The sequence below is a fragment of the Phytohabitans houttuyneae genome (assembly GCF_011764425.1).
Lineage (GTDB): Bacteria > Actinomycetota > Actinomycetes > Mycobacteriales > Micromonosporaceae > Phytohabitans > Phytohabitans houttuyneae.
Map to the genome: position 1 here is coordinate 171885 of NZ_BLPF01000001.1, position 110798 is coordinate 282682.

Below are 110798 nucleotides of genomic sequence, written 5' to 3' on the forward strand. Positions count from 1 at the left end.
GGCGCTCTTTCCGCGGTACTCCAGGATCTCGGCGAGCAGCACGTCCGCCTCGGTGCCCGGCTCGGCGTCGCGGGCGGCCCGGGCCAGCCGCTCGGCGAGCGCGAGGTCCGACCAGCCGATTGCCTGGCGGGCGCCCACCCGCACCACGTCGGGCCGCACCACCTCGCCGCCGTCGACCTGCCACTGCGCGGCGCGGAGCGCGTCGCCGCGGCGGCGCATGGGCGTGGCGAGCAGCGCGCCGGCGAGGCGGCGGCGGACCATGCGGGCCCGGGTCAGCGGGAGGCCGGCGCGGAGCACCTCGCCGTACAGCGGGTGGGCCAGCCGCGCCTCGACCCGCGCGCCCGAGCGGCACACGAAGACAAGGCCGCTGTCCTCGGCGGCGCGGACGGCGGCGGCGTCGGCGAGGCGTTCCAGCGCGGGCAGCGGCACCGGCTCGCCCTCGGCGACCAGCTCGACGACCAGCCGGGTCGCCGGGTCCAGGCCGACGAGGTGCTGCGCGACGAGCTCGGTGACCCGGGTGCGCGGCTGGAAGCCGGGGTCGAGGCGCCACACACCGTACCTGGTGCGCAGGGCACCGCCGGACAGTCCACCGTGGACGAGCTCGCGCAGCGCGAGCGGGTTGCCCGCGGCCGCCTCCGCCATGCGCCGGCGGGTGAGGCCGTCGACCCGGCCGGGCAGCGCGCGGTCGAGCAGCCGGTCGACGTCCTCGGCGGGCAGCCCGGCGAGGTCGAGCCGCTCGGCCCGCTCCTCCTTCCAGAGCGCGGTGACCGCGTCCGGCACCTGCTCGCCGGTCCGCAGCGTCAGCACCGCGAACGCCAGCCGCCCGGCCACCAGGTGCGCGACGAGAGCCGCCGAGGAGTCGTCGAGCAGGTGCGCGTCGTCGACGCCGAGCGCCACCCGGCGGCGGCCGCCCCAGCCGCCGACGTGGCCGGCCACCGCGCGCAGCACGCCGAGCGGCCCGCCGGCCGGGCGCCACTCCGGCGGTACGAGCTGCGCCACCGCGCCGAACGGGATGCTCGCCGCCGCGCGGGTGCCGGCGGCCCACTCCGCCCGGCACCCGGTGCCGCGCAGGCGTCGCAGCGCCTCGCGGGCCAGCGCGGTCTTGCCCACTCCGGCCGGCCCGGCGACCACCACGGCGTCCACATCGGACCCCGCGAACGCACCCTCGATCGCCGCCAGCTCCCCGTCCCGTCCCACAAACGGCCACGTGTCCATCCCCGTCACCCTCCCAGTCAAGGCACCCATAGTTCGCCGCCGCTCCCGGACGGATTGGTGCCCGTGAGCGTCAGGAACCGGACTTCACCCTGACTACACCCCGTCTATACATGGTGCGTATACACGATGGTGTACAGTCCTCGGCATGTCGATCGGCCAGACCTTCCTGGGGTTGCTGGAGTCCAGCCCCCGCCACGGTTATGACCTGAAGCGGGAGTACGACGAGCGGTTCGGGCGCAGCCGCCCGCTGCACTTCGGGCAGGTGTATGCCACGCTGTCCCGCCTCCTGAAAAACGGCCTCGTCGAGGTCGACGGCGTGGAGCCGGGCGGCGGCCCGGACCGCAAGCGGTACGCGATCACCCACGCCGGCGTGACCGACGTGTCGCGCTGGCTGTCCGAGCCGGAAAAGCCCGAGCCGTACCTGCAGAGCACCCTGTACGCCAAGGTCGTGCTCTCGCTGATGACCGGCCGCAAGGCGGCGGACCTGCTCGACAGCCAGCGCTCGGCGCACCTGCGGCTGATGCGCGAGCTGACCCGGCGCAAGGCCGGCGGCGACCTCTCCGAGCAGCTGATCTGCGACCACGCACTCTTCCACCTCGAGGCCGACCTGCGCTGGCTGGAGCTCACCGCCGCGCGCCTCGACGACCTGGCCCGGGAGGTGTCGGCATGACCGGGAGTGAGGCCGCGGACCTCGGCGGCGGACGCGCGCCGCTGCTTGTCGCGGAGGACCTGCGCAAGTCGTTCGGCGCGACGTCCGCCCTCGACGGCGCCTGGCTGGAGGTCGACGCGGGCGAGGTGGTCGCCGTGATGGGCCCCAGCGGCTCGGGCAAGTCGACGCTGCTGCACTGCATCGCCGGCATCGTGCGCCCCGACTCCGGCCGGGTCTTCTTCGACGGGCGCGAGGTTTCGCTGATGGGCGACGCCGAGCGCAGCGCGCTGCGGCGGGCGCAGTTCGGGTTCGTCTTCCAGTTCGGGCAGCTCGTGCCGGAGCTGACCTGCCTGGAAAACGTGGCGCTGCCGCTGCGGCTGGAGCGCACGCGCCGGCGCGAGGCGGAGCGGCGGGCCGGCGAGTGGCTGGAGCGCCTCGAGGTCGGCGACGTGGCGGGCAAGCGGCCGGGCGAGGTTTCCGGCGGGCAGGGGCAGCGGGTCGCGGTGGCTCGCGCGCTGGTCACCTCGCCCAAGGTGATCTTCGCGGACGAGCCGACGGGGGCGCTCGACTCGTTCAACGGCGAGCGGGTCATGCGCCTGCTCACCACGGCCGCACGCGAGTCGCACGCCGCGGTGGTGTTGGTGACGCACGAGGCGCGGGTCGCGGCGTACTCCGATCGCGAGGTCGTGGTCCGCGACGGCCGCACCCGCGACATGGCCCGGACGGCGTCATGATCAGCGACCTCCTGATGGGGGCGCGGCTGGCGTTCGCCGGCGGCCGCGACGGGTGGACCCGGGCCGTGCTCACCGCGCTCGGCGTCGGGATCGGGGTGGCCATGCTGCTGCTCGCCGCATCGGTGCCGGGCGCGCTGGACGCGCGGCAGGCGCGCGGTGACGCCCGGGATGCCGCCAGCGGGCCGCCGCGGCCGGCGGGCCCGGACACGCTGCTGATCACCGCGGCGGAGACCGAGTTCCGCGGGGTGCCGGTGCACGGGCGGATCGTGCGGGCGGAGGGCCCGCGAGCGCCGGCGCCGCCCGGCCTCGCCGCGCTCCCCCGCGCCGGCGAGGTGGTGGTCTCCCCCGCGCTGCGCGACATCCTCGACTCCGGGGACGGGCCGCTGTTCGCGCCCCGGCTGGGCGGCGCCCGCGTGACCGGCACGATCGGCGACGACGGGCTGGCCGGCCCCCGCGAGCTCGCCTTCTACCTGGGCAGCGACACGCTCGACGAGGAGCGCGCGAGCCGCGTGGCGGGGTTCGGCTCCCACGTGCCGGGCGAGCCCTTCGGTCCCCTGCTCATGCTGCTCGTCGTGATCATCTTTGTGGTGCTGCTGCTGCCCATCGCGGTCTTCCTCGGCGCGGCCGTGCGCTTCGGCGGCGAGCGCCGCGACCGCCGGATGGCCGCGTTCCGGCTGGTCGGCGCCGACCGGCGGATGACCCGGCGGATCGCGGCCGGCGAGGCGGCCGCCGCCGCGCTGCTCGGCGTGGCGGTCGGCGGGCTGCTCTTCGCGCTCGGCCGCCAGCTCGTCCCGCTGGTCACCCTCTGGGACCTCAGCGTGTTCGCCGCTGACGTCCGGCCCGGCCTCACCGCCGCGCTCGTCATCACGCTCGCCGTGCCCACCCTCGCGGTCGTGGTCAGCATGATCGCGCTGCGCCGCGTGGCGATCGAGCCGCTCGGCGTGGCCCGCCGCGCCACCGGTGCCCGCCGCCGGCTGTGGTGGCGGCTGATCCTGCCGCTGCTCGGCCTCGCCCTGCTGTACCCGCTGCTCGGCAACGTCCGCGACTCCGGCAGCGACCACCAGTACCAGGTGGCGGCCGGCGCCACGCTGCTGCTGATCGGCGCGGTCACCCTCCTGCCGTGGCTGATCGACCTGGTGGTACGCGGGATGCGCGGCGGCGCCGTCCCGTGGCAGCTCGCCGTCCGCCGGCTGCAGGTCGACAGCGCGACCTCCGCCCGCCTTGTCAACGGCATCGCGGTCGCGGTCGCCGGCACGATCGGCCTGCAGATGCTGTTCGCCGGCGTGCAGCACGAGTACCGGCAGGACACCGGCGCGGACACCAGCCGCGCGCAGGCGTTCGTGCAGGTGATGACCGGCGACGGCGCCGGCACGATCGCGCGCCTGGCCGCCTCACCCGGCATCGAGGCGGCGAGCGGCACCCTCCAGGCCGTCGCCACCCCGGCCGGCGCGGCCGACCGCATCGTCGAAGTCCACATCGGAGACTGCGCCGACCTCGCGGAGCTGGCCTATGTGGACGGTTGCCGGGACGGCGACGCCTTCGTGAGCGACGCCGACGTGGCACCGGGTGACCGGCTGTCGTTCGGTTCGGACGATCGCGAGTGGACGGTCCCGGCCGGCGCGCGCCGCGTCGAGGTGCGCGAGGACCCGGCCGGCTGGGTCCGCGGCGGCGTGCTCGCCACCCCCTCGGCGCTCGACACCGGCCGGCTCGGCACGCTGACGGCGAACGTGTACGTGCGGCTCGACCGCGACGACCCCGACGCGATCGAGCACGTCCGCAACGCGGCCGCGACCGCCAGCCCGTTCGCGTACGTCGGCACGCTGTCCGAGACCCAGGAGGCGCGCCGCTTCACGAACATCCGGCGCGGCCTCTACATCGGCGCGGTGGTCACTCTCCTGCTCGTCGGCGCGAGCCTGCTCGTCGGCGTGCTGGAGCACCTGCGCGAGCGCCGCCGCCTGCTGGCGATGCTTGTCGCGGTCGGCACCCGCCGCGGCACGCTCGCCTGGTCGGTGGTCTGGCAGACGGTCGTGCCGGTGGTGCTCGGCCTGGCCCTGGCCGTCGTGTTCGGGCTGGCGCTCGGCGCGGTGCTGCTTCGCATGGTGAGCGTGACGATCTCGGTCAGCTGGTCGGTGGTGGGCCTGTCGGTCGCGCTCGCCGTGGCCGTGATGGCCGCGGTGACGCTGCTCAGCCTGCCCCCGCTGTGGCGCCTCATGCGCCCGGACGGCCTGCGCACCGAGTAGCCGCCGGAAAGTCGTCCGCCGCGGACGCAACCGCGCGTACCGGCCCGTGCATCTGTGACGGGTGTAGGGCATCGCGGGGCAGACGGAGGAGGCGCGGTGGCGGTCGACGAGGCCAATGCGGCGGTGGCCGAGGCGTACCGGGCGCACTACCGGCGCCTGGTCGCCGTGGTGTACGCCGCGACCGGCGACTTCGCCGAGGCGCAGGAAGCCGTGCAGGAGGCGTACGCGAGCGCGCTGGACCGGCCGGCGCGGTTTCTCGGGCTGACCGATCCGCAGGCGTGGCTGCGCACGGTCGCGCTGAACGTGGCCCGGCAGCGGTGGCGCCGGCGGCAGATCTTCGACCGGCTGGTCCGGCTCGGCAAGGTCCCCCCGCACCGCCGAGACCGTGCCGGAGCTGAGCGGCGAGCGGGTCGACCTGGCCCGGGCGCTGCAGCGCCTGCCCCGCCCGATGCGCGAGGCGATCGTGCTGTACCACCTGCTCGACCTGCCGGTGGCCGCCGTCGCCGAGGAGCTCGGCGTCCCCGAGGGGACCGTGAAGGCCCGCCTCTCGCGCGGCCGTGCCCTGCTGGGCAGCCACCTGGACGCCGACGCGCAGCGCGCGGTCACCGGCGCCGTCGAACGGTAGAGGAGACCGTCATGCCTTCCGTACAGCTGGAGCAGTTCACCAGCGAGGTCATGGAGCTGGTACCCCAGCCGGAGCTGGACGTCATCGAACGGCGCACCGCCCGGCGGCGGGTGCGGCGCAGGGCGGCCGCGGCCGCGTTGAGCGTGGTCGTGGCGTCGTCGGCGGCCGCGGTGTCACTGTCCACATACGACAAGGGCGGGCCGGAGCTGTCCGCGTCGGCGGTCCCGGCCGCCTGCCGCGTGACCGGCCAGCTGGCCCTTCCGGCCGGGTACGAACAGGTCGGCGTCGCCGCCGCGGACCGCACCGGCCGCTACATGGTCGGTACCGGCTTCTTCCCGAAGGACCGGACCGTCCACCTCGTGTGGTGGCACGACGGCGTGCCCCGGACGGCCGGCGTCGCCGCCTCCTTCCTGATGCCGATCGGCGTGAACACGGAGGGCACCATCGCCGGCCACACCCGCTCGATCGGGTCGACCGACGAGGGCGCCGCCTGGGTGTACCGCGACGGGCGGCTGCGCAACCTGCCGACGCCGGCCGGCCTCCACTCGGCCTCCGCGGCGGGGATCAACGAGCGGGGCGACGTGGCCGGCGTCGCGCGCGACGCCTCCGGCGCCGGCGTCGCGGTCGTGTGGCCGGCGGCGACCCCCGACCGGCCGCGGGTCCTTGCCGCACCGGGGCCGGTGCACGTCGACGGGATCGGTGACGACGGCACGGTCATCGGCCGGCTCACCGACGGGCGGCTGCTGTTGGCGGACGCCGGTCGCGGCTACGTGTGGAGCCCGGACGGGCGCGGCCGCGAGCTGGCCGTGCCGGACGGCTGGACCCGCGCGCAGGCCGTGAGCATCGAAGCCGGCTGGATCCTGGGGTACGTCGACCGCGAGGGCGCGGTGGCGCTGGCCCGCTGGCGCCTCGACGGCGGCACGGTACGGGTGCTGTCCCGCGTGCGGGGCGACTTTGTGGGTACGACCGCGAACGGCTGGAGCGTCGTGTGGGGACGGACGCCACTACTGGCCGATGTGGACGGTCGGGTGAAGCAGGTCACCGGCCACGACAAGGCGACGGGCGACCGGATGATCCTCGGCGGCGGCGCGGTGTGGGTCGTCGGCGGCGACGGCGGCGGCCTGGCGGTGGTCGGCAACGCGCTGTCCGCCGCGGGCGCGATCCGGCCGGTGCGGTGGCGGTGCGGGGCGTGAGCGGGACCGCGCCCGGGGACTACAGGGCGTGGGTCCAGACCGGCAGTGGCGGGTCGTCAAGCGGTGCGGGGTCGTCGACGGTGAGGTCCAGCTCCGCCGGTACGGCCGCCTTGGGGTCGCCGAGCAGGTAGCCGGCCACGATCGAGGCGAGGTCGCCGGTCAGCCGGTACTCGCCGCCGAACGGGAGGTCCGCCGGCCGGCGCGACGTGATGCCGCAGCGGAGCTGGCCGGCACGGTCGTCGTGCCACACGTAGAAGATCGCGGGGCGGTCCACCCGCTCGCGGAGCGCGGCCACCGTGGCGTGGAAGGCGCGCACCACCTCGGAAACCGTCAGGATCGCGCGCTCGACCGAGGGTGCGTCGAGCCAGTGGGTGTTGCGGGCCTCGGCGTGCGGGTCACCGGGCGCCAGCGTCACGTCGCGGCGGGCGATCTCCGCGATGGCCTCCAGCAGCACGGGCGGCTACGTTACCGCCTCCGCCTGTACGTCGGGCTCGTGCCGCACCGGGAAGTTGACGGAGCTCGCTATGAAGCAGTCGCGGTGGGCGTCCTCGTGCAGCCGTACCGCGGCCTCGACCATGTCCGGCGACGCGACCGTGATCCGGGGCCGGAGGACGACCTCGGTGAAGCGCCCGCCGTTGCCCTCCTGCTCCATCGTGCCGAGCGCGGCGTCCGTGTACCCGGTGACGACGACGCCGCTGACCGCGCAGTGGTGCAGGTAGGACAGCAGGTGGCACTCGGAGAGGGCGGCGACCAGGAGCAGCTCCGGGTTCCACCGGGACTTGTCCCCGCGGAACGCCGGGTCGGAACTGCCCTCGATCCCCGGCCGGCCGTCGGTCTCCACGTCGTGGTCGCGCCCGTAGTCGCGGTATCCGCTGGTGCCCGTGCCGCGGTTGCCGGTCCAGCGGACCGCCACCTCGTACGTGTGCGTGCGTCCCAAGGCCATGCGCAGATCCTAGGCACGCGCCTCAGCAGGTCGGCGGCGCGCAGCTCTCGTCGTCCTGGTTGCCGGGGCGGCCGGCGGCGCGCAGGTTTCCCAGCACCGCCTCAGCGATGTCGGCGAGCGCGTCCTGCTGCTCCTTGGTGAGCTGCTCCAGCAGCCAGCGGCGCACGTGCTCGGCCCGCTGCGGCCCCGCGCCGTCGATCGCGTCCCGGCCGGCCGGGGTGAGCACGATCTCGGCGCCGCGCGGGGCGTCGAGGCAGGGCTGCCGGGTCACGAGGCCGCGCTCGACCATGCGGGTCAGGTGGTGGTGCAGGCGGCTCTTTTCGAAGTCGGTGACCACGCTCAGCTCGAACGGCCGCATCCGCCCACCCGGCGCGGCGGCCAGCGCGGTCAGCACCGCGAAGTCGGGCTCGGACAGGCCGGTCTCCCGCGCGAGGTGGTGGCTGAGCCGACGCCAGAGCAGCACCTGCATGTCGTAGAACGCCTGCCAGGTGCGCTGCTCTCCCTCGTCGAGCCACTCGGCGGTGCCGGTCACGTGACCAATCCTACGGGCTGGTTGATACATCAACCGAGGTGTGCGTAGAGTGCCGGGTGACACGTCAACCCGACGCCACCGAGGGGCGGACCCACATGACCAAGATCGGCATCATCATCGGCAGCACCCGACCCGGCCGTAAGGCGGAGACCGTCGCCCGCTGGGTGCACGGCATCGCCAGCCAGCGCACCGACGCCGAGTTCGAGCTGGTCGACCTCAAGGACTTCAACCTCCCCCACCTGGACGAGGAGATCCCCGCCTCGCGCGGCGTGTACGCCAACGCGCACACCCGCGAGTGGGCGCGCGCGGTCGACTCCTACGACGGGTACGTCTTCATCACGCCGGAGTACAACCACTCGACCTCCGGCGCCCTCAAGAACGCGATCGACTTCGTGTACCAGGAGTGGACGAACAAGGCCGCCGGCTTCGTGTCGTACGGCGCGGTCGGCGGCGCCCGGGCCGTCGAGCACCTCCGCCTCGTGGTCGGCGAGCTGCAGATCGCCGACGTGCGGGCGCAGGTGGCGCTGAGCCTCTTCACCGACTTCGAAAACTTCACGGTGCTCACCCCCTCGCCCTTCCAGGAGCAGCAGCTCGACGCCATGCTCGACCAGGTCGTGGCGTGGAGCACCGCCCTGAAGGCGGTCCGCCAGCCCGCCGTCGCGGCCTGAACGCACGCCGAGGCAACGGCCCCACCGGTACGGTGGGCGGCGATGGACGCTGCCCTGGAGCTCGTCCGCCGGTGGGGTGCCGCCGCCCAGCTGTGCGTCATCCAGGACGGGCGGGTCGTCATCGACGAGGCGGTCGGCTGCACATCGGACTCGCTCTTCTGGATCTTCTCCACCAGCAAGCCGTACGTGGCGCTGCTCGTGCACCGGCTCGCCGAGCGGGGCGCGCTGTCGCCGGACGAGCCGGTGGCCGCGTACTGGCCGGAGTTCGCCGAGCGGGGCAAGGGCGGCATCACCGTGCGGCAGGTGCTCCAGCACCGCGCGGGGCTGCCCGTCGCCCGGAGTGTCGCCCGCGACGCGCTCGCGATGACCGACTGGCGGCACTCGGTCCGCGCGCTGGAGCGCGCCCGCCCCCGGTACGCGCCCGGCGAGGTGCCCGCGTACCACCTGCTCAGCTACGGCTTCCTGCTCGGCGAGGTGGCTAGCCGGGTGGGCGGCGCGCCGGTGGAGGTGCTGCTGCGGCGGGAGCTGCTCGACCCGCTCCGGCTCACCGACACCCACCTCGGGCTCCCCGACCGGCTGTGGCCACGTCGGGTACCGGTCCGCGGGATGGGTGCCGCCCGGGTCAGCGCCGCGTACGTCAACCGCCGCGCCACCCGCCGGGCCGTCGTCCCCGCGGCCGGTGTCTCGGCCACCGCCCGCGACGTGGCGCGCTTCTACCGCATGCTGCTCGACGGCGGCACCCTCGACGGGGTGCGGGTGCTCGCGCCGGAGACCATCCAGACCGCCCGCCGCCCATCCAGCGAGGGTGAGGTCGACCGCTTCCTGCGGCTGGCGATGCGCTGGTCGGAGGGCTTCCAGCTGGGCGGCCCCGCGGACGACCCGGCGTCGAGCCGCCCGATGGGCCGGCTGAGCAGCCCGCTGACGTTCGGCCACAACGGCAGCAACTGCTGCCTGGCCTGGGCCGACCCGACCCGGCGCCTCGTGCTCGTCTACCTGACCAACCTGCTCCTGCCCGGCCACGACGGCGCCCGCCACCAGGCCGCGGTGAGCGACGCCGTCCTCAGCGCCGCCCCACCCGTTGATCAGGGACCTCGTGGGTGGACACGCCCGCCGACACGCCCACCAACTCCCTGATCAACCGCGAGGGCGGCGGCGGTGGCGGTGGCGGCGGTGTGGAGGGCGTCGGACACCAGGCGGGCGGCGGGGCTTGGCTCGTAGCGGCCGCGGCGGTGTACCAGTTCCAGGCGGCGGACTCCGGCGCCGGGAGCGGGGAGCACGCTCACCGCGGCCTGGTCGGCGGGGAGGGCCAGGGCCGGTACGACGCCCGCGGCGAGGCCGGCCGCCACGATCGCGAGCACCGCCGGGAACTCCAGGCACTCGTGCGGGCGGTCGAGCACCGCGTCGTGGCGGGTGGCGAGCCGGTCCAGCGCGCGCCGCATCGCGGAACCGGGCGGGCCGTCCACCCACGGCCGGGACAGCAGCGCCTCGATGCCGGCGACCGGGCCCCAGGCGGCGGGCACGACCACGCGGTACGGCTCGTCGAGCAGCCGGACCGCCCGCAGCCCCGCCGGGTCGCGGTGGGTGTCGGCCGGGTCGCCCTCGCCGACGAACAGGTCGAGCTCGCCGGCCCGCAGCGCCTCGCGCCCGGGCTCGAGCTGGCGCACGCGGACCCGTACCCCCGGAGCGGTCGTGGCCACCGCGGCGGCCGCCGGCGCGACGAGGTGCCGGACCGCCGTGGGGATCGCGCCGACCGTGACCGGGCCGCTCACCTGGCCGGTCAGGGCCGCGAGGTCGCGCTCCGCGGCCGCCAGCACCTCGGCGAGGCGGCCGGCGTGCCCGGCCAGCAGCCGCCCGGCGGCGGTGAGCCCGGCGGAGCGGCGGCCGCCCAGCCGCGAACGGTCGAGCAGCGTCACGCCGGTCTCCGCCTCCAGGCGGGCGATGTGCTGCGAGACGGCCGAGGGCGTGAGGTGCAGCGCGGCCGCGGCGGCGAGGACACCGCCGGCGTCCGCCACCGCGCGGAGGACGGCCAGCCGCCGCGGGTCGATCGGCATTCGGCCACGCTACATGCCGCATCCAGAAACCTTCGATACCACTGAACGCCGCCGCGGGCCACGATGCGGTCATGGGCTTGGTCACCGAGGTCGTGGGGTGGGGCGGCGCCGGCTGCCTGCTGCTGGCGTACGCGCTGCTGTCCGCCGGCCGCATCGCCGCGGGCGCGCCGTTTCAGCTGCTCAACCTCGCCGGCTCGGCCGGGCTGCTGGTCAACGGCGCGGTGCACGGCGCGTGGCCCTCTGCCGCGCTCAACCTCGTGTGGCTCGCGGTCGGCGCGCTCGCGCTGGAGCGGGCACGGCGCGAGCCTGCCGGGCTGGAGCGGGCGCGGCGGGAGCCTCCCACGCCGGGCTGAGCCGCGACGGGCCCCGGGCGCGACGCGCGCGCCCGGGGAGAGCCGTCAGCTGCCGGTCGGGCGGAGCGAGATGCCCTTGAGGAACGCCTCGCCGATCTGCGCCGGGTCGGCCGCGATCAGCACGCCGCCACCGGTGGTCTTGGTGATCTGGTCGAGCGCGCCCCGGTTCACCTTGTCGCCGAGGCCCAGGATGATCACCTGGATCGGGCGCTTCGGGTCCTTGAGCTCCTCCAGCCGGTTGAGCAGCGCAGGCAGCGAGAGGCCGCCCTCGGGGTCGTCGTTGCCGATGCCGTCGGTGAGGATCAGCACCGAGTTGACCCGGCCCGCCTGCCAGCCGTCCTGCACCGTCTCGTACGCCGCGGCCAGCGTGTCGTAAAGCCCGGTGTCGCCGTTCTGCTTCGGCTGTATCGTCCCGATCGCCTGGACCAGCTGGCTGCGGGTGCTGGCGAGCGGCCCGATCGGCGCGATCTCCCGCCAGTCCCGGCCGCCGCCGAGGTTGGTGGAGAAGACCCAGACGCCGACCGCCCAGTCGTCGCCGAAGAGGCCCAGGCCCCGGCGGGCCGCTTCCTTGGTGACCTCCATACGGCTGGCACCGCCGGCGGTCGGTACCGGGCCGCGCATGGTGCCGGAGATGTCGAAGACGGCGAGCATCCGGGCCGGCGCGGTCACTGTCGTCCAGGTGGCCAGCGCGCGGTCGACGACCGCGGTGTCGGGCGCGCCACCCTTGCCCGCCGCGGCGGGTGAGCCGGCCTTCGCCGGACCGCCCGCGGGCACGGTGAAGCCGCTGCCGCCGGCGCCGTCCGGGCCGCGCAGGCCCAGCGCGCCGAGCCGGTCGCGGAAGCCGGACCCGTTGAGCGCCTCGTGCAGTGACGCGGCCGCGGCGGTCTTGTCCGGGTCGGTGCCCGGCATCACCGCGAACGGGTAGTCGAGCGGGATCGGCGCCGGGTCGAGGTAGACCGCGGCCAGCGGTACCGGCGGCTTCTTCGCGTTGTACCGGATCACGCCCTCTTCGGACAGCGCGGCGACGCTGAGGCCGGAGGTGAGGGAGGCCTGGTCGGCTGCCTGCGGAAACTTCGCCGTCAGGTCTTCGCGCACCGCCGACTTGCCGGAGGCGAGCGCGCGCAGCGCCGCGGTCTGCGCCTGCTGGGCGTTGCCACCGGTCTGTCCCGCGGCCGCGGCGAGCGAGAGCAGGCCGGACATCCCGGCCGCGTCGCGGGTCGGCTCGACGATGCCGGCGCGCAGGCCCTGGCTGCCGGTGAGGATCTCCTTGAGCAGCCCGGGCAGGTCGGGCTTCTTGTCGGGGTACCCGAGGCTCTTCGCGATCGGCTCGGGCATGGCGAGCACCACCGGGCTGAGCGCCACGGACGCGCCGTCGGTGGGCGTGAAGCCGGGCGCGGCCGCGCGGAGGCGGTGCAGCCAGAGCGAGGAGTCGGCGATCCACACGTCGGGGATCGTGGTGCTGCCGCTGGCGCCGCCGACGCCGGTCAGCGCCACGCCGTGCTTGGCGGCGAGCGCGGCCGCGAGGTCGACCGGGTTGGTCTCCTCCACCTCGACGCCGACGCACACCCCGTTGGCCGAGGCGCCGTCGGCCACCCAGGCGTCGGCCGTGTCGCGCACGTCATCCGCTATCTCGGGTGGCGCGGCGACGGCGAGCTTCACCTGCCCGCTGCACTTGTCGCCGGAAAGCTCCCGGTATCCGAAGTAGGACCCACCCACGACAACTATGAGCGCCACCGCCGCCGCGATGGCGCCCGCCGCGGGAAAACGTTCTCGCATGCGATGACGGCCAGGCACGCGCTCCATCCTGCTGAGCTGAACGGTCTGTTGCCACGTCCATTCGGTGGAACGTTACCGAGAGGAAAGTTTTCACTAAGCTTCGGTGACTGGCGGTAGTCGCCGCACTCCACGGTGTACGTGAAGGTTTGGAAAAGTGGCGGGACGGTCAATGTCTGGCCATGTCCCGCTCCCCCCTTACGGTCCTTACCCGGGCCGGCTTCATCGGGTACGGCCTCGTACACCTCCTGTTCGCCTGGCTGATCCTCCAAGTCGCCTTCGGCAAGCCGACCGAGGAGGGCGACCAGTCCGGCGCACTTCGTACTCTGGCCGAACAACCACTGGGTAAATTCCTCGTCATCGCGGTGGGCGTCGGCCTGGCCGCGATGGCTCTCTGGCAGGCATACGAGGCGGCCGTCGGGCACCGCGCCGACCGCGGCAACGAACGCACGCTCGAACGGGTCGCCTCCGTTGGCCGGGCCGCCGTCTACCTGTACTTCGCCTGGACGGCGCTCAAGGTATACAAATCGGCCAACTCGTCCAGCGCCGACAAGCAGCAGCAGCTGACGACCGACCTCATGAACTCCTCCGGCGGCCGCTGGCTCGTGGCGCTCGCCGGCATCGCACTCGCCGCGCTGGGCGTGGGCCTGATCTGGTACGGCGTGGTCAAGCGCTTCGAGAAGCACCTGCTCATCGGCCAGATGAGCCCGACGGCACGCAAGGCCTCCCGGCGGCTGGGCGTCGTGGGCTACATCGCGAAGGGCGCCGCGTACGGCATCGCCGGCATCCTCTTCACGGTGGCCGCGATCACGTACGACCCGGAGAAGGCCCGCGGCCTCGACTCCACGCTGCATACGCTGCGCGAGCAGGCGTACGGCACGGCGCTGCTGGTCCTGATGGCGCTGGGCGTGGCCGCGTACGCCGCGTTCTGCCTGATCCAGGCGAAGTACCGCAAGGTGGACGCGCCGGACGTCACGTCGGCCGTCCGCTCTAAGGTCTCCGCGTGACCCCACGCATGACGATCACGGGCGTCGTACTCGGTGCCCCGGACGCCCGCGAGCTGGCCGCCTTCTACGAGCGGCTGCTCGGCTGGCCGCGGAAGGCCGACGAGCCCGACTGGGTGCAGCTGGCCAACCCGGACGGCGGCACGGGCCTGTCGTTCCAGACGGAAGAGGGCTACGTGCGGCCGGTGTGGCCGCACGGGCCCGGCGACCAGCAGATGATGGTCCACCTGGACATCCGGGTCGACGACCTGGCCGAGGCCAGCGCGCACGCCACGGCCTGCGGCGCCGAGCCGGCCGCCTTCCAACCCCAGGCCGACGTGCGCGTACACCTCGACCCCGCCGGCCACCCCTTCTGCCTCTGGGTCGAGCCCTAGGCCTAGAGCGGGAGCGTCACGAAGGTCTTGCCGGCGGTGTTCCGCACCTCGATGGCGACCACGTCGTCCATCGCGACCGCGGCGCTGCCGTCGAGGTTCGTGCCGTTCTGCTCGCCCTGCTCGGAGACGATCCAGCCGCCGGCGATCTCCCGCTCGCCGCCGCTGCCGACCACGATCAGGCGGCAGTCCTCGCCGGCGGGGATGCCGGCCACCGTCGCGTTCACCCGGACCCAGCCGGCCGCGGGCACCACGCGGGTGGTCATGCGGACGCCGGTGGACGCCTCGACCTTGCTGCCGACGAAGGTGTTCGGCGGAAGGGGCGAGGCCGTCGGCGCCACCGAGGCGGGCGGCACCTGGGCCACCTGGTCGGGCGCGGTGCCCCGGCCGAGCGCCACGCCCGCGCCGAGCACGCCGGCCACCAGCACCGCGGCGGCGGCCACGGCCGGCACCCAGCGGCGGCGGGTGGCGCCGGCCACCTCCTGGCGGACCTGGCGCAGCGTGCGCTGCAGCACAAGGTCGGCGTCGGGTGGGCCGTGCTGCAGCAGGGCCTCCGGCGGAATGTCCTCGAGCAGGTCCTTCATCGCCTCAAGCTCCACCAGCTCAGCCCGGCAGATCTCGCACTCGGCAAGGTGGGCATCCACATCCCGCCGCTCGTCGGGGTCGAGCGTCTCCAGGACGTACGCGCCGAGCAACTGCGCGTCATGCGCCTCGGCACTCATCATGCCGCCCCTTTCAGGGCGGCCGACCGCCCGACAAGCAGCTCTCGAAGGTTTTTCAACGCGTTGTGGGAACGGGACTTCACCGTCCCGGCCGGGATGCCGAGCTGCTCGGCCGTCTCGGCCACGCTGCGCCCCTGGAAGTAGATCTCCACGAGGACGCGGCGGTGGTCTTCGGACAGGTGCTCCAGCGCTTCCAGAGCCACCATGGAGTCGACCACCCGGTCCGCGTGGTCCCGCTCCACCGGCCCGGTCGAGGCGCTCTCCGCGACCTCGATGGGACGGATGGCCCGGGCGCGGGCCTTGTCGGTCATGACGTTGCGGGCGACGGTGAACATCCAGCCCCGGATCGAGCCGGTCTGCTCGGACAGGGTTTCGGCGTGCCGCCAGGCACGGATGAGGGTCTCCTGCAGCACGTCCTCGGCCAGCGCGCGGTCACCGGTGATGCGGCTGACGTACGCGAGGATCGCCGCACCGTGCTGCTCGTAGAGCGACCGGACCAGCGCCTCGTCGCTGGAGGTCGGTGGCCGTCGCCTTGCCATCCGCCGTCCCGCCCTTCACTTGGAGAGTCACCAGCACTACGGACACCGGGCCGCAAAGGTTCACGCGCACTCCGCGCCGGTGTTGAGGCAGCGCACCACGCGGGACATGAGCCGCTCCGGCATGAGGTTGACGAAGAACGCGTGGTCGGTCTGCGGCGCGTTGCGCTGCGGCGGGAAGGAGTCGATCGCGAACCGGTCGCCGTCCGGCCGCGGGTACTCCACCGCGAGCCGCAGCCGGGGCACCGCGAACGTGGCCGCCGGGCAGACCCCGCTCGCCGCCGGAAAGACCAGGTGGGCGCGGTGGTTGGGGCTGTCGACGCGGCGACCGTCCCAGCAGCTCGGAAAGTCGAAGACCCGCATGAGCCGGTCGCCCCGGCGGCAGAGCGGGTACCTGTCGGTGCGCCGCTCGGGCGCCCCGGAGCAGGTCCAGGCGCGGGTCGCCTGCCCCTGCGGCATGGTGGCCGTGTTGGCGTCGCCGACCGTGCCGCGCAGCAGCGGCGGCATGGCCACGACCGGCGCGACAGGGTTGCCGAATACGGTGACGGTCACCGCCACCGGCCCGGCGATCTCGCCGTGGCGGCTGTCCCCCGCCCGGGCGCCGGTGCGCAGGACCGGCCAGTAGTACGTGGACAGGTCGCCGTTGGGGCAGCTGGTGGTCGCCGCCGCGAGACTGTCCTCGGTGGAGTCGACATCCGTCGAGAGGTTGCCGATGTACTCGTGGACGTGGTGCGGCGGCCCGGGCACGCCCGGAGCGACCACGATGTTCGCCGTGTTGCGGTGGCCTTCCTGGTTGTGGCCGCAGGACCACGCGAACGCCCGGGTGGCCGGCACCACGGGCGCGAACTGCGCCTCGGCGATCGCGACGTAGCCGGCGGCCGGCGGGTCGGAAGTCCACTGTGGAACGAGGACGGTGGTCGCGACGAGCAGCAGCTCCACACCGACAACCAGCAGGTAGAAACGGCCGGAGGAAAAGCGTGTGAACCGCGGGGCTCCACTCGTCGTATAGGAGCCAACCAACTGAATCACCGCCCCTGGCAACAGCCTCACCGAAATGAGCTGTGCCCGGGAAATGCCGCTGCGCTCCTGCCAAGAGCCTCGCAATCCCATCAATCCCAGTCGCTCCTGCTGACTATGCCAGGCGCGGCGATCGACCGCAATGCCGTCGAATCTCGCTGAGGAGACAGTCCAATGAGAACCTCCCGATTCCTCGCCGCGCTCGGCGGTGTCGTCGCCGCCGCAAGCCTCTCCGCCTGCTCCCTGTCCGCTCCGAAGGCCGAGCCGGTCTTCCACGCCCCCGCCTCGCCCACTCCGACCGCCTCCGCGGAGTCGGGTGAGGCGGCGGGCGCCGAGGCGCCGGCGACGACCGGGATCCGGCAGGTGCTGAAGATCGCCCAGCTGGCCGGCCTCGCACCGCTGCTCGTCAACGCCAAGGGCCGCACGATCTACCGCTTCGACGGCGACTCGAACGACCCGCCGGCCACCGCCTGCGTCGAGGACTGCCTGAAGACCTGGCAGCCGGTGCTGGCACCCAACGGCGTCGAGGTGGACGCCGGCATCGAGGAGGACCTGGTCGGCACCGTCGAGCGCCCGGACGGCAACAAGCAGCTCACGCTCAACGGCTGGCCGATGTACTACTTCCACGAGGATCTCAGCCTGGGCCAGACCGCCGGGTACGGAACGGGCGACGCGTGGTTCCCCATGTCACCGACCGGCGGCCGCGCGGAGAAGGTCAACGACGACCCGGCGCCGGCGAAGAAGCCGCAGGTGCTGCGGATCGCCGAGGTCGACGGTCTCTCCCCGAGATCGTGGTGAACGCCAAGGGCCGCACGATCTACCGGTTCGAGAAGGACGACAACAGCCCGTCGCGTACCACCTGCGCCGGCGAGTGCCTCAAGACCTGGCAGCCGGTGCTGGCACCCAACGGCGTCGAGGTCGGCGACGGCGTCGACGAGGACCTGGTCGGCGTGATCAAGCGCCCGGACGGCAGCCGGCAGGTCACGCTCAGGGCTGGCCGCTGTACTACTTCCACAAGGACCTCCGCCTCGGCCAGATCGCCGGGCACGGCGTGAAGGGCCAGTGGTTCGCGATCACCGCCGGGGGCGGCAAGGCGCAGAAGAAGTCGACCTCCTCCGGCGGCACCAACTCCGAAGGGACCGGGACGTACTAGCGATCGGGGGATGTACCGGCCGGCGGCCGCCACCGCCGGCCGGTGCCTCGTGTCTACGGCAGCTCGGTCTCGACGGCCTTGACGAGTTCCGGGTCGTCCGGGGTGGTGCCCGGGCGGAAGCGGCGTACGACCTCGCCCCGCGCCGAGACGAGAAACTTCTCGAAGTTCCACTGGATGTCGCCGGCCTCGCCGTCGCCGTCCGGCACCGCGGTCAGCACGCCGTAGAGCGGGTGCCGGCCAGGCCCGTTCACCTCGGTCTTCTCCAGCAGCGGGAAGGTCACGCCGTACGTGGTCGAGCAGAACTCCGCGATCTCCTCCGCGGTGCCCGGCTCCTGCCCGCCGAACTGGTTGCAGGGCACGCCCAGCACGCTGAACCCGCGCGCGGCGTACGTCTCGTGCAGCCGCTCCAGGGCGGCGTACTGCGGGGTGAGGCCGCACTTCGAGGCGACGTTCACGATGAGCAGCGCGCGGCCGCGGTAGTCCGCCAGCGAGGCCGGCTCCCCGGACAGTGCGTGGACCGGGATGTCGTAGATCGTCATGCGCCCCATCATGACGCGGCGTGGGGCCGCGCGCGGCGGCGGGTCACGACCGGCGGGCGCGGCGCAGGCCGGCGAGGGCAAAGCCGGCGCCGGCGACGCCGAGGGCGGCGAGGCGGGCGGCGGTCCACCGCCGGTGGTGCCAGCCACCGTCCACAGCGGACGGGTCGTCGGCGGGTGCGAAGACGGTGCCCGACGTCGGCGCGGCCGGCTCGCCGCGGAAGGTTGTCCGGTCGGCGTACACGGCCATGACCCGCTCGTGGAGGCCGGGCGCGAGCCGCCACTGCCGGGCCAGCAGCGCGCCCACGCCGCCGGCGTGCGCCTCGCGACGCGGGTGTTCGAGCAGCCGGACGATGCGGCGGGCGACCACCTCGGGCGCGTACACGGGCGGGAGCGGCCCGACCCGCACGCCGGTGTGGTTGGCGGCGTTGCGGTACAGCGGGGTGCCGATGGAGGCCGGCAGCAGCACGCAGACCGAGATCTCGCGGTCGCCGGCCAGCTGCAGCTCCTGCCGCACGGCGCCGGAGAGCGCGCGCACGCCGTGCTTGGCCGTGGTGTAGCCGCTCAGGTAGGGGACGGTGACCTCGCCGAGCACGGAGGAGACGTTCACGATGACGCCGCCGCCGGTGGCCCGCAGGTGGGTGATGGCGGTGCGGGTGCCGTACGCGACGCCGAGCAGGTCGGTTTCGATCACCCGGCGGAACTCGTCGATCGGCTGGTCGGTGAAGGTGCCGTACGCGGCGACGGAGGCGTTGTTGACCCACGCGTCGAGCCGGCCGAACTCCTCGACCGCCCGCTGGGCGAGCGCCTCCACGGCGGCCGGCTCGGTGACGTCGACAGGTACCCCCAAGGCGCGGCCGCCCTCGGCGCGGCAGGCGCTGACCACCTCGGCCGTGGCGCCCGGACGCCGGGCCCCGACGACCACCGCCGCACCCCGGCGGGCCAGACGCAGCGCGGTGGCCGCGCCGATGCCACCCGACCCGCCGGTGATCACGACGACCGAGTCGGCGAGATCACGGGTGAGAGGCACGCGGCCTCCCGGTCGCCGGGCGCGTCGCGCCGGTGCCGCCCAGCGAGCTGGGCGCGTTCGGGTTGGCGTCCTCGTGCACGCCGATGCCGAGCCGGTCGACGAGCTCGCCGCCCAGCCACGCCGAGGCGCCGCCGAGCGCCACCGCGATCACCTGGAGGGTGAAGGCGCCGCCACTGGGCGCGTGGTTGACGTTGTTCAGCCGGACCAGCCAGGAGATCAGGAAGAGCACGAGCACGGCCGCGTTGAGCGCGCCGTGCAGGGCGCCCACCCGCTTGGCGCGGGTGTCGCGCGGGATGCTGGTCCAGTCGGCGAAGCCGGTGAGCGCGGCGAGCACCGCGCCGATGAGGCCGGCCGAGATCATCCAGAACCCGACCTCGGCGAACGTGCCGTTGTCGCTGATCAGGTGGATCAGGTCGAAGATGGTACCGGTGACGAAGAGCCCGAGCGGGAACACCACCAGCATCTGGTGCACCGGGTGCCCGAGGGCTCGCACGCGTGTCTGCACTGGGTTCTCCTGCCTCAGAAGTCAGGTAAAACGGTCTTTTCGGTGACCCGCCGCTCGGCCAGGTCGGCCAGGCGGCGCAGCGACTCCCGGTTGCGGCGGTGCAGGACCAGGTCGTTGATCTTGGTCCGGGCACCGCGCAGCGGCCCCGCCCGGAAGTCCTCCGCGATCCGCACGGTCGTGTGGCCCGGGTCCAGCTCGGTCAGGGTGATCACGACCTCGGCCTCGCCGAGCGGCCACAGCCGGGGACGCAGGCGCAGCTCACGCAGGTCGTCGCTGCTGATCACGCTCGTGCTGTCGTGGATCGAGACCGGCCACGGGCCGGCCTTGTGGTGGATCTCGGTGCCGGGCGCCGGCCAGCCCGGGTCGACGTCCCGCACGTGGGCGGTGCCCACGACCCAGTCGCTGTACGTCCACCCGTCCGCCAGTACGGCCCAGACCCGGTCGGGAGTCGCCGCGACGGTCCGTTCCACCACTGCCATGACATGTGACTTGCCCGGTGGCGGCGGACTTATGCCTCGCCGCCCCAGGTGTCGCCGCCCATCCGGGTGCGCAGGCGTACGACCGTGCCGGAAGGACCGCTGTCGATCTCCATGGAGTCGCTCATCTGCCGGGCAATCCACAGCCCCATGCCACCGTGCACGGACGGGACGGGCCGGTCGAGACGGCGCAGGTACGGCTCGGCAGCGAAACCGGGACCGTGGTCCCGGACTTCGCAGCAAAGGTCGCCGTCCAGCCAGATGCGCAGGTCACCGGTGCCCCCGCCGTGCCGGACCGCGTTTGCCATCAGCTCGTTGACGGCGGTGACCCAGTCGCTGGCGCGATCGGCCGACATTCCGCACTCGCGCGCGATCGCCTCCACCTGCAGCCGCACGGCGGGCAGGCCGCCGGGAGCGATCGGAACAGCGAGCAGCGACCGCATGCCGGGGACCAGACGACCATCCGGCTGGCGCCCAACCACAGCGGCCCTCCCCATTCCCGTTGTCCCTTTCCCATGACATGGATCACTGCACGGAGGAATGTACCCACTCGCGAGAAACCAAACCCGTCCCTCCGGACCGCGGTGTGGTGGGAACGCGTGGGCGCGGCCACGGGGACTACGCTTCTGCCCGTGGTCGAGGCGCTGGGTGGAGGGAGCGACGAGCGGCTGCGCCGGATCGAGGCGCTCACCGACACCTCGCTGTCCCAGCTCGACCCCGACGACATGATCAACGAGCTGCTCGACCGGGTACGCGGCGTGCTCGGCACCGACACCGCCGTGCTCCTGCTGCTCGACACGCACGCCCAGCAGCTCGTGGCGACCGCGTCCAAGGGCCTTGAGCAGCGCCTTTGGGAGGGCGTCCGGGTGTCCGTCGGCCGCGGCTTCGCCGGCCGGATCGCCGTCGAAAAGCGGGCGCTGGCGCTTGACGACGTGGGGCCGGGCGACCTGGCCAGCCCGCTGCTGCTGGAGGCCGGCATCCGGGCGCTGCTCGGGGTGCCGATGTTCGCCGCCGGCGAGCTGATCGGGGTGCTGCACGTGGGCTCCCGCACCCCGCGCAGGTTCACCGACGACGACATGCGGCTGCTCAAGCTCGCCGCCGACCGGGCCAGCGCCGCCGCGCAGGCGCAAGCGCGCGGCATCGACCGCACCGCGGCGCTCGCGCTGCAGCGCAGCCTGCTCCCCACCCGCCTGCCCGAGGTGCCCGGTGTCGAGATCGCCGCCAGGTACGTGCCGGGACACGACGCGGGTGTCGGCGGCGACTGGTACGACGTGTTCACCCTGCCCAGCGGCTGGCTCGGCGTCGTGATCGGCGACGTGTCGGGGCACGGCCTGCGCTCGGCGGTCGTGATGGGCCGGCTGCGCAGCGCGCTCCGGGCGTACAGCCTGGTCTGCGACGACCCGGCCGACGCGCTCACCCTGCTTGACCGCAAGGTGTACCACTTCGAGGCGGGCAACCTCGCGACCGTGATGTACGCGATGGTCTCCCCCGACGCCACCACCGTCCAGGTGTCGCTCGCCGGCCATTTCCACCCGGTGCTCGCGGTGCCCGGCCGGCCGGCGGTCTTCGCGGAGGCGCGGGTCGACCTGCCGCTCGGCCTCGGCGGACGGCACGGAAAGCGGCACCGCACGGAGCTGCCGCTACCGCCCGGCTCGGTGCTCGTCTGCTACACCGACGGCCTGATCGAACGCCGCGACGAGGTGATCGACGTCGGACTCGAGCGCCTCCGCGCGTCGGTCACACCCGGCCCGGCGGAGCAGGTCTGCGCCGCCGTGATGGCCGCCGTGGCCGAGGAACGTCCCGGCGACGACATCGCCATGCTCGCTATCCGCCGCACCTGACGTATCGGCCCCCGCCGGGCCGAAGGTCCCGTCCCGTGGGGACGGTGTGGCCCTACGCGCGTCCGTCCCGCACCGGCAGGCTCGAGACGAGCGACGGTCAGGGAGGTCACGAGGATGAGCACGAGGGAACGCACTGCCCAGGCGGCACTCGCGGAGGCCGCGGCCGCCGCCGGGCAGGCGCCGTCGGTGCACAACACGCAGCCGTGGCGGTGGCGTGTCACCGCCGACGCGCTGGACCTCTACGCGGTGCGCGACCGGCAGCTCGACGCCGGCGACCCGGAAGGCCGGCTGCTCACGCTCAGCTGCGGCGCCGCGCTCGACCACGCGGTGGTCGCGCTGGCCGCGGAGGGCTGGGCCACGCGCGTCTCCCGGCTGCCCGACCCGGCCGACGCCGACCACCTGGCGCGGATCACCGTGACCGGCCGGGTGCCGGTCACCGCCGCGGCCATGCGGCGCTTCCAGGCGGTACGGCTGCGCCACACCGACCGCCGGCCGGCCGGTGACGTGCCGGCGGCACCGGAGGCGGTCGGCGCCATCGCGGCGGCGGCCGCGGCGCACGGCGTCGACCTGCACCTGCTCACCCGCGACCAGGTGCTCGACCTCGCGGCCGGCGCGTCGCGGGCGGACCGGGTCGAGGCCGGCGACGACGCCCAGCGGGCCGAGCTCGTGGCCTGGACCGGCGGCGACCGGCCCGACGGCACCGGCGTGCCCGACGCCGTGATCCCCGAGCGGGCGCCGGAGACCACCGTGCCGGGTCGCGACTTCGCGCACGCCGGCACGCTCCCGATCGGCGACGGGCACGACAAGGCGGCCACCTACGCGGTGCTCTACGGTCCCGGCGACGAGGCCGCCGACTGGCTCCGCGCGGGCGAGGCACTCTCCGCGGGATGGCTCGCCGCGACCGCGCAAGGGATCGCCGTGCTGCCGTACAGCTCGGTCGTCGAGCAGCCCGCCATCCGGGCCGCCCTGCGGCACGCCATCGCGGACGTCGGGTACCCGTACCTGGTGCTGCGCCTCGGCACCGCCGACCCGGACGCCGCCGGGCCGCCGCACACCCCTCGGCTGCCGGCTGGCCGGACCGTGGAGGTCGCGGATGGATAGGATCCGGACGTGTCGAGCGAGGACGAGGAGGCGTGGGCGTCGCCTTCGCTGGGTTTGAGCCCGCTGTCCCGGGTGCGGCTCGACGAGCTGCTGCAAGAGCTACTCGACCGGGTCGGCGAGGTGGTCACCAGCCGGGAAAGGCTCCGTTCCCTGCTGGACGCCGTCGTCACCATCGGCAGCGGCCTGGAGCTACGCGGCGTACTCACCCGGATCGTCGAAGCCGCCTGCTCACTGATCGGCTCCCGCTACGGCGCGCTCGGCGTCATCGGACCCGACCGCACACTCGTCGAGTTCATCACCCACGGCATCTCCCCCGACCTACACGCCAAAATCGGCGACCTGCCACACGGACGCGGCCTGCTCGGCCTACTCATCGAAGACCCACGACCAGTCCGCCTCCCAGACATCACCAAGCACCCCAACTCCTACGGCTTCCCCCCACACCACCCACCAATGCACAGCTTCCTCGGCACCCCCATCCGCATCCGCGACCAAATCTTCGGCAACCTCTACCTCGCCGAAAAACAAGGCGCCGCCGAGTTCACCCAAGACGACGAAGAAATCGCCGTCGCCCTCGCCGCCGCCGCCGGCGTCGCGATCGAAAACGCCCGCCTCTTCGCCACCGCACACCGCCGCGAACGCTGGCTCGCCGCCACCGCCGAAATCACCAACGTGCTACTCGGCCAAGTCAACCGCACCAGCGCCCTACAACTCGTCGCCCGCCGCGCCCGCGAAGTCGCCGAAGCCCAACTCGTCCTCGTCCTACTCGCCGACGAAGAAACCGGCCAACTCACCGTCGAAGTCGTCGACGGGCCGGCGCCCGAGCTGGAGGGCGCTGTCGTCCCGGCTTCCGGTACGGCTTTCGCGCGCGCGATCACCGGTACGGACCACGTGGTCGTCGACGACCTCGGCAAGGCCGCCACCTGGCCGGCGCCCATCACGACCGGGCCGGCGTTGATAACGCCGCTCGCGGCCACCGACACGCTGCACGGCGTGCTCGTCGTCGCCCATCCCTCCGGGGCGGCCAGCCGGCCCGAGGACCTGCCGATGCTGCACACGTTCGCCGGGCAGGCCGCACTCGCTCTCGAACGCGCCCGCGCCCAGGACGAACGCGAACAGCTCCTGCTGCTCGAAGACCGCGAACGGATCGCGCGCGACCTGCACGACGTCGTCATCCAACGGCTGTTCGCCACCGGCCTGCAACTGCAGACCGCCGCGCAACTCGCCACCAGACCGGACGTCGCCCAACGCATCAGCGGCGCCGTCGACGACCTCGACACCACCATCCGCGACATCCGCACAGCCATCTTCGAGCTGCGTACCCCGGCGAACGCCGCCCTGCGCACCGAGATCCGCGACCTCGTCGCGGCGGCCGCGGAGGCGCTGGGGTTCCGGCCGGAGCTGCGGCTCGACGGGCCGATCGACAGCGCGGTACCGGACGAGATCCGCCCGGATCTGCTCGCGGTCGTGCGCGAGGCGCTGTCGAACACCGCACGCCACGCCCGGGCCACCGCCGTGCGGATCACGGTCGAGGCCGTCAACCGCCGCCTCACGGTCACCGTTGTCGACAACGGCGTCGGCGCGTCCGGCGCGCAGCCCCGCGGCGGCCTTGTCAACCTGCGCGAGCGGGCCACCCTCCACGGCGGCGACTTCGCGATCGGTCCGGCCGAAACGACCGGCACCCGCGTCGTCTGGTCCGTCCCGATCTGAGGCAGTGCCTAGAGCTTGTGCTCGCCGAGCAGGCGGGTGGCCAGCACCGCGGCCTGCGTGCGGCGCTCCAGGCCCAGCTTGGCCAGCAGGCTGGAGACGTAATTTTTGACCGTCTTCTCGGCCAGGAACATCCTCGCCGCGATCTCGCGGTTGGTCAGACCCTCCGCGATGTACTCCAAAATCCGCCGCTCCTGCTCCGTCAACGACTTCAGCTCACGCGGCTCCTCCACACCATGCCGGATCCGCTCCAGCACCCGCGCCGTCACCGCCGGATCCAGCAACGACTGCCCCGCCGCCACCCGCCGCACCGCATCCACCAGATCCGTGCCACGAATCTGCTTCAACACATACCCGGCCGCACCCGCCATGATCGCCGCGAACAACGCCTCGTCGTCCTCGTACGACGTCAGAATCAAACCCTTGATCGACGAGTCCACCGCCCGCACATCCCGGCACACATCAATGCCACTACCATCCGGCAACCGACCGTCGAGAATCGCCACATCCGGCCGCAACGCCGGAATACGCCGAGCGGCCTCCTGCGCCGACCCGGACTCCCCCACCACCTCGATATCGCCCTCAGCCTGCAACAGATCAGCCAGACCACGGCGGACGACCTCATGGTCGTCGAGGAGGAAGACCTTAATCACCCCACCTTTGTACCGACCCGGACGCCGGATGTCACAGGGCCAAAGGTCCCGGCGCCCGCGGCGACACGGCCCTTGAGGCGCTGAGCCGGGCCGCGCTCGCCGGGTGCCCAGCCGGCCGGCGCCAACCGGCCTCGGACCCGATCCCGCCCGCCCGCGGGCCCGCGCGGAGGGGACCTCTGGCCCTGCCGCCGGCCGCCCGCGAGGGCGCACTGTGGCCGGTATGACCAGCACCGGCTACACCACCGCCCTCCTGGAGACGGCCGTCGCGGCGGCCATCCGCGCGCCGTCTCTGCACAACAGCCAGCCGTGGCGCTTCCGGCTGCGCGACGGCGGCATCGAGGTCCTGGTCGAGCGGGACCGGCCGCTGCCCGTCGCCGGCCACGGTGACCTGGGCGACTGGGCGGCGCACCTGGCCTGCGGCGCGGCCGTGTTCAACCTGCGGCTCGCGCTCGCCGCCGAAGGCGTGCCGCCGCGGGTACGGCTGTTCCCCAACCCGGACGACCCGGACGTGGTCGCCCGCCTGGAGCCGGACCGGCCGCGCCCGGCCACCCCCGCCGAGCTGGAGCTGCTCGCGGCCGTACCGCGCCGGCGCAGCAGCCGGCTGCCGTTCTTCCCCGAGCCGGTGCCGGGCGAGATCCGCTGGCGGCTCGTGGAGGCGGCCCGCGCCGAGGGCGGCTGGCTGGACCTTGTCGTGGGCACGGCGGCGGTGGACGCTTTCGGCGAGCTCGCCCGCGGCGCCAACCGCGTCCTGGAACGCGATCCCCGGTACCGCGCCGAGATCGCCGCCTGGACCCGCCACGGCCCCGCGCCGGACGGCGTGCCCGCGCGGGCCGGCGGGCCGGTGGCCGAGCCGCACGACCTGCTGCCGCAGCGGCCGTTCGGCGACCGCACCCGGGCACCGGGGCGGGACTTCGAGGCGGAGCCGCTGGTCGCCGTCGTCGGCGCGGCCGGCGACACCGCCGTGGACCGGCTCACCGCGGGGCAGGCCCTTCAGCGGGTACTGCTCACCGCCACCGGCGCCGGCCTCGCCGCGTCGATGCTCTCCCAGCCGATCGAGGTCGCCGCCGCGCGGGAGCGGCTGCGCACCGCCCTCAGCCGTTTCGGCAGCCCGCAGATGGTGCTGCGGGTCGGCTACGGCCAGCCCGCCTGGCCCACGCCCCGCCGGCCCGCGGCCGAGGTCATCGACATGGCCGTACGCAGCGGATAAAGGCTGTTCGGCGTGGCTCTCAGCGTTCGTTCAGGGAGCGGACGTAGCTTCGCTGGCGTTGCCTGCCTCGCACGCTGATCGGAGCCCCCATGTCGCACGTCGCCGGCACCCCAAAACGGCGGAAATATCCGCTGTGGGCGAAGCTGACGGTCATCGTGGGCGCGGTCCTCATGGTGACGAGCGGCACGGTGATCGTCGGCTCGCGGCTGCTGATCTCGCAGGTCACGTCCGACATCACCCAGACGACGCTGATCGACGGCGCGGCCGGCGCGGCGGCGCAGGCCAAGGGCAACAACATCGACGGGCCGGTCAACCTGCTGCTCGTGGGCCTCGACGAGCGGGAGGGCAGCGACGAGGAGGGCGCCCGCTCGGACACGATCATCATCCTGCACATCCCGGCCAGCCACGACCAGGCGTACCTCGTCTCCATCCCCCGGGACACCCGCGTGCGGATCCCCGCGTACCCCAAGAGCGGGTACCAGGGCGGCACGGCGAAGGTGAACGCCGCGTTCGCGGTCGGGTACGAGGGGCCCGGCACCGAGCTGGAGAAGCGGGCGCGCGGCTTCGACCTGCTCGCCAAGACGGTCAACTCGCTCACCGGCATCACGTTCAACGGGGCGGCGATCATCGACTTCCCCGGCTTCGAGTCGGTCGTCACCGAGCTCGGCGGCGTCGACATGTGCGTGGACACCCGCGCCGAGTCGATCCACATCGGCGTGACGAAGGACGGCAAGCTGGTGCGCGGCTGGTACAAGGAGGGCGCCGGCATCCAGGGCCTCCCGCCGGGCGCCAAGCCGCTCGTGCACGAAAAGGGCTGCCGCCGGATGTCGGCGATCGAGGCGCTGGACTACGCCCGCATCCGCAAGAGCCTGCCGGACGGCGACTACGGCCGCCAGCGCCACCAGCAGCAGCTGATCAAGGCGATCGGCAAGGAGGCCACGAGCACCGGCGTGCTCACCGACCCGGGCAAGCTCAACCGCGTGATCAAGGCGGCCGGCAAGGCGTTCGTGCTGGACACGCAGGGTGTGCCGGTCGAGGACTTCCTCTTCACGTTCCGCGGGCTGGCGGCCCACGACCTCATCCTGGTCAAGACCAACGCGGGTGAGTTCGCGTCGGAGACGATCGGCGGCCAGGCGTACGAGGCGCTGACCCCGGAGACCATGCGCATGCTCGCCGCTGTGCGCGACGGCACACTCCCCGACTTCCTCATGGCCCACCCCGCTTTCGTGGCCACCGGCACCTGACCGCACCCCGGCCGCCGCCCGCGGAACGCCGGAACCTGTCGGTGCCCCTGCATACGCTGGCCGGTATGCGATCTTTCGGGGGGCCGGTGTTCCGGCAAGGAGACGACGGGTACGACGCGGAGCGGACTGGGTTCAACCTCACCATCGACCACCGCCCGGAGGTGGTGGTCGGCGCGACCGGGCCGGAGGACGTGATCGCCGCGGTCGAGCTCGCCGCGTCGCGCGGCCTGGCGGTGGGAGTGCTGGCCACCGGGCACGGGCCGTCGGTGGCCGCCGACGGCCAGGTTCTGATCAACATGCGGCGGATGGACGAGGTCCGGGTCGACCCGGCCGCGCGCACGGCGTGGGCCGGCGGCGGCGCGCGGTGGTCCCACGTGATCCCGCAGACCGCGCCGCACGGCCTCGCCCCGCTCAACGGCTCCAGCGTCAACGTCGGCGTCGCCGGCTACACGCTCGGCGGCGGCGTGGGCCCGCTCGGCCGGCAGTTCGGGTACGCCGCCGACCGCGTGCGCCGCATCGACCTGGTCACCGCCGACGGGCGGCTGCGCCACGTCACGGCCGAGAGCGAGCCTGAGCTGTTCTGGGCGGTGCGCGGCGGCAAGGGCAACTTCGGCGTGGTCGTGGGGCTGGAGTTCGACCTGGTGGAGGTGTCCCGGCTCTACGGCGGGGGCCTGTTCTTCCCCGCCGAGGCGGCCGCCGACGTGCTGCACGCGTACCGCCGGTGGGCGCCCACCGCACCCGAGGAGATGTCCACGTCGGTGCTGCTGATCGACTTCCCGCCGATACCGCAGGTCCCCGAGGTGTTCCGCGGCCGGTACCTGGTCAACGTGCGCTTCGCCTACACGGGCACGGTCGAGGAGGGCGAGCGGCTCGTCGCACCGCTGCGCGAGGTCGCCACGCCGGTGCTGGACACGCTGGGTGAGGTGCCGTACGCGGAGGTCGGCGGCATCTACAACGACCCGACCGACCCCATGCCGGCGTACGACTCGAGCCTCTCGCTGCGCACTCTCGACGAGGGCGCGGTCGACGCCATCCTGGCGCAGGCGGGTCCGGACTCCGGCTCACCGCTGATCGTGGAGCTGCGCCAGCTCGGCGGGGCGTACAGCCGGCCGCCCGCGGTGCCGAGCGCGGTGGGCGGCCGCGACACGGCGTACACGCTCTTCGCCACGTGCGTCCTCCCGCCGGGCGGGGAAGACGGCGTGCGCGCGGTGCACGACCGGCTGCACGAGGCGATGCGGCCGTGGGACAGCGGCACGCTGACCTACAACTTCTGCGGCCCGCGCGACGCCGCGCCCGACCGGGTCAAGCTCGCCTTCACGCCGGAGGACTGGGAGCGGCTCGTCAAGGTCAAGGCGGCGTACGACCCGGACAACATGTTCCGCGTCAACCTCAACATCCCGCCGGCGGCCTAGCTCCTGGCCCGGGCGCTCTGGCGCAGGGTGGCGTCGACGGCCTCGCAGGGGTCGGTGACCGGCTCGATGTTGCGGACGTCGCAGGCCACCCGCCGCAGCAGGTGCCGCAGTGCCTGGCGCTCGGCCGGCTCCAGCGTGCCCAGCAGCGTGTCCTCGGCCTCGCGGACGCGGCGCTCCAGGTCCGTGTAGGCGCCCACGCCCTCGGCCGTGGGGACGACCCTGCGCTGGCGGCGGTCGGCGGGGTTGAGCTGGCGCTCGACAAGGCCGGCGCGGACCAGGTCGTCGATCAGGTAGGTCATCACGGTGCGGTCGATGCCCAGGTGGGTGGCGAGCGCCAGCTGGCTCGGCTGGTCGCCGCGGACCACGGCGGCGAGCGTCTGGTAGCCCCGCGGGCCGTGCGGGAAGTCGCCGAGGACCGTGACGACCAGGCTCTGGTATCCGCTGAGCAGCACCCCCAGATGCCACCCGAAGTCGCCGTCGTACGCGGGGCGCTCGGTCGTCATGACGGGAATCATACCGACCAACGTGCGGTTGCCACTATCATCTGCACTACATACGATCTGTGTCACCACTCATTGGCCGTCTGGAGAGTCCCCCGATGAACTACGGTCATCCGCTCGAGTTCGGCACCTTCATCACCCCCGCCGGCGACGACGCGGTCGCGCTCGCCACGCTCAGCGAAGACCTCGGCTACGACCTGGTGACGTTCCAGGACCACCCGTACCAGCCCGCCTTCCACGACACCTGGACGCTGATGTCCTGGGTCGCGGGGCGCACCGAGCGGATCCACATCGCGGCCAACGTGCTCAACGTCCCGCTGCGCCAGCCGGCCGTGCTCGCCCGCGGCGCCGCGAGCCTCGACCTGCTCTCCGGCGGGCGGTTCGACCTGGCGCTCGGCGCGGGCGCGTTCTGGGACGCGATCGGCGCGATGGGCGGGCCCCGGCTCGCGCCCGGCGCCGCGGTCGGCGCGCTCGAAGAGGCGATCGACATCGTCCGCGGCATGCTCGACGCCGGGGAGGACACCCCGTTGCGGTACGCGGGCGACCACTACCGCCTGACCGGCGCCGAGCGCGGCCCGCTGCCCCGCCACCACATCCCGATCTGGCTCGGCGCCCGCAAGCGCCGCATGCTGCGCCTCATCGGCCGCAAGGCGGACGGCTGGGTGGTCACGCTCGGTTACCTGAAGCCGGGCGACTTCCGCGCCGGCAACAAGATCATTGACGAGGCGGCGGCCGAGGCGGGGCGCGACCCGGCGGAGATCCGCCGGCTGGTCAACATCGCCGGTACCTTCGCCGCCGAGCGCCGGGGCTTCCTGCAGGGCCCGCCCGACGCCTGGGTCGACGACCTGCTCCCGCTCGTGGTGGAGGACGGCGTCGGCACGTTCATCCTCATGTCCGACGACCCGGCGACGCTGACACATTTCGGGCGCGAGGTGGCGCCGGCACTGCGCGCGGCGGTCGACCGGGCGCTGCCCGCGCCGCTGCCCGCCGGCCGGTTCCGCGCCGCGGCGGTGCGCGCCAAGCGGCGGCCCGGCATCGACTACGACGGCCTTCCGCGCGCGCTGGCCGAGACCGCGGTCGAGCCCGGCGACATCGACTTCCCGCGGGTACGCGCGAACTACATGCGCGGCGGCTCCCCCGGCATCGTGCTGCGCCCGCGGGACGCGGGCGAGGTGGCCGAGGCGCTCGCGTTCGCCCGCCGCCACCCCGACCTGCCGATGGGCGTGCGCAGCGGCGGCCACGGCATCAGCGGCCGCTCCACAAACGACGGTGGCGTCGTCATCGACCTCGGCGCGCTCGACACGGTCGAGGTGCTCGACGAGGCGACGCGCCGGGTGCGGATCGGGCCGGGCGCGCGGTGGAAGCAGGTCGCCGCGGCCCTTTCGCCGTACGGGTGGGCGCTCAGCTCCGGCGACTACGGCGGTGTCGGCGTGGGCGGGCTGGCCACGGCGGGCGGCATCGGCTTCCTCGGCCGCAAGCACGGCCTGACCATCGACCACCTGCGCGCGGTCGAGATGGTGCTCGCGGACGGCGCGGTCGTGCGCGCCAGCGACACCGAAAACCCGGACCTCTTCTGGGCGGTCCGCGGCGCCGGGGCAAACTTCGGCATCGCCACGTCGTTCGAGTTCGAGGTGGACGAGGTCGGCGAGGTCGGCTGGGCGCAGCTCGGCTTCATCGCGAGCGACACCGCGGGCTTCCTGCGCCGGTACGGCGAGGCGGCCTCGTCCGCGCCACGCGACACGACCACGTTCCTGGTGCTCGGACCGCCCAGGCGCGGCCAGCCGGCGGTCGCCCAGCTGTACGGCGTGGTCGACTCCGACGACCCCGACACGGTGATCGCCCAGCTCCAGCCGTTCGCGCAGGCCGGGCCGATGTTCCAGCAGCAGGTGGTGATCGCGCCGTACGCGGCGGTGATGGGCATGGCCTCCGACGCCGAGCACCAGGGGCGGGGGGAGCCGATCTCCCGCTCGGCGTTCATCCGCGAGATCACGCCGGAGTTCGCCGAGGCGGCGCAGCGGCTGCTGCACAGCGGCGTCGTCTACTTCTTCCAGCTGCGCACGGTCGGCGGCGCGGTGGCCGACGTGGACCCCGACGCCACCGCGTACGCGCACCGTGACGCCGGCTTCTCGGTCATCGCGATGGGCGTCGACCGCGAGCGGCTGGACCGCCTGTGGGACGGGCTCAGCGAGCACTTCGACGGCCTGTACCTGAGCTTCGAGACCGACCAGCGGCCCGAGCGGCTCGCCGACGCGTTCCCGCCCCGGACGCTGCGCCGGCTGCGCGAGCTCAAGGGGCGCTACGACCCCGACAACGTCTTCCGCGACAACTTCAACATCCGCCCGCTGACGGGTGGGGAGGAATCATGAGAGAGCAAAGCGAGCGAATCATTGGGCACAGCGCGCTTGGAGCCTCGTGCCCGCCCGCAGCGAAGCGAGGACGGGCATGAGCGACTATGGGCAGGACCTGCTGTTCGGGACGTTCATCACGCCGGTCAACCAGCCCGCCACGCAGGCCGTCGACCTGGCGGTGGCCAGCGACCGGGCCGGGCTCGACCTGGTGACGTTCCAGGACCATCCGTACCAGCCGCGCTTCCACGACACCTGGACGCTGATGTCGTACGCGGCCTCGCGCACCAGCCGCATCCACCTCAGCGCGAACGTGCTCAACCTGCCGCTGCGGCAGCCGGCCGTGCTCGCCCGCAGCGCCGCCAGCCTCGACCTGCTCAGCGGCGGGCGGGTCGAGCTCGGCATCGGCGCGGGCGGCTTCTGGGACGCGATCGAGGCGATGGGTGGGCGGCGCCTGAGCCCCGGCCAGGCGGTGGAGGCGCTCGAAGAGGCGATCACCGTCATCCGCGAGATCTGGGCCGCCGACCGGCCCGGCCCGGTGAAGGTCGACGGCAGGTACTACCGGGTGCACGGCGCCAAGCGCGGACCCAGGCCGCCGCACGACATCGGCATCTGGGTCGGCGCGTACAAGCCGCGGATGCTGCGGCTGATCGGGCGCGCGGCGGACGGCTGGCTGCCCTCGCTGGGCTACCTGCCGGGCGGTGCGGCGGACCTCGCCGAGCTGAACCGGCACATCGACGGCGCCGCGGCGGCCGCGGGTCGCGATCCCGGCCAGGTGCGGCGCCTGCTGAACGTATCCGGCCGGTTCGCACCGACCGGCCGCGCGTTTCTCGACGGTCCCGCCGAACAGTGGGCCGAGGACCTCGCCGGGCTGACCCTGGAGTACGGGATCACCGGCTTCATCCTCGGCACCGACGACGAGTACACGATCGAGGCGTTCGCGGCGGAGGTGGCGCCGGCGACGCGGGAGCTCGTCGCCGCGGAGCGCCAGGGCCTGCGGGTCACATAGCTGAAGAGGTCAGGGCAAGGGGCCGGCGGATGTTTCCGCCGGCCCCTTGCCGCTGTTGACATGACCATCGTCGATAGATACCCAGATCAAGCACACCGCTTCTCCTCGGTCACCGCCGACTCCAACGCCGACCAGGCGCTGCTGACCACCGGCAAGGCCGCGATGATGGTGCACGGCACGTGGACGTACGGGTCCATGGCCGGGGAGGGCGGCGACTTCGCCTCCGGCGGCCACCTCGGGTACATGACTTCAGGCCGGTCGACGGCGGCAAGGGCGACCCCAGCAACGTGCCCTTCCTGATGGGCTGGCGATCCCGCTCCGTCGTGCTGGCCACGCTGCCGATCGCCGTCCTGTACGCCCTCGGCCGCCGCCAGCTCCTCAGTGGACTCACCGTCGGCTTCAGCCGCTGAGCGCGTCCCGGCGGCCGCCGGGCTACGGTGGCGTCGTGGCGGTGAAGGGCAGGGTGCGCGGCGGGATCGCGCTGGTGGCGGCGGTCGCCGCGGCCGCCGCCCTGCTCGCCCACTCGCCGGTGGGCGCGCGCACGCCCGAGCCTCCGCCGGCGGCCGCCGAGGTGGCGTGGCCGCAGGCCCGGCGCGCGACAGTGCCGGGCACGCTCGACGACGGCGCGGCGTACACACCGGTCCTCTTCCTCGACGGCGGCGCGTCGGTCGGCACCGCGCTCGACGACGCCGGCGGCGTGCGCCTCGTGGTGCGCTCCCCGCGGGCGCGGTGCGCGTGCTGCGCCAGCCACCCGGCGGCGCCGGCCGGTCGTACGGCGGCTTCACCCGCGCCGGCGACCGCGTGGTGTGGGCCGAGTCGGCGGCGGGGCGGGACGGCACACCCGCGTCGGAACTGTGGGAAGCCGGCCTCGGTGGCGGCGCGCCCCGCCGGATCACCGCGGACACCGGCTGGCTGACGCTGGGAAACTCCGAGCACGCGATGGTCGTCGAGGCCGGCCGGCTGTACTGGACCGCGCTCGCGCCCGGCGCCGAGCGGGTCACGGAGGTGCGGTCGGTACCCCTCGACGGCGGGCCGGTGCGGGTGAGCACGCTGCCCGGCACGTGGGCGCTGGCCGGCTGGCCGTGGCTCGTCGGCACCGGCGGCGGGCCGCGCGGGCCGACCCAGCTGCACGATCTGGCCACCGGCGCGACGGCGACGGTCGACCTCGGCGACGGCGACGAGGACGTGGACCGGTGCGGGCCGGCGTGGTGCCGGCTGTTCGTCCTGTCCGGCGACGCGCCGGTCCGCACCGTCCTGGTGCGCCCGGACGGCAGCGACCGCCGCACCGCCACGAGCAGCGGCGCGACCGCCGCGATCGAGGACGTGGCGGTGCTCGACCGCTTCGAGGTGCTCGCCGGCGACTCCAGCGCCCTAGCCACCGCGGTCGGCGGCCGGCGGCTGCTCGTGTACGACCTGCGCACCCGCCGGCTGGTCGCCGTGGCGGACGCGGCGAGCCGGGTGGCGTACCGCGACGGCGTCCTGTGGTGGTCCACCAGCGGCGGCGGCACCACCTGGCACACCCTCGACCTGCGCACCGTCTGACCGCGACGCCTCGCCCTCCGCGAAACCGGACGCCGGGAGGGGCGGAGCGGACGCATCCGGGCGCGTACCCTGTTGTCCAACCTGAGGACAACCCGCAAACACCTCAGGGACGCCGTAAGCCCTCCTCCACCGCTTCCCAGCAGCTGGAGGAGGGCTTACCCGGTCCAGGGCCTGCGCCTCACAAGATCCAAGCCAAAACAGCAGCGGGCTACCGCGATGTCCGCGGTGGTCCGGACCGTCGCTCCCGCGGCCTCACCGTCCGCGGCTGGCCCAGCTCACCCCAAAGGCCCGGCTGTCGCGCTGACCGATAGGCTCTCGACCTGGGCGCACCGGTGCGCCCGCTGGGCAGTCAACGCTCGTGCCGCGGCCCGCACCGCGGGCCGGGGTGGTGGTGCGACCGCGGAGGGTGAGGCCGCGGGAGCAACGGTCTGTAGCCCGACGGGCGCCGCGGTAGCTCGAAATCTCCTGGAATGGATCAGCAGGCTGGCGTGCCGTCGCAGAGGATGGCGGCGGCGACGCGGGCCAGGCCGCGCAGGGCGGCGCGGTCCCAGGCCGGCTTGACGAAGAGCTCGGCCAGCAGGTCGCCCTGCCGGACCAGCACGTGGTGGGTGACCTGGCCGCCGTAGTCGACGGTGACCAGGAGCGCCTCCTCGCCGGCGAAGTCGCGGTCGGCGATCGAGATCGTCTGCGTGCCGACCGGCTCGCAGGCCGCGACCCGCGCGCGCACCTCGGCCAGGTAGCGGCTCGCGTCGCCGGGACCGTAGCGGGAGACGGCCTCGGAGAGCCGGTCGTCGGCCTCCGGCGCGCCCCGGAGGAGCGAGCGATCGGCCCCTCCACCGCCATGACCGGCCGCGGCGCGGAGCGGCAGCCCAGCATCGACGCGCTGAACTCGAACGTCCAGTCCCCGCCGCCGCTCGCCGTCCGGTAGCCGGGCCCCACGTCCTCGGGGCGCAGGAGCAGCTCGCTGACCGGTGCCCGGTCGCCGCCCGAGACGGTCGCCGGCGGCGCGGTGGTGGGCGACGGCGACGCCGGTGCCACCGTAGGCGACTGCGGCGCCGGTGCCACGGTGGGCGAGACGCCGGGGTCGGGCGGCGCGCTGTCCAGCCGGGCCGCGGCGACCGTGCCGGTGGCGCCGGCGATGGTGACCGCCGCGGCGGCCGCGACGAGCGCCACCCGCGTGCGGCGCCGCCGGTGGGCGCGGGCCCGCAGGTCGCCGGCGCTCTGCCACGAGGTACCGGCGGTGTCGTCGAAGAGCTTCTGGAACAGCTGGTCAGGCATGCGTGTACTCCCCCGGGAGGTCCCTGCCCAGCAGGGTGGCCAGCGTCCTGCGGCCGCGGGCCAGCCGCGACTTGACCGTGTTGACCGGCGCGCCCGTCTGCGCCGCCACCTCCGCGACGGGCAGGTCGAGCAGGTGGTGCAGCGCGATGGCAAGGCGCTCCGGCTCCGGCAGCCGGCGCAGCGCGTCGACGAGCGCCACGGTGTCCTCGCTGGGCGGTGGCGCGGGCGGCTGGGGGCCGTGCCGCTGGTACGCCACCATGCGGTTGCGGACCTTGCGCCACCGGTTGACGCACAGGCGGTAGCCGACGGTGCGGACCCACGCCTCCGGGTCGTCGTAGCGGGCGACCGTCGACCACCGCTGCCAGGCGCGCAGGAAAGCCTCCTGTGCCGCGTCCTGCGCCTCGGCCCGGTCGCCGCCCATCGCGTACAGGAACGTCACCACCCGGTGCCGCGTCCCCAGGTAGAAGTCCTCGAAGCCGTCTCCGGCCACCCCGCCCTCCCCTCCGGCGCTGCCTTCGAGGAGAACACACGCGAGCGCGGTGGCCGGTTGCCGCGGAACCCGTCAGGCGCGGGCCGAGATCTGCTGCACCCCCACGAGTTGCCGTCCGGGTCGCTGAAGAACACGAAACCGACGTTGTCCAGCGGGTCGGGGGTCGGGCTCGGGTTTTCGCCGAGCACCTGGATCTCGCTCACCTCGACGCCCCGCTCGACCAGCTCGGCGCGCGCCTTCTGCAGGTCGGCGACGACCAGCTGCAGCCCTTTGAGCGAGCCGGGCGGCATCTCCGGCACCGCGCCCTTGCCGATCACGACCGAGCAGCCGGAGCCGGGCGGGGTCAGCTGCACGATCCGCACGCTGTCGCCGACGGCGGTGTCGTGGTCGACGTTGAAGCCGAGCTGGTCGGCGTAGAACGCCTTCGCGCGGTCCACATCGGACACCGGCACGACGACGACCTCAAGAGTCCAGTTCATCGCTTTTGAATCCTTCCGTGAGTAGCTTGTCCAGGCGGTCGAAGCTCTCTCCGACCCCGCGGGCCATCGGATACCGCAGCACGCGGTCGCGCCCCTCGGGCGTCGCGTAGCGCACGGTGCTGGTGAGGTCGGTGCGGCCGGCGCGGCCGGCGAACTCGTGGGTGATCACGGTCTCGCCCGGATACGACTGCTCGTCGAAGATCTCGGTGAGCACCAGCCGGGTGTGCGGCTCGACCGCGCGGTAGACGCCGCTCTGCGCCATCCGCTCGCCGCCCGGCCCCTCCGAGACGAGCCGGTAGGCGCCGCCCACCCGCAGGTCGAGGTCGCAGGAGACGAGGTGCCAGCCCTGCGCGCCGTACCACCGGGGCAGCAGGTCGGGCCGGGTGAACGCGGCGAAGACGAGCCGCGGTGGCGCGTCGAACGACCGGGTCATGACGATCTCCCGGTCCGTCGGCGTGCTGACCACGACGCCGCGCCCGCTCATTCCTCCGCCTCCCGCAGCTCGGCCAGGAGCGCGTCGAGCCGCTGGTAGCTCTCCTCCCAGTAGTCGCGGTAGGCCTCCAGCCAGTCGACCGCCGCCTTGAGCGGGCGGGCCTCCAGCCGGCAGGGCCGCCGCTGCGCGTCGCGGCCGCGGGAGACGAGCCCCGCGCGCTCCAGCACCTTGAGGTGCTTGGAGATCGCCGGCTGGCTCATCCGGAACGGTGCGGCGAGCTCGGTGACCGTCGCCTCCCCCGCCGCGAGACGGGCGAGGATCGCCCGGCGGGTCGGGTCGGCGAGGGCCGAAAACGTGGCATCAAGCAGATCGGTAGCCATTAATAACCTCTTGGTTTCATAACCTTTTGGTTTTGTACTCGCGAAAAGCCGTCATGTCAAGTGATCCGGCGCCGCCCGGCGCGCGTACTGATCGCGTGAACGGCGCAGCCGTGTATGTCTTCGGGGTGGTGGCGGCCAACCACCCCGGCCAGCCGGCCGACCTTGTCGGCCTCGGCGGACCCGACTCGGCCGTGTGGCGGGTGCACGCCGGCGCGACCGCGGCCGTGGTCGCCGAAGCGCCGGGCTGGCTCCGGGCCCGCCCCCGCGACCTGCTCGCGCACCAGCTCGTGCTCGACTGCCTGTGGCAGGCCGGGCCGGTGCTGCCCGCGCGGTACGGGATCGTCGCGCCGGACGAGGAGACGCTCCGCGCCTGGCTGCGCCGGTCGACTCTGCGCCACCTGGACGCACTGGCCCAGGTGGCCGGCCGGGTGGAGATCGATGTGGGGGCCCACCCGGTGGCGGGGGCCGGTGGTGTGTACGAGGCGCTGCGCCCGCTCGCCGTGCGCGCGTCGGCCGGGCGTTTTCTGGTCGAGGACGGCCAGGCCTTCCTGGTCGAAGAGGACACAGTGGACACATTCCTCTCCCGGGTGGCGGAGCTCGACCGCGCGCAGGCGGGTCGCGGTCGCATCCGCGCCACCGGACCCCTTCCGCCGTACGCCTTCACGGAGCCGATCAACGGACTATCCGGTGTGGCCGGTCCCCTGCTCGACCGGTCCGGTTGACGGGCGGTACCGTCGGAGGCGGTGACCGCGATGGATGTTCATGACGAGGTGCTCGACCTGATCGGTGCGTGGGCTCTGGACGCCTGTGACCCGGATGAGGCGGCGCGGGTGGACGCGCACCTGAGCGGGTGCGCGACCTGCGCCGCGGAGGCTCGCCGCCTGCGTTCGGCGGCGTCCTGGCTGGCCGCCGACCGGGTGATCCCGGCGCCACCGGCCCTGCGCCACCGCGTGCTCGCGACCGCGCGGGCGGCTCGCCCGCCGGCGCTGCTGCGCACGCTCGTCGGGGCGTATGCGGGGCAGGCCGCCCTGCTCGACCGCCTGCTCGGCGCGGTGCGGCAGGACGACTGGGGCCGGCCCGACCCACGCCACGAGACGGTCGGCGGAGTGGTGGCACACCTGGCGGGCAACGACGCGATGCTCGCGGCCGACCTCGGCCTCCCGGTGGTGCCGCTCCCCGCCGGCGCGGGGGTGGACGTGCACGCGGCCTGGCGCGAGCAGAGCCGCGTGATCGTCGACGGCCTCGCCGCCCGCGACGGCGAGCTCGACCGGCGGGTCCGCCTCGCACACACCGGCCCGCCACCGCTGCGGCCGCTGCGCGAGGCCTTGGTGCAGCGGGCGTTCGAGACCTGGATCCACCTCGACGACATCGGCGCCGCTGTCGGCCGGGGCGCCACCACACCCCCGCCCGAGCAGGTCCGCCGCATCGTCGACCTGGCCGCCGAGCTGCTGCCCGGCGCGATCACCGGTGGCGACGAGGGCGCCGAGGTGGGCACCGTCCGGCTCGTCCTCGAAGGCACCGGCGGTGGCGAGTGGACACTCCCTTGTGGACCCGGTGACCACACGACGATCTACGCCGACGCCGTCGAGTTCACCCGGCTGGTGGCCAACCGCCGCGGTCCCGACTCGCTCGTCCACTCCACCACCGGCAGCCCGGCCGTCTCGACCCGCGTCCTGCACGTCGCCGCGACGCTCGGATGTGACTGAGCGTGCCGCCGGACGAGAGCGACGCGCGGCTGCGGGAGCGGCTCGTCGCCGGTGACGGCGACGCGCTCGCCGAGGCGTACGACCGGTGGTCCGGTCTGATCCACACGCTCGCCCTGCGGATCACCGACGACGCGGCGGCGGCCGAGGACATCACGCAGGACGTGTTCGTGGGGCTGTGGCAGCGGCCGGAGGCGTTCGACCCGGAGCGCGGGGCGCTGCGCACCTGGCTGTGCATGCTGGCGCGCAGCCGCGCCCTCGACTGGACCCGGCGGCGGGAGGCGCGCGCCCGGTACCACGCGGCGGCCGGCGCCTCGGCGGCGGCCTCGCCGGCCTACGGCGACATCGACGACGCGGTCATCTGGCACACCGAGACGAAGGTCGTGCGGGAGGCCGTGCAGGCGCTGCCCGACCTGCAACGGCAGGCGGTCCATTTGGCGTACTACCGGGGTCACACGTACCGCCAGGTGGCGCTGGAGCTGAACATCCCGGAGGGCACCGCCAAGTCGCGGCTGCGGCTCGCGCTGGCCAACATCGCCGACCGCCTCGCCGCGGAGGGCATCCTCGAGCGCTGAGAGTTGGTAGGCTGCGGGGCAGCGCGTTGGGGATCGCGCCGCGACTCGCCGGAAGGCTTGAAGCCATCCCCGTGCTTTCGATGCCGCGTGACGGACGCCGAAGCTCTGAGCCGCCCGTGCGAGTCCGGGCCATTGGAGCGAGGTGCTTTCCGTGAAGACGCTGCCCGACAACCCCCATCTCGACCACCTGCGCCAGCAGGCCAAGGATCTCCTGGCCGGCCTCCGCGCCGCCGACCCGGCCGCCACCCTCGCCGACGCGCAGGCTTCGCTCGCCGGTCAGTACGGGTTTCGCACCTGGACCGACCTGAAGGCCGAGGTCGACCGCGTGCGCGGCCACGCCGCCGAGGAGGATCCCGCGCTGGCCCGCGCGATCGCCGAGCGGTTCGGCCTCGGCGAGGTCACCGGTCCGATGCGCTCGGTCGCCCGCCCCGACGACATGGGGCGCCGCTGGACGCTGGAGACCGCGCAGGGCCGGTGGAACCTGCGCGGGCTGGACACCTGGTGGCCGATCGTCGACGCCGAGACCGACACCGCGCTGCAGGAGGCGGCGGCCGCCGCGGGGGTGCTGCTGCCCCCGCCGGTACGCAGCCGCGCCGGCGCGGTCGTCGAGTCGGTCGGCGGCCACGCCTGGCGGGTGTACGGGTGGGTGCACGCCGGCCCGCCCTTGGCCGCGCCGGCCGGCGCCCGCTTCACCCGCGCGGTCGGCGAGGTGCTCGCCACCGTGCACGGCCTGGCCCTGCCGGTCGACCGGATCAGCCCCTGGCACGCCCGGCGCTTCTCCGAGGTGACCTGGGACGGCTGGGCCGCGCGGGCCGCCTCGGAGGGCGCCGCCTGGGCACCGGCGATGGCCGCCGCGGCACCGGTACTCACCGACCTGGAGTCGCTGCGCGACGCGGCTCCCCCGCCCACGCGGGCGCCGGTGCTGTGCCACAACTCGCTCGGTCCGGCCAACGCCCGCAAGGCCCGCGACGGCCGCCTCGTCGTCACCGGCTGGGAGCACGCGGGCGGGCAGCCGCCGGACTGGGAGGTGGCGAACGCGCTTTTCGACTGGGCGGTCGAGCCGGGCGGCCGGGTCAACGCGGCCGGCGCCCGCGCGCTCGCCGACGGGTACCGGGCGGTGGCGGGCCACCTGCCCGACCTGGGCCTGTCGAGCTTCCGTGGCACGATCACCAGCCTGGCCAACTACGTCGCCGGCGAGGTGGGCACGGCGCTGGAGCTGCCCGCCGGCGAGCAGCGGCGGTACGCCGACCGCAGCGTCACGCACGTGCTCACCCACCTGGCCACGCGCACCACCCTGGAACACCTGCTGGAGGCCGTGACGGCAGCGCGGCGGTAGGCGGTCCGGCAGCGCACGGCGGCCGGACGGCAGCGATCCGGCAGCGGCGGCGCGCATCGTCCTCCCGTACCGACGACCAGGGAGGGAACGATGCGAAACAGAGCAATGTGGACAGTGGTGGCCGCGGCGGTGGTGGCCGGCGGGCTGGCGGTGCCGGCGCCCGCCACCGCGGCCGGGGCGTCCGCGGTCACGCTGCCGGTCGCCGCGGCGGCGGACATCGTGACGGTGCGAAACAGGGTCTTCGTCAGCGGCGGCCCGGACTCGGCGGCCGTCGCGGTCACCAACGGGGACGGTCGCGTGCTCGGCACGGTGCCGCTCGGGGCGGGTACCGCTGACCTCGCGCTGTCCGGCAGCGGGCACGACCTGTACGTCGCGCTGCCGTCCGCCCGCGCCATCGCCGTGATCGACACGCGCACGCTCACGGAGATCGCCCGCTACCCGACCGGGGACGCGTGCCCCCGGTCGCTGGCCCGGACAGCGCGGTGGCTGTACTTCGGGTACAACTGCGGCAGCGGCAACTGGGACGGCAACATCGGCGTGATGGGGCTGGACGGGCAGGGCGTCCGGTACGGGCTGGCGCGCACCACGTTCTACGACACGCCACGGCTGGAGGCGCCGGCCACGACCCGCGGCCCGCTGCTGGCCTGGGACTCGTCGCTGAGCCCGGCGACCATCAGCGTGTACGGCGTGGGGCGCGACGGCACGCCCACCTGGCTGCGGGACAGCGCGTGGGACGCGGTCGGCAGCAACCTCGCCGACGTGGCGGTCACCGGTGACGGGACCTCGGCGCTCACGGCCGCCGGCGCGCCGTACGAGGTGCGCGAGTTCACCGTCGCCGACCTGGCCGAGCCGAGCGTGCGGTACGGCACCGGCCCGTACCCGATCGCGGTGGAGCTGGACCCCGGCGAGGCGCGGGTGGCGGCGGCGGTGGCGTGGTTCGACCCGGACGTCCAGGTCTTCGGCCGCGACGGCGCGGTGCGGCACGTGGCGACGGTGCCCGGAAACCTGTTCGACCGCGCGCTCGCCTGGTCGCCGGACGGCACCCGGCTGTACGCGGTGACCGGCGACCCGTTCGCCCAGCCGCCGCTGCCGGCCACGCTCCACGTGCTGCCGGTACCGGCCTAGAAAAGTGGTGGGGGTGGGCGGGCGTGCCCGCGTAGCATCGGCTCGCGTGTCGATCGTCGAGCGGCTGCGCGCCGCGGGGTGCGTCTTCGCCGAAGACGAGGCCCGCCTGCTCACCGCCGCCGCGGACACGCCCGCCGCCCTCTCCGCGCTGGTCGAGCGCCGGGTGGCCGGCGAGCCGCTGGAGCACCTGCTGGGCTGGGCGGAGTTCTGCGGCTTGCGGGTCGCGGTCGATCCCGGCGTCTTCGTGCCGCGGCGGCGCACCGCGCTGCTGGTCCACGAGGCGGTGGCCCTGCTGGCCACCCGCCCGTCCCGGGCGACGGTCGTCGACATGTGCTGCGGTTCCGGCGCGGTGGGCGCCGCGGTGGCCGCGGCCGCGGGCCCGGTCGCCCTCCACGCCACCGACGTGGACCCCGCGGCGGTACGGTGCGCGCGGCGCAACCTCGCCCCGGCCGGCGGCCACGCCTACCTGGGCGACCTCGACGCGCCGCTGCCGCCGGCCCTGCGCGGCCGGGTCGACGTGCTGGTGGCGAACGTCCCGTACGTCCCCACGGCGGAGCTGTCACGCATGCCGCCCGAGGCGCGCTACCACGAGCCGAGGGTCGCGCTGGACGGCGGCTCGGACGGCCTGGACGTGCTGCGCCGGGTGGCCGCCACCGCCCCGGTCTGGCTGGCGCCCGGCGGCCACCTGCTGATCGAGACGAGCGACCGCCAGGCGGCCGGCGCGGCGTCCGCATTCACCGCGGCCGGCCTCACCCCACGCGTGATCACCGACAACGCCCTAGGCGCCACGGCCGTGGTAGGCACGTTCGACGTCCGCGCGGTTCAGCGTTAGCGCGGTTGATCAGGGAGTTGGTCGGGCGGGTTGGCGGCGCGGCGCTCCACCGGCTCCCTGATCAACGCGCGGTGAGGCGCCGCTCCCAGCGGACCTCGCCGTCCTGCCACTCGTCGGTCGGCGAGAGACCGGCCGCCGCCGCGACCGCCGCGGACGCCTTGTGGTCGGGGTGGATGTGCGCGACGAGGGCCTGGACCGGCTGCTGGCCGAGCCACCCGGCGAGCCCCTGCGCCGCCTCGGTGGCGATCCCCCGGCCCTGCCAGGCCGTGCCGACGACCCAGGCGATCTCCGCGGTCAGGCCGCCGCCCGACGGGCTCACCGTGGCCTGCACGGTACCCGCCAGGCGGTCCTCGTCCCGGAGCCGGATCACCCAGTTCAGCCACGAGACGGCCGGGTCGGGCGAGCCCCCGGTCATCCGCTCGTAACGCGAGCGCAGCTCCTCCGGCGTGTCCGGGGCACCGCCGGTGAAGGCGTGCAGCGCCGGGTCTGACAGCACCCGCGCCATCTCCGTGGCGTGCTCGACGCGCAGCGGGAGCAGGTCCAGCCGCGCGGTGACGATGGTCCGGGCCGCGATCGTGGTCACGGCCCGGATCATCGCACGCGGCGTCAGCGGCGCGGGGGCAGCGGCACCTTCGCCCAGTCGGTGTCGGACGCCAGGTAGAAGCTGGTGTACGACGGCTGGTTGTAGGTCGTCTGCTGTCGGGCCACCTCGGCCCGGTACTGCGGGTCGTGCATCAGCGTGTAGAGCTTGTGGCCGGTCACCTCGGTGCTCAGGTACACGCGGATCGCGGTGCTGTCGAGCGTCCGGACCAGCAGCTCCTCGCGCCAGTCGCCGAACACGTCGGCGACGAGGCCGGGGTTGCCCTTGGTGCCGTTGTTCGAGGTCGTGCCGGTGGCGGTGAGCACCCGCCCGCGCTTCCAGTCGTCGATCGTGACGTCCGCCGGCGCCTGCCCGTTCACGATCTGCGTGGTCAGGTCGCCCGCCCACCGGATGCTCATGTTCGTGCCCGGCGTGGTGGGTCCGAGCAGCGTGCCGCCGGCCGAGAAGAGTCCGATGCCGAGGTCGGCCGCGTTCGGCGGCATGGCCGGCCACGCCTCGATGCCCGGCACGGCCGGGTCGACGTCGCCGATCATCGCCCGCCCGGTGTCCCGGCCGGTGTAGTCGCCGAACAGCACCTCGCCGGTGGCCGCGTCGCGCATGGCGTGGCCGTACGGTGCGAACGTGCCGCCCTCGTGCGCGGTGTAGATCTCCAGGCCGGGGCGGGCCGGGTCGATGTCGGTCACGTGCATCGCGTCGCCGTGGCCGAGGCGCACGTTCTGGCCGGGCACCGCGCTCTCCGGCGGCGCGACCGCGAACGAGCTGTACAGCAGCGAGCCGTCGTGGTCGATGGTGGCCGAGCCGTACACGATCTCCTGCTTGCCGTCACCGTCCACATCGGCCGCGCTGAGCGAGTGGTCGCCCTGCGTCGTGATCGTCTTGAACTCGGGGTCCGTGCCGTCCCGCCCGTGCGGCCCGTCGTTGAACGGGTTCGTCATCGGCACCCAGCCGCTGTCGACGTACCAGTGCTCGCGCAGGCGCCGCCCGTCCCAGTCGTACGCGACCATCGTGGAACGCGTGTAGTAGCCGCGGGCGAAGACGGCCGAGGGACGCTTGCCGTCCAGGTACGCGACGGCGGCGAGGAAGCGGTCGACGCGGTTGCCCGGCTCGATGCGGGCCATCGCGTAGTCGCCCCACATGAGGCCGTCGTCGTGGCGGCCGGGCTTGTAGTCGACCGTCTGCAGCTCGCGGCCGGTGGCACCCTCGAAGACGGTCAGGTACTCCGGACCGTCCACAATGAACCCCGCGAAGTTGCGCAGCACGTTGCGGGCGCTGCGCGCCGGTGCGTACACGTCGATGAAGTAGTCGACGAGGGCGGTGGCGTCCTCCCGCGACAGCGGGTAGGTGTACGCCGGCGCGATGCCGAACGCGGCCTCCAGTGTGGACGGCCAGCGCCCGGCGACCACCTCGGGGTGCTTGTCCCAGCCCTGGAAGACGCCGATCAGCCGCTCGCGGTAGTCGGCCGCGCTGAGGCGGTAGTCGTCGCTGTGCGAGTAGCCGGCCCGGATGTCCCGCTTGGGCATCGTGATGAAGCGGGTGGACGCGACGGTGCCGTCGCTGTTGTAGCGGATGATCCGGGTGCCGGGCGCGGTCTTGAACATCATCTCCGCGCGGCCGTCGCCGTCGAAGTCGTACACGAGGAACTGCGTGTAGTGCGCGCCGGCGCGGATGTTGACGCCGAGGTCGATGCGGTACAGCAGCGTGCCGTCCGCCTCGTACGTGTCGATGTAGACCGGGCCGGTGTAGCCGACCTGGGAGACGTCCTTGGAGTTGGACGGGTCCCACTTGACCACGTACTCGTACTGGCCGTCGCCGTCCACGTCGCCGACGCTGAGGTCGTTGGCCGAGTACGTGTAGGCCTCGCCGGCCGGGGTCACGCCGTCGGCGGGCTTGCGCAGCGGGATGTCGCGGGAGGCGCCGGACCAGGGCGTGACCGGCGCGCTGAGGGAGACCTGCTTGCCGCGCACGAGGGCGCCGACGCGGTAGCGCGAGGTGGCGGTGCCGCCGGCGTCGAGGTAGTTGGTGCTGTCGGTGACGGTGGCGACCGGCCGGCCGTCCCGGTACACCCGGAAGTCGGCGCCGGTGAGGCCGGTGGCGGAGTGGCCGGTGACCTCCTCGGCGAGCAGGCGCCAGCTGAGGAAGACGCCGTCCGGCGTGGTGGCGGCGACGAGGCCGCGGTCGAGCCGTTCGAGCTGGGGGTGGCTCCCGTGCCGGCCGTGGCCGGTGGTGGCGGTGCCGGCGGTGGCGGGCGCGGCGCCGAGGGCCATGAGGGCGATCGTGCAGGCACTCGCGAGGAGCGCACGCGGGCGGGTATGCATCAGCGCCTCCGTGGGTGGGCGGCCGATTGAGGACATCATTCAAAGATCGACAAGCATGGTGGATGAAACGTTAAAACAGGTAGAAGGCTATGGATCCAGGAAAGCGCTTGTCAAGGCAGTGGCCTGCGTTGTCCCCAAGTACCGGCTTAGCCGATGGAAGGCGCGGTTTTGTCCGGGTCGGCGCGACATCGTCGATCCCGAGCCGAGCGCGACGCCCCGTACCGCCGCCGGCGCGCAAGGCACGGCCGACCGGTGCCCGAAAGAAGGCGGGCCGAACAGCGCGGCCCCGCTCACGTCACGGCTGGTACGAGCCCGGCGTCCAGCAGCGCGCCGACACGCCGATCCGGTTCCACGCGTTGATGGTCACGATCGTGGCCAGCAGTTGGGCCAGCTCGCCCTCGTCGAAGGCCTTGGCGGCGTCCGCCCACACGTCGTCGGGCACGCCGGCGCGGGTGGGTACGGTCACGGCCTCGGTGAGCGCCAAAGCAGCGCGCTCCCGCTCGGTGAAGTACGGCACCTCGCGCCACACCGGCAGCGCGTACAGGCGCTGCTCGGTCTCGCCCTGCGCGCGGGCGTCCTTCGTGTGCATGTCCACGCAGTACCCGCAGCCGTTGATCTGGGAGGCGTGCGTGCGCACCAGCTCGCGCAGCGGCCGGTCGAGCGGTCCCTCGCCGGATGCGACGTCGAGGCGGCCCAGGGCCTTGGAGAACCCGGGGGCGAGCGTGTCGAAGTCCAGTCTCATGGCCCTAACGCTATGGCGGTTCCCGCGCCGATCGCTGGGCCAATCGGCGATCAACCGCAGTGGGCCAATGCCGCATCACGGATCAGCACCGGTCTTTTCGTGCGGTTAGCCGTTCCTTAAGTTTGTTTGTCGTTCGGGCTTGCCAACCCCATCGATGAACCTCTACGGCGGGTCGTGCGTGTGGGCGCAATTGCGGACAAACCAGTATCGCGTGGAGCGTCGCCGAGCCTCAAAACTCGCTTAAACACAGGGTTTTGCCTGTTTGACAGGCATCGACGCGCCGGGAGTACGCTCCGCCCGCTGCTCGGCTCCCTGCTCTCCGCCCCCTGGAGGCCTGCTCATGGCACCTGGCTCGCTCCCCCGGCACTCCGCCCGCCTGCGCGTGGCGCTGGCGGTCCTCGCCGTCTTCGCTACCGCGGTGGCCGGCTGCGCCAAGCAGCCCGGAGAGCAGGTCGTCAACGAGGCGGCCGGTGACCCGGGCGTGGCCGCCAGCGAGGAGGGGTACGACGAGTCGGCGCCGGCGGACGGCGCGGACGCCACCTCACCCGCGGCGCGCAGCACGCCGGACCGGACCAAGAAGCCCAACCGGCCGGCGACCACCCGGCCAGCGCCCGCCGACGACCCGACCACGCCGGACGACGACGACCCGAGCACCCCCGCCGGGGAGCGGACGACGCAGGCCGAGCAGCCGCCCGCGGTGAACCGCGCCACGACCCGCCCGCCCGCGACCACCCGCCCGCCGGCGACGCGGCGGCCGGCCGTCACCACGGGCCCGCCGCAGCCCGGCCGCACCACGCGCCCGCCGGTCACGACCGGCCCGCCGCAGCCGGACCCCGGTGACGACGACCCGACGACCCCGCCGCCGCCCGCGACCACGACCGCGCCGCCGCCGCTGGACTTCGGGCCGGACGAGTGCGCCGAGGGGAACGGCCTGCCGCTGCACGACGGCTTCCAGAACGGCGGCCGGTGCGTCGACACCGAGATGGGCGAGGTCGCCGACGCCGCGAACAACCCGTCGCTGCTCATCACCGAGGCGCCGGAGCAGGTCGGCGTCAACCAGCCCTTCACGATCCGGGTCAGCACCCGCAACCTGATCCGCGACCGCTTCCTGCCGGCCGGGCAGGGTGGGTACTACGTGGACATGTCGATCCTGAACGCGCAGGGCCTGGTGCGCGGCCACTTCCACACCGCCTGCCGCATCCTCACCAGCACCGAGGTCGCGCCGGAGCCGGCGCCCGCGCCCGCGTTCTTCGTCGCGACGGAGGACCGCCAGGGCAGCAGCGAGCCGGACGTGATCGAGATCCGCGTGCCGGGGCTGCCGCAGGCCGGTACCTTCCAGTGCTCGGCCTGGGCCGGCGACGCCTCCCACCGGATCCCGATGATGCAGCGCGCCAACCAGATCCCGGCGCTGGACTCCGTCCGCGTCGAGGTCGACTGACCCGCGGCTCAGATCGGACGCGTGGCGAAGGCCATCTGCAGGTACGGCAGGTCGTCGCGGGGCACCGCCGCCGTGAGCACGGTGTGGGGGTCGAGGTCGACGCCCACGCCGTACACGTCGGGGTCGGTGTCGATGCGGAGACCGTCCCGCGTGACGCCGTCGACCACCACGGGTATGCCCGGCTCGGCGCAGCGCTCGTTCACCGGACTGTCCACTTCGTACGGAGGGTGGTCGCCCACGACCCGCGTCCGCCGGAACTGGTTGGCCACGATGTGGTTGACGTGCTCGACCAGCAGGGCTCGCACGGTGTCGAACTCGCCCGGCTCGCGGGTCCACCGGGTGCGCACGCACTCCCACAGCGCCGGGTAGCGCATCCGCCGGACCTGCTCCTCCAGCCACGGCGCCCGCGCCCACGGCGGCTGCTCCGCGAGCGCGCGGCGCTGCTCGTCGTCCAGCTCGGCGAGGTTGACCGGGTCGTCGGGGTCGTCCGGGTTGCGCCACAGCGTGTAGGTGACGCTCACCTCGCAGGACTCGAGGACCCCGTTGACCGTCCCGGAGCCGAGGCCGATCGCGTCCCAGTCTTCGGCGTGGCGCTGGGGCACGAGGCCGAAGACCGGCACGGGCATCCGCCGCGCCTGCTCGCGCCACTCCAGGCGCGGGTCCGGCTCGTGCTCGCCGCCGACCCCCGCGAACCTCATCCCACCAGTCTGCCGCAACGAAGGGCCGGGCACGGCTCGGGGCGCGGGCGAAAGGCCCGCGCCCCGAGCTGGCTCAGCGGGTGAACGCCTGGAACTCCGATACCCGGACCTGGGACGCGAACGGGCTGGCCGTCGCGCAGTCCGTCGCCGTCGCCGGGTCGGCGTCCTGCTCGCCGGCGTAGAGCGGGTTGCCGGTGCACTGGCTGGCGACCACCTCGAGGCGCAGGTGGGTCGCCGGGGTCGGGGTGAAGCGGAACTGCCGCAGGTTCAGCGACGGCGCCGTGGGGCGGAAGTTGCCGGACGGGAACGCGTCGCTGGGACTGCGGTACACCCGCCGCCAGCCGGCGTCCGTCGCGCAGTCCGCGGTCGTGGCGTCGCAGGCCCACACGTTGAACGAGCGGAGCGCGGAGAAGCGGTTCTGCGCGTTCGGGTCGGGGTCGCCGACGATGGCGGGGCGCAGCAGCGCGCTCACGTTGACCACGCTGACCCGCTGCGGCAGGTCACCGGCGAGGTCGACGGTGAGCGCACGGCCGGCCACGCCGTCCAGCGAGGCCCAGTTGGTGCCCTCGGTCTCGTCGATCAGCAGCGGGACGTTGACGCCCGGCCCGCTCACCGTGGCACCGCCGGCCGCCGCGGCGAGGTTGCGCGGCAGGTTGACCTTCAGGTCCTGGGCCCGGCCGGGCAGGAAGAGCGTGGTGAACTTGCGGTGGCCGTACCCCGGGCCGGTGGCGACGAGGTTGAACTGCTTGCCGCCGATGATCTCGAAGGTGTCGCCCAGCTCGGTCTCCGGGTCGGTGTCGGCGACCGGGGTGGCCCGCGCCTCGTAGTCACCCACGTACAGCCGGATCGGCGCGCCCTCCGAGTCGCCCAGCGGGCGGAGCGTGACGGTGGCGTTGTCGGCGTACGGGGAGGCGAAGCTCGGCACCGGGTCGGCGTCGCTCGGGCCGCTGGTGGCGTCCCGGCCCATGCCTGCCTGCGCGAACGCGTTCCACATCAGCTCCTGGTTGGCGCCGCCGAAGCGGACCAGGTCGGCGGCGAGCATGTTGTCACGCATGTCGAGCATGCTGAACTGGCTGGCCGCCTGGAGCAGGAACGAGTCGAACATCAGCTGCGCCCACCGCCGGTTGCCCGGGCAGGACGCGACCTCGACAAGGCCGTCGGCGCAGCGGGCCTGCAGCGAGGGCGTGCCGCTGCCGTACCGGGCGACGAACGCGCCGCGCAGCCGCACCTGGGTGGCGCTCCAGATCTCGCCGTCCGCGTGCTGCTGCTGGCCGACGAGGTCGTACCCGACGTCGGAGTAGTTGAGCGGGCTGCGCGTCGAGTCGTAGTTGCGGATGCCGTTGACGGTGTTGCCGGTGACGTACCCGCCGGTGATGAACGGGCTCTCGCCGGGCGGGCGGAAGCCGTACTCCAGCAGGTACTCGGCCGCGAGCAGGTCACCCCACGACTCGCCCATCGCGGAGCCCTGCAGCGAGCCGATGCCCGTGTCCGGCCCCGCGATCATGCGGTTGGTGATCGCGTGCGTGTACTCGTGCCCGATCACCGTCATGTCGTAGTCGCCGTCGACGCACGGCGGGTACGCCCCACCGGCCTGCGGCTGCCACAGGAACATGTTGGTCGTCGGCGGGAGGCCGTCGCGGCCGGTGCCCTGGTTGGCGTTGTTGCGGCTGCCGCCGAGCGCGTTCGCCTGCGCGCGGCCGGTCTCGGGGTCGCCGCCGAGGCCGTCGCCGGAGACGTTGACCGCCTGCATGTTCCAGGCGGACTCGGTGAAGCCGAGGTTGAACGCCCAGTCGTGCATGCGGTTGTGCATCGCGAAGAGGTTGGCGATCGCCGCGTCCGCGTCGTTGCGCTGCGCGGAGGTGAAGACGGTGGGGTTGCAGCGGGACTGCCGCCACTGGTCGGTGAACGGGTAGATGTACTCGCGGTTCGGGCTCGGCGTCGCCGGCACGGCGGGGTTGCCGGCGCCGAGGCTGAGCGTGTTGTCGGCCGCGTTGCCGCGCGAGGTGAAGGTGGGCAGGCCGGTCGTGAGGTCGACGTCCCACGCCTCGCCGGTGTTGGGGTCGCGGACCGCCTTCACGCAGCGGCCGACCTCCTCCTGGCACCACAGCACGCGCGGGTCGCGGCCGGCCGGGATGGTGGCCGGCGGCGTGGACGGGAAGACCGCCCAGCGCGGGTTGTCCGAGTCGAAGTCGACGAGGTCCTCGCGAACCAGCACCTCGCCGCTGCGACCGTCCACATAGGTCGTCACGGCGACCGGGTCGGCGGCGGCCGGTGAGGTGAGCGTCACCGCGTACGCGTCGCGCGGCCCGTCGGCCGGCGTCGGCACGGCAACCCGCCGCACGTCACTGCTTCCCGTGGACGCGCCGAGGCCGGCGTTGGCACGGGCGATGGCCACGGCCTCCGCCGCGCTGAGCGTGGCCGGTTCGGGCGCGCTCGTGTCGCGGGACAGCGACGAGGTGACCCGCACGACTTTGTCGCCGGTGACCAGGACGGTCACCAGGCCGTCGTGGCCGGCGGGCAGGTCGCCGAAGCGCTGCCGCAGCGTCACCACCGTGCCGCTGCCCATCGGCCGGACCAGCAGCGGCTCCAGCGCGGCGACGGCCGCCTCGTCAAGGCCGAAGAGGTCGCGGTTGCCGGCCAGGTACGCCCGGGCGGCCGCCTCCGCGCCGGCGGGCAGGCCGGTCGCGAGCGGCTTCGCGCCGGTGCCGAGCGCGCTCGGTGTACCCAGCGCGTTGAAGCGGACGTCGCCCAGCGCGCTGGCGCGGGCGCGCTGCGCGGCGCTCGGTGCGACGGTGCCGTCGCGGTTGTCGAGGTCGCGGGAGACGTGCTTCTCCCCCGGCAGGCTGAGGTCGGGCGGGGCCGCGGGAGCCGCGGTCGCCGATCCGGAAACGGCTGGTGGTCCAGCGATGAGTACGACGGCGGTGATCACAGCCGCGGCCACTCTGCGCACGACGGTCCCCCTCGGTCGATGCAAGTCTTTGCATGTGTGGATACCCGCCCACCCTGGTGGGGGCAAGGGCACCCGCCCGCGCGCACCGCTGCGGAGGACTGTCCACGCAGGTCAGAGCCGCCGGCCCGGAGGCGCTATGGAGCAACCGGTATGGAACCGAATGGTGGGCGGCGCCGGTTTCACCCGGTTCGTCGCCGCGCGACCGCAACGTCCCATGACCTCATCAGGACTTGCTCTTCGATACATGTGTGGGAAAGGTCCCGATCCGCCCAGAGGTCTGTCGCTGGGGCGTCACATGCGGTTAGGTAAGCAGGCAGAGGGGTATGTACCGGCTCTGTTTCCACGGTGACCGGGGTGGACGGCGATCGAGCCTCAGCGCGGAGGTGGCGGCCATGGCGGGTACAGAAGCGCCTGTTGCGGTTGGTGTGAAGGATTTGGCGACGGATGTGGCGGCCGTGCGCGTGGCAGCGGCCGAGGCGGCGGCGACAGGCCGTCCGTTACGCATCGTGCACGCGTTCATGTGGCCGCTGGAGCTGCCTCCGGGAGACGACGGCGCGGAGCGCGAGCAGGCGGAGCGGATCGTGGCGGACGCCGCCGCGCAGGCCCGCGAGTGGCACCGCGGCCTGGAGGTGACGCCCGAGGTCGTCGACGGCGAGATGATCGAGGTGCTGCTGCGGACCGCCGCGCGCGCCTCCATGCTCGTGATCGGCAGCGACGACCCCGAAGGCCCGGCCGACCCCACGGCGTCCGTGTCGTTCCAGGTGGCCGCGCGGGCGGCCGGCCCGGTGCTGTGCGTCCGCGGCTCGGGCACGACGGGCGGCCCGGTGGTGGTCGGCGTCGACGGCTCCGCGGACGCGGCCGTCGGCCTGGCGACCGCCGTCGAGGAGGCACAGCGCAGGCAGGCCCCGCTGGTGGTCCTGCACGCCGAGGGCGCGGCCTGCGCCGAGACCCACGCCACGGGCGGCCTCAAGGTCGAGCACCGCCGCGTCGAGGGCCCGGCCGGCCAGGCGCTGAACAGCGCATCCGCCGACGCCCAGCTCGTCGTGGTCGGCGCGCAGGGCGACCGGCCCACGCCGCTCGGCCCGGTCACCCAGGCGGTGCTGCGGCACGCCGACTGCCCGGTGCTGGTGGCCCGCAGCCGGAACGTGCCCGTGCAGGCCCGGATCCGCCCGGCCCGCCGCCCCGCCACCCGCCTGGGCCCAGCGCTCACCTGACGCCTTGGACGCCGCGGCGCCGGCCCGGCTTAGGCTCGGCCGGCGCCCAGGACATCTTCGAGATCGAAGTTGACCGGCTCTTCGAGCTGCTCGTAGGTGCACGAGCGCGGCTCGCGGTCGGTGCGCCAGCGAACGAACTGTGCCGTGTGCCGGAAGCGGACGCCCTCCATGTGGTCGTACCGCACCTCGACCACGCGCTCGGGACGCAGCGGCACGAACGACAGGTCCTTGCCCGACGCCCACCGGCTCCCCTCGGAGTTGCGCGGCGTGCGGTTTCCCTCCATCTGCCGGGCCCAGTCCCAGGGGTGGTTGTCGAACGTGGTGACAAGCGGCTGCAGCTCCTCGAAGAGTTCCGCCCGCCGGGCCATCGGGAACGCGCCGATCACGCCGACGCTGGCCAGCACGCCGTCGGCGTTGTAGAGGCCGAGCAGGAGCGAGCCGATGCGGTCGGGGCCGCTCTTGTGCACGCGGTACCCGGCGACGACGCAGTCCGCGGTGCGCTCGTGCTTGACCTTGAACATGACCCGCTTGTCCGGCTCGTACACCCCGTCGAGCGGCTTGGCGATCACGCCGTCCAGGCCGGCGCCCTCGAACTGGTGGAACCACCGCCCGGCGACCTCCCGGTCGGTGGTCACCGGCGTGATGTGGATCGGCGCCTTGGCCGGCGCGAGCGCCTCCTGGAGCGCGGCCCGCCGCTCGGCGAAGGGGCGCTCGGTCCAGTCGGTGTCGCCGAGCGCCAGCAGGTCGAACGCGACGAAGCGCACCGGCACCGTCTCGGACAGCATCTTGACCCGGCTGGCGGCGGGGTGGATGCGCTGCTGGAGCATCTCGAAGTCGAGCCGGTCGCCGGACTCGCCGACCAGGATGATCTCGCCGTCGATGACCGCGCGCTCCGGGAAGTTGGCCAGCACCGCCTCGACGAGCTCCGGGAAGTACCGCGTCATCGGCTTTTCGTTGCGGCTGCCGACCTCCACCTCCGCCCCGTCGCGGAAGATGATCGAGCGGAAGCCGTCCCACTTCGGCTCGAAGCTCATCGCGCCCTCGGGCAGGCCCTTGACGGCCTTGGCCAGCATCGGCGGTACCGGCGGCATGATCGGAAGTCGCATGGGCCCATTCTGGCCTGTCACGGCCCGTTTGGGCGGCCCGCTCCGTACCCTGACCTGGTGGACCGGCCCGTTGCGCCGCACTTCGGCGCGCTGCTGGGCGCGATCGTGGTGCTGTACATCCTGATCATCGCGGTCGGCCAGAACACCGCTGCCGTACCCCTGCGGGTGCTCGTGCTCGGCACGGCGCTCGTGCTGGCCGCGCGGGTCGCCGGCCCACGGCGCTGGATCCGCGCGGCGCTCGCCGCCGCGCTCGGTGCGGTGCTCCTCAGCGTGGTCGCGGTCGTCGCCGGCGGCACCCGCCTCGCCACGGGCCTCACCAGCGCCGCGACGGTGCTGCTGGTGTGCGCCACGATCGCGGCGACCATCCACACCGTCGCCGCCCGCAAGCGCGTGGACATCCAGGCGGTGGCCGGGGCGCTCGCCACGTACCTGCTGCTCGCGCTCCTCTTCTCCAGCCTCCACCAGATGATCGGGGCGATCCACGGCAACCCGTACCTCGAAGGCGTCGACCAGGTCGACGACGCCTCCGCGTTCCTGTACTTCAGCGTGGTGACGCTGACGACCGTGGGCTACGGCGACATCGTGCCCGCCTCGAACCCCGCCCGCGCCGTCGTGGTCGCCGAGGCGCTGATCGGCCAGCTGTACCTTGTCTCGGTCGTCGCCGCCGTGGTCGCCCGCTGGACGCCGCGCACCCGGGCGTGACGCCGGGCTAGCGGCGGCGGGGGCTCGGGCGGCGGTCCGGCCCGGGCGTGTCGCCGCCGCGGCGCGCGCGCAGCGACTCGCCGATCGTCGGCAGGCTGATCATCTGGGTGGGCGCGGAGAGCGCGGCCCGCAGCCGCTCGTCCTTGTTCGGCGGCACCACGCCCGGCGGCGGCTCCTCGACGTGCGGCTGCGCCTCCCTGGCCAGCAGGTCCCGCCAGCGCGCGGACACCTCCTGCCCGGCGGCCAGCTCCTCACCGCGCCGCAGCAGCTCCCGGTCGTCGGCGGCCCGGCGGCGGCGGCGGTTGCGCTCGGCGGCGTCGCGGGCGACCTGCCGCGCCAGCGCCGCACCCCGCGACAGGGCCGGCGGCACCGCCACGCGGGTCCGTCGCAGCCACTCCTCGCGCGCCGCCTCCTGCGCGGCCACCACCTTGCGCCGGTTGTCGGCGATCTGGCGGTTGACCGGCGGCAGCGGGCCGTCGTCGCCGTCGAGCCAGCCGCGCAGGCGACGCTTCACGTACGCCTCGGTGGTCCTCGGGTCGGCCGACGCCGTGGGGATCTCGCCCGGCTGGATCTCGCCGGTCGGCAGGTGGTCCAGCGCGTACAGCACGTCGCGCGGCGTCCACCCCGCCTCGAACCACAGCTGCAGCAGCATCCGCAGCCGGTCGCTGCCGGTGCGGCGGAGCGTGGGCGAGACGTAGCAGAGCCACTCGCAGGCGATGAGCTGCTCGGTGTACCCGTCCGGCACGTCGTGCATCGGCCACTGCGCCGGCGGCCGGCCGAGCGGGTGGCAGGCGCGGCACTTGCGGACACCGCCGGCGTCGCGCACCATGCGGTCCCGTTTGTCGCACCGCCCGCACCAGGCGCGCCGCCGGTACGGGTCGTCGTCGCGCCCGGCGAGCGGGTTGCACCGCTGGCACCGCCGGCCGTCGGCGGTGAGCCGCGTGCGCCGGTGGCACTCGCCGCACCACCGCCGCGCGTCCTCCACGGGCGCGCCGGCCGGGTGGCAGGCGGTGCAGGGCTGGCCCTCCGCGTCGGTACGCGAGTGCGGATCACACCCGCCACACCACGGAGAACTCACCCCTAACGTTGTACACCGCCCCACGCCCGTTCCCGCCCTGTGTCCGGTATCTCCCCTTCACGCGTGTCGCCCCACCGATGAGTTCCAAGGCCTCGGGCCGTCTTACCGTGCGGAGCATCACACCCCGAGAGGATGAGGCGATGGCAGACACAGACACCCCGCCGGACGTACCCGACGAGCGCCCCGCCTGGCTGGACCGGCTGGACGCGCTGCTCGGTGAGTGGGACACGGAGGCCGTCTTCGACGCCGGCTTCCTGGGGCCGGACAGCGCGGAGATGCGGGCGGCCGGGCGGACCAGCTTCGAGTGGCTGGACGGGCGGCGGTTTCTGATCCAGCGCATCGGCAACGAGCACCCCGCGTTCCCGCGCGCGGTCGCGGTCATCGGCGCCGGCCCGGAGCGGGACACGTTCACCCAGCGCTACTACGACTCGCGCGGCGTCGAGCGGCTCTACCAGATGAGCTTCGACGGCCGCGAGTGGAAGCTGTGGCGCGAGGCACCGGGCTTCTCGCAGCGCTACAGCGGCCTGCTCTCCCCCGACGGCGGCACGATCACCGGCGCGTGGGAGGCCTCGGCCGACGGGCGCGAGTGGCGGCACGACTTCCGGCTGACCCACACCAGGCCCGCGACGTAGCGCTCGTCGGCCCCGCGGCCCTGACCGGCGCTAGTGGCCGGCGAGGATGGCCAGGTGCAGGCCCTGAAGCCCAGGCCGGGCTCCAGGCCGAGCTCCGCGACGAGCAGGTCGCGACCCCGGCGGTACACCTCCAGCGCCTCGGCCCCGCCGGCCACACCCGCACAGCGCCAGCATGAGCTGCTCGCGCAGGCGGTACAGGCGGTCGGACACCCGCGCGTCCAGGTCCGCGTCGCCGACGACCAGCCGGTACCCGTGGTGCCGCGTCTCCAGCGCGGCGCCCGACCCGTCGTCGAGCAGGCGGCGCAGGTGCATCACGTACACCCGGACGGTGGCCACGGCCGTCGCGGCGGCCGGTCACCCCAGATCTCGCCGACCAGCCGCTGGACCGGCACGACGTCGCCGGCCCAGGTGAGCAGGAGGGGCGAGGAGGAGGCGCTGCTGGGGCGCGTTCACGGAAACCCAGCCGGCGCCGATGCGCATCTCGACCGGCCCGAGCACGCGAAATCTCAGAACCCGGCACCGGTGTCCGCGCCGCAGTAGCCGGCCTTACGCCGTAAGGCAGTTCGGCACCGTCGCCGCGGTCTGTGACTGCCAACCGGCTGCAGGCGGTATGCGCGTCGAGATCTTGGTGAGTTAGCGCGCCATTTCGACGCTAACTTGCCAAGATCTGCCGGAGCGGGCTCCTGGGTTGAGCTGGGCGACCGCAGAGGGTGAGGCGGCGAGGTTCCTGAACAGACCATGATCACGCGCAGGTCGGCGTACACAGGCCGCGGCGATAGCGAGATCGTGGTACAAATCCGCCCCAGAAGGGCCCGATCCGAAGCAGCGGCGACGCCCATACGGCGACCTGGCCGACCGCAGGACGGCGAGACGGCCGCAGTAAGGCACCGCAAGAGACGGTCGCCGCGGACGGCCCGCCGGCAAGACCGCAAACACCGCCCGGCGACGACCCCTACGGCAGCGTCGCCGGCGTGTAGGCGGCGCGGAAGAAGCCGCGCACGCGGCGGCGGCCCAGCCCCAGGTTGTGCTCGAACGTCGTGGTCCGTGCGGGCGCCGACGTGTCGAAGGCGATGAAGACGTCGTCGCGGCGGCCGCGGTTCGGGTCGTACACCTTGAGGGTGACCCGGCTGCCCTCGGTGCTGTGGCCGAAGGCCAGCACCTGGTGGTTGGCGGCCAGGTCGCGCGGGTCGCGGGAGGCGACGGTGACCACGCCGAGCGGCACCGGCACGCCGCGCTTGAGGTCGGCGCGCACCTGTGGCCACTGTGTACGGATCGTGCGCCACCCCAAGCCGCGCTCGGTCAGCACCCGGCGCCCGAAGACGTTGAAGGTGGTGTCGGCGTCGGGCAGGTTCATCCACTGGTAGTACTGCACGACGCCGGTGGGCAGGTGCCACGAGTCGATCAGACGGTCGACGATGAAGCGGTAGAGGCGCTCGCCCTGCCCCGGCCGCTCGGTCGGCGGCGCCACGCCGGCCCGCCAGTGGTCGAGCGCCGCGAACGCCATGCCGCCGCACAGCCCCGCCGACGCGTCGCCCAGCCTGATCTCGCCGAACGGGGTGGGCAGCACCACCGCCGGCTGGCTTGGCCATGAGTTGTCGAACCCGAATCCGTCGCGTGACGGCACGAACGTCTCCGCCATCAACACACAGTAGGACGGGGCACACCGTGCGCGCGGTCGCCTGCGCGACACCTGGCCATCTACTACTTGGCGTAGTAACTTGGGTGCATGGGCAACCTTGCCGCAGTGACCACCGCGTCCTGGCGTGCCGCGGGTGAGTCGCACGACGCCGAGCTGGCCGCCGGCTGCCTGGCCGACGACGTGCGGGTCATCTCCCCGCTGACCGCCCGCTTCCGCTTCGAGGGCCGGGAGCAGGCCCGCGACATGCTCGTGGCCGCCTTCGCGGTCATCGACGTGATCCGCTACCACACCGAGCTCGGCGACGAGTCCGCGCGGGCGCTTTTCTTCCACGGGCGGTGCCGGGGGCAGGAGTTCGAGGAGGCGCAGCTGCTGCGCTTCGACGGCGAGGGGCGGATCGTGGAGCTCACGCTCTTCGGCCGCCCGCTGCCCGGGCTCACCGCCGTGATGGCCGCGATCGGTCCGGTGCTGCTCAAGCGCCAGGGCCGGCCGGTCGCGGCCCGGTTCATCGGCGCCGCCACCGCACCCCTGGCGCTGATGACGCGCGCGGGAGACAAGCGCATCGTCCCCCTCGCGGCCCCCGACCGGACAGACCCGCGCGCAAAGCAGACCCCCGAGCGAAAGGAGTGACGCGCACGGGAGACCTCCGAACCAAAGGACTGACTCACGGGCCGGCGCCTGCCATACTCCTGCGGTGCTGCTGCGGACCGAACACCTCCACCTCGCCGCCGGGCGCCTCGAAGACGCGGTGCGGCGCCTCCAGCCACACGGGACGGTGGGCGTCAACTACGAGGTCGGCTTCCTCGACGCCCATCTGCCGGAGATCCAGGCGTGGGTGGCCGGGCTCGCGGCGGACGAGGACTGGGCGCACGGCTTCTACAACTCCTATGTGGAGTTCGTGCTCGCGCTGGCGCTCGCCCTCCCGCCGGGCGACCCGGTCGACAACGGCGGCGTCACCCGCGACGGCGGTGACTGGGAGGTGGCGGCGGGGCAGCCGGCGGTGTGGTTCGGCGACGCGCACTTCGACACCGACCTGACGCTCGACGGCCCCTTCGTCGTGCTCGGCGACCTCACGGTGGACGGCCTTCTCAGCGACGGCGACGTGGATCGCAGCCTGCTCGCGGTCACCGGCGACGTCCGCGCCCGCGCGATCCACAGTGGAGCGTTCACGCTGGCGCTCGGCAGCGTCGATGCGGACGTGGTGGTCTGCTTCAACAGCGACGGCGGCCTGGGCGCCGGCGGCGACATCGTGGCCGACCTCTTCGTGCAGGCCCAGCACTCCTACGACCTCGGCGGCGACCTGCGCACCCGCGTCGCCGTGCTGGACTGGCTCCCCGACGGCACCGTGCTCGAACACGGCCTCACCCCGGACGAGCGGCTCGCACCGTGGCTGCCACCCGACTATGCCACAGTGGACGGTGGCGAGATCGAGGTCGACACCTGGCGCCTCCTCACCGAGGCCGCCGCCGGCCGCTCCCCCGTCCTGTCCAACCCCCGCCGGATCTGACATTTCAAAGGCGGATTTGCCCCCGCCCGCCTCACCTGCGGGCCGTTTGCTCCCGCGGGCTGCGCGGAGGCCGGCGGCGAGCTGGCGCTCGCCGACTTCCCCGGCCTCCGCTGCCGGGTCCGCGGGTCAAGCCCGACCCCCGCGGCGGGTGAGGCCGCGGGAGCAACGGTCCGGACCACGGCGGACGTCGCGGTAGCTCAAAATCAATAGCCGGGGAAGAGCTTGCGGAGCAGGTCGAGGTCGGCGGCCCCGGAGGTCTCGACGGCGGCGGGCGTGTGCCGCGGTGCGAGCCGGCCGGCGACGAGCCGCAGCCACGCCTCGGCCGGGAGGGTGAGCGTGCCGTCGGGCGTGGCGGGCTCGTCGGGGTCGACGCTGATCGGGTCGACGAGCTGGAGGGTGAAGGCGGAGGCGGGGTCGGTCGTGGTGACGCGGAGGGCGGTGCGGCGGCCGGCGAGCACCTCGGGGCGGCTGGCCCAGGCGATCGTGCCGGAGGCGCCGTCGAGCAGCGCGGCGGTGGCGTCCGGTGCGAGCGTGGCCCGTTCGTCGAAGCCGACGCGCACGTCCCACGCGTGCAGCGTGAGCTCGCTGAGCCGCATCCGCGCCGCGGTGGCCACGTCGACCGGCGCGGGCATGAAGCCCAGGTCGATCCGGAGCGTCTCGCGGGTGTTCGCGTCGAACGACTCGTAGAGGGCGGTCAGCGCCTCGTTGGACGCGGGGAAGGCGTCGGCGCGCTCGCGGCGGGACATGGCGTTCCACCGGTCCCACACCGCGAGGTTGAAGTCCCGCCCGGGGTTCGGCTCGCCGGAAAGCGCGGCCCGCAGCGTGGCCCGGCCGATCTCCGCGCCGCTGCCGAGGTGGCTGAGCACCTGCGAGATGTCCCACTCGGCGGCGCCCGACGGACCGGCCAGGTCGCCGTCGGTCAGCCCGGACGCGAACGCGGCGAGGCTGTCGTGCCCGCTGCGCAGGGCGGCGATGATGCTGTCGGCGTTGCTCAAGGGTCTGCTCCAAGCTCGGGGGCGGCTGCCGTGGCCAAAGCTACCCATCACCGCGTCAGGCGCGGCGCAGGGAGCGGGTGAGGCCGGCCGCCACGGTGGTCGCGAGCAGCCAGCCGGAGGCGATCAGCAGGTACGCGAGCCACTGTTGCCCACCGACTGGCTGGTAGGCGCGCTCCTGGCCGAGGTCGACGATCGGCAGGAGCAGGTCGAGGGTGTAGATGACCGGCTGGAAGGCCGGTGGCTTGTCGCCCACCGCGGCCGGAGGGAAACGGGTGTTCAGAACCGCGCCGACCACGAGCAGGGCGAGCAGCCACGAGGCCGCGCGCAGCGGGCGGTAGCCGTAGCCGACGGTGACGTCCTGGAGCAGGCCCCACACGCGGGCGTACCACGCGCCGCCCGCGCTCTGCCGGCGCTGCTTGGCCAGCAGCACCGCCCGCGACTGCGCGCCGTCGCCGAGGGTCTGGTAGACGGTGGCCAGCTGCTCGTACGGCTGCGGCCGGAACCCGTCCGGCCCGCGCGTCAGCCACGGGAGGCGGGCGCCCGCCTCGCCGGCCGGTTCGAGCACGTCGTAGCGGAGGCCGTCGAGGTCGAGCGCGGGCGGCCAGGTGGCCTGGTCGTCGCGGAGGATGCCGACGGTGGCGTACCGCAGGTCGACAGTGCCCTCGGGCGCCTCGGCCCAGCGCAGCGCCAGCTCGGGCGTCTCGACCCGCCAGCAGGAGACGGCGATCTCGCCCGGCGCCCGCACGGTGGCGTCGTTGAAGCAGACCCGGCTGCCCACCTTGGCACCGGCCAGCCGCACCCGGCCGTCGGCGGTGAACCCGTCACAGAGCTGCAGCAGCGCGCCGACGGTGAGTCCGTGCGCGGTGAGCGCCGCCCCGCCGGGGTTGCGCAGCTGGGCGCCCTCGAAGTGGAGCGGGCCGGTGACGGTGGCGTCGAGCAGCGTGGTCTCGCCGTCGACGGTGAGGCCGCGGCGGCCGTCGAGCATGCCCTCGATCGTGGCGAAGTCGGCGCAGAACGCGATCTGGCCCGGGTTGCGCAGCGACGCGCCGTCCAGCCGCAGCGTGCGGACGATGCGGGCGCTGACCACGCGCACCTGGCCCTCGGCGACGAAGCCGTCGTGCAGGTACAGGCCGCCCTCGAGCGTGGCGCGGCTGAACCGCACCGCGACGCCGCCGGGGTTGCGCACCGTCGAGCGGCTGAACGACAGCGCCGCCGCCACCCGCGCGTGCCGCATCGTCACCTCGCCGTCGACCTGCGCCCACCGGCAGTAGAAGGCGGCCTCGGCGGCGAGGTTGTCGCCGTCGATCGCGCGCTCGGTGGGCGCGGCCGTAATGCGGCAGCGGTCGAGGTCGGCGGTGCCGCCCAGCCGCGCGTTGGTGAGGGCGACGCCGCCGGTCAGGTGGGCGCCGGTCAGGACGAGGTCGCCGCCGATGGTGGCACGGCGGGCGTACAGCGCCCACTCGGACGCGCTCCCGCCGAGCACCGCGTCGGCGATGAGCAGGCCGCCGGAGATCTGCGCGCCGGAGAGGCGCACGCCGTCGCTGACCGTGCAGCGGCTCAGCTGGAGGTGGCCGTCGACGCGGACGTTGGAGCCGAGGAAGCCGGGCATGCGGGAGCCGGCGAAGGAGGTGTGTGACATGCGCGCCCAGTACAGGTCGGGCACCTCGTCGAACTCGCACTCCTCCAGCAGCAGCGGATGCGTGACCTCGGCGAACGCGAGGCTCAGCCGCCCCTTGACCCGCCCGCCGCGCAGGTGGACGGCGGCGGGCCGGCCATGCGCCTCCTCCCGCAGCAGCTCGATGATCAGGGAGGCGCGCACGGAGGCACCGGCCGCATCGACCCGGGTACCCGTGGCGAAGCCGTCCCACAGGGCCTTCTCCACCTCGGTGAGATCGTCGGGCTGCGGCACGCCCTACATTGTGCGGTGTACGTCGAGAGGCGGCGCCCCCGGTATTTTGCGTAAGGTGCGGTGTGTGGCGGAGCTGCTTTCGGTAAACCTCGGTGTCCCCCGGTCCAGCCCGGCGACCCGGATCGGCGTGACCGGCATCGACAAGCGTCCGGTCGACGGGCCGGTCGAGGTGCGCGCGCCCGGCCCGAAGGGCTCCGGCCTCGGCAGCGGGATCGCCGGCGACAACATCCTCGACGGCGGGCACCACGGCGGTGACGACCAGGCGGTCTACGCGTACGCCCGCGAGGACCTCGACAAGTGGGCCGCCTCGCTGGGCCGGGAGCTGGCCGGCGGCGTCTTCGGGGAAAACCTCACCACCCGCGGCCTCGACGTGACCGGCGCGCTGATCGGCGAGCGCTGGCAGGTGGGGCCGGAGGTGCTGCTGGAGGTGTCGGCGCCGCGGATCCCGTGCAGCACGTTCGCGCACTGGATGGACGAGCGGGGCTGGATCAAGCGGTTCACCGAGTGGGGTGCGCCGGGTGCCTACCTGCGGGTGGTGCGTCCCGGCAAGGTCCGCGCCGGCGACCCGGTCGAGGTGGTCGAGCGGCCGGAGCACGACGTGACGGTCGGTCTCACGTTCCGGGCGCTGACGCGGGAGCCGGAGCTGCTGCCGCGGCTGCTGGCCGCCGGCGCGCTGCCGGAGAGCGTGCTGGCCAAGGCCCGCCGCCGGGTGGCCGCCAGCTAGGCGCCGCGGCTTTGCCGCTACTACGCGGCCAGCGCGTGCGTGTCGGGAGTGGTGGACGCCAGCGCGAGCGCCCAGCGCATGCGCAGTGCGGCGGTCTCGGGATGCTCGCCGTACTCGGCGGCCATGATCGCGGCGCACCCGGCCGCACCGCCACGTACCACCAGGCTTGTGTGGATGGCCCGGACCACCTGGGCGCCGGTGGGCCGGTCGGATGGCTGGAGGTCGCTGGCGAACAGGGCCTCGGCCCGCATGTGCTCGGTCACTGTGCTCACCGCCTCGCGGAAGTTTTCTCTGGTACGCGCCTCAGCGTCCCGCGGTTCACCACTCGCGCACATCCGGAGCTTCCCCAGAAGGCCACCCTGGCTTACCCCGGGGGTTCCCCCTGACCCGGCCAGGCCTCCAGGACGATATCGACGACCTTCCGCAGGTCGGCGGGAGTGGCACCGCTGGCCGCCTGCGCGGCGAGGCCGTCGGAGACGGTGAAGACGTAGCGCGCCAGCGCGGCCGGATCGGCGCCGGGCGGCAGGTCGCCCTCCTCGCGGGCTCGTTCGAGCCGGTCGCGGAGCGCGGCGAGGCCGGCGTTGCGGCGCTCGACCACCACCTTGCGCACCGGCTCCCCCTCCGGGCCGCACGCCTGCGCGTTGCGGACGCTCAGGCAACCCGGGTGCGCCGGGTCGGTGGTCAGCCCCACCGCGCCGCGGAGCATCGTCGCCACCACGTCGCGGGCGCGCGGCTCGGCCAGCGCGGCGGCGGAGAAGCCGCCCGGCCCGTCGATGTACCGGTCGAGCACGCGGCGGAAGAGCGCCTCCTTGTTGCCGAACGCGCCGTACAGGCTCGGCCGGTTGATTCCCATCGCCGCGGTGAGGTCGGAGAGGGCGGTGCCCTCATACCCCTGGCGCCAGAACACCTCCACCGCCCGATCCAGCGCCGCGTCCTCGTCGAACGCGCGCGGCCGCCCACCCGCCATCTCGCACCCCCAGTTTTTTACCTATCGGTACGTTACCCCTTGACCAGCCCACGCGGGCACCGCTAGTTTCGTACCGCCAGGTACAAAACTAGCGGGAGGCACGTGATGACCAAGAGGATCGGGGTCGGCATCGTCGGCGCGAGCGCGGCACGCGGGTGGGCCGCCGCGGCGCACGTGCCGGCGGTGGCGGCCTTGGAGGGGTACGAGCTCGTCGCCGTCGCCACCACACGCGAGGCGAGCGCGCGGGCGGCCGCCGAGGCGTTCGGCGCGCGGCACGCCTTCACCAGCGCCGCCGCGCTCGCCGCCCACCCCGACGTCGACCTCGTCGTGGTGTCGGTCAAGGCGCCCGACCACGTGCCGGCCGTCCGGGCCGCGCTGGACGCGGGCAAGCACGTGCTGGTGGAGTGGCCGCTCGCGGTCACCGCGGACGAGGCGGCGGAGCTGGCCGCACGGGCCGAGTCGGCCGGCGTGCGGCACGCGGTCGGACTCCAGGTGTACGCCTCACCCGGCGCCCGCTTTGTCCGCGACCTGATCCGCGCGGGCCGGATCGGCGGGGTGGAAGCGGTCGCGTTCGCGGGCGGAGGCGACCCGCTCGGCGGCAGCCGGATCTACAAGGACCTGGCATGGGGCACGGCCGCCGGCACCGGCAACGACCTCCTCACCATCATGGTCGGGCACACGGTGGCGGCGGTCGAGCTCGTGACCGGCGCCCGCTTCGCCGAGGTATCCGCGGTGACGGCCCGCCTGCACGACCAGGTCCGCGTCGTGGAGACCGGCGAGCCGATCCGCAACGACGTCGCGGGCCAGGTCGCGGTCGTGGGCCGCCTGGTGGGCGATGCGGGCTTGGATGGCGGTGCGGTCGACCCGGGCCCGGATCGCGGGGCGGCCCCGGCGGGCGGGGCGGTCGTCTCGATTTCCTTGCAGGGTGGCAACGGGGGTGGGCCGGACGGCTTCTACCTGCGGATCACCGGCACCGAGGGCACGCTGACCGTGACGCCCGCCGACCCCGGCCACTACAGCAACTGGGCCACCTGGCGCATCCGGCTCACCCCGGCCGGCGGCACGCCCCAGGAGCTGGCCATCCCCGAGCACTACCACCTGGCACCCGCGGGACTGCCGGACGGTCCGGCGAGGAGCGTGGCCGGCCTCTACAGCCTGTTCGGCTCCGCCGGCTCCACCGCCTCGACCGGCTACGCCGGGAGCGAGCCGGTCGAGCTGCCCACCTTCCAGATCGCGGCCCGGATCCAGCGCACGCTCGAAGCGGTCGCCCGCGCCGCCGAAACCGGCATCAAGCAGCGGCTCACCCCGGAGGTCGTGGCGGCATGAAGATCCTCGTCATCGGCGCGACCGGCTACATCGGCTCGCGCGCGGCGGCGGCCCTGGCGGCTGCCGGACACGACGTCTCGGCCCTGCGCCGTGCCGGCGGGCGGCCGCTCGCCGGCGGGTACCGCGAGGTCGCCGGCGACCTGCTCGACCCGCCGTCGCTGACCGCGCTCGCCGCCGGGTACGACCTCGTCGTGCACGCCGCGGCCCCGCTCGGCGAGGCTGACCTGCCCGGCGCGCGGGCGCTGGTCGACAGCGGCAGCCCGCTGCTCTACACCACCGGCGCGGCGGTGCTCGGCGGCGGACAGTCCGATGAGGACAGTCCAACCGACCCGCACCCGCTCGCCGCGGACCGTCCCGAGATCGAACGGCGCGTGGTGGCGGCCGGTGGCAGGGTGATCCGTCCCGGCATGGTGTACGGCACGCCCGACGCGCCCATCCCCGCCCTGCTCGCCTCGCGCGGCCACGCGTTCCACATCGGACCGCCGGGCGTGCGGTGGCCGGTCGTGCACGTCGACGACCTCGCCGACCTGTACCTCGCCGTCACCGAACGCGCACCCTCCGGCACGATCTGGCACGGCGTCAGCGAAACCGCCCGCCTCGACGAGGTCGCGAGCGCGATCTGCGGTGGGGCGGCCGTTCCCTGGCCGGTGGAGGAGGCGGCGAAGGAGCTGGGGCTGCTCGCCGACCTGTTCACCCGGGATCAGGACGTCTCGTCGGAGAAGACGCGGCGGCTGCTCGGCTGGAGCCCGCGTCACACGTCTGTACTCGCCGCTGTCACGCGCTCGTAACACGCTCTGTGACGGTAAACACCTTTAGCGCTTAATAGCAATGATTCTGTCGCAGGCGATCTTTACGTTCTCGGAGGTACACCCATCACGCAGTCGACACCACTGCCTCGAACCCCTTGAAAGGTATCGACATGTCTCAGCAGACCGCCACGGGGGCGGACACGAATGCCGGCGGGCAGGTGGTCGATCCGAGGCGCTGGTTCGCGCTGCTGGTCATCGCCATCGCGCAGCTGATGGTGGTGCTCGACGGCACGATCGTCAACATCGCGATGCCCTCGGCACAGGCCGACCTGGGCATCTCCGACGCCAACCGGCAGTGGATCGTCACGGCGTACACGCTCGCCTTTGGTGGTCTCCTGCTCCTCGGCGGCCGGATCGCCGACTACGTGGGCCGCCGCCGGATCTTCCTCATCGGCCTCATCGGCTTCGCCTTCGCCTCGGCGCTCGGCGGCATCGCCACCAACGCGGGCACCCTCTTCGCCGCGCGCGCTCTCCAGGGCGTGTTCGGCGCGCTGCTCGCACCGGCGGCGCTCTCGCTGATCACGGTCACGTTCACCGACGTCAAGGACCGCGCGAAGGCGTTCGGCGTCTTCGGCGCGATCTCCGGCGTGGGCGCCACGATCGGCCTGATCCTGGGCGGCGTGCTCACCGAGTACACGACGTGGCGCTGGTGCCTCCTCGTGAACATCCCGATCGCGCTCGCCGCCTTCTTCCTGGCGCTGCCGATCGTGCGGGAGAGCAAGGCGCACGGCAACACGCGGTACGACATCCCCGGCACCGTCCTGGCGACCGGCGGTCTCGTCGCGCTCGTGTACGCGTTCACCAAGGCGGCCGAGGACGGCTGGTCCTCCGCGGTCACGCTGGTGTTCTTCGCGATCGCGGCGGTGCTGCTGGTGGGCTTCGTGGTGTTCGAGTCGCGCACGGCCAACCCGCTGCTCCCGCTCCGCGTGGTGCTGCACCGCAACCGCGGCGGCTCGTTCCTGGTCTCGGTGCTCCTGGGCGCCGGCATGATGGGCATGTTCCTGTTCATGACGTACTACTTCCAGGGCACACTCCAGTACTCCCCGCTGCGCAGCGGCGTCGCGTACCTGCCGTTCTCGCTGGCCCTGATCGTCACCGCGATGGTGGCGAGCTCGGTCCTGCCGAAGGTCGGCCCGCGCGCGATGATGACGGTCGGCGGCCTGCTCGCCACCGCCGGCATGGTGTGGCTGACCCAGCTGCGCATCGACTCGTCGTACCTCACGCTCATGCTCCCCGCCCTCGTCATCATGGCGGTCGGCATGGCGCTGGTCTTCGTGCCGCTGGGCAACACGTCGCTGACCGGCGTCGACGACCACGACGCCGGCGTGGCCAGCGCGATGGTCAACACCACCCAGCAGATCGGCGGCTCGCTCGGCGTGGCGCTGCTCAACACGGTGTTCACGACCGCGGTGGCGAACTACATCGCCGACAACGGCCCGGCTTCGGCCCCGCTGGGCGCGGTGCACGGCTACAACGTGGCCTTCACCGTGAGCGCGGTGCTGCTGGCCGCGTCGACGCTGGCGACGTTCCTGCTGATCCGCAACACCCGGCAGACCACCACCCGCGACGGCGAGAGCGAGGAAGCGCCGGCGCTGGCCCCGGTCCACGTGGGCTGACGCACCATTGAGATCGAGTGGGCGGGTCCGGGCGGCCCGCCCACTCCTTTCGTTCCAAAGCCTCCAACAGATCCAACCCGAACCAGACGCGAGCTACCGCGACGTCCGCCGTGGTCCGGACCGTTGCTCCCGCGGCCTCACCCTCCGCGGTGGATCAAGATCCACCTGATCTCCCCTCCCGTGCTTCTGCAGAGCTTTCGGCGCCGCCGTCGCGGTCCGTGACTGCCGATCAGGTGCGGGCGGTGCGGCTTCGAGATCTTGGTGAGTTGGCGCGTTATTTCGACGCCAACTTGCCAAGATCTGCCGGAGCCGGCTCCTGGGTTGAGCTGGGCGACCGCGGAGGGTGAGGCGGCAACCGTGCCTTCTAGCTCGAGGCGGCGTGTTCGTGTTCGCGAAGGTCGGGGTTTTGCTCGGCGGCCGGGCGGCTGCGGTCGGCGCGCCACTCGGCCCCCGCGATCAGCAGGGCCACCGCCACCGCGACCGCCGCCGTGCCCACGGCGACCATCACGGCGACCGCGTTGTCGCCGGACGCGGCCAGGACCACGTAGTAGAGCCCGGGCAGCAGCGCCGTGCCCACCGCAGCGCCCACGCGCTGTCCGGTTTGGAGGGCGCCACCCGCGGCGCCGGCCATCCGGACGGGGACGTTTCGGAGGGTCATCGTCACGTTCGGGGAGATGACGAGGCCGCTGCCCACGCCGCCCACCAGCAGGGCGGGAGCCAGTGCCCAGGCCGGTGCCCAGCGGAGGATGAGCGCGGTCGACACGAGCCCCACCACGACCGTGAGCAGTCCGATAACGGTCAGCCGCCGGCCGAGCCTGTCGACGAGGCGGCCGGCCACCACCGCGGCCACCGCTGAACCCGCCGAAAACGGGGTCACCGCAAGCCCCGAATGCAGCGGCGACCACCCCAGCCCCACCTGGAAGTAGAGGGCCAGCACAAGCCAGATGCCGCTGAAGCCGACGAAGTACACGGTGCCGAGCGCGATGCCGCCCGCGTAGCCCGGGGTGCTCGTCAGCAGGTGGGGGTCGAGCAGCGGCTGCCGGCCGCGGCGTACCGCACGGGCCTCCCACCACGCGAACGCGGCGAGCAGCGCCGCGGCGGCCGGAAACAGCCACCAGAGTTTGCGGAGGCCGCCGTCCTCGGCCTGTACCAGCGGAAGCATCGCGGTCAGCACGCCCCCACCCAGCAGCACGACGCCGACGGGGTCGAGCTGGCCGCGGGCCTCGCGCGGAGAGCGTGGCGAGCGGGGCAGCAGGCGCGCGGCGAGCACGAGTGCGGCGATGCCGATGGGAACGTTGACGTAGAAGATCCACCGCCAGCTCGCCACGGCCAGGATGAGCCCGCCGACGACCGGCCCCACGGCGGTGGAGATGCCGATCGTGGCGCCGAAGAGGCCGAAGGCGCGGGCCCGTTCGGCGCCCTGGAACATCTGCTGGATCAGCGCGGAGTTCTGCGGCGCCAGGCTGCCCGCTGCGATGCCCTGCGCCAGCCGCGCGGCGACGAGCGCGCCGATGGAGGGTGCGGCGCCCGCGGCGGCGCTGCACAGGACGAACGCGGCCAGCGCGAACAGGAACATCCGCCGGCGCCCCAGCGCGTCGCCCAGCCGCCCCGCGGCGACGAGGGTGAGGCCGAAGGTGAGGGCGTAGCCGGAGACGACCCACTGCACGGACGCGGGTGAGGCGCCCAGCTCGCGCTGCATGGACGGGAGCGCGACCGCCACGATGCTGACGTCGAGCAGGGTCATGAACCCCGCGACAAGGGTGACCCAGAGGGCTCGCCAGCGATGCGGCAGCGGCTGGGTCAACGGCGGCTCCCTCCGGTCACGCCCCGCTGTTACCCAGTCTGGACGATCTCACCCCGCCGGACCCCGCGAACCGGCCCGCGCGGCCCGCCCGGTCACCAACCCGGCGCCGTCAGGCTCAGCGCGCCGCGCGATCTGCTGCGCCACCACCTCCGCGTCGCGGCCCACACCGCCGACGAGCATCGAGCTGAACGCGCGTTGGAAGGCCAACCCCACGTAGTACAGGCCCGGCTCGTCCTCCGGCCACCCGTCCTCCCCCAGCGCCGGCTCGTCGATCCAGCTGAAGTCCTGCCGGAAGCCGGTGCACCACACCACGTTGGCGACGTCGAGCACCCGCCCGTCGGCGAGGACCGGCTTCCCGTCGCGTACCCCCGTCATGCGGTCGGTGATCCGCTCCACGCCGGCGGCGGCCAGGTCGGCGCCCTTGACCCGCAGCAGCGGGCCGCCGTGCGCGCGGACGTGGCCGCGCATCTTGCGGCCGACGGGGGTACGGACGTTGAGCACCCGCGTCCACATCAGCCACAGCAGCGGGAAGATCGCGTGGGCCATGCGCCCCTCGATCGCGAACGGGATCTGCCCCGTGTCCCGCCCGCACAGGTAGGTGCGGTGGGCGGCGGCCACCTCGTACGCGACGTCCGCGCCCGAGTGCGACGCGCCGACCACGAGCACCGGTCCCTCGGCGAGTTGCGCCGGGTTGCGGTACCCGCTGGAGTGCAGCTGCCGGATCTCCGGCCCGAGGTCGGCCGCGAAGTCGGGCACCCGCGGGGCCCGCCCGAAGGTGCCGGTGGCGACGACGACGTTGTCGGCCTCGTACCGCCGTTCGCCCGCGACCACCACCCGCCGCTCGCCGTCGCGGAGCAGGCGGTCGACGCGCACGCCGCCGCGCACCGGCAGTTCGAAGTGCGCGGCGTACGCGGCCAGGTACGCGGCCACCTCGTCCTTGGTCGGAAACGACCAGGCCGGCGCGGGGAACGGCATGCCGGGCAGGCCGTCGTAGCGGGCCGGGCTGTAGAGGCGCAGCGAGTCCCAGTGGCTGCGCCAGTTGTCGCCGACGCGGGCGTTGCCGTCGAGGATCACGAACGGCCGCCCCCGCCGCGCCAGGTGGTACCCGGTGCTCAGCCCCGCCTGGCCGCCCCCGATGATCACGGTTTCGATGCGTTCGGTTTCCATACCCCGGACGCTACGAAGGCGGCGGCGACCCCGCTTCGGGCGAAACCCGCATCCCGGTGGCGCCGGGCATGGGTATTTCTGTGTAGGCCAGGCCGTGCGCGAACGCGTACGCCGCGGCCGCCGTGCGCGAGCCCACGCCCAGCTTGGTGAAGATGTTGCTGAGGTGGCGGGCGACCGTCTTCTCGCTCAGCACCAGCTCGCGCGCGATCGCGTGGTTGGAGAGGCCGGCCGCGACGAGCCCGAGCACCTCGACCTCGCGCGGGCTGAGGCCGCCGCGCGCCCGCGCGGTGATCCGGGCGCGGTCGGGTGCGGCCCCCAGCCGCGTGAACACCTCGCACGCCGCGTCCAGCTCCATCGCCGCGGCGTCCTCGTCGCCGAGCGCGCGGCACGCGTGTGCGACCAGGACGCGGGCCCGCGCGGCCTCGTAGGGGGCGTCCAGGTCGCGCCAGATCCGCCACGCGGGGCGAGCCGCCGCCAGCGCCGCCTCCGGGTCACCCTCCGCGAGGGCGACGGCCGCCAAAGCGCATCCGGTACGGGCATGCAGTGCCCGCCGCCCGAACGCCTCGGCGATCTCCGCCAACTCGGCCGCACACTCCCGCGCCGCCGCCACGTCACCGGCGGCGAGCGTGATCTCGACGGCCGCCGCGAGCAGGCGGGCGCGCATCAGCCGGTCGGGCGTCTCGGCGAGTGCCCGCCGGATCGCGGCCGCCGCGGCGTCCACCCGGCCCTGTGCCAGCCGCAGCAGCGCGAAGCCGGGCTGGGTGTCCGCGCCGTACCGGCTGGCCTGCCGGAACGCCTCCTCCGCCGGGCCCGCCTCGCCCCGCAGCCGGTGGATCTCGCCGAGCTGGTAGAACGCGCCGCCGGCCAGCATCTCGCCGAAGCCCTGGGTGAGCCGTTCGCACGCGGTGCGCGCCTGGCGGGCCGCGTCCGGCCAGTCGCCGGTGAGCTGGAGCAGCTCGGAGCGGTGGATGAGGCAGATGCCGGAGTACCCGCCGTCGAAGCGGGGCTGCCCGTCCACCCACTCGTTGAGCGCCAACGTCCACTCCCGGGCGCGCGGCACCTCGTGCAGGTCGTGGCAGACCGCGATGAAGCCGCAGTAGACGTGCCCGGCGATGCGCGGGCTCGCCTCACCAGCGGCGAGCGCCACCATGGCCTCGTCGAGCAGCGCGAGGCCCTCGTCGACCCGCTCCTGCCGCACCCGCGCCATCCCCTGCAGGTGGGTGGCCGCGGTGACGAGGTCGGGGTCGCCGCAGCGCTCGGCAAGCTCGCGGGCCCGCGTGGCGGTCGCGTACGCACCGTCGGGGTCGCCGCCCCGCAGCCGCCCCTCGGCCTCGGGCAGCAGCAGGTAGCCGCGCTGGGCGCAGTCCGGCTCGCCGTCGGCCAGCCGCGCGGCGCGGGCGAGCCACCCGCCCGCGTACGAGAACTCGCCGCGCATGGCGAGCGTCTCGTGCAGCCAGTACGCGCAGCGCAGCGCGCCGGCGATGTCGCCGGATTCGACGCGCGCCCGGTACTCCCGCTCGAGCAGCCGCACCGCCTCCTCGCCGCGGCCGAGGAGCTGGCTCGCCTCACCGAAGCGCGCCAGGTCGTCGATGCCCAGCGGCGCGGCCGCGTCGGCGGCGGCGTAGTGGACACACGTGTCCGCCCACGCCCGGCGGCTGTGGCACTCCCGGGCACGGGTCAGCGTCGCGGACACCTCCACACCGCCGAGCCTAGGCCTTGTCTCAGAAGATTTGTCGGTGCGAGCCGGAGTCCAGGTGTCATCAGGTGGTGGCGGGCGCAAGGTCGCATACCGGTGTTGAATGCGGACTTACGCCCGACGCCGCATGGCGGCGCCTGGCGCCAGATGGCGGCGCCTGGGCCCGGCGCAGCCCGGCAAGGATTTCGAGACCGGGTCTGGGACCCGTCGATACGGTGTCGACGCGTCGTCTATCGGCACGGGGTGTGCTGTGAAACGTTCCAGGCTCGGGAGGTGTTGGGGGATGACGGCGGACAGCGCCGCGGTGGAGGCGGACCACCGGTTCGCGCGTGCGGTCACGGAGACGTTCGCACCACCCGTCGTGGCGGCCGCGATGGTGGTGGCCTTCGCGCTGACCGGCGCGCCCTCGCTGCGCACGGGCGTGGGCTGGGCACTGCTCGCGGTGCTGTTCACGGCCGCGGTGCCGTACGCGATCGTGTGGGCCGGCGTCCGCCGCGGCCACCTGACCGACCACCACATCGGCGTACGCGAGCAGCGCCGCACCCCCCTCCTGCTCGGCCTGGCCTCGTGCCTGGCCGGCATCGGCGCGCTAGCGCTGCTCGGCGCACCCCGCGCGCTGACCGCCGCGGTGGTCGTCCTCTTCACGACCGGCGTGGCCATCACCGCGGTCAACCAACTCTGGAAGCTGAGCGCCCACGCCGCGGTCGCGGCCGCGTCGGCGGAGACCCTGGTGATCGCGTTCGGCCAGTGGATGACGCCGCTCTTCCTGGTGGTCGCCCTGGTCGCGTGGTCCCGCGTCCGCCTGGGCGACCACTCCCCCGGTCAGGTGGTGGCGGGCGCGATCGCAGGCGTCGCCCTGGCCCCTCCGGTGTACGTGCTGGTCGCCTGAGGCGGGGCGCCGCCCGCAACCGGCCTGGACCGCCGGCCCTCAGGTCCGTGACGGCCCACCGAGCGCGCGTGATCGTGGACGTCCGGTGCCCCTCGCAGGGCAGCGAACGTCCACGATCCGCCGGCGGCCGTTCCGGTCCATCCCCGCCAGTGCACGCCCTCCCCGGCCGCGGTCCGGGCTGCCGCTGACGCGGCCCCACCCACCGCGGGGGCTCAAACGACCGGCCGAGCGAGCGACGTACCGCCACAGGGGACGGAGATCTGGCCGCTGAAACGCACCCCCAAGCGGCGGGAATTCGCATCCGGTTCGAGGCGGATCCGTTCGGCCGAGAGCCCGGTCCACGCGGCGATCCGCGACATGCAGGCCGCCGGGATCGCACGCCAGGCGACCGCGGAGGGCGAGACAGGCCAACCGAATGTCAGTACGCCTCGCCGACGGCTTCCTCGGGGGTGCGCTGGGCGCGCAAGGCCCGCCGGTTCCACACGACGCGCTCGCCGTGGCCGGCGGCCATGATGTGGCCGAAGGCCAGGAAGACCAGCACGCCCGCGCCGAGCACGGCCGTCGCCACCCAGTACGGCAGGGCTAGCGAGTGCTCGGCCAGCTTGCCCGCGATGATCGGCGCGGGCGCCGCCGCGCCCCAGCGCACGAGGTTGAACGCGCCGGTCGCGACCCGGCGGTCGCCGCCGCCCAGGGCCAGGGCTAGGTCGGTGAGGTTGGCGTTGGCCAGGCCCATGAAAAGGCCGGAGGCGACGAGCACGACGATCGACTCGGCGAGGCCGCCCGAGGTGGCCAGCAGCACCAGGCACACCAGCAGCCCCGCGATCGCCACCCCCACCGTCTGCACCGCGCCGATCCGGTGCGCCAGGCGGTGGCCGACCACCAGGATGCCGGCCGCCAGGCCCAGACCCCAGCCGGTGAACGCGAGGCCCAGCGGGATCACGTCGATGCCGAGGAAGAGCGGCGTGTAGCCGAGGATCACGAAGAACACGAAGTTGTACGCCGCCGTCACCGCGCACAGCGCCACGAACGCGGGCCTCCGGTAGGCGCGGCCGATCTCGGCGACCCGTACCGCCGGCTGCCTGGTCGTGGGCTCCCGCAGCGCGCCGGCCGCCACCGCGAGCGCCACCAGCATGAACATCCCGCACACGAAGAACGGCAGCCGCCAGCTCACCTCGCCCAGCAGCCCACCGAGCAGCGGACCGACCGCGAAGCCGAGGCCCAGCGCGGTCTCGAAGAGGCCGACGACCCACTCGCGGTCGTTGGCGAGAGCGACGAGCACGACCATCGCGGTGGCGAAGAAGAGCGCGTTGCCCAGGCCCCACACGCCGCGCAGGACGGAGAGCTGCGTGATGTTGCGGCTGAACGAGGCGAGGATCGCCGCGACGCCCACCACGCCGACGCCGGTGACGAGCACCCGCTTGTACCCGAACCGCCCGGTGGCCAGCACGGCCGGGATCATGCCGATGGCCATGACCGCGATGTACGCCGTGAAGAGCAGCTCCACCTGCCACGCCGTTACCCCGATCGCCTCGCCGATGGCCGGCAGGATCGGGTCGACCACGGCGATGCCCGCGATCGCGAGGAACGCCACCAGCGTGGTGGCGTAGATGGCCTTGCGGTTGGGTTCGTCGCGCCGCGCCACGCGCGCCACCTCCGAGCTGAACTAGCTGTATCTTACAGGTATCTCCCTGTATCATACAGCTATGACCGCAGGTGAGACCCCGCTCGAACGGATCGAGACGCAGATCGCACTCCTCATGCGCCTCGGCGAGACGACCCGGCGAGCCACGCCGGTCGCGGCACACCGGGCACTGGACCGCGCGGCCTACGTGATCCTGCGCCACCTCGCCGAAGCCGGCCCGCAAAACGTCTCGGCGCTCGCCGACCGGCTGGGCCTGGACGGCTCGACGGTCACCCGGCAGGTCTCCGCCATGCAGCGGGACGGCCTCGTGGCCCGCCAGGCCGACCCGCGCGACGGCCGGGGCACGGTGATCGCACCGACGGGTTCGGGACTGCGGCGGATGTCCGCCGTGCGCGCGGCCCGCACCGAGCTTTACGGGCGCGTCCTGTCCGCCTGGACCGAGGCAGACCGCGAGCAGCTCGCCGACCTGATGGGCCGCCTCATCGACGCCCTGGAAGCCCATCGCCGCAACACGCCCTAGGGTCTACCTGGAGACCTTCGCGGTCAGGGTGAGCCTCGTTTGGAGACTTCAATCCAAACGAGATGTGAGCTGCCGCGATGTGCGTCGTGGTCCGGACCGTTGCTCCCGCGGCCTCACCGTCCGCGGTCGCCAGGCTCAGCCCCAAGACCCGCTCCTGCTCGGCAGTCACGGACCGATGCGGCACCGTCGGGGAGAGCTTTACAACCGTCAGCGACAATCCGTTGGCCGCAAGCGGCGCCGCAGTCGAGCCCGAGTTAACGGCGAGCTGCCGCTTCACCCGCGGTTGCCGCTCACCCTCCGCGGTCGCCCAGCTCAACCCAGGAGCCCGCTCCGGGGTGAGCTCGCCCACCGCGGAGGGTGAGGCCGCGGGAGCCGCGGTGGGCCCGAAGACGGCCAGCGCCCCTACAGGTCGATGTCGGCGTAGATGCAGGCGTGGTCGGAGCCGGCGTGCACGGCCTTGGTCATCGTGTCGTAGATGGGCCACAGCACGCCGCGCTTGCCGCCCCACACGCCCTTGCGGAAGATGCCGCCCCCGGTCGTGCGGGCCCACAGCGACGGCGACAGCAGCACATAGTCGATCTTGCTTCGGGCGGTGCAGTAGCCGTACGTGCCGGGGCGTCCACCGTCCGCAAAGGACGGATGGGTGGAGATGTCGCGCAGGTCCGTGCCGTGCAGCAGCGGGGCCAGCGGCTCGCTCTCCGGGGTGTCGTTGAGGTCGCCGACCACCGCGACGTCGGTGATGCCGTCCGCCACCAGGTCGCGGTAGATCTCGGCGATGCGGCTGGCCTGGCGGCGGCGGGTCGTGTCGGAGGCGACCTTGCCGCCGTAGCCCTTGCTCTTGAGGTGGTTGACCAGCACGACGAGCCGGCCGCCACTCGGGGTGGCGAAGTGGTACTCCGGGCAGTCGCGGCTGAACACGCGGCCCACCTCGTCGGTGTCGTCCACATGGCTGCGCTGGCCTATAAGCGGGTACGCCGCGGTCGCCAGCACGCCCACGTCGATCCCGCGCTCGTCGTTGCCGTCGACGACCATCACCTGCGGGTACCTCGGCACGCCGCCGACCAGCAGGCCCGCGTCGGTGAAGCGCTTGAGCGCGATGCGGTTTTCCGCCTCGATCACGCCGAGGATGTCCGCGCCGACGTCGTGCATGACCCGCGCCGTGTTCAGCATGCCCTGCTCGTCGACGCGGTCGGTGGTCAGCTCGACCCAGCCGATCCAGTCGCCGCGGCCCTTCGCCACGACCAGCACGCCGTCCTTGCGGGAGCGGCGCAGCAGGCGGCCGCGGTTTTGCCGGAGCCGGGCGAAGCGCGCGCTGTCGCTGTTGAGCAGGTCGAGCTTGCGCAGCAGGCGCAGGATGCCGGCCTGGATGTCCGGTGTGTACAGCGGCTCTTCGAGGAGCTCACAGATCTGCTCGTACGCCTCGAGCGCGGGCCGCCCGGCCGACCAGGTGCGCTGGTCGAGGGCGCGGGCCCGGTTGAAGAGGTTTTCCACGTTGTAGGTGCCGATGCGCACGAGCTAGAGAGTAGGGCCGCAGGGCCGGGCCTGTACGGCCCGGCCCTCCGGCGGACGGTCCTATCGGGTTGGCCTGAAGTACCGCGGAATCACGTACGCCGCGGTCTTCGCGCCGATGACGGCACCTTGGGCGTCGGCACTGCGGTAGTGGATACCGCCCCAGATCCGGGCCTCGTTGACCTCTCTGAGGGCACCGGAGAAGCTGGTGAAGTACCGGGTCGTACCGGTGTCGGCACTTGTCGCGCTGAAGGACTTGCGGTCGGTGCCGTAGAAGTGCGACAGCATGGCCATCGACGCGGCCGTGTAGCACGTGTGGCCCGACGTGTAGTCCGGGAACGGCGGCGTGACGAGCAGCGGCATCCAGGACGGGTCGGCGACGGTCGCCGGGTTGCCGTCACTCGCCGCCTCCTGGATCGCCGTGACCGGGCGCCAGAAGTTCCACTTGTACTTCTCGTAGTAGCAGGCGATCAGCGAGTCCGTCTCGGTCATGTCCACCATCGCGAACATGCGCGCGGCCTGCAGGTTGGTCAGCCCGTTGTTGACCGCGAGCTGCCGCTTGATCTCCCACTCGGTCAGCCTGCGGTCGTGCCACCATCTCGCGGCGTCGGTCTGGTCGGCAGTGCGCGTGGTGCTGTTGACCGCGCCGATCGCCTTCACCTCGTTGAACTCCCGCGCGTACTGGGAGCTGGTCAGCGCCGGCGGGCCCGCGGTGGTGAAGCTGGAGTTCCTGGGGATCAGGAACGGCTTGACGTCCATCGTCCACGCGCCGTCCGAGGCGAACGTCGGTGGGGTCGGCCGCCACTGCCCGGGCGCGGTCGAGGGCCGCCAGGTGCGCGTACCGAAGGCGCCGTCGTTGGTACGCGCCACGATCATCGCGGCCGCCGTCCTCTGGCCGATCGCCGCACCGGCGGTCTTCGGCGTGCCGTTGGGGATGCCGGCCATGAAGGAGTCGTACTTGGCCTGGATCGCCGCCTGCTGTGCCGGGAAGAGCCACTCCAGCGTGCGGAACGCCGCCGTCGCCACCGCGGCGTCGACCGACTCGGTGCCCGTCGCCGCCGGAGCGCCGAGGTACGGCTGGTACGGCTTGCCCGCGATCGCGTTGACCGCGTCGTAGATGGCGCCGTGCACGATGGCGAAGCTGCGGCCCTGTGCGTTCGGAGCCTGCCGCGCCACGTCCCAGATGGACTCCTGGGCGAGGGCGTCCCAGGTGACGACGGCGTTGGGGGTGGGCGCGGCCGACGCCGAGCCGCTGGTCGAGCTGAGGAGGAGTGGCGACGAGAGCGCGACGGCCGCGGCGAGAGCCACTCGCAGCGCGGAACGGCGCGTCCGACCTCTTCGTGTCATGGGTTCTCCTTGCTGTGTGCCCGCATGGTCATTCCACAGGCGAGGGTCAACGGAGATCGACGGCCAGAAACGTACTCTGTGTGCGCCAAACGCGACCGCCCGTGAGCCATGGCCGTTCGGATGGTGAACCAACCGGTTCGGTGGAGGCGCGCGCGCCGTCCCCTATCCCGCGGCGCAGGCCGTCCCGTTGAGCGTGGCACCGGTCGGGGGCGAGTTCGTGCCGCTGTACGTCGCCTGGAACCCGAACGTCACGCTGCCACCCGCCGGGATGGTCGCGTTGTAGTCACGGTTGGCCGCGGACACCTGCGTGCCGCTCTGGGTGACCGAGGCGCTCCAGGAGTTGGTGATCGCCTGGTTGCCCGGGAACGCGAAGCGCACCGTCCACCCGCTCACCGGAGCCGACCCGGCGGTGATCCGCGCCTCGGCGACGAAGCCGTTCTGCCACTGGTTGCTCACCGTGTACCGGAAGGTGCACGAGGCCACGCCCGCGGTCGGCGTCGTCGGCGCGGCCGTGGTGGCCGGCGGCCGGGTGGTCTGCACGGGCGGCGTGCTCTGCGGCGGCCGCGTGGTCTGTACCGGCGGCGTCGTCTGCACCGGCGGCGGCGTGGACACCGACGGCGAGGGCGACGGGGTGGTGGGGCCGCCCGGGTAGGTGAGGCCGAAGCCGTACGCGAACAGGGGCGGCTTGCCGTCGCCCACGTTGATCGGCTGCTGGGAGACGCTGCGCATCCAGGTCACCGGCAGCTTCGCGCTCGGCTTGTAGTCGCCGAACAGCACGTCCGCCACGCCCTGCCCCTCGGTGCCGGGCAGCCACGCGGCGACCAGCGCCGCCCACCCGTCGACCTGCGCGGCGATGTCCAGCGGGCGGCCCGAGACCAGGACCACGATCACGGGTACGCCCGACGCGCGCAGCCGCGACAGCACCTGCAGGTCGGCGGTGTCCAGCCCCATCGCGCCGGTGCGGTCGCCCTGCCCCTCGGCGTACGGGGTCTCCCCCACCACCGCGATCGCGGCGCGGAAGGAGGAGTCGATGCCGGTGCCGTCCCGGTTGTACGTGACCGTGGCGCCCGAGCCCACCGTCGCGCGGATGCCCTGCAGGATCGTGGTGCCCGGCGTGGTGTTGCCGGCCGCGCCCTGCCACGAGATCGTCCACCCGCCCGACTGGAGGCCGATGTCGTCGGCGCTCTTGCCGGCAACGAAGATCTTGCCGCCGCTCTTGGCCAGCGGGAGCACGTTGCCGTCGTTCTTGAGCAGCACCTGCGAGCGGCGAACCGCGTCGCGGGCCAGGTCGCGGTGCGCCTGGTTGCCGACGGTGGAGGTGAGCGCCCGGTCGGTGAAGCGCCGCTCGAAGAGCCCCAGCTCGAACTTCTTGGTCAGGATGCGGCGGTTGGCGTCGTCGATCCGCTCCATCGGGATGCGGCCGGCGTCCACCTCGTTGCGCAGCAGCTGCAGGAACTGCCGGTAGTCCGTTGGCACCATCACCATGTCGACGCCCGCGTTGATCGCGGTGCTGATCTCCGCGCCGGTGAAGCCGCGCTGCCCGTCGATCTGGTCGATGCCCGCCCAGTCCGTGACCACGAAACCGGTGAACCCGAGCTCGCCCTTGAGCACGTCGGTGAGCAGCTGGCGGTGGCCGTGCAGCTTCTGCCCGTTCCAACTGCTGAAGCTGACCATGATCGAGCCGACGCCCTGCGCGATGGCCGCCTGGAACGGAGGCAGGTGCACGGCCCGCAGCTCGGCCTCGGAGATCTCGGTGTTGCCCTGGTCGCGCCCGCCGGTCGTGCCGCCGTCGCCGACGTAGTGCTTGGCCGTGGCGAGGATCGACGTGGGCGCGCCGAGGTCGCCGCCCTGGAATCCGCCGATGATCGAGGTCATCGAGGTGGCGATCTCGGCCTGCTCGCCGAACGACTCGTACGTGCGGCCCCACCGGTCGTTGCGCGCCACGCACAGGCAAGGCGCGAAGGTCCAGTCGATGCCGGTGCCGGCGACCTCCTCGGCGGTGGCGCGGCCGACCGCCTGCACCAGCCCGGGGTCGCGGCTCGCGCCGAGGCCGATGTTGTGCGGGAAGATCGTCGCCCCGCGCACGTTGTTGTGCCCGTGCACGGCGTCGATGCCGTAGATGACCGGGATACCGAGCGGCGTGGCCTGTGCCGCGCTCTGGAACCCGTCGTACATGTCCGCCCAGCCGGTCGGGGTGTTGTTGGCCGGTGCCGAGCCGCCGCCGGACAGGATCGAACCGATGCGGTACGCCGCGATGTCCTGCGGGCTGGTCAACGCGGCCCGGTCGACCTGCGCGAGCTGGCCGAGCTTGTCTTCGAGCGTCATCCGCCCCATGAGGTCCGCGACCCGCTCGGGCACCGGCTGCGCCGGGTCCTGGAAGGCCGGCACCGCCCGGTTGGCCGTCGCCCCCGCGTCGTGTGCCGGCCCGACGAGATCGAGCGCGGACGCGACGAGCGTGGCCGCGGCGAGGCACACGCAGGCGACCGTGACCGCGATCATCGTGCGCCCGTGGCTGTCCAGGCGCAGGACCTTGCGGTGCTGCGCCGGAGCGTTGGGCTCCTCGTCTTCGGCGGGGGGTGTTGCGGACATGCGGGCACTCCTTGACGCTGTGGTGACGAGCGAAAGCGCCGGTCGCACGCGACCGGCGGAATGCCCGGAATCCCGCAGTGACCCGAATCTATGCGTATCCACCCGGAGCGGTCAAGGCCGTCCCACACCCGCGTCGCGCGCCTGCTCCGGGCGTCGCGTTCTCCCGCCGGTCAAGCCCGCGGCCCCATAGGGTCGAGGCGTGATCCCGATCGACCTGAGCGGCAGGTCCGCGCTCGTCACCGGCTCGACGCAGGGCATCGGCCGGGCCATCGCCGCCGGCCTGGCCCGCGCCGGAGCGTCCGTCGCCGTCAACGGCCGCGGCGCCGAGTCCGTCGACCGCGCCGTCGCCGCCCTCACCGCCGAGGTGCCGGACGGCCGCTTCACCGCCGCGCCCGGCGACGTGGCCAGCGACGAGGGCACCGCCGCGGTGCTGGCCGCCGCGCCCGCGGTCGACATCCTCGTCAACAACCTCGGCGTTTTCGGCGCCCGCGAGGCCCTGGAGATCACCGACGACGAGTGGCGCCGCTACTTCGAGGTCAACGTGCTCACCGCGGTCCGCCTCACCCGCGCCTACCTGCCCGGCATGACCGGCCGCGCCTGGGGCCGCGTGCTGAACATCGCCAGCGACTCCGCGATCGTCACCCCCGCCGAAATGATCCACTACGGGATGTCCAAGACCTCGCTGCTCGCCGTCTCGCGCGGCTTCGCCAAGGCCGCCGCCGGCACGGGCGTCACCGTCAACTCGGTGATCGCCGGCCCCACGCACACCGGCGGCGTCGAGGACTTCGTGTACCAGCTCGTCGACCGCTCACTGCCGTGGGAAGAGGCGCAGCGCGAGTTCATGCGGCGGCACCGCCCGCAGTCGCTGCTGCAGCGCCTCATCGAGCCGGCCGAGATCGCCAACCTCGTCGTCTACCTCAGCTCCCCGCTGGCCTCCGCCACCACCGGCGGCGCGGTCCGCGTGGACGGCGGCTACGTCGACGCCATCCTGCCTTAGGACCTCTTCGAGCCTCAGGACTGCTTCGAGCGGATATGCCCCGGTCCGCGCCACCTGCGGACCGCATGCTCCCGCGGGCACCGCTCCGGTCGGCGGCTCGCAGGGCTCGCCGAGATCCCCGACCTCCGCTGCCGGGCCCGCGCGGCAAGCCCGGCCCGGCTCGACCGCCGCGACGGGTTAGATGAGCGCTGCCGCTGTGCCCGCGGTTGCCGCCTCATCCTCCGCGGTCGCCCAGCTCATCCCAGGAGCCCACTCCAGCAGATCTTGGCAAGTTGGCGGCGAAATAACGCGCTAACTCACCAAGGTCCCGAAGCCACACCGCCTGCACCTGATCGACAGTCACCGACCGCGACGACCGCGCCGAACTGCGGATGGACTCACGCACTCCCGCCTCGAAAGATCTGCAGAAGCACGGGTAGGGGCACCGTGAGCTGGAGGCTCTAGTCGCCGCTCCACTGGGCGGGTTCGGGCTGCTTGCTCTGCCGGACGGCGAGGTAGACGGCGCGGACCGCGAGGGTGCGTTCGACCTCGTCGAGGATCGGCGCGAAGAACTGGCGGCGGTGGTCGGCGTCGCTCATCGAGGTCACGGCGAAGTACATGCTGCCGAACCCGGCGAACAGCGTCGCGTTGCGCAGCAGTGCCACCGGTACCGCCGGGAACAGCGCCGACCGGGCCGGCTCGGCGCCGATCCACTGCTCGGCGGTCTCGGGCGTCACGACCAGCAGTCCCAGCACGAGGAAGAACGCGAACAGTGCCAGCCCCACCACCGCCGCCTGCACGAGCTGCCGGGTGGCGAGCATCAGCAGCAGGTTGCGGGACTGGCGGCCGTTGAGGGGCACCGGGCGGAGCGGGCCGTCGGGGCGAGCTCGTCGATGGGCGCGTCGGCCAGAGGGGTGCCCGCGCAGGCCGCGGACAGGCGGGGCGGGCTGAGGTCCTGCTCGACGCGGCCGACCTCGTCGCGCAGGCGGGCCGCCGCGGCGAGGATCGTGACCGCCGCGAACAGTGCGACCACGAGCGCCAGCCGCCACCAGCCGAGGCGGTTCATGGCCTGCCACAGCTCGCCGGTGAAGAACAGGAAGAGCGTCACGAACAGCAGTGCCGGCAGCGCCCGCCCGAGCAGGTGCACGCTGTTGCGCAGGTCGTAGACCGCGTGCCGGACCGCGCGGCCGACCAGGGCGCCGAGGCCGTAGGTGGTGGCCAGCAGCGTGCCGGCGAAGACCGCGGCGAAGAAGATGCCGAACCCGACCAGCCCCACCGCGCCGCCGCCGGGTGGGGTGACGGCACCGTCGACGGCGAGCTGCAGCAGGGGTACGGCCACGGGCATCAGCGCGTAGCCGGCGAGGATCGCGACGGTGACGCCGCGGGACAGGTGCAGCCCGCGGCGGGCGAACGCGCCGACCACCCACCGCACGACCACGGTCGCCACCACGACGGCGCCGAGCAGCACCCAGCGCCGGGAGCCCGCCGAGCGCAGCGGCACCAGCCACGCCAGGCTCGCCACCGCCACCAGCGCAAGCGACGGCAGCATGCGGGGCAGCACGTGGGTGGCGAAGCCGTACCCCTCGATCATGGTGGGCACGCCGCGCCGCACGAACCAGCGCTCGGTCCGGCGCGCGAGAGCCCGTGAGGCGGTGAACGGCACAGCTAGATCATGCACGCCGCGGCCGCCGCGGGTGGGACACGTGCGGGCGTGCCGCACACTGCGGGCATGCGTCAGATCGAGGGGCTCACCGCCACCGGGATCGGCCACCTGCGCGGCGGCCGCTGGGGCGCCGTCCGCACCGGCCTCGCCATGCTCCACGCGCGTGAGGCCGTGGTCGCCGGCCGGGACGGGAGAGTGCGGCGCACGGGGTCGAAACCGCGCGGTGCCGAGCCGCTCGAGCAGGCCCTTTTCGGCGCGCTCTACAGCGACACGGGCCCGCGCGAGCTGGCCGACCACCAGCGGGTCCGGGCGGCCGTCGGCGAGGTGCGGCGCGACCTGATCCGCCGCAAGCTCGTCCGCCCGCAGCGGCGCCGGGTGCTGGTGCCGCTGGCCCTGGCGGTCGTGCCGCCCTACGTGCTGGCGCGGCTCATCGACGTGATCGGCGCGCCGATCGGCCTCGCGGCGACGGTGGTGCTGGTGGGAGTGGCGTGCTGGTTTCTGCCGCGCCGCACCCTCGCCGGCGCCCGCGCGCTGCGCCACCTGCGCGACCTGCATCCCGAGCCCACGTCCCCGGGCGGGTCGGCCGACCGGCTCGGCCCCGCGGTCGCGCTGTACGGCAACGCGGCGCTGCTCGTCGCGATGCCCCGGTTCGCGCGGGAGGGTGGCCTGCTCGACGGCGGCCGCCGGTCGGTCTTCCACGGCGACGGTTCGCTCGAGTCGTCCTCGTCGACGCTGGGTGCGCCGTAGCGGCAGAAGTCCCAAACGATCGATAACCTTCAGTACGATGTGTTGACATGACGGATACCCAGCGTCCCGTACGCGACTACCCGTTCAGCGCCCCGGACCGCCTCCACCTCGACCCCTTCTACGCCGAGCTGCGGCGCACCGAGCCGTTGACGCGGGTGCGGATGCCGTTCGGCGAGGAGGTCTGGCTCGCCACCCGCCACTCGGACGTGCGCACCGTGCTCGGCGACCCCCGCTTCAGCCGCGCCGCCAGCGTCGGGCGGGACGAGCCACGGATCACGCCGCGGCCGATCGAGGGCGGCATGCTGTCGATGGACCCGCCGGAGCACAGCCGCCTGCGCCGGCTCATCGCCAAGGCGTTCACCGCGCGGCGGGTCGAGCTGCTGCGGCCGCGGACCCGGCAGATCGCCGACGGCCTGATCGACCGCATGGTCGAGGACGGGCCGCCGGCCGACCTGGTCGAGCGGTTCGCGACGCCGCTGCCCATCACAGTGATCTGCGAGCTGCTCGGCGTCCCGGTCGAGGACCAGGAGCACTTCCACGCCTGGTCGGAGGCGATCGTGTCGACCACGTCGCTCACCCCGGAGGAGATCAAGCAGTACCTGGAGAGCCTCTGGGGCTACATGGCCGGCCTGATCGCCGAGCGCCGCGTGCGCCCGACCGACGACCTCATCGGCGCGCTGGTGCGGGCCCGCGACGAGGACAACGACCGGCTGAGCGAAGACGAGATGGTGCGGCTGGCCGCCGGCCTGCTCGCCGCCGGGCACGAGACCACCGTGACGCAGATCCCCAACTTCGTGTACGTCCTGCTCACCCACCCCGACCAGCTCGACCGGCTGCGCGCCGCGCCGGAGCTGGTGCCCGTGGCGGTCGAGGAGCTCATGCGGTACGTCCCGCTCGGCGTCGCCTCCTCCTTCGCCCGCTACGCCCTCGAAGACGTGGAGCTGGGCGGCGTGCTCGTCCGCGCCGGCGAGCCGGTGATCGGCTCGCTCTCGTCGGCCAACCGCGACGAGAGCGTGTTCGCCCGGCCGGACGCGCTCGACCTCACCCGCTCGACCAACCCGCACATCGGCTTCGGTCACGGCGTGCACCACTGTGCCGGGGCTCAGCTGGCCCGGATGGAGCTGCAGGTGGCCGTCGCCGCCCTGCTGGAGCGCCTGCCCGGGCTGCGGTTCGCGGTGCCGGAGCCGGAGCTGGTGTGGAAGAGCGGCCTGCTGGTACGCGGCCTCAAGCACATGCCGGTGGCCTGGTGAGTCCACAGTGGCAGGTGTCCGTCGACTCCGGACGGTGCATCGGGGCGGGCACCTGCGCGGGCACGGCGCCGCGGCACTTCACGCTGGTCGACGGCCGCTCCAGGTCGACCGCCGAGCGGGTCGAGCCCGACGAGGACGCGGCCGCCGCCGCCGAGCTCTGCCCGGTCACCGCGATCACCATCCGCGACCCCAGCGGCGCCGTCATCGCCCCCGAACCCTAGAGATCCAGCCCAGGCCGGGACGGCCGGCGCCTGCCGGTTGCGCGAGGCTCCGGAGGGGGCAGGGCGCCGGCGGGAAGCACTGGAGCTCGACCCCGCGGAGGGTGAGGCCGCGGGAGCAACGGTCCGGACCACGACGGGCGTCGCGGCAGCTCGATGTCTTCTGGAAATGATCTTTCGGCGCCCGGGCTAGCCCACGCTGGGGAGCCAGCGGAGGGCGAGGTCGACGGCCTCGCCGAGGCTGGCGGGGCGGACGACCGACGGTGGCAGGCCGGCGCTCGGCCAGCCGGGGCCGGCCGCGGCGACCAGCGGGGTGCCGCGCAGGCCGCCCAGCTGCTCCATGGAGGCGGTGGCCGGCGCCTGCGACCAGAGCATCACGACCGTGGGGCCGAGGCGGGCGACCACGGCGGCGAGCGCGCGCGGCGGCACGCGGGCGCCGAGCAGCAGCGAGCGGTGGCCGCGCTCGGCGAGGGCGGCGGCGAGCGCTTCGAGCGGGAGGCTGTGCTGCTCCTCGTCGGCGCAGGCGAGCAGCGTGCGCGGCGCCGGCGCGCCGGCTGGGCGGGGCACGGCGGCGAGCGCGTCGGAGATGGTGCGGGACAGCAGGTGCTCGACCTCGACGAGGGCGCCGCTGCCGGCGTGCCGGTCGCCGACGCCGGCGAGGACCGGGCGGAGCAGGTGGTCCCAGGTGTGCAACACGCCGCGCTCACCGATCATGCGGGTGATGACACTCGACATCGTGGCGACGTCCAGGCGCATCGCGGCGCGGGCCAACCCCCGCGCCTCCGGACCGGCACCGCCCACCGGGATCGTGTTGCCACCCCCGGCTCGCCCGCCCGTGGTGACGACCGGCCCGGCGGCGACTTCGAGGGGGTGCATGGCGAGCGCGGCCCGCGCGGCCTCCGCGGCGGGCATCCCCTCGCCGGTCAGGCGGCACATCACCTCGAGGCGGGACAGGTCCTCCCCGGTGTACCGCCGGTGGTGGCGGGCCTCGTGCTGGTCCGGGCCCAGCCCGTACCGCCGGTGCCAGCTGCGCAGCGTGGTGACCGCGACGCCGAGGCGGCGAGCCACTTCGCCGGCGCTCAGCCCTTCCTCGGTCACCCTAGTTCCCACGGCGCCAGGGTAACGTACGGTAGGGTAAGAGTTGCATCGGTTTCCGCATCGAAAATTTCCAGTACGAAGGAGCGGGATGGACCCGGCACTCGCCGCCGCGTACGCGCGCTGCCGCGCCCTGCACCGCCGGCACGGCCGCAGCTACTACCTGGCTACCCGCCTCCTGCCTGCCTGGAAACGCCGCCACGTCCACGCGCTGTACGGGTTCACCCGCTACGCCGACGAGATCGTCGACCGCACCGACGGCCTCTCGAACGCCGAACGGGCGCGGCAGCTGGCCGACTGGTCGGACAGGTTCATCGCGGGGCTGGCCGGCGAGCGGGTCGACGACCCCCTCCTGCCCGCGGTGCTGCACACCATCGACGAGTTCGCGATGGACCGCACGGACTTCGCCACGTTCCTCGGCAGCATGGCGATGGACCTGGAGGTCCGCGACTACGCCACGTACGACGACCTGCTGTCCTACATGGAGGGTTCGGCCGCCGCGATCGGCACGATGATGCTGCCGATCCTGGAGCCCGCCGACCGCGCGATGGCCCGCGAGCCGGCCCGCCAGCTCGGCCTCGCCTTCCAGCTCACCAACTTCATCCGCGACGTGGGCGAGGACCTCGACCGCGGCCGGGTATACCTGCCCCGCGCCGACCTGGACATGTTCGGCGTCACCCGGGGCACCCTCCGCGCGGCCGCGGAGCGCCGCGAGTCCTCGCCCGCCATCCGGGCCCTCATCGCGTACGAGGTGGGGCGCGCCCGCGAGCACTACGCCGCCGCCGCGCCCGGCGTGCCGATGCTGGCACCGGCCTCCCAGGCGTGCATCAGGGCCGCCTACCACCTGTACGGCGGGATCCTCGACGAGGTACAGCGCGCCGGGCACGACGTCTTCGTACGGCGGGCGGTGGTGCCCAACCGGCGGCGCCTGGCCATGGTCGCCCGGTGCCTGTTCACACCGCCCGGCACGCCGGTCGGGCTCCCCGCGGCGAGGGGGATCTGATGCGGACGGCCGTCGTCCTCTTTACCCGTGACCTGCGCGTGCGCGACAACCCCGCGCTCCACGCCGCCTGCGCCGCGGCCGAGCGGGTGGTACCGCTCTTCGTGGTCGACCCGCGCATCCGCTCCTCCCCCAACCGGCAGCGCTTCCTCGCCGAATGCCTGGCGGACCTGCGCGAGTCCTTCCGCGCGCGCGGCGGCGACCTGGTCGTCCGCCACGGCGACCCGGTCGAGGAGGCGGTGAAGGTGGCCCGCGAGGTGGACGCCTTCGGGATCGGGCTGGCCGCCGACCACAGCGCGTACGCGGCCACCCGCCAGCGCCGCCTCACCAAGGCCTGCGATGCCGAACGGTTGGCGCTCAAGCTCTTCGACGGCGTGACGATCGTGCCGCCCGGCGCGCTGAAACCGACCGGCGGCGGCGACCACTACCGGGTGTTCACGCCGTACTGGCGGGCGTGGCAGGGGGTGCGCCGCCGCGAGGTGCACGCCGCACCGCGCCGGGTCACGCTTCCCGACGGGCTGGCGGTCGGCCGCCTCCCCACGGCGACCGTGACCGGCGGCTCGCCGGACGTGGTGCCGGGCGGCGAGGGCGCGGCCCGCGAGCGGCTGTCGGCGTTCCGGCGGCGGGCCGGTGGGTACGCGGAGGGCCACGACGACCTGGCCGGGGACCGGACGTCGCGGCTGAGCCCGTACCTCCACTTCGGATGCGTGTCACCGCTCACCGTGGAGTCCGCTGTGGACTCCCCCGAGCTCGTGCGGCAACTGTGCTGGCGGGACTTCTACCACCAGGTGCTCGCCGGATTTCCGGAGCTGCCCCGCCGGGCGTACCGCAGTGGTGCGACCGAGAAGTGGCGGGACGACCACGACGCCCTCGACGCGTGGAAGGAGGGGCGCACCGGCGTGTCCATCGTGGACGCCGGCATGCGGCAGCTCGTCGCCGAGGGCTTCATGCACAACCGCGCCCGGCTCGTCACCGCCAGTTACCTCACCAAGCACCTGGAGGTGGACTGGCGGGAGGGCGCGGCCTGGTTCGCCCGCTGGCTGCTCGACGCCGACGTCGCCAACAACTGGGGCAACTGGCAGTGGGTGGCGGGCACCGGCAACGACACCAAGCCGTACCGCCGCTTCAACCCGGAGCGGCAGGCGCAGCGCTTCGACCCGGACGGCGAGTACCGCCGCCGCTACCTGAGCTGACTGACTCGTCGGTCAGGTGAAGATCCAGCGGGTCGGTGAGCCGCTGAAGTCGGCCTCGACCATGCCCATCGCCCACGTGGGCACCAGCCGGTACGTCGCGTTGGCGAGGAAGAAGTCGACGGCGAGGCCCCCGCCGTACTTGGCGTTGACCCGCTCGGTGAACGCCTCGTTTGCCGACCGCCCGGCCTCCCGCACGACCGTGCCCTCCAGGATCACCGGCTCGTTCGGATCGCTGGTGGTGACTGTGGCGCGGGGGTCACGCTCCAGGTTGCGCGCCTTGCGGGAACGCGGCCCGCAGCTGAACCACACCGCCTCGCCGTCCCACACGCCCCACACCGGCGTCATGTTGGGATGGCCGTCGGGGTGGATGGTGGCCACCCAGTAGTCGTGGGAGCGCTCCAGCCGCTCGGCCGCCCACGACCAGGGCAGCAGCCCGCTGCCGGCATTCGGGGCGGCGACCCCGTAGTCCGGCATGTGCGGGCGACTGGCGGTGGGCACGCCATCACACTACGCCCGCCCGGAGGCCCACGCAGCGGTCGTCACGCGGGCCCGGCCCAGGCAGCGGGCAGGCCGGCCGGATGGCTAGCCTGGGCACGTGCCGACACTCAACGACCGCGGGCGCGGGGCGGCCCGTGACTGAGCTGCGCACCGAGCGGCTGCTGCTGCGCCACTGGCGGGAGGGCGACCTCGACCCGTGGGCGGCGCTCAACGCCGACCCCGAGGTCCGCGCCCACCTGGGCGGCCCGCGCACGCGCGAGCAGAGTGCCGCGTCGATGGCCGAGTTCGAGGCTGACCTCACCGCGCGCGGCTGGGGCTGGTGGGCGGTCGAGGTGGTGGCGAGCGGCGAGCTGGCCGGCTTCGCGGGGCTCGACCCGGTCGACGAGGAGCGGACATTCGGCGGCATCGAGATCGGCTGGCGCCTGGCCCGGTCCGCGTGGGGCCACGGCTACGCGACCGAAGCGGCCCGGGCGGTGCTCGCGTACGGGTTCGACACGCTCGAGCTGCCCGAGATCGTGGCCGAGACGATGCAGGACAACGTGCGCTCACAGGCGGTCATGCGCCGCCTCGGCATGACGCACGTGCCGGCCTACGACTTCACCGAGGCCGACGGCCGGCACGTGGTCTTCCGCATCGCGCGCCCGTGAGAGCCCGCTACGGCGCCAGCCGGTCCACCGCCAGCGTCGCGTAGCCCACCAGGTCTCCGTCCAGGAAGGGCACCCGCTCGTCCCGCCCGGCTCCGCCCGCCCACGCGCGCAGCTCGTCCACCGCCTCCTGGCCGGCGCCCGCCCCGAAGACGCGCACCTGCCCGATCGCCGTGGCCCACCGCACGACCGGCCGCGCGTCGTCGAACTCGTTCGCCGCCCCCAGCAACCCCATCGACACGCGCGCCGTCGCCGCCAGCGCGTCGTCCACATCGGACCCCGCGGTCGCGGCGAGCGCCGGGAGGGTGCCCTCCGCGTCCTCCGGAAACCACCCCAGCAGGTACGCCGCGGCGGTGCGCACGCCCGTGTCGTCCTCCCGCAGCAGCGCGCGGTAGAGCGGGACGCCCCGCCGCACCGCCTCGTACGCCGCGAGCGACACGTGCGCCAGCATCGCCTCTTGCTCCTGCGGCGACAGCGCCTCGATGTACTGCGCGTCGCCCTCGTCCTCGTCCCACTCGTCGTCACCCGGATGCGGCGCGGCCGCGAGCAGCATCGCGCCACCCTCCGCGGCGCGGCGCTGCTCCTCGATGGGGAGGCCGTCGGGGAGCCAGAACTCGTCGTACCCCACCGCGATGGCCGCGAGGAGCCGCACCAGCTCGCCCTGGTCGGCACACTCCACGTCGGCGAGCACCTCGAGCAGGAACGGCACCGCGTACGCCGTCGCCTCGTAACGTGTGCCCTGGTGGAAGATGTTGCCGTACAGCTGCCAGCGCGCCTTCTCCCGCCGGTCCGGGTCGGTCGCGCACAGGTCCTTTATGAGATCGGGTACGTCGGTGGCCGGCCCGTAGGCATGCGTGATCCGGGCCCAGTCGACGCCGTCGAGTCGCTCCAGCACCGCTGCATCGTGCCATCCCGCGCGCTGGTAGGCGTACACCAAGCGCGGCGGGCCGCTAACGGTGCACGCGACCGAGGAAGTCGCGGATCAGGGCGGCCGCCTCCTCCAGGTGCGTCTCCAGCAGCCAGTGCCCCGCACCGTCCAGCAGGTGCAGCTCGGCGTCCGGCAGGTCGCGCAGGTAGGCCCGCGCCGCGCCGGCCGGCATGTACCCGTCGTGCGGTCCCCACACGATCAGCGCGGGCGGCCGGTGCTCGCGCAGGTACGCCTGCTGCCGCCCGAACCACGCCACCGTGCTGCCCTGGTCGGCGAGGAGCGTCGTGACGTGCTCGCGGCGTACCGGGTCGCCCAGCACCGCCCACGACAGCCGCCACAGGTCGGGGCTGACCCGCTCGCGCAGGTGCGCGGGGATCTCGCCCACGAACTCGTCCCGGAAGCCCTCCTCGCTCACCGCCGCCTTCAGCTTCTCCCGGCCCTCGGGCGTGGGGTCGGCCCAGTACTCCTTGAGCGGCGCGTACTTCGGCCCGTGCTCGTCCGGGTAGATGTCACCGTTCTGGATGATCAGGGCGGCGACCCGCTCCGGCGCCGACATGGCCAGCCGCAGGCCGAACTGGGAGCCGTAGTCCTGCAGGTAGATCGCGTACCGGTCGAGGCCGAGCAGGTCGACGAACCGGCGCAGGAAGCCGGCGTACGCGTCGAACGTGTACGCGAAGCCGTCCGGCGCGGCGCTGTACCCGAAGCCGGGGTAGTCGGGCGCGACAAGCCGCCACCCGTCGGCCAGCGCGGCCATCAGGTGGCGAAACTGGAACGACGACGAGGGGTACCCGTGCGGCAGCAGCACGACCGGCGCGCCCGGCGGCCCGGCCTCGCGGTAGAAGGTGCGGATGCCGTCCACGTCGACGGTGCGGTGCGCGATCGTCATTCCCGGTCCGTACCCGCACGGGCGGCGACCTACCCTCCATGGCCCCCCGTCCTCGCGCCTCACGGGTCCGACCAGCCACAATGTTCGGCGTACACGCGAGGCTGAGGGGGCGGCGAGCATGCGGGACCTGGTGGATCCGGTCGATCCGGTCGTGGACGCGGCGGAGGCGGCACCGTTCGAGGACGCCGGGGAGTACCGCGCGGCGGTCGAGCGGATCCGGGGCGCCGCGGAGGCGTACTACAGCGGGTCCGACCTGGCGATGGACGACGCCACGTACGACGGGCTGATGGCCCGCGTGCTGGCCACCGAGGCGACCCGGCCGGAGTGGAAGGAGGCCGGCTCGCCCACCGAGGCTGTCGGCGCCGGCGGCGGCGTGGTCGGCGACATCGTGCACAGCGAGCCGATGCTGAGCCTCGACAACGTCTTCGGCGAGGACGAGCTGCGCAAGTGGGCCGAGCGCCTGGAGAAGATCCTCGGCCGCCCGGTCAGCGGGTACACGGTGGAGCCGAAGATCGACGGTCTGGCGATCGCGGCGCGGTACACCGATGGGGTCCTGACCCTGGTGGCGACGCGGGGTGACGGGTTCGCGGGCGAGGATGTGACCGCGCAGGCCCGCCGTGCCGCGGGCCTGCCGGCGCGGCTGCGCCAGCCGGTGACCGTCGAGGTGCGCGGCGAGGTCTTCATGACCGACGACGACTTCGTCGCCGCGCAGGCGATGCGCACCGGCAACGGCGAGCCGCCGTTCGCGCACCCGCGCAGCGCCGCGGCGGGCACCCTCCGCGCGCCGAAGCGGCCCTACGACGCGCCGCTGTCCTTCCTCGCGTACTCGGTGCACGGCATCCCCGAGCCGATGGCGCAGTCGGCGGCGATGGCGTGGCTGGCGGAGCTGGGGACGGCCACCACCGCGTACTCGCTCTGTGCCACGGTCGAGGAGGTGAAGGCGGCGGTCGAGGCGATCACCGCCGCCCGCGGCACGCTCGGCTACGGGGTCGACGGCGCGGTGGTCAAGGCCGACCAGCCCGCGGACCGCGCGGGCGCCGGCTCGTCCAGCCGCGCGCCGCGGTGGGGCGTGGCTTACAAGTTTCCGGCCGACACCCGCACGACCAAGCTGCTGCGCATCGAGGTCCAGGTCGGCCGCACCGGCGTGATCACTCCGGTCGCGGTGCTCGAGCCGGTGCAGGTGGGCGGCGTGATCGTCACCTCGGCCACGCTGCACAACTTCGAGGATCTGGTACGCCGCAACGTGCGCGCCGGCGACACCGTCTTCGTCCGCCGCGCCGGCGACGTGATCCCCGAGGTCACGGGCGCGCAGCTCGACCTGCGGCCGGAGGACTCGGAGCCGTTCGAGCCGCCGGCCGCCTGCCCCCGCTGCGGCGGGGAGATCGACCGGTCGCAGAAGCGGTGGCGGTGCACCCAGGGCCGGGCGTGCGGCGCCAACATATCGCTGGAGTACTACGTCGCCCGCACCTCCATGGACATCGAGGGCCTCGGCGACCGCATCCTGCAGGCGGTGGTCACCGCGGGCCTGGTCACCGACCCGGCCGACCTCTACGACCTGGACGTGCCCACCCTCGCCGCCCTCGAACGGCTCGGCGACGTCTCCGCCACCAAGCTCGTCAACAACATCCAGGGCTCCAAGTCGCGGCCCCTGTCCCGCGTGCTGACCGCGCTCGGCGTGCGCATGATGGGCCGCTCGATGTCACGGCGCCTGGCCGCGCACTTCGGCACGATGGACGCGCTGCTCGCCGCCTCGGTCGACGAGCTGCAGCGGGTCGACGGGGTGGGCCCGGAGCGCGCGGTCACGATCGCCGCCGAGCTCGTCGAGCTGACCCCGCTCATCACGAAGCTCGCCGCCCGCGGCGTCAACATGACCGAACCCCGCGGGGCCGCTCCCGCCGCGTCCGCGTCCGCGCTGCCGCTCCAGCGCGCGGACGGCTCGCCGATGACGGTGGTGGTGACCGGCGCGGTGCCCGGCCTCACCCGCGACGAGGGCAACGAGGCGGTGGAGCGGCTGGGCGGCAAGCCCTCCGGCTCCGTCTCGAAGAAGACCGACCTCGTCGTGGTCGGCGACGGCGCCGGCTCCAAGGCCACGAAGGCCGAGCAGCTCGGCATCCGCATCCTGCCCGCCGACCGCTTCGCCACCCTGCTCCAGGCCCACGACGCCGGCGACCAGGACGCCGTCGCCGACATCCTCGCCTAGTGCGGTGACCGCTATGGTTCGCCGGGTTCCCGGCGGACCAGGCCCTGCCGGACCCGGGAAACGTCAGCGGTCACCGCACTAGGGAATGTCTATTGTGTACTCCGCGGTGTGCACCTGGCCGCCCACCTGGAAGTCGAAGAACGCCCGGTAGCGGCCGGCGCTCGGTGCGGTCAGCCAGAACTTCACCGCGCCGTCCACCAGCTCCGCCTCCGGGTGGACGTGGACGTAGCCGAGGTCGCCCTCGCGCACCACGACAAGGTGGCCGTACGCGCCCAGGTACCGCTCCAGCGTCGCGGGACCGGGCGCGCCCGTGCGGCTGACCCGGAAGAACATCGGCGCCGTCACGCCGACCGTCGGCGTGCCCTCCATCGACACCGCGAACGGCCCGGCCGTCGCCTGCGGCGCCGCCGGTGGCAGCGCGGCCGGGGTGTGCGCGCCCGGCACGTGGTGGTCGACGCCGAGCACGAGCGGCAGCTGGGTGCCGTCGGCCGCGGTCACCGTGAAGTCGGCGTAGACCCGGTAACCACCGGCGCGGGCCAGCTTGAGGGGGACGCTCCAGGTGCCGTCGGGGGCCATCGCCGGATGCAGATGCTGGTACCCCGAAAGGTCGCGGCCGACGACCACCAGGTGCAGGGGCTTGTCGTGTACCACCGCGAAGCGCGTCGCCGGCTGCCGGTCCGCGCCCACGACGCGGAACGTGTAGTTCACGGTGCTCCCCGCCGCCTGCGTGCGCCGCTCCGGCCGCAGCGTGTACCCGCCGCCGCTCACGCTCATGCCGGTCGCCTGCGCCTCGCCGCCGCTGCCGTCGCCGGGGTGGCTGTGCGCACCGGTACCGGCCGGATGCTGGTGCCCGTCGCCCGCGCTGACCGCGCCGCCGGTGGCCGCACCGGCGGGCACCGTCGCCGCCGCACCGCCGCCGGCGCGCTCGCCGTCCCCGCCCAGCCGCCCCAGCCCGAACCCGGCCAGCAGCGCCACCACAAGTCCGCCCGCCACCAGCGCCAGCCGCGTGTTCGTCAGCCCTCCGGCCGGCGCCACCTCGTCCACATCGGACACGCGACGGTCGCCGCCCTCCGCCGGCTCCGGCTCACCCGCGGGCTCCTTCGACGCGGGCTGCGCGCTGGCGGTGACGACCGACCCCGGCTTGCGGGCCGCGGGAATCGTCACCCGCCGACCGTTGCCCGCTCCCCCGCCCGAGCCGCCGGCCTTGCCCGCCGCTCCCCCGGCTGAGCCGCCGCCGCTGTCCGGCGTGGCCGTCCCCGTGCCGCCCGCCGAGCCGCCGTTCCGGTCGGACAGCGCCGCGCCCTTGCCGGCCCCGCTCCGCTCCGGCGAGGACATGCCTCTGCCGGCCCCGCTCCGCTCCGGCGAGGGCGTGCCTTTGCCGGCCGCGCTGCCGCTGCGCGCGGACGCCGCCGCTTTGGTGCCCGGCCGGTTGCCGCCGGCGCGCTGCCGGGACGCGCCGCCCGAGGAGCGGGTCCGCCCGGACGGACGGCCCGCCGGCACGGCCTTGCGCCGCCAGCCGACGAAGCCGGCCACGGCGGCCGCGATCGCCACCGCCCAGCCCGACCAGGCGATCCAGCCCGAACCGCCCTCGTCCTCGGCCGGAGCGGGAGCGGCCGCCGCTGGGGGCGACGAGGCCGGCGGTGCCGCGGCGGCGCCGGTCGAGCCGTGGCCGGACGTGCCGTGCTGCTCGGCGGCCGCCACCAGCGCGGGGTCCGGCTGGTTGGTCGGCACGCTCCACCCCTGCGGCGCCGCCGTCGCCCTGCCGCTGTAGGTGAAGGTCATCGTGCCCCGCACCGGCTCGCCGTCCGAGGCGACCGACAGGTAACTGACCGAGTACTGCCCGGCGGCCGGCAGGTGCGCCACCGTCACCACCGCCGGGAAGCCCGTCGTGTACTCCCGCGGCTCGAACTTGCCCTCCACCATGAAGTACTCGCGCACCGGCTTGGCGAGGGGCTTCGGCGAGCCGTACGTCCAGCCGTTGTCGAGGCGGCCGCCACCCGGCGCGGTGATCGTGAAGTACGCGTTCGACGCGACCTTCTCGGTGAAGTACAGCTCGACGGCCGACAGCGGCTCCGTCACCGTGGCGCCCTCGGCCGGCGTCGACATCGCGAGCGTGCCGTGTGCGGTGGCGGGCGGAGCGGCGGCGAGCACGGCGACGGCCGTGGCGAGCAGGAGCGCGAGCGAGGCGGACACCGCGCGGCGCAGCGTGGCGGGGAGGGGGCGCATCGCAACATCATCACGGCCGGACGGGGCCGAAACAAGAGACATCGGACGACTTGGCCGACTACGGACATGGTCCACCGTCCGGCGGCCGGGCGACCCGGTGGCCGTACCCGGATTAGACCAGGCGGCCCGCAGCCGAGCGCGCGCGACGAGGTCGTGGTCTAGCGGAATCGGCGCGGTGGTCTAGCCCACGGTAGCCGATCATGCTTACGGTGCCTTCAGCGACGAAGGTCCGGGAAGGAGGTGGGTGGTGCTGACGGGAGGGGCCGACAAGGCGGCGGAGGCGCGGGCCCGCCTGCTCGACCTGATCGACTCGCTGCCCACCGGGGAGCGGATCCCCGCCGAGCGGGAGCTGGCCGAGCGCTGGTCGGTGGCCCGCATGACGCTGCGCAAGGCGATCGACCGGCTCGTCCTGGACGGGCTGCTGGAGCGCCGGCAGCGCCAGGGCACCTACACCTGCCGGCCCCGGGTGCCACGGCACCTGACCATCGCCTCGTTCACCGAGGAGATGACCCGGCGGGGCGTGCGGGCCAGCAACAAGACGCTGGACCTGCGGCGCATGCGGGCCACGGTGCAGATGGCCCGCCAGCTGCGGGTGCCCGAGGGAGATCCGGTGACCCGCTTCATCCGGCTGCGGCTCGGCGACGACGAGCCGCTCGCGGTGGAGACCAACCTGGTGCCGGCGCGCCTCTTCCCCGACCTCACCGAGGCGGACCTGGAGGGCTCCTGGTACGCGCTGATGGCGGAACGCTACGGGATCGACATCATCTCCGGCACGGCACACGTCGAGCCGGCGCTGCCTGACCAGCGGACTGCCGAGCTGCTGTGCATCCCCGCCACCCAGCCGTGCTTCCGCATCCAGACGCTGGTGCGGGACCGGCGGGGGCGCGTCGTCGAGTACGGCGAGTCGATGTACCGCGGCGACTACTACACGATCACCGTTGAACTCCTGCCGACCGCCGGTGACCGCACGGTTCGCGACCGGTTGACCTGAGCGGCGACAAACCCGTTGGAGGTACCCCCTGTGACAACGCACCGCCATCGACGGCGTTTTATGGCTTTTGTCCTAGCGGTCGCCGTGGCCGGCACCGGCGCGCTCACCGCGTGCGGCGGCGATGACGAGGGCGGGGACGGCAACGTGACGCTCACGTTCTGGACCCACACCCACCCGCCGATGATCGACCTCAACAAGAAGCTGATCGCCGAGTACGAGAGCAAGCACCCCAACGTCAAGATCGAGTACCAGCAGATCCCGAACACCGAGTTCGCCACGAAGATGCTCACCTCGCTGAGCACCGGCGCGGGCCCGGACATCATCAACATGGACGACAACGCGCTGCGCGGCGAGTACTTCCCCAAGCGCCTGCTGTCCCCGATCGACCCGGCCGGCTTCGGCAAGTCCTCCGTGGAGGAGGTCGAGGCGGAGTACGTACCCGGCACGCTCGACGGCGCCAAGGACGCCGAGGGCAAGCTGTACGGGGTGCCGAGCGAGTTCAACGGCACCGCGTTCGCCATCAACACCAAGCACTTCAAGGACGCCGGCCTCGATCCCGCCAACCCGCCGAAGACGTGGCAGGACGTCGTCGACTACGGCAAGAAGCTCAACGCGGCCGGGCACAAGCAGGCGTTCAACTTCCTGTACCTGCACTCCGGCTGGTACAACCAGTGGTTCCAGACGCTCGCCAACCAGACCGGCGGCTCGATCCTGTCGCAGGACGGCAAGACCGCCACGCTCACCTCGGACGGCAGCAAGAAGGCGCTGCAGCTCTGGGTGGAGCTGGCCCGCACGTCCGGGATCGCCGACCCCAAGACGTCCTCGCGCGACGCGACCGCGCCGTACCAGGACCTGGCCAGCGGCGTGCAGTCGATGGCCATCGTCTACCCGTGGTCGATGGACCAGATCAAGGGGTCGAACCCGGACACGTACAAGGACCTCGCCGTCGTGCCGCTCCCCCAGGTCGACGCGGCCGCGCAGCCGGTCAGCCGGGTGTACGGCTACTTCTGGTCGGTCAACGCGGCGAGCAAGCGCAAGAGCGAGGCGTGGCAGTTCATCGCGTACCTGGCCAGCGCGCGGGACCGCTGGCTGACCGACGTGAGCTTCGTGCAGCCGGTCAAGGGCTGGGAGAGCAGCGCGCCGGCCAAGCAGATCCCGTTCATCGACGTGATCGCGCAGGCGTACGCCAACGGCCGGTACGACCAGGTCGGCCCGCACTGGAACGAGGTGCAGGACACCATCCACAAGGCGGTCGACGAGGCGGTGTTCGACGGCAAGCCGGTCGACCAGGTGCTCACCGAGGCCAACGAGGCCGTACAGCGGAGCATCGGCTCTTGACCACCACGACGGCACGCCCGGTTCGGGTGCCCGGCAGCAGCCGGGCGCCCGGCCGGCGCCGGCGCGTGCACGGCCGCGACCTGGTCGGCGCCGCGCTGTCGCTGCCCGCGCTGCTGCTGTTCGCCTTCTTCGCGATCTACCCGGGGCTGCGGGTGTTCTACCTGAGCCTTTTCGACTACAGCCTCACCGCGCCGCCGGAGTTCGTGGGGCTGGACAACTTCCGGTTCCTGGCCGAGGACCCCCGGTTCCGGCAGGCGGTGCTCAACTCCCTCTTCTACACCGTCGGCACGTACCTGCCCGCGCTCGCCCTCGCGCTGGCCCTCGCCGTGGTGCTGCGCCGCCGGATGCGCGGGCTCGGCTGGGTGCGCCTGCTGTACTTCCTGCCGGTCGCCACGAGCTGGGTCGCCATCTCCGTCGTCTGGCGACTCGTCCTGCACCCGGACGGCCTGCTGAACGAGACGCTCCACATCGACGTGAACTGGCTGACCAGCAGCAGCACCGCCAGGTGGGCACTGGTGATCATGGGCATCTGGAAGGAGACCGGCTTCTTCCTCATCCTCTTCCTGGCCGGCCTCGCCCGCATGCCCGAGGACGTGCACGAGGCGGCCCTCGTCGACGGCGCGAACACGTGGCAGCGCTTCTGGCGGGTCACGTTTCCGCTGCTCAAGCCGATCACCGCGATCTGCTCGGTGATCGCCGTGATCCGCGGCTTCCAGGCGTTCAGCCCGCAGGTGGTGCTCACCGGCGGTGCCTTCGACACGGAGGTGGTCAACCTGTTCGTTTACAAGACCGCCTTCGAGAGTGCGCGCATGGGCCGCGCGAGCGCGGTGGCCGTGCTCATGTTCCTGCTGCTCATCGCGGTGACGCTGGTGCAGCTTCGGGTGTTCCGGAGGAACGACGTATGAGGCGCCTCGTCTGGATCCCGGTGACCGCCGGCGGCCTCGCCTTCGCGGCCATCCTGCTGTACGCGGCCATCTCCGCCCTCAAGCCGGGCGGCGAGGTGCTCGCGGTGCCGATCGAGTGGTGGCCGAGCCGCTTCGAGTGGCACAACCTGAGGCTGCCGTTCGAGGAGACGCCGTTCGCCCGCTACTACGCCAACAGCGTCTTCGTCGGCGTCACCGTCACGTTGCTCAACATCGTCACCTGCACGCTCGCCGGGTACAGCTTCTCCAAGTTCTCCTACCCGGGTCGGAACGTGGCGTTCGTGGTCGTGCTGGCCACGCTGATGGTGCCGCTCGAGGTCATCTACGTGCCGCTGTACGCGCTGATCTACGACCTCGGCTGGGTCAACAGCTTCGCCGGCCTGATCATCCCGGCGGGCACCAGCGCGTTCGGCATCTTCCTCATGCGCCAGGCCATCGACTCGGTACCGGACGAGCTGCTCGAAGCCGCCCGGCTGGACGGCGCCGGCGTGATCCGCACCCTGCTGACGATCATCGGCCCGCTGGTGCGCGGCCCGATGGCGGCGCTGGCCCTGTTCATCTTCCTCATGAACTGGGACAGCCACCTCTGGCCGCTGCTCGTCGCCTCCGACGACGACCACCGCACCCTGCCCGTCGGCCTGGCCGCCATGCAGGCGAACAACCTGGGTGCCAGCGGGATCCCGATGATGATGGCCGCCGCGGTGCTCGCGCTGCTGCCGACGGTGGTGCTCTTCCTGTCGCTGCAGAAGCGGTTCGTGGAGGGCGTGGCGATGAGTGCGGGGCTGCGATGAGCCTGGTCGTCGGCGTCGACGGCGGGCAGTCGACGCTGCGCCTGTCGGCCGGTGGCGCCATCGCCGACGGGCCCGGCTTCAGCTACCACGACGGCGACCCGGTCTCGGTGACGCTCGGCTCCGTGCGCGCGGCGTGGACGCGGCTGGGCCACGGCGGGCCCGTCGAGCGGGTGGTCCTCGGGCTCACCGGCCTGCCGTCCACTGTGGAGCTGCGGGACGCGCTCGCGGCCGGTGTCGCGCGCCTCATGTCCGCCGGCGAGGTGGTGCTCTGCGCGGACAACGTGACCGCGCACGCGGGCGCGCTCCCGGACGGGTACGGCGTGGCGCTGACCGGGGGCACCGGCGTCAACTGCCTCGCCGTCGACGCGGCCGCCGCGGTCGTGCACCGGGTGGACGGCTGGGGCCACCTGTACGGCGACGACGGCAGCGCCTTCGCCATCGGCCGGGCCGGCATCGCGGCGGTGCTGCGCGCGGTCGACGGCCGTGGCGCGCCCACCGCGCTGTCGGCGCTGGCCGTCGCGCGCTTCGGTCCGGTCGAAGGGCTGCCGCTGCGCCTGTACACCTCGCGGCGGGTCGTCGACGACACGGCACGCTTCGCACCGGACGTGGTCGGCGCGGCGGGCGACGGCGACGAGGTGGCCGCCGCGATCGTGTCCCGCGCCGGGCGCGAGCTGGCCCGCACCGCCACCGCGGCCGTCGCGGTGCTGCCCGGCACCGGCCCCGTGCCGGTCGCGCACGTGGGCCGCCTGATGCCCGAGGGCGGACCGCTGGTCGGCGCGTACCGGGACGCGCTGGCGCGGCAGTGCCCCCGCGCGCGCGGGTGCCGGCCGCCGGCTCCGCGTTGGACGGTGCGCTCCGCCTCGCCGCCACGCCCGCGCTCATGGCCGCCTACGGCTCCCACATCCACGTCTACCGGGGGTTCTCGTGACGCTGTTTCCCGCCCGTTCGCTGATCGTCTCCTGCCAGGCCGGCGCGGCCAGCGCCCTGCGCGGTCCGGAGCCGATGGCGTTGATGGCCCGCGAGGCGGCCGCCGGCGGTGCGGCCGGCATCCGGGCCAACGGCCCCGCCGACGTGGCCGCCATCCGCGCCGCGGTCGACCTGCCGATCATCGGCATCCACAAGCTCGGCGACCCGGCCGGCGTCTTCATCACGCCGACCGCAGCAGCGGCCGCCGAGGTGGTACGGGCCGGCGCCACGCTTGTCGCGCTCGACGGCACGCTGCGTCCCCGCCCGGACGGCGTCCCGCTCGCCGCGCTCATCTCGGTCATCCACGCCGACCTTGGCGTGCCGGTGATGGCGGACGTCGACACCTACGAGGCCGGGGTCGCCGCCCGCGAGGCCGGCGCCGACCTCGTCGCCTCCACGCTGTCCGGGTACACCGGCGGCGGCCCGGTGCCGGACGGGCCCGACCTCGACCTCGTGGCCCGGCTGGCGTCCACACTGGACTGTCCCGTTGTCGCCGAGGGCCGGTACGCCACGCCGGAGCAGGTGCGGGCCGCGCTGGACGCGGGCGCGCACGCGGTCGTCGTCGGCACGGCCATCACCAACCCGGCGGCCATCACCCGCCACTTCCTCCGGGCGACGGCATGAGGGTCGGGCACGCCAGCGCCGCGCTCGACGTCCCGGTCGGTGCGGCCCTCGGCGGGTACGCGGCCCGCCCCGGCACCGCCGCCGGCACGCTCGACGGCCTGCGGGCGCACGCCGTCACCGTCCACAGTGGTGGGCGCCGGCTGGCGTGGGTGGTGCTGGACCTGCCGTACGTGCACGGCGACCTCGCCGCCGCGGTGGCCGGCCTGCTGCCCGGTACCGACGTGTGGGTGTCGGCCACGCACACCCACGCCGGCCCCGAGACGAGCTGCCTGCCCACCTCGCCCTCGACCCCGCCGCGGTGGCTCGCCGCGATCCCGCCGGTGGCGGCCTCGGCGGTGCGCGCGGCCGTCGCCGCCGAACGGGACGTCACGCTGCGGCTGCACCGCCAGCGGCTGGGCGGCGTCGGCGGCCAGCGCTCCGGCGCCCGCCCCCGCCGCACGGTCCCGATCGACGTGCTCCGCTTCGACCTGCCGGACCGCCTGGCCGGTCTGGTCGTCGTGCTTCCGGTGCACCCGACCGTCCTGGCGGCGGACAACCTGCTGGTCAGCGCGGACCTCACCGGCGCGGTGCGGCGCGCCCTCGCCGAGCGCCTCGGCCCGGACACCTTCGCCGTGGTGGCCACCGGGGCCGCCGGCGACATCAGCACCCGGCCGCACCGCCGGGCGCAGACCCCGCGCGAGTGCGACCGGCTCGGCGCGCTGGTGGCCGACGCCGTGGTACGCGGCCTGCGCCGCCCGCCCCGCGCCACCGGCGACGCCCTCGCCGTGGGGCGCGAGCGAGTCCCGCTGCCGCCGAAGCTGCCCACCGCCACCCCGGAGCTCGTCAGCAGGCTCGGGCGCCGGCTGGAGCGGGCCCGGGCGGAGGGAGACGCGGTCGCCACCCGCACGGCGTGGACCGCCCTGCAGGCCGCCGAGCTCGCCCTCGCCGAGCCGCCCCGCGACCACCCGGCCTGTGCCGTGTCGGTGGCCCGGCTGGGCGGGTTTTCGCTGGTGGGACTCGGCGCGGAGCCGTACCTCGACCTCGTCGCCCAGCTGGACCGGCTCGTCGACCACCCCACCGTCCTCGTCGGATACACAAACGGCTACCTCGGCTACCTGCCGGTGCGGGCCGCGTACGGGCGGGCGGACTACGAGGTGCTCCGCTCCCCGGTCGCCGCCGGCAGCGCCGAGCACGTCATCGACCGGACCGCGCGACTCGCCGCGGCCACCACCCCCACGGAGGAACAGTGAGCAACAGCACCATCGACCGGCCCGCCGCGCTCGGCGTGCTCCAGGACGCCATGGACCGCGTCGTCGCCACCCAGGGCGCCGCGATCAGCGAGGCGGCGCGGCTGTGCACCGAGGCGCTGACCGGCGACGGCATCATCCAGGCGTTCGGCACCGGGCACTCGCGGTCGTTCACGATGGAGATCGCCGGCCGGGCGGGCGGGCTCGTGCCGGCCAACCAACTGTCCATCAAGGACGTCGTGATGTACGGCGGCGTCGACCCCGAGGAGATCCTCGACCCCACCAAGGAGCGCGACCCCGAGCTGGCGCACCGGGTGTGGGAGCTGCACGACATCAGCCCGGCGGACGTGTTCCTCATCGCCTCCAACTCCGGCATCAACGGCGCGGTGGTGGAGATGGCCCGGCTCGCCCGCCGCAACGGCAACCCGGTCGTCGCGGTCACCTCGCTGGCGCACAGCGAGGCGGTGCCCACCCGCGACCCCGCGGGCGAACGCCTCTTCGAGGTCGCCGACGTCGTCATCGACAACTGCGGGGTGCCCGGCGACGCCGCGTACGAGCTGCCCGGCGGCGCGCGCATCGTGCCGACCTCGACGCTGACGAGCGCGCTGATCGCCCAGCTGCTGACCGCCGAGATCTGCGCGGCGCTGGTGGCCCGCGGCATCGACCCGCCGGTATACATCTCCGAGAACGTGGTCGGCGGCGACGCGCACAACGCCGCGCTGCGCGAGCGGTACGCCTCACGCATCCGCCGCCACGAGCCCTGACGTGGCGATGCGCAGCGCCTCGACGAGCCGGCGGTACAGCTCGTCGGTGGCGAGGAGCTCGTCGTGGCTGCCCTGGGCGCGCACCCGCCCGCCCTCCAGCACCACGATCGTGTCCGCGTCGAGCACGGTGGACAGGCGGTGGGCGATGGTGACGACGGCGCCCACCGCGGCCCGCTCGCGGACGCACTCCTGCAGCGCCGCCTCGGTGAGGCCGTCGACCTGGGCGGTGGCCTCGTCGAGCAGCAGCACGTCCGGGGTGCGCAGGATGGCCCTCGCCAGGGCGATGCGCTGGCGCTCCCCGCCGGAGACAGCGCTCGACGTGAGCGGTGTGTCCAGCCCTTCGTCGAGGGCATCGACCTTGCCGTCGAGCCGCACCGCCGCGAGCACCGCGCGCAGCTCCTCCTCGGTGGCGTCGGGGTGGGTGAAGAGCAGGTTGTCCCGGATCGTGCCGGGGACGATCGGCGTCTCCTGCTCGACGTAGGCCAGGCGGGCGCGCACCTCCCCGTGCCCGTATGTGCGGTAGGGACGGCCGTCCAGGAACAGCTCGCCGCTCTCCGGCTCCAGGAAACGCAGCATCAGTGAGAAGAGCGTGGTCTTGCCGGCGCCGGACGGCCCGACGACCGCGGTGTGGCCGCGCCGCGGGATGTCGAGGTCGATGTCGCGCACCGCCGGCTCGGTGCCCGGCGCGTAGCGGGCGGTGACGCCGCGCAGCGCGAGTACCGGCTGGGTGGGGTCCGGCTCGACCGCCGGCGGCGCGGAAGCGGCCGGCGGCGCGGTGGGCTCGACCTCGATGGCCTCGATCTGGCGGATGCGGGCCGCGGCCGCGACGCCGGCCTGCAGCGCCGTGACGTTCTGCGTGAGCTCGGTGATCGGCCCCATGAGCTGAAACGCGTAGAGCAGGAACGCGATCAGGCTGGAGATCTCCAGCAGCCCTTGCTCGGCCCGCCACGCGCCGATGCCGAGGATCGCGATGACCGAGAGCTGGATGCCGCTCCACGCGATCGTCCACACCACCGCGGTGCGCCGGGCGGCGCGGATGCTGGCCTCGGCGGACTCCCGCGCGTCCGCCTCGATCCGCGCGCTCTGCCGGGCCTCGGCGCGGCTGGCCTTGACGGTGCGGATCGCGCGGAGCGCGCCGTCCAGCGTGCCGCCGAGCCGCCCCACCGACTCCTGCGCGGCCTCCTGCGCCTTGGCGATCGTCGGCATCAGCGTGGCCATGACGGCGCCCACGATCACCACGGCCGCGAGCGTGCAGCCGAGCAGCACGAGGTCGAGCACGCCCATGAGCACCAGCGTCGCGATCATCGCGAGCGAGCTGTTGACGATGCCGACGATGCTGCTGGACGCCTCGCGGAGCAGGCCGGTGTCCGAGGTGGCCCGGGTGACGAGCTCGCCGCTGGGCCGGCGGGTGAGGTCGCCGACCGTGGCCGCGAAGTACCGCCGGATGATCGACACGCGTGCGTCGAGGATGACCCGCTCGGCCAGCGTCCCCATCAGGATCCACTGGCGCAGCGAGATGCCGGCGCCGACCACCACGAGCGCGATCAGCGCGGTGAGTGGCCAGGCCATCGAGCCGCCGAGCGAGTCGAGCACCCACTTGGTGACCATCGGGGTGGCGAGGCCGGCGGCGTTGGCCACCAGGCCGAGAAGGAGGCCGGCGACGAGCGTCGGGGTGTGCGGCCTGAGGAACGAGACGAGGGTGCGGAGGCGTGGACCCATGCCCTGAGTGGAACATGACTGTTCCAATACGGTCAAGTGGAATTCCGTGTAGGCACACTGACCTTCCTGAACGGCACAGCGGGATATAACCTCCTTACGTGGTGGACACGCAGGACACGGCCAGCCGGGCCCGCACGCGGCAGGCGATCATCGATGCCGCGATCGCCGTGCTCGGCAAAAATCTGTCCGCCCCGCTCGGCGAGGTCGCCACGGCCGCCGAGGTCGGCCGCACGACCCTGCATCGGTACTATCCGGAGCGCTCCGACCTGATCAAAGCGATCAAGGCGGAGAGCGTGCTGCGGCTCAGGCAGGCCACCGAGCGGGCCCGCCTCGACGAGGGCACCGGCGCGGAGGCGCTGCGCCGCCTCTGCGAGGAGTACTTCGACCTGGGCAACGTGCTCTCCCTGATCTTCAGCGAGCACCAGTTCCTCACCGAGGCCGACTGGTGCGAGTTCGGCACGTCCGAGGACCTCTTTCGGGTGACCGTCGAGCGCGGCCACCGGGACGGCTCGATCGACCCCGAGCTGCCGGTGAGCTGGCTGGAGAGCGTCCTGTGGTCGCAGCTCTACGCGGCCTGGAGCTACGCGGCGGAAAGCGGCGAGTCCCGCCACCAGGTGCTACGCCTGACCGTGCGCACCCTCGCCGGGGCGATCGCGCCGCGGGAGGCGTGATACCCGCGCACGTGAGCCAGGACACGCGTCGAGGGGTTCCCGGGCGGATAACCCGGTGGACCGTGTGATCATGTGCACGGAATATGACGGGGGACGACGGCCACCAGGACCGGCCGCCGGGATCTGGGAGGTCATGTGACCAGTCAAGCCGCCGCGGCACCCGACAAGCTCGACGGGACCGTCCTCAAGATTGCCGGCGTCGTCGTGCTCGGCGCGATCATGTCGATCCTTGACATCACGGTCGTGAGCGTGGCGCTGCCGACGTTCCAGAGCGAGTTCGGCGCGACGTACGCCGAGGTCGCCTGGACCATGACCGGCTACACGCTCGCGCTGGCCACGGTGATCCCGCTCAGCGGCTGGGCGGCCGACCGGTTCGGCACCAAGCGGCTGTACATGCTGGCGATCCTGCTCTTCACGCTCGGCTCCGTGCTCTGCGCCACCGCCGACTCGATCGGGCAGCTGATCGCGTACCGGGTCCTGCAGGGCCTCGGCGGCGGCATGCTGATGCCGCTCGGCATGACGATCATGACGCGCGCGGCCGGGCCGGCGCGGATCGGCCGGCTGATGGCCGTCCTGGGCATCCCGATGCTGCTCGGCCCGATCGGCGGCCCCATCCTGGGCGGCTGGCTGATCGACTCGGCGAGCTGGCACTGGATCTTCCTGATCAACCTCCCGATCGGCGTGATCGCCCTCGTGTACGCGTTCTTCGCCCTCCCGAAGGACGCCGCCGAGCCGTCCGAGTCGTTCGACTTCATCGGCATGCTGATGCTGTCGCCCGGCCTCGCCCTCTTCCTGTACGGCGTCTCGTCCCTGCCCGAGACCGGCACGATCACCGCCACGAAGGTCTGGACCACGATGCTGGCCGGCGCCATCCTGGTGATCACCTTCGTGCTCTACTCGTTCCGGCCGCGCCACCCGCTGCTCGACCTGCGCCTGTTCCGCAACCGCAGCCTGACGGTCGCGTCGGTCTCCCTGTTCGTGTTCATCATCGCGTTCATGGGCGCCGGCCTGCTGTTCCCGAGCTACTTCCTGCAGGTGCGCGGCGAGTCCACGCTCCACGCCGGCCTGCTGATGGCGCCGCAGGGCATCGGCGCGATGCTCACGATGCCGATCGCGGGCACGCTGGCCGACAAGATCCCGGTCGGCCGCACGGTGCCGTTCGCGATGGCGCTGATCGCCGCCGGCTTCTTCACGTTCACCCAGGTCGGCACCGACACGTCGTACCTGCTGCTGTGCGGCTCGCTGTTCGTCATGGGCCTCGGCATGGGCGGCACGATGATGCCGATCATGACCTCGGCGCTGCGCACGCTGACCCCGCAGGACACCGCCCGCGGCTCCACCCTGGTCAACATCCTCCAGCAGATCGGCAGCTCCGTCGGCGCCGCCACCATGTCGGTGATCCTCACCAGCCAGCTGAACGGCTCGCCCGTGATCCCCGGCCTGACCGACCCGCAGACCGGCGAGCCGGTCACCGAGGCCGGCGCCGCCATCGCCAACAACCACGGCGCCGGCATCCCGCTGCCCCCGGAGGTCTTCGCGCGCGGCCTGGCCTTCGTGGCCGACTCGTTCGCCACGACCTTCTGGGTCGGCTTCGTGCTGGTGCTGCTGACCTTCATCCCGATCGCGTTCCTCCCGCGCAAGCGCGAGGTCTCGCGCCAGGGTGGCGCCGCCACCGAGCTCGGCGGCGACAAGCCGGCACCCGCGGCCACGATGGTCCACTGAGGACCGACGGGAAGGGGGGTGCGCGTCACGCGCACCCCCCTTCTTCATGTCGCACGCCCGGCGAGCCCGGCCCGCACCTGTATCCACCGCCGGCGCGGCCGCCCCGGATCGACACGGCCGGCGGAAGACAAGAAAATCACCGCATGACAGGTACCCGGGACGACTTCATCGCCACCGCCCGCGCGGTCGCGCCGCTCTTCCGCGACCCGGCGGTGGCCGCCGCGTGGGACGGGCCGAGCGCGCTCGCCGAGTTCAGCGTCGGCGGCCTGGCCGGACATCTCGCGTACCAGGTGCTGGCCCTGCCCGGCGTGCTGGCCGCGCCCGAGCCGACCGAGCCGGTGATCAGCCTGGCGGAGCACTACGGCCGGGTGGCCTGGATCGGCGCCGACCTGGACGCCGAGATCAACGTGCGCATCCGGCAGGGCGGCGACGCGATCGGCGCGGAGGGGGCGCACGCGCTCGCGGAGCGGTACGACGCGGCCGTCGACGACCTCGCCGCCGGCCTGCCCGCCGCCGCACCCGACCGCAACGCCCGCATCTCGCTGTGGGGACCGTGGTCGATGCGCCTTGACGACCTGCTGGTGACCCGCATGATGGAGCTCGCCGTGCACGCGGACGACCTGGCGGTCAGCGTGGGCGTCGAGACCCCGCCGTTCCCGCCGACCGCGGTCGAGACCGTGGTCGACCTGCTGTCCCGCCTGGCCGTCCGCCGGCACGGTCCGACCGCCGTGCTGCGCGCGCTCAGCCGCGCCGAACGCGCCCCCGACACCATCACGGCGTTCTGACCCGTCTCAGCCGCCCCAGGCGTAGACCTCGGACCCACGTCGGCGTCGCCATGCCGGCTCCCGCTCCCCTAGGCGGGCGCCGTACCCGGGCGGACGAGTCCCGTCTCGTACGCGAACACCGCCGCCTGCACGCGGTCGCGCAGGCCGAGCTTCGTGAGGATCGCGGAGACGTGGGTCTTCACGGTGGCCTGGGTGAGAAAGAGGCGCTCGCCAATCTCGGCGTTGGTCAGCGCGCGGGCCACCAGCGTCAGCACCTCCACCTCACGGGCGGTCAGCACGTCGAGCCGCGCGGACTGGGACGGCCCGGCCGGCAGCCCGGCGGCGAAGCGGTCCAGCAGGCGGCGGGTGACCGTAGGCGCGAGCAGCGCCTCGCCGCGGGCCACCACGCGTACGGCGTCGGCCAGCTCAGCCGGCCGGATGTCCTTGAGCAGGAAGCCGCTCGCCCCGGCCCGCAGCGCCGCGAAGACCGGCTCGTCCAGGTCGAACGTGGTCAGCATCACCACCCGCGCGCGGCTGCCGGACTCGACGATCCGCCGGGTCGCCTCGATGCCGTCGAGGCGGGGCATGCGCACGTCCATCAGCACGACGTCCGGGTCGGTGGTGGCGGCCAACTCGACCGCCTCCTGCCCGTCGGCCGCCTCGCCGACGACCTCGATGTCCTCGCGGGACTCCAGGATCATCGTGAACCCGGCCCGTACCAGCTCCTGGTCGTCGGCGAGCAGCACCCGGACCGTGGTCATCGCACCTCCAGCGGCAGCCGCGCGGACACCCGGAACCCGCCGGCCGGCAGCGGACCCGCCTCCAGCGTGCCGCCCACGAGCCGGGCCCGCTCGCGCATCCCGATCAGGCCGGCTCCCCCGCCGCCCGCCGGGGCGGCGCTGCCGTCGTCCGTGACCTCGACCAGCAGCGCGCCGTCGGTCCAGCGCAGGTCGACGTCGGCGCGGGTGGCACGGGCGTGGCGGAGGGTGTTGGTGAGGGACTCCTGCACGATGCGGTACGCGGAGAGGCTCACGTTCGCCGGTACGTCCCGCGCCGCACCGTCCCGGTTGACAGCGACCGCGAGCCCGGCCGAGCCGAGCGCGGAGGCGAGCGCGTCCACCTGGTCGAG

Annotated in this window: 112 protein-coding genes and 3 pseudogenes (2 of these 115 cut by a window edge); 62 read left to right on the forward strand and 53 right to left on the reverse strand. The window is 73.6% G+C overall.

Going from position 1 to position 110798, the window contains the following annotated elements; genetic code table 11:
- Positions 1-1215, reverse strand: partial view of an AAA family ATPase gene (locus Phou_RS00760; RefSeq protein WP_173052610.1) — the 5' end (the start) only. 1371 nt of this gene lie to the left of the window's left edge; the window shows 1215 of its 2586 coding nt (coding positions 1-1215); it begins with the start codon at positions 1213-1215; its stop codon lies off the left edge, out of view.
- Between the two features lie 145 nt (positions 1216-1360).
- Here Phou_RS00760 and Phou_RS00765 point away from each other — a divergent pair, with 145 nt between their 5' ends.
- The 6 genes and pseudogenes from Phou_RS00765 to Phou_RS00785 all read left to right on the forward strand — a co-directional run bounded on the left by Phou_RS00765 (position 1361) and on the right by Phou_RS00785 (position 6656).
- Positions 1361-1885 carry a PadR family transcriptional regulator gene (locus Phou_RS00765; protein WP_173052612.1) on the forward strand — a complete coding sequence of 175 codons (525 nt, stop codon included), beginning with the start codon at positions 1361-1363 and terminating at the stop codon, positions 1883-1885.
- Positions 1882-2598 (forward strand): ABC transporter ATP-binding protein, encoded by a 717-nt coding sequence (locus tag Phou_RS00770; RefSeq protein ID WP_173052614.1) that lies wholly within the window; start codon positions 1882-1884, stop codon positions 2596-2598. Before Phou_RS00765 ends, Phou_RS00770 begins: the two co-directional genes overlap by 4 nt.
- The gene (locus tag Phou_RS00775; protein ID WP_173052616.1) at positions 2595-4838 is read left to right on the forward strand and encodes an FtsX-like permease family protein; all 2244 of its coding nucleotides are present in this window, start codon (positions 2595-2597) and stop codon (positions 4836-4838) included. The genes Phou_RS00770 and Phou_RS00775 overlap by 4 nt, the downstream gene beginning before the upstream one ends.
- A gap of 168 nt (positions 4839-5006) precedes the next feature.
- A pseudogene (locus Phou_RS55230) lies at positions 5007-5111 on the forward strand (SigE family RNA polymerase sigma factor); the annotation flags it as partial.
- A gap of 112 nt (positions 5112-5223) precedes the next feature.
- Positions 5224-5463 (forward strand): RNA polymerase sigma factor, encoded by a 240-nt coding sequence (locus Phou_RS55235; protein ID WP_371872159.1) that lies wholly within the window; start codon positions 5224-5226, stop codon positions 5461-5463.
- Positions 5464-5474: 11 nt separating this feature from the next.
- Positions 5475-6656, forward strand: coding sequence for a hypothetical protein (locus Phou_RS00785; RefSeq protein WP_173052618.1), 1182 nt, complete (start codon positions 5475-5477; stop codon positions 6654-6656).
- A gap of 19 nt (positions 6657-6675) precedes the next feature.
- Here Phou_RS00785 and Phou_RS00790 read toward each other — a convergent pair whose 3' ends face one another.
- The 3 genes from Phou_RS00790 to Phou_RS00800 are packed head-to-tail and all read right to left on the reverse strand — an operon-like array spanning position 6676 to position 8131.
- Positions 6676-7110, reverse strand: coding sequence for a hypothetical protein (locus Phou_RS00790; RefSeq protein ID WP_173052620.1), 435 nt, complete (start codon positions 7108-7110; stop codon positions 6676-6678).
- Between the two features lie 6 nt (positions 7111-7116).
- Positions 7117-7593 (reverse strand): OsmC family protein, encoded by a 477-nt coding sequence (locus tag Phou_RS00795; protein ID WP_173058030.1) that lies wholly within the window; start codon positions 7591-7593, stop codon positions 7117-7119.
- Between the two features lie 28 nt (positions 7594-7621).
- Positions 7622-8131 (reverse strand): MarR family winged helix-turn-helix transcriptional regulator, encoded by a 510-nt coding sequence (locus Phou_RS00800; protein WP_173052622.1) that lies wholly within the window; start codon positions 8129-8131, stop codon positions 7622-7624.
- 95 nt (positions 8132-8226) lie between these two features.
- Here Phou_RS00800 and Phou_RS00805 point away from each other — a divergent pair, with 95 nt between their 5' ends.
- Positions 8227-8799, forward strand: a complete 573-nt coding sequence (locus tag Phou_RS00805) for an NADPH-dependent FMN reductase (protein WP_173058031.1) — start codon at positions 8227-8229, stop codon at positions 8797-8799.
- A 42-nt stretch (positions 8800-8841) separates the two neighbouring features.
- Positions 8842-9933 carry a serine hydrolase domain-containing protein gene (locus Phou_RS00810; protein ID WP_173052624.1) on the forward strand — a complete coding sequence of 364 codons (1092 nt, stop codon included), beginning with the start codon at positions 8842-8844 and terminating at the stop codon, positions 9931-9933.
- Here Phou_RS00810 and Phou_RS00815 read toward each other — a convergent pair.
- A complete protein-coding gene (locus Phou_RS00815; protein WP_173052627.1) occupies positions 9882-10850 on the reverse strand; it encodes a LysR family transcriptional regulator in 969 nt (322 codons plus the stop codon). The two genes, Phou_RS00810 and Phou_RS00815, sit on opposite strands and share 52 nt — an antisense overlap.
- 71 nt (positions 10851-10921) lie before the next feature.
- Between Phou_RS00815 and Phou_RS00820 the strand changes: the two genes are divergently transcribed.
- A complete protein-coding gene (locus tag Phou_RS00820) occupies positions 10922-11203 on the forward strand; it encodes a CBU_0592 family membrane protein (RefSeq protein WP_173052629.1) in 282 nt (93 codons plus the stop codon).
- A gap of 45 nt (positions 11204-11248) precedes the next feature.
- Here Phou_RS00820 and Phou_RS00825 read toward each other — a convergent pair whose 3' ends face one another.
- Entirely contained in the window at positions 11249-12979 is a 1731-nt protein-coding gene (locus Phou_RS00825; RefSeq protein ID WP_173052631.1) for a VWA domain-containing protein, read from the reverse strand.
- A gap of 179 nt (positions 12980-13158) precedes the next feature.
- Between Phou_RS00825 and Phou_RS00830 the strand changes: the two genes are divergently transcribed.
- Both Phou_RS00830 and Phou_RS00835 read left to right on the forward strand, forming a co-directional pair.
- The gene (locus Phou_RS00830; protein ID WP_173052633.1) at positions 13159-13983 is read left to right on the forward strand and encodes a DUF1206 domain-containing protein; all 825 of its coding nucleotides are present in this window, start codon (positions 13159-13161) and stop codon (positions 13981-13983) included.
- A gap of 8 nt (positions 13984-13991) precedes the next feature.
- The gene (locus tag Phou_RS00835) at positions 13992-14354 is read left to right on the forward strand and encodes a VOC family protein (protein WP_173058032.1); all 363 of its coding nucleotides are present in this window, start codon (positions 13992-13994) and stop codon (positions 14352-14354) included.
- Positions 14355-14356: 2 nt separating this feature from the next.
- Here the strand turns inward: Phou_RS00835 and Phou_RS00840 are convergent, their stop codons facing one another.
- Genes Phou_RS00840 through Phou_RS00850 form a run of 3 tightly spaced genes read right to left on the reverse strand, consistent with a single transcriptional unit; the run spans position 14357 to position 16638 of the window.
- Positions 14357-15073, reverse strand: coding sequence for an anti-sigma factor family protein (locus Phou_RS00840; RefSeq protein WP_173052635.1), 717 nt, complete (start codon positions 15071-15073; stop codon positions 14357-14359).
- Positions 15073-15612 carry a sigma-70 family RNA polymerase sigma factor gene (locus tag Phou_RS00845; RefSeq protein ID WP_173052637.1) on the reverse strand — a complete coding sequence of 180 codons (540 nt, stop codon included), beginning with the start codon at positions 15610-15612 and terminating at the stop codon, positions 15073-15075. The genes Phou_RS00840 and Phou_RS00845 overlap by 1 nt, the downstream gene beginning before the upstream one ends.
- A 60-nt stretch (positions 15613-15672) precedes the next feature.
- Complete coding sequence (locus Phou_RS00850) at positions 15673-16638, reverse strand: DUF1996 domain-containing protein (protein WP_246273107.1); 966 nt, start codon at positions 16636-16638, stop codon at positions 15673-15675.
- Positions 16639-16800: 162 nt separating this feature from the next.
- On the opposite strand from Phou_RS00850, the gene Phou_RS00855 reads away from it, so the two are divergent.
- Genes Phou_RS00855 through Phou_RS55240 form a run of 3 tightly spaced genes read left to right on the forward strand, consistent with a single transcriptional unit; the run spans position 16801 to position 17779 of the window.
- The gene (locus Phou_RS00855) at positions 16801-17424 is read left to right on the forward strand and encodes a hypothetical protein (protein ID WP_173052641.1); all 624 of its coding nucleotides are present in this window, start codon (positions 16801-16803) and stop codon (positions 17422-17424) included.
- On the forward strand, positions 17421-17681 hold the full coding sequence (locus Phou_RS00860) for a COG4315 family predicted lipoprotein (protein ID WP_246273108.1): 261 nt from the start codon (positions 17421-17423) through the stop codon (positions 17679-17681). The genes Phou_RS00855 and Phou_RS00860 overlap by 4 nt, the downstream gene beginning before the upstream one ends.
- The gene (locus Phou_RS55240) at positions 17627-17779 is read left to right on the forward strand and encodes a hypothetical protein (protein ID WP_371872160.1); all 153 of its coding nucleotides are present in this window, start codon (positions 17627-17629) and stop codon (positions 17777-17779) included. Before Phou_RS00860 ends, Phou_RS55240 begins: the two co-directional genes overlap by 55 nt.
- Before the next feature lie 53 nt (positions 17780-17832).
- Here the strand turns inward: Phou_RS55240 and Phou_RS00865 are convergent, their stop codons facing one another.
- Genes Phou_RS00865 through Phou_RS00885 form a run of 5 tightly spaced genes read right to left on the reverse strand, consistent with a single transcriptional unit; the run spans position 17833 to position 20769 of the window.
- A complete protein-coding gene (locus Phou_RS00865; RefSeq protein WP_173052646.1) occupies positions 17833-18318 on the reverse strand; it encodes a glutathione peroxidase in 486 nt (161 codons plus the stop codon).
- Positions 18319-18361: 43 nt separating this feature from the next.
- The gene (locus Phou_RS00870; RefSeq protein WP_173052648.1) at positions 18362-19345 is read right to left on the reverse strand and encodes an SDR family NAD(P)-dependent oxidoreductase; all 984 of its coding nucleotides are present in this window, start codon (positions 19343-19345) and stop codon (positions 18362-18364) included.
- Positions 19329-19850 (reverse strand): DUF2231 domain-containing protein, encoded by a 522-nt coding sequence (locus Phou_RS00875; protein WP_173052650.1) that lies wholly within the window; start codon positions 19848-19850, stop codon positions 19329-19331. The genes Phou_RS00870 and Phou_RS00875 overlap by 17 nt, the downstream gene beginning before the upstream one ends.
- Before the next feature lie 14 nt (positions 19851-19864).
- Entirely contained in the window at positions 19865-20329 is a 465-nt protein-coding gene (locus Phou_RS00880; protein WP_173052652.1) for an SRPBCC family protein, read from the reverse strand.
- A gap of 29 nt (positions 20330-20358) precedes the next feature.
- Complete coding sequence (locus Phou_RS00885; protein ID WP_173052654.1) at positions 20359-20769, reverse strand: ATP-binding protein; 411 nt, start codon at positions 20767-20769, stop codon at positions 20359-20361.
- 189 nt (positions 20770-20958) lie between these two features.
- On the opposite strand from Phou_RS00885, the gene Phou_RS00890 reads away from it, so the two are divergent.
- From Phou_RS00890 to Phou_RS00900, 3 genes are all read left to right on the forward strand, one after another.
- The gene (locus Phou_RS00890) at positions 20959-22167 is read left to right on the forward strand and encodes a PP2C family protein-serine/threonine phosphatase (protein WP_246273109.1); all 1209 of its coding nucleotides are present in this window, start codon (positions 20959-20961) and stop codon (positions 22165-22167) included.
- A 114-nt stretch (positions 22168-22281) separates the two neighbouring features.
- The gene (locus Phou_RS00895; RefSeq protein WP_173052658.1) at positions 22282-23268 is read left to right on the forward strand and encodes an Acg family FMN-binding oxidoreductase; all 987 of its coding nucleotides are present in this window, start codon (positions 22282-22284) and stop codon (positions 23266-23268) included.
- A gap of 54 nt (positions 23269-23322) precedes the next feature.
- Complete coding sequence (locus Phou_RS00900; protein WP_173058033.1) at positions 23323-24978, forward strand: sensor histidine kinase; 1656 nt, start codon at positions 23323-23325, stop codon at positions 24976-24978.
- An 8-nt stretch (positions 24979-24986) separates the two neighbouring features.
- Here the strand turns inward: Phou_RS00900 and Phou_RS00905 are convergent, their stop codons facing one another.
- Positions 24987-25628, reverse strand: a complete 642-nt coding sequence (locus Phou_RS00905) for a response regulator (protein WP_173052660.1) — start codon at positions 25626-25628, stop codon at positions 24987-24989.
- A 220-nt stretch (positions 25629-25848) separates the two neighbouring features.
- Between Phou_RS00905 and Phou_RS00910 the strand changes: the two genes are divergently transcribed.
- The 3 genes from Phou_RS00910 to Phou_RS00920 all read left to right on the forward strand — a co-directional run bounded on the left by Phou_RS00910 (position 25849) and on the right by Phou_RS00920 (position 29491).
- Positions 25849-26835, forward strand: coding sequence for an Acg family FMN-binding oxidoreductase (locus tag Phou_RS00910; RefSeq protein WP_173052662.1), 987 nt, complete (start codon positions 25849-25851; stop codon positions 26833-26835).
- An 89-nt stretch (positions 26836-26924) separates the two neighbouring features.
- Positions 26925-28079, forward strand: a complete 1155-nt coding sequence (locus Phou_RS00915) for an LCP family protein (protein WP_173052664.1) — start codon at positions 26925-26927, stop codon at positions 28077-28079.
- A 65-nt stretch (positions 28080-28144) separates the two neighbouring features.
- Positions 28145-29491 carry an FAD-binding oxidoreductase gene (locus tag Phou_RS00920; RefSeq protein WP_173052666.1) on the forward strand — a complete coding sequence of 449 codons (1347 nt, stop codon included), beginning with the start codon at positions 28145-28147 and terminating at the stop codon, positions 29489-29491.
- Here Phou_RS00920 and Phou_RS00925 read toward each other — a convergent pair.
- The gene (locus Phou_RS00925; protein ID WP_173052668.1) at positions 29488-29994 is read right to left on the reverse strand and encodes a MarR family winged helix-turn-helix transcriptional regulator; all 507 of its coding nucleotides are present in this window, start codon (positions 29992-29994) and stop codon (positions 29488-29490) included. The genes Phou_RS00920 and Phou_RS00925 overlap by 4 nt on opposite strands.
- Before the next feature lie 95 nt (positions 29995-30089).
- Between Phou_RS00925 and Phou_RS00930 the strand changes: the two genes are divergently transcribed.
- The 3 genes from Phou_RS00930 (at position 30090) to Phou_RS00940 (ending at position 33645) form a co-directional block, all read left to right on the forward strand.
- Positions 30090-32357 (forward strand): LLM class flavin-dependent oxidoreductase, encoded by a 2268-nt coding sequence (locus tag Phou_RS00930; protein WP_173052671.1) that lies wholly within the window; start codon positions 30090-30092, stop codon positions 32355-32357.
- 76 nt (positions 32358-32433) lie between these two features.
- Entirely contained in the window at positions 32434-33345 is a 912-nt protein-coding gene (locus Phou_RS00935; RefSeq protein ID WP_173052673.1) for an LLM class flavin-dependent oxidoreductase, read from the forward strand.
- Between the two features lie 60 nt (positions 33346-33405).
- Positions 33406-33645 carry a hypothetical protein gene (locus tag Phou_RS00940; RefSeq protein ID WP_218578598.1) on the forward strand — a complete coding sequence of 80 codons (240 nt, stop codon included), beginning with the start codon at positions 33406-33408 and terminating at the stop codon, positions 33643-33645.
- Between the two features lie 132 nt (positions 33646-33777).
- Here Phou_RS00940 and Phou_RS00950 read toward each other — a convergent pair whose 3' ends face one another.
- Positions 33778-33981, reverse strand: a complete 204-nt coding sequence (locus tag Phou_RS00950) for a hypothetical protein (RefSeq protein ID WP_173052675.1) — start codon at positions 33979-33981, stop codon at positions 33778-33780.
- Positions 33982-34074: 93 nt separating this feature from the next.
- Between Phou_RS00950 and Phou_RS00955 the strand changes: the two genes are divergently transcribed.
- Positions 34075-34887 carry a hypothetical protein gene (locus tag Phou_RS00955; RefSeq protein WP_173052677.1) on the forward strand — a complete coding sequence of 271 codons (813 nt, stop codon included), beginning with the start codon at positions 34075-34077 and terminating at the stop codon, positions 34885-34887.
- A gap of 475 nt (positions 34888-35362) precedes the next feature.
- On the opposite strand, the gene Phou_RS00960 is transcribed toward Phou_RS00955, so the two are convergent.
- From Phou_RS00960 to Phou_RS00980, 5 genes and pseudogenes are all read right to left on the reverse strand, one after another.
- Positions 35363-35614, reverse strand: a complete 252-nt coding sequence (locus Phou_RS00960; RefSeq protein WP_173052679.1) for a hypothetical protein — start codon at positions 35612-35614, stop codon at positions 35363-35365.
- 543 nt (positions 35615-36157) lie between these two features.
- The gene (locus tag Phou_RS00965; RefSeq protein ID WP_173052681.1) at positions 36158-36655 is read right to left on the reverse strand and encodes a sigma-70 family RNA polymerase sigma factor; all 498 of its coding nucleotides are present in this window, start codon (positions 36653-36655) and stop codon (positions 36158-36160) included.
- Positions 36656-36727: 72 nt separating this feature from the next.
- Positions 36728-37134, reverse strand: a pseudogene (locus Phou_RS00970) (VOC family protein).
- A complete protein-coding gene (locus tag Phou_RS00975; RefSeq protein WP_173052685.1) occupies positions 37118-37618 on the reverse strand; it encodes an SRPBCC family protein in 501 nt (166 codons plus the stop codon). The pseudogene Phou_RS00970 and the gene Phou_RS00975 overlap by 17 nt, the downstream one beginning before the upstream one ends.
- A complete protein-coding gene (locus Phou_RS00980) occupies positions 37615-37947 on the reverse strand; it encodes an ArsR/SmtB family transcription factor (protein ID WP_173052687.1) in 333 nt (110 codons plus the stop codon). The genes Phou_RS00975 and Phou_RS00980 overlap by 4 nt, the downstream gene beginning before the upstream one ends.
- 95 nt (positions 37948-38042) lie before the next feature.
- On the opposite strand from Phou_RS00980, the gene Phou_RS00985 reads away from it, so the two are divergent.
- The 6 genes from Phou_RS00985 (at position 38043) to Phou_RS01010 (ending at position 43518) form a co-directional block, all read left to right on the forward strand.
- Positions 38043-38669, forward strand: a complete 627-nt coding sequence (locus tag Phou_RS00985) for a GvpL/GvpF family gas vesicle protein (RefSeq protein ID WP_173052689.1) — start codon at positions 38043-38045, stop codon at positions 38667-38669.
- 30 nt (positions 38670-38699) lie between these two features.
- Positions 38700-39653, forward strand: coding sequence for an anti-sigma factor family protein (locus Phou_RS00990; protein ID WP_173052691.1), 954 nt, complete (start codon positions 38700-38702; stop codon positions 39651-39653).
- A 2-nt stretch (positions 39654-39655) separates the two neighbouring features.
- Positions 39656-40225 carry a sigma-70 family RNA polymerase sigma factor gene (locus Phou_RS00995; protein ID WP_218578599.1) on the forward strand — a complete coding sequence of 190 codons (570 nt, stop codon included), beginning with the start codon at positions 39656-39658 and terminating at the stop codon, positions 40223-40225.
- Positions 40226-40376: 151 nt separating this feature from the next.
- Positions 40377-41561 carry a phosphotransferase gene (locus Phou_RS01000; RefSeq protein WP_173052693.1) on the forward strand — a complete coding sequence of 395 codons (1185 nt, stop codon included), beginning with the start codon at positions 40377-40379 and terminating at the stop codon, positions 41559-41561.
- Between the two features lie 90 nt (positions 41562-41651).
- Entirely contained in the window at positions 41652-42686 is a 1035-nt protein-coding gene (locus Phou_RS01005) for a YncE family protein (protein WP_173052695.1), read from the forward strand.
- Between the two features lie 46 nt (positions 42687-42732).
- Positions 42733-43518, forward strand: a complete 786-nt coding sequence (locus Phou_RS01010; RefSeq protein WP_246273111.1) for a putative protein N(5)-glutamine methyltransferase — start codon at positions 42733-42735, stop codon at positions 43516-43518.
- 61 nt (positions 43519-43579) lie between these two features.
- Here the strand turns inward: Phou_RS01010 and Phou_RS01015 are convergent, their stop codons facing one another.
- From Phou_RS01015 to Phou_RS01025, 3 genes are all read right to left on the reverse strand, one after another.
- Positions 43580-44101 carry a GNAT family N-acetyltransferase gene (locus Phou_RS01015; RefSeq protein WP_173052699.1) on the reverse strand — a complete coding sequence of 174 codons (522 nt, stop codon included), beginning with the start codon at positions 44099-44101 and terminating at the stop codon, positions 43580-43582.
- A gap of 23 nt (positions 44102-44124) precedes the next feature.
- Positions 44125-46434 (reverse strand): rhamnogalacturonan lyase, encoded by a 2310-nt coding sequence (locus tag Phou_RS01020; RefSeq protein WP_173052701.1) that lies wholly within the window; start codon positions 46432-46434, stop codon positions 44125-44127.
- A gap of 295 nt (positions 46435-46729) precedes the next feature.
- Positions 46730-47176 carry a carboxymuconolactone decarboxylase family protein gene (locus Phou_RS01025; RefSeq protein ID WP_173052703.1) on the reverse strand — a complete coding sequence of 149 codons (447 nt, stop codon included), beginning with the start codon at positions 47174-47176 and terminating at the stop codon, positions 46730-46732.
- Positions 47177-47516: 340 nt separating this feature from the next.
- Here Phou_RS01025 and Phou_RS50565 point away from each other — a divergent pair, with 340 nt between their 5' ends.
- On the forward strand, positions 47517-48614 hold the full coding sequence (locus tag Phou_RS50565) for a hypothetical protein (protein ID WP_178134949.1): 1098 nt from the start codon (positions 47517-47519) through the stop codon (positions 48612-48614).
- An 8-nt stretch (positions 48615-48622) separates the two neighbouring features.
- Here Phou_RS50565 and Phou_RS01035 read toward each other — a convergent pair whose 3' ends face one another.
- Together Phou_RS01035 and Phou_RS01040 are read right to left on the reverse strand one after the other, a co-directional pair.
- Positions 48623-49312: a hypothetical protein gene (locus tag Phou_RS01035; RefSeq protein ID WP_173052705.1), complete on the reverse strand. Its 690-nt coding sequence runs from the start codon at positions 49310-49312 to the stop codon at positions 48623-48625.
- A 73-nt stretch (positions 49313-49385) separates the two neighbouring features.
- Entirely contained in the window at positions 49386-52262 is a 2877-nt protein-coding gene (locus Phou_RS01040) for a M36 family metallopeptidase (RefSeq protein WP_246273112.1), read from the reverse strand.
- 392 nt (positions 52263-52654) lie between these two features.
- Between Phou_RS01040 and Phou_RS01045 the strand changes: the two genes are divergently transcribed.
- A complete protein-coding gene (locus Phou_RS01045) occupies positions 52655-53476 on the forward strand; it encodes a universal stress protein (RefSeq protein ID WP_281364993.1) in 822 nt (273 codons plus the stop codon).
- Between the two features lie 29 nt (positions 53477-53505).
- On the opposite strand, the gene Phou_RS01050 is transcribed toward Phou_RS01045, so the two are convergent.
- Positions 53506-54582: an ATP-dependent DNA ligase gene (locus Phou_RS01050; RefSeq protein ID WP_173052711.1), complete on the reverse strand. Its 1077-nt coding sequence runs from the start codon at positions 54580-54582 to the stop codon at positions 53506-53508.
- 57 nt (positions 54583-54639) lie between these two features.
- On the opposite strand from Phou_RS01050, the gene Phou_RS01055 reads away from it, so the two are divergent.
- On the forward strand, positions 54640-55284 hold the full coding sequence (locus tag Phou_RS01055) for a potassium channel family protein (protein ID WP_173052713.1): 645 nt from the start codon (positions 54640-54642) through the stop codon (positions 55282-55284).
- Between the two features lie 7 nt (positions 55285-55291).
- Here the strand turns inward: Phou_RS01055 and Phou_RS01060 are convergent, their stop codons facing one another.
- A complete protein-coding gene (locus Phou_RS01060; RefSeq protein ID WP_173052715.1) occupies positions 55292-56362 on the reverse strand; it encodes a cytochrome c3 family protein in 1071 nt (356 codons plus the stop codon).
- A 140-nt stretch (positions 56363-56502) separates the two neighbouring features.
- Between Phou_RS01060 and Phou_RS01065 the strand changes: the two genes are divergently transcribed.
- A complete protein-coding gene (locus Phou_RS01065) occupies positions 56503-56994 on the forward strand; it encodes a hypothetical protein (RefSeq protein ID WP_173052717.1) in 492 nt (163 codons plus the stop codon).
- On the opposite strand, the gene Phou_RS55245 is transcribed toward Phou_RS01065, so the two are convergent.
- From Phou_RS55245 to Phou_RS01075, 3 genes are all read right to left on the reverse strand, one after another.
- Positions 56877-57122 carry a hypothetical protein gene (locus Phou_RS55245; RefSeq protein WP_371872161.1) on the reverse strand — a complete coding sequence of 82 codons (246 nt, stop codon included), beginning with the start codon at positions 57120-57122 and terminating at the stop codon, positions 56877-56879. The two genes, Phou_RS01065 and Phou_RS55245, sit on opposite strands and share 118 nt — an antisense overlap.
- Entirely contained in the window at positions 57025-57330 is a 306-nt protein-coding gene (locus Phou_RS52035; protein ID WP_246273114.1) for a hypothetical protein, read from the reverse strand. Before Phou_RS52035 ends, Phou_RS55245 begins: the two co-directional genes overlap by 98 nt.
- Before the next feature lie 616 nt (positions 57331-57946).
- A complete protein-coding gene (locus Phou_RS01075; protein ID WP_173052721.1) occupies positions 57947-58633 on the reverse strand; it encodes a hypothetical protein in 687 nt (228 codons plus the stop codon).
- 105 nt (positions 58634-58738) lie between these two features.
- Between Phou_RS01075 and Phou_RS01080 the strand changes: the two genes are divergently transcribed.
- Positions 58739-59260 carry a nuclear transport factor 2 family protein gene (locus Phou_RS01080; RefSeq protein WP_173052723.1) on the forward strand — a complete coding sequence of 174 codons (522 nt, stop codon included), beginning with the start codon at positions 58739-58741 and terminating at the stop codon, positions 59258-59260.
- A 64-nt stretch (positions 59261-59324) separates the two neighbouring features.
- Complete coding sequence (locus Phou_RS01085) at positions 59325-60137, forward strand: hypothetical protein (protein ID WP_173052725.1); 813 nt, start codon at positions 59325-59327, stop codon at positions 60135-60137.
- 203 nt (positions 60138-60340) lie between these two features.
- Here the strand turns inward: Phou_RS01085 and Phou_RS01090 are convergent, their stop codons facing one another.
- Both Phou_RS01090 and Phou_RS01095 read right to left on the reverse strand, forming a co-directional pair.
- Complete coding sequence (locus Phou_RS01090; protein ID WP_173052727.1) at positions 60341-61132, reverse strand: maleylpyruvate isomerase family mycothiol-dependent enzyme; 792 nt, start codon at positions 61130-61132, stop codon at positions 60341-60343.
- Positions 61133-61187: 55 nt separating this feature from the next.
- Positions 61188-63041 carry a translocation/assembly module TamB domain-containing protein gene (locus tag Phou_RS01095; protein WP_173052315.1) on the reverse strand — a complete coding sequence of 618 codons (1854 nt, stop codon included), beginning with the start codon at positions 63039-63041 and terminating at the stop codon, positions 61188-61190.
- A gap of 64 nt (positions 63042-63105) precedes the next feature.
- Between Phou_RS01095 and Phou_RS01100 the strand changes: the two genes are divergently transcribed.
- Complete coding sequence (locus Phou_RS01100; RefSeq protein ID WP_218578606.1) at positions 63106-63765, forward strand: MOSC domain-containing protein; 660 nt, start codon at positions 63106-63108, stop codon at positions 63763-63765.
- A gap of 20 nt (positions 63766-63785) precedes the next feature.
- Here the strand turns inward: Phou_RS01100 and Phou_RS01105 are convergent, their stop codons facing one another.
- Positions 63786-64028 (reverse strand): hypothetical protein, encoded by a 243-nt coding sequence (locus tag Phou_RS01105; RefSeq protein WP_246273115.1) that lies wholly within the window; start codon positions 64026-64028, stop codon positions 63786-63788.
- A 101-nt stretch (positions 64029-64129) separates the two neighbouring features.
- Positions 64130-64732 (reverse strand): TetR/AcrR family transcriptional regulator, encoded by a 603-nt coding sequence (locus tag Phou_RS01110; protein WP_173052731.1) that lies wholly within the window; start codon positions 64730-64732, stop codon positions 64130-64132.
- 105 nt (positions 64733-64837) lie between these two features.
- Here Phou_RS01110 and Phou_RS01115 point away from each other — a divergent pair, with 105 nt between their 5' ends.
- From Phou_RS01115 to Phou_RS01125, 3 genes are all read left to right on the forward strand, one after another.
- Positions 64838-66058 carry a Gfo/Idh/MocA family protein gene (locus tag Phou_RS01115; protein ID WP_173052733.1) on the forward strand — a complete coding sequence of 407 codons (1221 nt, stop codon included), beginning with the start codon at positions 64838-64840 and terminating at the stop codon, positions 66056-66058.
- Positions 66055-66846, forward strand: a complete 792-nt coding sequence (locus Phou_RS01120; RefSeq protein ID WP_173052735.1) for an NAD-dependent epimerase/dehydratase family protein — start codon at positions 66055-66057, stop codon at positions 66844-66846. The genes Phou_RS01115 and Phou_RS01120 overlap by 4 nt, the downstream gene beginning before the upstream one ends.
- 131 nt (positions 66847-66977) lie before the next feature.
- A complete protein-coding gene (locus tag Phou_RS01125; RefSeq protein WP_173052737.1) occupies positions 66978-68483 on the forward strand; it encodes an MFS transporter in 1506 nt (501 codons plus the stop codon).
- Positions 68484-68847: 364 nt separating this feature from the next.
- On the opposite strand, the gene Phou_RS01130 is transcribed toward Phou_RS01125, so the two are convergent.
- Genes Phou_RS01130 through Phou_RS01140 form a run of 3 tightly spaced genes read right to left on the reverse strand, consistent with a single transcriptional unit; the run spans position 68848 to position 73153 of the window.
- The gene (locus Phou_RS01130; protein WP_246273116.1) at positions 68848-70287 is read right to left on the reverse strand and encodes an MFS transporter; all 1440 of its coding nucleotides are present in this window, start codon (positions 70285-70287) and stop codon (positions 68848-68850) included.
- Positions 70288-70335: 48 nt separating this feature from the next.
- The gene (locus tag Phou_RS01135; RefSeq protein WP_173052739.1) at positions 70336-71454 is read right to left on the reverse strand and encodes a flavin-containing monooxygenase; all 1119 of its coding nucleotides are present in this window, start codon (positions 71452-71454) and stop codon (positions 70336-70338) included.
- Positions 71455-71464: 10 nt separating this feature from the next.
- Positions 71465-73153: a LuxR C-terminal-related transcriptional regulator gene (locus Phou_RS01140; protein WP_246273117.1), complete on the reverse strand. Its 1689-nt coding sequence runs from the start codon at positions 73151-73153 to the stop codon at positions 71465-71467.
- A 280-nt stretch (positions 73154-73433) separates the two neighbouring features.
- Here Phou_RS01140 and Phou_RS01145 point away from each other — a divergent pair, with 280 nt between their 5' ends.
- The gene (locus Phou_RS01145; protein ID WP_173052741.1) at positions 73434-74039 is read left to right on the forward strand and encodes a phosphatase PAP2 family protein; all 606 of its coding nucleotides are present in this window, start codon (positions 73434-73436) and stop codon (positions 74037-74039) included.
- Positions 74040-74457: 418 nt separating this feature from the next.
- Here Phou_RS01145 and Phou_RS01150 read toward each other — a convergent pair whose 3' ends face one another.
- Positions 74458-75681 (reverse strand): MFS transporter, encoded by a 1224-nt coding sequence (locus tag Phou_RS01150; protein WP_173052743.1) that lies wholly within the window; start codon positions 75679-75681, stop codon positions 74458-74460.
- A 61-nt stretch (positions 75682-75742) separates the two neighbouring features.
- On the opposite strand from Phou_RS01150, the gene Phou_RS01155 reads away from it, so the two are divergent.
- Positions 75743-76201: a MarR family winged helix-turn-helix transcriptional regulator gene (locus Phou_RS01155; RefSeq protein WP_173052745.1), complete on the forward strand. Its 459-nt coding sequence runs from the start codon at positions 75743-75745 to the stop codon at positions 76199-76201.
- A gap of 402 nt (positions 76202-76603) precedes the next feature.
- On the opposite strand, the gene Phou_RS01160 is transcribed toward Phou_RS01155, so the two are convergent.
- The 3 genes from Phou_RS01160 to Phou_RS01170 form a co-directional block, all read right to left on the reverse strand.
- Positions 76604-77713 carry an endonuclease/exonuclease/phosphatase family protein gene (locus tag Phou_RS01160; protein WP_173052747.1) on the reverse strand — a complete coding sequence of 370 codons (1110 nt, stop codon included), beginning with the start codon at positions 77711-77713 and terminating at the stop codon, positions 76604-76606.
- Positions 77714-77773: 60 nt separating this feature from the next.
- Positions 77774-79057, reverse strand: a complete 1284-nt coding sequence (locus Phou_RS01165; protein ID WP_173052750.1) for a vanadium-dependent haloperoxidase — start codon at positions 79055-79057, stop codon at positions 77774-77776.
- A gap of 162 nt (positions 79058-79219) precedes the next feature.
- On the reverse strand, positions 79220-81646 hold the full coding sequence (locus Phou_RS01170; RefSeq protein ID WP_218578608.1) for a glycoside hydrolase family 3 N-terminal domain-containing protein: 2427 nt from the start codon (positions 81644-81646) through the stop codon (positions 79220-79222).
- A gap of 199 nt (positions 81647-81845) precedes the next feature.
- Here Phou_RS01170 and Phou_RS01175 point away from each other — a divergent pair, with 199 nt between their 5' ends.
- A complete protein-coding gene (locus tag Phou_RS01175; RefSeq protein WP_246273118.1) occupies positions 81846-82643 on the forward strand; it encodes an SDR family NAD(P)-dependent oxidoreductase in 798 nt (265 codons plus the stop codon).
- Between the two features lie 440 nt (positions 82644-83083).
- Here the strand turns inward: Phou_RS01175 and Phou_RS01180 are convergent, their stop codons facing one another.
- Positions 83084-83482, reverse strand: a complete 399-nt coding sequence (locus tag Phou_RS01180; protein WP_173052752.1) for a hypothetical protein — start codon at positions 83480-83482, stop codon at positions 83084-83086.
- A complete protein-coding gene (locus tag Phou_RS01185; protein WP_173052754.1) occupies positions 83443-84285 on the reverse strand; it encodes a hypothetical protein in 843 nt (280 codons plus the stop codon). Before Phou_RS01185 ends, Phou_RS01180 begins: the two co-directional genes overlap by 40 nt.
- A 66-nt stretch (positions 84286-84351) precedes the next feature.
- On the opposite strand from Phou_RS01185, the gene Phou_RS01190 reads away from it, so the two are divergent.
- The 3 genes from Phou_RS01190 to Phou_RS01200 are packed head-to-tail and all read left to right on the forward strand — an operon-like array spanning position 84352 to position 86503.
- Positions 84352-85032 (forward strand): TIGR04222 domain-containing membrane protein, encoded by a 681-nt coding sequence (locus Phou_RS01190; RefSeq protein ID WP_173052756.1) that lies wholly within the window; start codon positions 84352-84354, stop codon positions 85030-85032.
- A gap of 47 nt (positions 85033-85079) precedes the next feature.
- Positions 85080-86282 (forward strand): cytochrome P450, encoded by a 1203-nt coding sequence (locus Phou_RS01195; protein ID WP_173052758.1) that lies wholly within the window; start codon positions 85080-85082, stop codon positions 86280-86282.
- Positions 86279-86503, forward strand: a complete 225-nt coding sequence (locus Phou_RS01200) for a ferredoxin (protein WP_173052760.1) — start codon at positions 86279-86281, stop codon at positions 86501-86503. The genes Phou_RS01195 and Phou_RS01200 overlap by 4 nt, the downstream gene beginning before the upstream one ends.
- A gap of 186 nt (positions 86504-86689) precedes the next feature.
- Here the strand turns inward: Phou_RS01200 and Phou_RS01205 are convergent, their stop codons facing one another.
- The gene (locus tag Phou_RS01205; RefSeq protein WP_173058040.1) at positions 86690-87598 is read right to left on the reverse strand and encodes a MerR family transcriptional regulator; all 909 of its coding nucleotides are present in this window, start codon (positions 87596-87598) and stop codon (positions 86690-86692) included.
- Between the two features lie 88 nt (positions 87599-87686).
- On the opposite strand from Phou_RS01205, the gene Phou_RS01210 reads away from it, so the two are divergent.
- Together Phou_RS01210 and Phou_RS01215 are read left to right on the forward strand one after the other, a co-directional pair.
- The gene (locus Phou_RS01210; RefSeq protein WP_173052762.1) at positions 87687-88598 is read left to right on the forward strand and encodes a phytoene/squalene synthase family protein; all 912 of its coding nucleotides are present in this window, start codon (positions 87687-87689) and stop codon (positions 88596-88598) included.
- On the forward strand, positions 88598-89788 hold the full coding sequence (locus Phou_RS01215) for a cryptochrome/photolyase family protein (protein ID WP_173052764.1): 1191 nt from the start codon (positions 88598-88600) through the stop codon (positions 89786-89788). Before Phou_RS01210 ends, Phou_RS01215 begins: the two co-directional genes overlap by 1 nt.
- Before the next feature lie 12 nt (positions 89789-89800).
- On the opposite strand, the gene Phou_RS01220 is transcribed toward Phou_RS01215, so the two are convergent.
- On the reverse strand, positions 89801-90286 hold the full coding sequence (locus tag Phou_RS01220) for a pyridoxamine 5'-phosphate oxidase family protein (protein ID WP_218578610.1): 486 nt from the start codon (positions 90284-90286) through the stop codon (positions 89801-89803).
- Between the two features lie 134 nt (positions 90287-90420).
- Between Phou_RS01220 and Phou_RS01225 the strand changes: the two genes are divergently transcribed.
- The gene (locus tag Phou_RS01225) at positions 90421-90933 is read left to right on the forward strand and encodes a GNAT family N-acetyltransferase (protein ID WP_173052766.1); all 513 of its coding nucleotides are present in this window, start codon (positions 90421-90423) and stop codon (positions 90931-90933) included.
- A 7-nt stretch (positions 90934-90940) separates the two neighbouring features.
- On the opposite strand, the gene Phou_RS01230 is transcribed toward Phou_RS01225, so the two are convergent.
- Both Phou_RS01230 and Phou_RS01235 read right to left on the reverse strand, forming a co-directional pair.
- A complete protein-coding gene (locus Phou_RS01230; RefSeq protein ID WP_173052768.1) occupies positions 90941-91825 on the reverse strand; it encodes a hypothetical protein in 885 nt (294 codons plus the stop codon).
- Positions 91826-91880: 55 nt separating this feature from the next.
- Complete coding sequence (locus Phou_RS01235; protein ID WP_173052770.1) at positions 91881-92744, reverse strand: alpha/beta fold hydrolase; 864 nt, start codon at positions 92742-92744, stop codon at positions 91881-91883.
- A gap of 118 nt (positions 92745-92862) precedes the next feature.
- Between Phou_RS01235 and ligA the strand changes: the two genes are divergently transcribed.
- Positions 92863-94944, forward strand: coding sequence for an NAD-dependent DNA ligase LigA (ligA, locus tag Phou_RS01240; protein WP_173052772.1), 2082 nt, complete (start codon positions 92863-92865; stop codon positions 94942-94944).
- 78 nt (positions 94945-95022) lie between these two features.
- Here ligA and Phou_RS01245 read toward each other — a convergent pair whose 3' ends face one another.
- Positions 95023-97170, reverse strand: a complete 2148-nt coding sequence (locus Phou_RS01245) for a copper resistance CopC family protein (protein ID WP_173052774.1) — start codon at positions 97168-97170, stop codon at positions 95023-95025.
- A 247-nt stretch (positions 97171-97417) separates the two neighbouring features.
- Here Phou_RS01245 and Phou_RS01250 point away from each other — a divergent pair, with 247 nt between their 5' ends.
- The 9 genes and pseudogenes from Phou_RS01250 (at position 97418) to Phou_RS01285 (ending at position 104793) form a co-directional block, all read left to right on the forward strand.
- Positions 97418-98161: a GntR family transcriptional regulator gene (locus Phou_RS01250; protein WP_173052776.1), complete on the forward strand. Its 744-nt coding sequence runs from the start codon at positions 97418-97420 to the stop codon at positions 98159-98161.
- A gap of 60 nt (positions 98162-98221) precedes the next feature.
- Complete coding sequence (locus Phou_RS01255; protein WP_173052779.1) at positions 98222-99499, forward strand: ABC transporter substrate-binding protein; 1278 nt, start codon at positions 98222-98224, stop codon at positions 99497-99499.
- Entirely contained in the window at positions 99496-100404 is a 909-nt protein-coding gene (locus tag Phou_RS01260; protein WP_173052781.1) for a carbohydrate ABC transporter permease, read from the forward strand. The genes Phou_RS01255 and Phou_RS01260 overlap by 4 nt, the downstream gene beginning before the upstream one ends.
- A complete protein-coding gene (locus Phou_RS01265) occupies positions 100401-101213 on the forward strand; it encodes a carbohydrate ABC transporter permease (protein ID WP_173052783.1) in 813 nt (270 codons plus the stop codon). Before Phou_RS01260 ends, Phou_RS01265 begins: the two co-directional genes overlap by 4 nt.
- Positions 101210-101884 (forward strand): annotated as a pseudogene (locus Phou_RS55250) (N-acetylglucosamine kinase); the annotation flags it as partial. The gene Phou_RS01265 and the pseudogene Phou_RS55250, both read left to right, overlap by 4 nt.
- 131 nt (positions 101885-102015) lie before the next feature.
- A complete protein-coding gene (locus Phou_RS54245) occupies positions 102016-102141 on the forward strand; it encodes a hypothetical protein (RefSeq protein ID WP_281364994.1) in 126 nt (41 codons plus the stop codon).
- Complete coding sequence (locus tag Phou_RS01275) at positions 102138-102803, forward strand: N-acetylmannosamine-6-phosphate 2-epimerase (RefSeq protein WP_173058042.1); 666 nt, start codon at positions 102138-102140, stop codon at positions 102801-102803. Before Phou_RS54245 ends, Phou_RS01275 begins: the two co-directional genes overlap by 4 nt.
- Complete coding sequence (locus Phou_RS01280; protein WP_173052319.1) at positions 102800-104032, forward strand: hypothetical protein; 1233 nt, start codon at positions 102800-102802, stop codon at positions 104030-104032. The genes Phou_RS01275 and Phou_RS01280 overlap by 4 nt, the downstream gene beginning before the upstream one ends.
- Entirely contained in the window at positions 104029-104793 is a 765-nt protein-coding gene (locus Phou_RS01285; protein ID WP_246273119.1) for a sugar isomerase domain-containing protein, read from the forward strand. The genes Phou_RS01280 and Phou_RS01285 overlap by 4 nt, the downstream gene beginning before the upstream one ends.
- Here the strand turns inward: Phou_RS01285 and Phou_RS01290 are convergent.
- Entirely contained in the window at positions 104767-106512 is a 1746-nt protein-coding gene (locus Phou_RS01290) for an ABC transporter ATP-binding protein (protein ID WP_173052785.1), read from the reverse strand. The genes Phou_RS01285 and Phou_RS01290 overlap by 27 nt on opposite strands.
- A gap of 98 nt (positions 106513-106610) precedes the next feature.
- Between Phou_RS01290 and Phou_RS01295 the strand changes: the two genes are divergently transcribed.
- The 3 genes from Phou_RS01295 to Phou_RS01305 all read left to right on the forward strand — a co-directional run bounded on the left by Phou_RS01295 (position 106611) and on the right by Phou_RS01305 (position 109690).
- Positions 106611-107183 (forward strand): TetR/AcrR family transcriptional regulator, encoded by a 573-nt coding sequence (locus tag Phou_RS01295; protein ID WP_246273120.1) that lies wholly within the window; start codon positions 106611-106613, stop codon positions 107181-107183.
- 135 nt (positions 107184-107318) lie between these two features.
- Positions 107319-108905 carry a DHA2 family efflux MFS transporter permease subunit gene (locus tag Phou_RS01300; RefSeq protein WP_173052787.1) on the forward strand — a complete coding sequence of 529 codons (1587 nt, stop codon included), beginning with the start codon at positions 107319-107321 and terminating at the stop codon, positions 108903-108905.
- Positions 108906-109048: 143 nt separating this feature from the next.
- The gene (locus Phou_RS01305) at positions 109049-109690 is read left to right on the forward strand and encodes a maleylpyruvate isomerase N-terminal domain-containing protein (protein ID WP_173052789.1); all 642 of its coding nucleotides are present in this window, start codon (positions 109049-109051) and stop codon (positions 109688-109690) included.
- Between the two features lie 68 nt (positions 109691-109758).
- Here the strand turns inward: Phou_RS01305 and Phou_RS01310 are convergent, their stop codons facing one another.
- Together Phou_RS01310 and Phou_RS01315 are read right to left on the reverse strand one after the other, a co-directional pair.
- Positions 109759-110430, reverse strand: a complete 672-nt coding sequence (locus tag Phou_RS01310) for a response regulator (RefSeq protein ID WP_173052791.1) — start codon at positions 110428-110430, stop codon at positions 109759-109761.
- Positions 110427-110798, reverse strand: the end of a protein-coding gene (locus tag Phou_RS01315) for a sensor histidine kinase (protein WP_173052793.1). Its footprint extends 708 nt past the window's final position; only the last 372 of its 1080 coding nucleotides appear in the window; its start codon lies beyond the right edge, outside the window; it ends in the stop codon at positions 110427-110429. Before Phou_RS01315 ends, Phou_RS01310 begins: the two co-directional genes overlap by 4 nt.

Excerpts from the sequence above, each read along its gene's own strand:
- Phou_RS00770 (WP_173052614.1), top strand. The coding sequence starts at position 1,882 with ATGACCGGGAGTGAGGCCGCGGACCTCGGCGGCGGACGCGCGCCGCTG.
- Phou_RS01155 (WP_173052745.1), top strand. The coding sequence starts at position 75,743 with ATGACCGCAGGTGAGACCCCGCTCGAACGGATCGAGACGCAGATCGCA.
- Phou_RS00935 (WP_173052673.1), top strand. The coding sequence starts at position 32,434 with ATGAGCGACTATGGGCAGGACCTGCTGTTCGGGACGTTCATCACGCCG.
- Phou_RS00940 (WP_218578598.1), top strand. The coding sequence starts at position 33,406 with ATGACCATCGTCGATAGATACCCAGATCAAGCACACCGCTTCTCCTCG.
- Phou_RS01210 (WP_173052762.1), top strand. The coding sequence starts at position 87,687 with ATGGACCCGGCACTCGCCGCCGCGTACGCGCGCTGCCGCGCCCTGCAC.
- Phou_RS01310 (WP_173052791.1), bottom strand. The coding sequence starts at position 110,430 with ATGACCACGGTCCGGGTGCTGCTCGCCGACGACCAGGAGCTGGTACGG.
- Phou_RS01075 (WP_173052721.1), bottom strand. The coding sequence starts at position 58,633 with ATGGCGGAGACGTTCGTGCCGTCACGCGACGGATTCGGGTTCGACAAC.
- Phou_RS01265 (WP_173052783.1), top strand. The coding sequence starts at position 100,401 with ATGAGGCGCCTCGTCTGGATCCCGGTGACCGCCGGCGGCCTCGCCTTC.
- Phou_RS00915 (WP_173052664.1), top strand. The coding sequence starts at position 26,925 with ATGTCGCACGTCGCCGGCACCCCAAAACGGCGGAAATATCCGCTGTGG.
- Phou_RS00815 (WP_173052627.1), bottom strand. The coding sequence starts at position 10,850 with ATGCCGATCGACCCGCGGCGGCTGGCCGTCCTCCGCGCGGTGGCGGAC.
- Phou_RS01290 (WP_173052785.1), bottom strand. The coding sequence starts at position 106,512 with ATGGGTCCACGCCTCCGCACCCTCGTCTCGTTCCTCAGGCCGCACACC.
- Phou_RS01145 (WP_173052741.1), top strand. The coding sequence starts at position 73,434 with ATGACGGCGGACAGCGCCGCGGTGGAGGCGGACCACCGGTTCGCGCGT.
- Phou_RS01195 (WP_173052758.1), top strand. The coding sequence starts at position 85,080 with ATGACGGATACCCAGCGTCCCGTACGCGACTACCCGTTCAGCGCCCCG.
- Phou_RS00775 (WP_173052616.1), top strand. The coding sequence starts at position 2,595 with ATGATCAGCGACCTCCTGATGGGGGCGCGGCTGGCGTTCGCCGGCGGC.
- Phou_RS01170 (WP_218578608.1), bottom strand. The coding sequence starts at position 81,646 with ATGTCCGCAACACCCCCCGCCGAAGACGAGGAGCCCAACGCTCCGGCG.
- Phou_RS00910 (WP_173052662.1), top strand. The coding sequence starts at position 25,849 with ATGACCAGCACCGGCTACACCACCGCCCTCCTGGAGACGGCCGTCGCG.
- Phou_RS00880 (WP_173052652.1), bottom strand. The coding sequence starts at position 20,329 with ATGGCAGTGGTGGAACGGACCGTCGCGGCGACTCCCGACCGGGTCTGG.
- Phou_RS00825 (WP_173052631.1), bottom strand. The coding sequence starts at position 12,979 with ATGCGAGAACGTTTTCCCGCGGCGGGCGCCATCGCGGCGGCGGTGGCG.
- Phou_RS01020 (WP_173052701.1), bottom strand. The coding sequence starts at position 46,434 with ATGCATACCCGCCCGCGTGCGCTCCTCGCGAGTGCCTGCACGATCGCC.
- ligA (WP_173052772.1), top strand. The coding sequence starts at position 92,863 with ATGCGGGACCTGGTGGATCCGGTCGATCCGGTCGTGGACGCGGCGGAG.
- Phou_RS00765 (WP_173052612.1), top strand. The coding sequence starts at position 1,361 with ATGTCGATCGGCCAGACCTTCCTGGGGTTGCTGGAGTCCAGCCCCCGC.
- Phou_RS01135 (WP_173052739.1), bottom strand. The coding sequence starts at position 71,454 with ATGGAAACCGAACGCATCGAAACCGTGATCATCGGGGGCGGCCAGGCG.
- Phou_RS01245 (WP_173052774.1), bottom strand. The coding sequence starts at position 97,170 with ATGCGCCCCCTCCCCGCCACGCTGCGCCGCGCGGTGTCCGCCTCGCTC.
- Phou_RS00920 (WP_173052666.1), top strand. The coding sequence starts at position 28,145 with ATGCGATCTTTCGGGGGGCCGGTGTTCCGGCAAGGAGACGACGGGTAC.
- Phou_RS01305 (WP_173052789.1), top strand. The coding sequence starts at position 109,049 with ATGACAGGTACCCGGGACGACTTCATCGCCACCGCCCGCGCGGTCGCG.
- Phou_RS01235 (WP_173052770.1), bottom strand. The coding sequence starts at position 92,744 with ATGACGATCGCGCACCGCACCGTCGACGTGGACGGCATCCGCACCTTC.
- Phou_RS00830 (WP_173052633.1), top strand. The coding sequence starts at position 13,159 with ATGTCCCGCTCCCCCCTTACGGTCCTTACCCGGGCCGGCTTCATCGGG.
- Phou_RS00845 (WP_173052637.1), bottom strand. The coding sequence starts at position 15,612 with ATGGCAAGGCGACGGCCACCGACCTCCAGCGACGAGGCGCTGGTCCGG.
- Phou_RS00975 (WP_173052685.1), bottom strand. The coding sequence starts at position 37,618 with ATGAGCGGGCGCGGCGTCGTGGTCAGCACGCCGACGGACCGGGAGATC.
- Phou_RS01215 (WP_173052764.1), top strand. The coding sequence starts at position 88,598 with ATGCGGACGGCCGTCGTCCTCTTTACCCGTGACCTGCGCGTGCGCGAC.
- Phou_RS00925 (WP_173052668.1), bottom strand. The coding sequence starts at position 29,994 with ATGACGACCGAGCGCCCCGCGTACGACGGCGACTTCGGGTGGCATCTG.
- Phou_RS01120 (WP_173052735.1), top strand. The coding sequence starts at position 66,055 with ATGAAGATCCTCGTCATCGGCGCGACCGGCTACATCGGCTCGCGCGCG.
- Phou_RS00805 (WP_173058031.1), top strand. The coding sequence starts at position 8,227 with ATGACCAAGATCGGCATCATCATCGGCAGCACCCGACCCGGCCGTAAG.
- Phou_RS00990 (WP_173052691.1), top strand. The coding sequence starts at position 38,700 with ATGGATGTTCATGACGAGGTGCTCGACCTGATCGGTGCGTGGGCTCTG.
- Phou_RS01110 (WP_173052731.1), bottom strand. The coding sequence starts at position 64,732 with ATGGCGGGTGGGCGGCCGCGCGCGTTCGACGAGGACGCGGCGCTGGAT.
- Phou_RS01065 (WP_173052717.1), top strand. The coding sequence starts at position 56,503 with ATGGCAGACACAGACACCCCGCCGGACGTACCCGACGAGCGCCCCGCC.
- Phou_RS01050 (WP_173052711.1), bottom strand. The coding sequence starts at position 54,582 with ATGCGACTTCCGATCATGCCGCCGGTACCGCCGATGCTGGCCAAGGCC.
- Phou_RS01280 (WP_173052319.1), top strand. The coding sequence starts at position 102,800 with ATGAGGGTCGGGCACGCCAGCGCCGCGCTCGACGTCCCGGTCGGTGCG.
- Phou_RS00865 (WP_173052646.1), bottom strand. The coding sequence starts at position 18,318 with ATGACGATCTACGACATCCCGGTCCACGCACTGTCCGGGGAGCCGGCC.
- Phou_RS00810 (WP_173052624.1), top strand. The coding sequence starts at position 8,842 with ATGGACGCTGCCCTGGAGCTCGTCCGCCGGTGGGGTGCCGCCGCCCAG.
- Phou_RS01025 (WP_173052703.1), bottom strand. The coding sequence starts at position 47,176 with ATGAGACTGGACTTCGACACGCTCGCCCCCGGGTTCTCCAAGGCCCTG.
- Phou_RS01115 (WP_173052733.1), top strand. The coding sequence starts at position 64,838 with ATGACCAAGAGGATCGGGGTCGGCATCGTCGGCGCGAGCGCGGCACGC.
- Phou_RS00885 (WP_173052654.1), bottom strand. The coding sequence starts at position 20,769 with ATGCGGTCGCTGCTCGCTGTTCCGATCGCTCCCGGCGGCCTGCCCGCC.
- Phou_RS01035 (WP_173052705.1), bottom strand. The coding sequence starts at position 49,312 with ATGAGGTTCGCGGGGGTCGGCGGCGAGCACGAGCCGGACCCGCGCCTG.
- Phou_RS01125 (WP_173052737.1), top strand. The coding sequence starts at position 66,978 with ATGTCTCAGCAGACCGCCACGGGGGCGGACACGAATGCCGGCGGGCAG.
- Phou_RS00820 (WP_173052629.1), top strand. The coding sequence starts at position 10,922 with ATGGGCTTGGTCACCGAGGTCGTGGGGTGGGGCGGCGCCGGCTGCCTG.
- Phou_RS01165 (WP_173052750.1), bottom strand. The coding sequence starts at position 79,057 with ATGACACGAAGAGGTCGGACGCGCCGTTCCGCGCTGCGAGTGGCTCTC.
- Phou_RS00930 (WP_173052671.1), top strand. The coding sequence starts at position 30,090 with ATGAACTACGGTCATCCGCTCGAGTTCGGCACCTTCATCACCCCCGCC.
- Phou_RS00785 (WP_173052618.1), top strand. The coding sequence starts at position 5,475 with ATGCCTTCCGTACAGCTGGAGCAGTTCACCAGCGAGGTCATGGAGCTG.
- Phou_RS00895 (WP_173052658.1), top strand. The coding sequence starts at position 22,282 with ATGAGCACGAGGGAACGCACTGCCCAGGCGGCACTCGCGGAGGCCGCG.
- Phou_RS01045 (WP_281364993.1), top strand. The coding sequence starts at position 52,655 with ATGGCGGGTACAGAAGCGCCTGTTGCGGTTGGTGTGAAGGATTTGGCG.
- Phou_RS01005 (WP_173052695.1), top strand. The coding sequence starts at position 41,652 with ATGCGAAACAGAGCAATGTGGACAGTGGTGGCCGCGGCGGTGGTGGCC.
- Phou_RS00980 (WP_173052687.1), bottom strand. The coding sequence starts at position 37,947 with ATGGCTACCGATCTGCTTGATGCCACGTTTTCGGCCCTCGCCGACCCG.
- Phou_RS00835 (WP_173058032.1), top strand. The coding sequence starts at position 13,992 with ATGACGATCACGGGCGTCGTACTCGGTGCCCCGGACGCCCGCGAGCTG.
- Phou_RS01190 (WP_173052756.1), top strand. The coding sequence starts at position 84,352 with ATGCGTCAGATCGAGGGGCTCACCGCCACCGGGATCGGCCACCTGCGC.
- Phou_RS00855 (WP_173052641.1), top strand. The coding sequence starts at position 16,801 with ATGAGAACCTCCCGATTCCTCGCCGCGCTCGGCGGTGTCGTCGCCGCC.
- Phou_RS01255 (WP_173052779.1), top strand. The coding sequence starts at position 98,222 with ATGGCTTTTGTCCTAGCGGTCGCCGTGGCCGGCACCGGCGCGCTCACC.
- Phou_RS50565 (WP_178134949.1), top strand. The coding sequence starts at position 47,517 with ATGGCACCTGGCTCGCTCCCCCGGCACTCCGCCCGCCTGCGCGTGGCG.
- Phou_RS00840 (WP_173052635.1), bottom strand. The coding sequence starts at position 15,073 with ATGAGTGCCGAGGCGCATGACGCGCAGTTGCTCGGCGCGTACGTCCTG.